This window comes from Anaeromassilibacillus senegalensis (assembly GCF_001261775.1).
Classification (GTDB): domain Bacteria; phylum Bacillota; class Clostridia; order Oscillospirales; family Acutalibacteraceae; genus Anaeromassilibacillus; species Anaeromassilibacillus senegalensis.
Map to the genome: position 1 here is coordinate 57,672 of NZ_LN868537.1, position 115,343 is coordinate 173,014.

The following is a 115,343-nucleotide window of genomic DNA, read 5'->3' on the forward strand; positions in this document are numbered from 1 at the left end:
AAATGAGGCGGCCCGGAAAGTCAAACCGGTTGTAGAGCAATGCCTGGCGGCTGGAAAAGTTTTAGGCGGCATTTGCGATGCCGCAGCATTCCTGGGTACAATAGGTGTTCTGAACGATGTGCATCATACGAGTAACGATTTGAACGACTTAAAACAATGGGCGGGCGCAGCATATACGGGTGAAAAGAACTATGTGATGAAACAGGCCGTAAGCGATCATAATATTATCACGGCAAATGGTACGGCTTCGCTGGAATTTGCCAAAGAAGTGCTGCTGGCTTTGCAGGCGGCGCCGGAAAATAAAATTACGGAATGGTATCAATTCCATAAACTTGGCTGTTATGAAGCCGCGATGCCAGAGGATGCAACCAACTGGAATGCCTGAGTTTTTCAGTATAGCGGAAGAAATTTACATACTGTAAAAACATATTAGGCGGAACGATTTAACGGACAGATCAAAATTTGAAGGGGGAACAGGTAAATGATGCGTGATGCTGATAAAACCATAGGCGATCTGATTGACAAACAAAGTGTTTCCTTTATTGCTTCCATTTCAGAGGATGGATTCCCCAATATGAAAGCAATGCTTCCACCCCGTAAACGGATTGGGATAAAAACATTTTATTTTACAACCAATACATCATCCATGCGGGTAGCGCAATATCGGAATAATCCCAATGCAAGTATTTACTTTTGCGATAAACGTTTCTTCAGGGGTGTTATGCTGGTTGGACATATGGAGGTATTGGAGGATCCATCCAGCAAAGAAATGATCTGGCAAGAAGGCGACACCATGTACTACCCGGAGGGAGTGACCGACCCGGATTATTGTGTGTTAAAGTTTGTCGCACACAGCGGGCGCTATTATGAAAACTTTCAATCGATAACATTTAAAATAAATGAAGCGTTGTAGTTCCAATCGGTTTTGAAAGGTACTGTGCAGACAGCAGGGGGTTCATGCAGGATGAGTGAACATAGCGAATTGCTGAAACATATTGACCAATTACACACGACGAAATTAGGCGTCGGACGAATCAAACGGAATCTCTCTTTGAATACGGAAGATGTGATCGCATGGTGCAAAGTGAAAATTGGTTCCGATGATGCTGTTGTGACGAGAAAAGGTAAAAACTGGTATGTAAATGTGGATGGATGCATGATAACAATCAATGTGTACAGCGATACCGTTATTACGGCCCATAAGATAAACGATCAATTGAAACGACCAGGAGGAGTACCAATGAGTGAAAAATATACGTTCCATGATTTTTTAAATGCCGTCGATGCTGAAAATCAAAAGTTTGTAAGTGATCTGCATAATGAATTGACAGGGCTCGGCTGCAAAATAGAGGTGAAGCTTGCAAAGAGCGGCTATGTCGTATCCTACAGCCTGAATAAAAAGACCATCGCCAACTATGTGTTTCGCAAAAAGGGGCTGATCGCCCGCATATACGCAAATCACATTGTTCAATATATGGAGATTTTAGATACGCTGCCCGATGGGATGGTGCGAACCATTCAGGAAGCGCCTGTTTGCAAGCGGCTGGTGGATCCGTCCACCTGCAACCAGAGATGTTCGATGGGCTATGATTTTATTTTGAAGGGCGAGCGTATGCAAAAATGCCGTAACGGCGCATTTATGTTTTTACTCAGCGAAGAGAACAAGCCTTTTATAAAAGCCCTGTTATTAAATGAGGCAAAAGCATCGGTCTGAGAAATACAGGGAAGGAACAAAGAGACTGGTTCCATAGAAAGTCTTAGCAGATAAGTCCTTCCACAATGTCTGCAATAATAGAAAACACCGATTATGTACAAGTTTGAGGCGGTGAGGTTATGACCTAAAAGGTCTCGCCTCGCCGCCTCTTTTTATGAATGAACGGTCTGTTATCGCTTGGAAAAGGTCAACGGCGCTGAAAAAATGTGAGAAAGCGTTGCCTCTCAAATGATGCAGCCGTCTTGCACCGTGATGATGCGGCTGCTGCATTCCGCTGCCTCTGGGGAGTGTGTCACCATGATAATGGTCTGTCCGCTGCTCTGGTTGATCTCCTGTAACAGGCTCATAATTTCCGCCCCGGTTTTGCTGTCCAGGTTTCCGGTCGGTTCGTCTGCAAATAAAATTTCAGGGTTGCCGATTAAAGCGCGGGCGATAGCCACGCGTTGCTGCTGCCCACCCGACAATTCGCGGGGCGTATGCTTTCGCCGGTCGGACAGGCCTACCATCTCCAGAATATGGTGCAGCTGTTTTTTGTAGCTTCCCATCTTCTTACCGTCCAGAAGCAGCGGAAGCATCACATTTTCTTCCACATTCAGGTTGGGAATCAGGTTGTAAAACTGAAACACAAACCCGATTTTCTGCCTCCTGAGCCGGCTCATTTTTTCATCCCCAAAACGGGAAATATCGGTGCCGTTCAGCAGGACTTGCCCGCTGGTCGGAACATCCAATCCGCCGAGGATGTAAAGCAGCGTGCTTTTCCCGGAGCCGGACGGTCCCATAATGGAAACGAACTCGCCCCGTGCCACTTGCAGCGACAGGTCTTTTAATACCTTTGTCGTTGTGCTGCCAATCTGGAAATCCTTTACAATATGCTTGCCCTCAACGGCAATCTTGCCAACGTTTTGTTTCATTTGAAATCTCCAATCCTGTTGTTCACTCAAATTTAATCTCTTCTACCAGCTTCATTTTCCGGCCTTTGATGATTGGGACAATGGAACCAAGCAGGGTTACTGCAATCCCCATGCAGCCAGCGGTCAGGAAAGCAGCGGCGTCTAGATCCGGTACCATTGAAATCTTGGGGCCTGCTACAAGGAAAATCGTCTGAATCTCCATGTAGGAAACAAAGATTGCCGCAATGGCGCCCATGAGTCCGGAAGAAAAGCCCTCGATCAGCGTCATTTTAGTGTTTTGACGGTTGCTGAGTCCCACAGATTTATACATAGCGGTGTTGCGCCTTTTTTGTATGTAGTTAATAAGGAGGTTATTGATTACGCCCACGGCTGCCAATAGAAGGATGAGATAGGTCAGGCTGTGCATCGGCTGCAAAAAGGCGCCCACGGTAGCAAGCGCATCGTTGTTAAACTCCTCTACAGTCCGGCTCCAATTTGGTGTTTCACCAAAAAGATCGCGGATTTGCACAATGATGGCGTCCGGGTCCGCTGCGGTATAAGCAAGGAACGCATAAGCCGAAGCGCCAAAGTCAGACACAGTGAAAGAGGAAGAAATAACTGCCTCTACGTCTGTGGCGCGTGATTTGAAGCTGCCAACCACCAGATAGTCGTGTTGCGTTGTCCCGTTGGAAAGGGACAGGCTATCTCCAACGGAAAAGCCGGTCCGCGCCATGCAATCTTCACTCAACAGAATACTTCTCTCCTTATAAAAGGCAGGCGCCGCCTGTTCGATCATTCCTTTTTCAGTCTCGTGCAGCGCGAACATGGAACGGTACCAGTCCAGATGATCGGTTCCCTCCAAACGGCTCAATGTTATACCATTTGCCTGTATCTGATTTTTGTAAACGTGGAGAGGCAGCACCTTTTCAATGCCCTCCATATTCTTTACCTGCTCCACAAATGTCGGTTCCATCTTTCCGTCAGCAAAGCCTTCCAGTTCTGCGCCTTTGAATACGTCGCTTACGTAGGTGGTGACAAAGCTGCCCACAACGGTGATTGCGATGACAGCCGAGATACTGATAAAAAGCAGCGTAATATTCTGCTGCACGTTTTTGTTGTCCCGCATATTCCGGGCGGCAAGCCGCCCTTCATTCCCAAAGAATCTCCCGTAAAGGCGTTCCAGTCCCATGGAAAGCAAATTGGTCAACAGGGGAATTATCAAAATGGTTGCGGCGATCAATCCCAGCAGGGAGAACCCTCCTGCCAAATACAACATATTTCCAACAGCTAATTTGGGAAGGACAACGGAAGCAGCAAACAACACGATGCCAAGGAGCATGATGAAGCCCCAGGAATGGCGCTTTTCTTCCACAGTTCCGAATATAACATCTTTGATCGGCAGACCGCTTGCCCGACGCACTGGGAACCATGCGGAAAACAGCGATACAGTAACCGCTATGACAAAAGAAAAAAGAATGCTGAATGGGGAAATTACAACAGGAATTTCAATCCCCTGTGATAGGGATTGTCCCATTCCCTGCAAGATCAGTTTTAAAGCCAATATGCCTACAGGGATTCCAATCAGCCCGCCCATGCCGCCGTAGAAAAAGCTTTCGAGCAGAAGGATGCGGGTGACAGCCTTTTGCGTCGCGCCAATGCTGCGAAATGTACCGATGACCGGAAGACGGTCTAAGGTGATGACTTTGTAGCTGCTATAAATGATGAAGATACTCATGGTCAACGCGAAGAAACTGATCAGGAAAAAGGGCATGGATTTTTGCCTTGCATCCGCCGCAATCTGCGCCTCATTGACCACTTCAGATACCTTGTAATCCCCATCCGGCAATGCCTCTTCCAATGCTTTTTTTAACGCATTCGTGGACGTTCCCGCGGCAGGCTCAATCAGGATTTTACTGTATCCGTCCGTCTGCCCTAAAATCCCGGCCAGTGTGGAAGGGGGGAGAAGGGCGTTTGCGCCTCTTGTATGCCGTAGGAAGACCGTATCATAGGCGGCAGTTGCCGCTACCTGCAGGCGGATAGGAGTTCCGCCGAGCTGCAGGGCGATGGTGTCACCCGCATTTATATGATACTTTGAGGTGAAACGGTCCGGTAAAATGATTTGATTGCCGGAGAAATTGTCCAGTGTTCCACCGTCAATCAGTCTGGGAGGATTAATCTGTTTGAGCTGTGCTAAGTCTGCCGCAATCAGGTCAATGCTCTCACAGTAACCATTTTCGTGGTAAAGCGCAGTCCCCTCCAAAATGCCGACCCTTGTTTGGATAGAAGGCAGATTGGGAAGTACATCCAATTTGATGCTGCCCTTTGCTGCCGTCACGGAAATCGTTGCACTTCCGGCCATACCGCGGGCCATTTTTCGCTGGGCGCTTTCGTAAGATGCACTGATGGAAAACGATACAAACAGAAGTGTGGTGGACAGCAAAATGGACAGCAGCATGACGGCTGTGCGCGTTTTTCGCTCTTTTACATTTGTTAAAATGTACTTTAAAATGATTTTCATCGTGTTACCTACTTTCTATCGGACGGCGTTTCAGCGTGAACCAATGCGTTTTCAATTGCCTTTAAAACGGTATCGCTGGTGAGCGTTGCCCCGGTTATGGCGTCAATCTCCAATGATTGCGCAGAGCACACAGCCCCCGCGATTCGTTCCGCCGGTACCCTGTAAGAGGCTTTGTGCTCCACAATTTCAACATCGGTTATTTTATGATCTTGCACTTGCACCTTAACAACGGCAAACAGTATCTTGTTTTGACAGACGCCGATATAATCCCCGTCCTGAATCGTGTGGAGATCGATTGTGCCAATTTCCAACCGTTGCGGACGCAGCAGGAGCGCCGTTATGGCGAACCCGGCGCACAAAGCGACTGCTGCGGTAAGCAGATACAATCGCATTTTTACCCATTTTCCTTTCACTGTCCCCCCCCTATGCAAAGAAAAAGGTTGGTAAACCATCCCTGTAATCAGGATAGTTTACCAACCTTAATGCGATCTTCAGAGAACCTTAATTAACCTTAACGACAGGAAACAAAATTTGGAAGGTGGTACCAGCGCCGGGAATAGTGGAAACCGAAATGGTCCCGCTGTGGAGTTCAATAATACTTTTTGCGATCGCCAGCCCCAGACCGGAACCTTCCGGCTTTTTTTCGGTGCTGGTACCGCGATAATATCGGTCAAAGAGATGTGCCATTTCTTCCGCCGTCATGCCGTTCCCATTGTCAGAAATGTCCACTCGAACCGTTTCACCGGAGCCTGAAACCCGCAGGGTAACCTCTGTATCTGCCCGGCCATGTACAAAAGAGTTGATGACCAGGTTGCGGAAAGCCCGCGTGAAAAGTGTCTGGTCAAACGTAAAGTCAATGTATTCCGAGCTGCTCTCAAAATGAACGGTCCGATTTTCATAATCCGGGGTGTTCAGAAGGTCAATGACCAGTTCTCTTAAAAAGCGGACCATATTTTGTTCGTTGCGTTTTAAGGGGAACATCCCATTTTCCAATTGATAGGTCAGTTTCAAATCGTCAATCAACGTCTCCATGTATGCCGCGTTTTTCAGCAGGATACCGGCATAGCGCTTGCATTGCTGCTCGCTGGTATTGCCGTCTTCCAGCAGCATTTCCGCATAGCCCTTGATCGGGGAGAGCGGTGTTTTTAGGTCGTGGGTAATATTGGCAATCCATTCCTCCCGTATCTTTTCCGTCTGCGTTTGCAGCTGGTCGCTGGCCTTGATCTCCGCGTCCAGCATATTCAAACTGTCATACAGGTCGTGGAATGCGCCGTGGTCTTGAACAGGGAGATAGCTTCTGGAAGAAATATCCTGGATGGATGTTGTGAGCCGCTTTATGGCCTTTGCCGTCCAAAGTCCATAGAGAACGCCGGAAACGGCGGCGACCAAAAAAAGGACGCCTAAAACAAAAAGGACAATGGTCTTTCCACCTGCAAATCGTTCTCCATTCAAGTACATGGTAACTTTGGAAATTTTTATAGGGAAGTACAGAATATACGCGTAGTCCTTTCCTTCATTGGATACCGTTCCGACGAATGCGGTAACCTGTCCGTCTTTTGCCTGTCCCGTTTGATAAAGGCGCAGCAGGTCCGTGCTGGAATAGGCGTCCCTTGCCTGCGGCGGCTCCTGGTAATGGTATATATCTGTACCGGACGAATTCAGTATTTGCAGGCCTATTTGATAATCACGCAGCAGCGCAATTCCTGCCTGCTTAACCTGTGGTGCATTGTCAATAAAAAGGATTTGTTCCCGGAACTCCTCTGTAAATGTCTTAGGCCAGTCGCTTCTTTTTGTGGAGCCGTCCGGCTGCTGAACGGTAATCAACAGGGAGCTGAGACAGACCACTGCCAAAATTGTACCGAGCAGTGACAAGAAGAAAATCAGATAAATATGAAAGACTGTACGATAACCGGATTTTCTCATTTAGTCAGTCCTTTTCTTAAGCTTATAGCCCAGGCCTTTCACTGTAATCAACTGCTGCGGATGGGACGGGCAATCCTCTATCTTTTCCCGTAAATGCCGGATATGCACCATAATCGTGTTATCGCAGATGCTGCTGTACTCGCCCCAAACCTGTTCATAAAGCCGTTCTTTGCTAATGATTTTTTCCGCGTTTTCCATCAGATAGGTGAGTAAGAGAAATTCGCGCCCCGTGAGGCAGATTTCTTTTCCTGATTTATAGACGCGGCAGCTTTCTTTGTCAATCGAAAGCAGGCCGACGGTCAGGAGCGGATTCTTATTTTGGCATGCAGTCGTTTGATACTGCTGGCGGCGAAGCTGCGCCTTCACACGGAACACAACTTCACGCGGACTGAACGGCTTGGTAATGTAGTCATCTCCACCGCAGGAAAGTCCAAGGATTTTGTCGATGTCATCGTTCTTCGAGGATAGAAACAGGATTGAGCAGAAGGAAAATGTGCGTATTTGTTTACAAACCTCCAGCCCGTCAATATCGGGAAGCATGATATCCAGCACTACAACGTCGGGGTGTAATTCCCGGCAGGCGTTGATTGCCTCCGTTCCGGTGTATGCTTTTTGAATATTTTGAAATCCCTCCTGGCGCAAAACTTCCTCCAACAACTCCACGATATCTCGTTCATCATCTACCAACAGAATTTTATGGTCCATAAACGACACCTGCTTTCTGTGTTTTGCCGGGCAGCGGCTTTTTGCACTTCCGCCAGCTACATTATAATTGTGTGCTTCAAACAATGCAAGCGATGGAACCGTTTTGAAAAAATGGGGAAAGAATCCGTAGGCTTAAAAACGTCTGCTAGAATTTACCGCTATCATTTTCAATGAATTTATATTAAGATTAAATTGTTACAAACTTGTAACCAATACGATAAAATGGTAGGAGGTAAAAGTTATGAAGCAATTAAAATTGCTGATGATCGTTCTGGCACTGCTGACGGCATCCGTTCAGCTTCCAATTGATCCAGGAAATTCATACCCAAACGGTGTGTATCAACCGGCGGGGGACAGCGTGGATTCAGAGGTGAATGAGGACAGTACAGTGTCCGAGAAACCGGAAGAGCCTGAGATTATAGAGCCGGATCTGGAAGCGCCCAACATAGAGAACGACAATTCCACGGTATCCGATGTAATTTCTTCCCCGGATACAGATTCGCGTCCGGAGCTGCCTGAAGACGAGTCCCAGACAGAAACTTCGCAGCCCGAAGAACCGTTGAACCCGGATACGTCTGAGGATTCGGAAACGTCTTCAGATCCGGGAACATCTTCTCAGCCCGAAACGCCCTCGCGGCCCGAGAAGCCGTCGCGCCCCAATATTCCATGGTGCCCTGAGCTGCCTTCGCGTCCCATACTGCCTTGGTGCCCCGAGAAGCCTTCACGTCCCGAGATCCCCTCGCTGCCGGATACACCTTCGCAGCCTGATACGCCTTCGGAGCCTGAATCCCCCGAGCCGCCCTCTTCGAAGCCAGAAACACCTGACACAGATCCGGATACCTTGTCTTATGCCGAACAGGTGGTGAAACTTGTCAATCAGGAGAGAACCAAGGCGGGACTGGCTCCGCTTACGCTCAGCCAGCCGGTTGCTTCGGCCGCACAGGTACGGGCCAAAGAGATTACACAGTCCTTTTCGCACACCCGGCCAGATGGAAGGAGCTTCTCTACCGCACTGACCGAACAAAAGGTGAATTACAGAAGCTCCGGTGAAAATATTGCGTGGGGACAGAAAACCCCCGAGCAGGTGATGCAGGGCTGGATGAACAGCGAGGGTCACAGAAAGAATATTATGAATGCCAAGTTTACGTCGATCGGGGTGGGCTATTACCGCAATGCATCCGGCGTAAATTATTGGACGCAGTTGTTTATTGGCTAACCGATTCCGCGCGATAAGACTGCTTTGCTGAGCAAATGCATGCGTATCGGTGACGTTCCACACGGATGAATAGGGACCTGTTTTCTGTTTTTTACAGAAGACAGGTCCTTTGCTATGTTTTGTTGGTTGTAAAAGAGGATGAATTTTCGTCTGAATTTTCCTTCCGGCACATATATTTAGGTTGTAAGAACAGAGAAAGGAGGGATCAGTATGCCCTCGCAGGGATACCTTTTGGCCCGTGTTTTCACTTCAGACGCGATGATTCCCGTAGAGGATGCTACGGTTACGGTTACGCAAAAGACGCCGGATGGACTGACGGAACTTTTAGCTGTCTGGCTGACCGATGAAAGCGGCGCAACCAGATCGATCAGCATTCCGACCCCTGATCTGGCGGCAAGCCAGGCACCGTCTAAAGAATGCCCGTTTTCCCTGGTGGATGTGACAGCGGAGCACCCGCAATATGAGCGAATTATCGTGGAGGATGTGCAAATCTTTCCCGATACCGTGTCGGAACAAAATTTACAGTTCATTCCCCTGGACGAGGCGCCGGAGGTCTGGAACCAGACAGAGACCTTCAATGTTACGCCGCAGAACTTGTAAGGAGGTACGTTTTGCCAACCGTTATTCCATACATACCGGAAAACATTACCGTGCATTTGGGGTCGCCGTCCAGTGGCGCCTCCAATGTAACGGTGTCCTTTTCAGACTATATCAAGAATGTTGCCTCCAGTGAAATTTATCCCACATGGAGTGAAAGCGCCATGCGCGCGAACATTCTGGCTCAGGTTTCCTACGCGTTAAACCGTGTATACACGGAATTCTATCGCAGCCGGGGTTACAATTTTGATATTACCAACACAACCGCTTATGATCAAGCGTTTGTCAAAGGCCGCAATATCTTTGAGGATATCAGCCGCCTTGTCGATGAGTTGTTTAACGATTACATACGCCGCCAGGGCTTTGTAGAGCCTTTGTTTGCCTCCTTCTGCAACGGCACAACCTCAACCTGTGAGGGCCTGAGCCAATGGGGGTCCGAGGAACTGGCGCAGCAGGGGTACGATTCTATGCGGATTCTCCAAAATTATTATGGCGACGATATCGAGCTTGTAATAGACGCCCCCATTCAAAACATAACCAATTCTTATCCGGGAACAGCACTGCGTGAAGGGGACACGGGCCCAAATGTGACCGTTATCCAAACATCCCTGAACCGTATTTCACAGAACTATCCGGCGATTCCAAAGATTTATCCGGTGGACGGTGTGTTCGGCCCGATGACGACGGCGGCTGTGCGCAAATTTCAAAGCATTTTTGGGCTTGCCGTTGACGGCGTTGTGGGAAAAGGCACCTGGTACCAGCTTGTCAAGCTGTATGTGGGCGTGAAGCGTTTGGCAGAGCTGAATTCACAGGGGCAGACCTTTTCGGGGATATCGTGGGCGTATCCGGATGCCATTATCGAGGGAGACAGCGGCCAGAAGGTGTCCCATTTGCAGTATATGCTGGCAGTTCTCTCCGAATTTACCCCGCAGATCCCACCAGTGCAGGTTACGGGCGTCTTTGACGCAGAAACAAAGAGCGCGGTGCTGGCGTTTCAGAGGCGCGCCGGCATGCCGGAGACAGGGGAGGTTGGCGCACCCACATGGGACGCCATTTACGACGCATATGCGGGTGTCGCTGAGACGGTCCTCAGCCGGGGGGAACTCTTTCCCTATCAGGGAAACCCGGCCCCAGCCACCACGGTCCAGGCTTTGCAGACGCAGCTCAACGCAGTGGCCAACGCTACGCCCGGCATGCCCCGCCCGCCGATTACCGGGCAGCCCGATGCGATGACCCAGCGGGCGATCCTGCAATTTCAGAAACTTTGCAAGCTTCCGGCAAATGGACAAATTGATTCCGCCACCATGAAAGCCCTGGCTGACGATATTGGGGAACTGCGTTTTGCCAGATCGCCCCGTTTCGCACAGTTTCCAGGCTACAGCTTGCGCTATGGCATGGCTGATTCAAATTAGGAGGTGATAAAATGGCGGTTACAAACGAACCGATTGGCCAGCCGGTCCGGAGCCTGCAAACGATGCTGCGGGCCATTGCGCAATATGACAATGAAGTTCTTCCCGTTGTGCCAGACGGGATTTATGCCAACGATACCATCGCCTCGGTTTCCTCGTTCCAAAGGCGGCATGGGCTGCCCATCACCGGCATAACCGATATGGATACCTGGTACGCCGTGGCTGACGAGTACCGGCGCGCTTTAGTGGAGATCAGCCCAGCGGCATCGGTAAATCCAATTTTTCAGAGAGGCCAGGTTATTCGTGCCAATGAGGTCAACGAGCACCTGTATATGATTCACGGCATGCTGATCGCCCTCCACTCCCATTATGATTCTCTTCCGCTTGTTTCCTGTAACAATGTCCACGATGCGGCCTCTGTTGCGGCGATTCAGTGGCTGCAGTCGCGTGCAGGCGTTGAGCCAAGCGGGGATATCACACGGCTTACGTGGAAAAATTTATCGCATCTTTACCGTCTTACAGTCGGTGACGGAACAAAAGCAGCCGCGGCCGTGTTTAGTTTCCGGGAAAGCGTGGGATAAAAATAATGATAGGGCTTGTGCGAGCTGTAAAGTCCTGTCATACAAAGAATAGTTGTGGAAAAAACCTGTAGATCCGATGTGTAAATCGGGCCTACAGGTTTTTTGTGATATAAGCGGCCTGAAAAATAAATTGCGGCATCGTCGATTTTTTTCTTGACTTGAAGTGAACTCCAGGGTGTATCGTTGTGATAAAGGCGGTGAAAGGCCGCAGTACCTGACTCGTTTCGTAAGGAGGAAAAATGACGAATATGCAATACAGAAAGCTGCCGCACGGCGGCGAAAACATCAGTATTATCGGTTTGGGAATGGGTTCCATTCATGAGAGCAGCGAGGCCGAAATTGAAAAGACAGTCAATCTGGCGATTGAGAGGGGCGTCAATTATTTTGATATGGTGGCTTCGGAGGGGAAGCCGTACGAATGTTATGCCCATGCCTTGGCGGGACGCAGGGAGCATGTGTATTTACAGATGCATTTCGGTGCGGTCTACGATGGCGGCCGGTATGGCTGGACGCGGGACCTCTCTAAAATCAGGCGAACCTTTCAGGGGCAGCTCAAGACGCTGGGAACCGACTATGCGGATATAGGGTTCGTCCATTGTGTCGATGAACTGGATGACTATCGGGAAATCCTGTCAGATGGAATCTGGGACTACATGAAGGGTCTGAAGGAAAGCGGCGTCATCCGCCATCTGGGACTTTCCTCCCACGACCCGGAAATGGTCCGGCGATTTCTGGAGACGGGCTGCATCGATATGGTAATGTTCAGCATCAATCCGGCCTATGACTACTCCACCGGAACCTATGGAATCGGCAGCATGGCGGACAGAAGGGAACTGTATCGGGAATGTGAAAAGGAAGGTGTCGGCATTTCAGTGATGAAACCCTTTGGCGGGGGGCAACTGCTGCATGCGGCGACATCTCCTTTTAAGCAGGCGCTCACAAAAACGCAGTGCCTGCAATATGCGCTCGACCGGCCGGCAGTGCTTACCGTTCTTCCCGGCGTTCGCAGCCGCAGCGACTTGGAAGAGGTTCTCACGTATTTGGAAGCCAGTCCTGAGGAGCGGGATTATGCTGCGATCAGCGCGTTTACGCCCCAAAATGCAGACGGAATCTGCGTCTACTGCAACCACTGCCAGCCTTGCCCCATGGGACTCAATGTGGGGCTGATCAATAAATATTACGACCTTTCTCTGGCAGGCGACGTCCTGGCCAAAGGACATTATGAAAAGCTGTCTGTCAAAGCGGACGCATGCGCCCAATGCGGACACTGCGAGTCCCGCTGTCCCTTTCATGTGAAGCAGGAAGCCCGCATGCGGGAGATCGCGGTATATTTCAACACGTAAAAAACAGGAGGAAAGAAAAATGTTGGGAAATTTTTGCTATGCCAACCCTACAAGGCTTTACTTTGGAGAAAACGCTTTGGATTTTTTACAGGAGGAACTGTCCCGCTATGGGAAAAATATCTTATTGGTATACGGCGGCGGTTCCATTAAGCGAAACGGCGTTTACGAACAGGTGACCGCAATTCTGCGTGAGAGCGGAAAAACCGTTTTTGAGGATGCGGGCGTTATGCCGAATCCCACAGTCGATAAGCTCTACGAGGGCTGCAAAAGAGCGCGAGAAAACAACGTCGATCTGATTCTGGCGGTTGGCGGCGGCTCCGTCTGTGACTATGCGAAGGCGGTTTCCGTTTCTGCTTACTGTGAGGAAGATCCGTGGGAGAAATATTATCTGCGCATGGAGGATGTGGACAACCGGATCATCCCGGTCGGCTGTGTACTGACCATGGTTGGAACCGGGTCGGAGATGAACGGCGGTGCGGTCATTACAAACCATCGGACAAAACAAAAGATTGGCCATGTATTTGGAGACAATGTGTTCCCGCGGTTTTCCATCCTCAATCCGGTTTTTACATATACCTTGCCCAAGTATCAGATGACTGCCGGATTCTTTGATATTATGTCGCATATCCTGGAACAGTATTTTTCGGGCACTGACGACAACACCAGTGATTACATTGCAGAGGGGCTGCTGAAATCCCTGATCCACAGTTCCCGCATTGCAATGAAGGAACCGGAAGATTACGAGGCCCGCAGCAACATTATGTGGATTGCGACCTGGGCTTTAAATACGCTGATTGCCAAGGGGAAGAGCACCGACTGGATGGTGCATATGATTGGGCAGTCAGTTGGCGCGTACACAGACGCAACCCACGGCATGACGCTTTCCGCTATTTCCATGGCGTACTACCGGCATATCCTGCCCTATGGTCTGGAAAAGTTCAAACGGTATGCGGTCAATGTGTGGAACGTCGATCCACAGGGCAAGAGTGGAGAAGAAATCGTCGGTGAGGGGCTTGACCGGATGGAGGATTACATGCGCGAACTGGGGCTTGTCATGAATCTGCGAAGCTTGGGAGTCGACGAGGCGATGCTGGACGGCATTGCAGACGGTACGATCCACATGGACGGCGGATACAGGGATTTGCCGCGTGAGGAAATCATATCCATTTTGAGAGACAGCCTGTAATGGGTTTGGTGCCTGAATAGAATAAAATTATTTTTTAAAAGACGAAACTGCTTTTGACATCAGCGAAGAGCAGTTTCGTCTTTTGCTTTTGAAAAATAGATATCAAAAGAGAATACGTATTTGTTAAATTGAAAGGCGTTTTATAATATATACATATTAATGAAATAACTGTGACGTAAATTTGTGGATTGAAACTATGCAGGACGCATTAAATGCTATAATATCTAAATTAATGTGCAAACGCTTGAACGCGAAGCACACCAGAAGCGCATCTGGCGGTTCTTACATATAAAGAGGGATAGGGCATGAAAAAGAATATCTTATTGCGGACCAATCTAATGGTTTGTATTGTTATTATAATCGGTTTTTGCCTGACGGCTGTTCTCAGCTATCAGGCGAATTTTGACGCGTCTTTACAAAGTATTGAACAGGTGTCCTCCCTGACTTCCGAGGGGATTTATTATCAGTTGACGACCACCTTTACAAAGCCGGTAAATATTTCTCTTACAATGGCAAACGACAGCCTGCTGCGGGATCTGCTCGGCAGCGAAGCAACGCATTTGGATGACGAAGACTATATCGGAAGGCTCCGGGAATATTTGGGGAACTATCAGGAGAAATACAGCTATGATTCGGTTTTTCTGGTTTCCACGGCAACCGGCAGATACTACAATTTCCGTGGGCTGGACCGGGTTTTAACGCGCGAGACTCCGGAAAATGTCTGGTATTATGAGCTGTTGGACAGCGATGCGGATTATGCGATGAATGTGGACAATGACGAAGCGGCAAATAATGAAATTACAGTCTTTGTGAACTGTAAAATTAAATCGGATGCGGGGACGACGCTGGGAATTGTCGGTGTAGGGCTGCGCATTGACTATTTGCAAAGCCTGTTGCTCGATTATGAAAAAAAGTTTGGCGTCCAGACTTACTTGATAGACGATGCGGGAGAAATTGAAATTTCCACGCAGTATACGGGGTTTGAACGGGAAAATCTATTTGAGCTGAATGCATTCAGCAGCGACGTAAAGCGCAAAGTTCTGAATTGGACAAAGGAGGAAGCTGCGTGCAGCTTTTGGACCTCTGAAGCTGATACGGCCGGTTTGTCCAGTTATGTGGTTGCGCGCTATCTGCCGGAATTGTCCTGGCATCTGGTGGTGGAAAGAAATATCGGTCCCCTGATGGAAGAGCTTTACCGGCAGCTTTTTCAGACTGTCCTGATTATTCTTGCGATCATCGGGATTATCCTTGTGGTAATCACATATGTGATCCGGGGCTTTAATCAAAAGATCATAGAGATGAATGAAAAGCAACAGGAAGTTTTCCGGCAGACGACGGAGCAGATGTATGATAACATCTATGAGTTGAATATAACGCAGAACCGGGCGGCAGGCAAAAGTACCAAGCGGTATTTTGAAAGCTTGGGAATGCCGGGAGACATCCCCTACGATCAGGCGCTGCGGGGAATTGCGAAAAAGCAAATTAAGGAAGAGTTTCGAGAGGGCTATATTTCCACCTTTGCACCGGAAAACGTATTGCGCGAATATGAAAAGGGAAATACGCATCTGCGGTATGACTTCATGATCCGTCTGGATGGCGAAGACTATTTCTGGCTGCGGATTGACGCCCATACGTATTTTTGGCCGGAGGATGGCTGTGTCCACATGTTTACATACCGCAAAAATATTGATAAAGAGAAGAAGCAGGCGCTTCAGATGTCTGAGCTGGCCCAGAAGGATGAAATGACCGGACTTTATACCAAAATGGCCACGGCCCGTCAGATCAATCGCTTGCTGGAGCAGAACTCAACCGGTCGGTACGCCTTTTTCATCTTTGATATCGATAATTTTAAACAGGCGAACGATTCCCATGGGCATGCCTTTGGTGACTCTGTGATTGTTACCTTTGTGAATACGATTAAGAGGCATTTTCATGAGGAGTCGGTCATTGGCAGAATCGGCGGCGATGAATTTGTTGCCTTTACTGTGGTTTCCGGCAGGCAGCAGGCGGATGAAATGGGAAAGAAACTTTCTGACGCACTGCATATGCAGCATGTGGTTGGGCAGATGCGCTGGAACATATCCGCCAGCATCGGTGTGGCGATGTCGCCGGAGGATGGAACAACGTTTGAGTCATTGTATAAACGTGCGGACACCGCTCTTTACCAGACCAAGAAACGTGGAAAAGACGGCTATACCATCTATTTGAGCGCACAGTCAGGCAAAGGCAATTAAAAATTCCTGTACAGATCAGGTATTCTATGGTATATTGTTTTTACAGATATTACAAGGTGCCCGAGGTGTTCAGCTGGTCGGGAGAATAGGGAAACGGGTGCAAATCCCGTGCGGGACCGCCGCCGTAAAAGGCAAGTTCCGGCTTTTTTATGCCACTGTGGGTACACATGGGAAGGCAGAGCCGGAGCGCAAACGCCTGAGCCGGAAGACCTGCCTTGTAGTTGATATTCTGCCGGAGGGAGACCTCGAAAGGCGGGAACTGCGCGGCGGACGGACAAAACGTTTGCGCAGACAGCATTCAGCTTGCCGTATTGGTAACTGTTTGTTATCCTATGCCTTTCTCGATTCAGAGAAAGGCATTTTTTGCGGCATAATTTGTAAGGAGGAAAAACATGACTCGAAATGAAAAGAAAGTATTTGTCCTTTCCGTTGTGTTTGGCGCTGTGCTCTGTGTACCCCAGAATGCATTTGCCATGCACATTATGGAAGGATACTTGCCCCCACTGCATTGCGTTTTTTGGGGCGCCGTTTGTATTCCGTTCCTGGCAGGGGGTGTGATCTCCATCCGGCATACGATTCAGCGGCGGAGAAAAGCGCTGCTGTTGCTTGCGATGGCCGGTGCGTTCATCTTTGTGATTTCTTCGCTGAAAATTCCATCTGTTACGGGCAGCTGCAGCCACATGACCGGCACCGGATTGGCAGCCATCCTTTTTGGTCCGGTTGCCGCAAGCGTTTTGGGAATCATTGTGCTGGTTTTTCAGGCCGTTCTTTTGGCGCACGGCGGCTTGACTTCCCTGGGAGCAAATACGTTCAGCATGGCGATCGCCGGCCCTCTGCTCAGCTGGGGCCTGTATAAACTGGGCAAAAAATGCAGGATTCCCCGTCTGGCCAATATTTTTATCGCGGCGACGTTGGGAGACCTGTTTACCTATTGTGTGACCAGTCTGCAACTGGCTCTGGCAAACCCGAGCGTGGAAGGTGGAAATGCCGCAAGCGCCGTGAAATTCCTGGGGGTATTTGCGCCCACACAGCTCCCGCTTGCGGTAATTGAAGGAATTTTGACCATGCTCATTATCCTTGGACTGGAAAGCTATGCAGAGCCGGAACTGCGTGAGATTGGCTTTCTGGAGGAAATTTGATATGCGTAATAAGACAAAAATCGTGGTGCTCTCCCTTGTTTTGGTGCTGCTCCTTGCCGTTGTACCGCTGTTTGTTTTGAAGGGGGCGGCGTTTGGCGGGAGCGATGACGCGGGAAGCCAAATGGTGGAACAGATTCGCGGGGAAGCTTATGAACCGTGGTTTACACCGGTGCTGGAACAGGTGATTGGCGGAGAGCTTCCAGGGGAAATTGAGAGCCTTTTATTCTGTGTGCAGACGGGGATCGGCGTTGGTGTAATCGCATATGGGTTTGGCTATTTGGTAGCGCGTAAGAAGTATAGTAAAGCGGAAAAAGAATAGAACGTAAGACGTAATTCAAAACAACCATGCGCAGCATCAGCCTGTGAACAGCCCTGGGTGATACAGACAGTGCAAAACGCCCCGGGTAGGGCGATAGATTATGGGGAGAGGCGGGCGCGCAAGTGGCGCCTCTCCGGTTTTACAGGCAGCAATGCGATTGCCAAAGAGCGCTCAAATTGTGGACAGGTAGAGAAATGCCTTGCCCGGTATGAAATATTCGTCACCCACTTGAATTTGGAGCGGTCTCTTGAATAAGTTCGCATATTCGTGCACTTGTTATCCCGTCCGTACCCACTTGAAATCCTTTTCACTGCCTGCTACAATGAAACAAATAGGAATCAGGAAGTGAATGCAATGACTCAATATCTTGTTGGCGATACGTATGTTGTGCGTTTGCAGAGGGGAGAAGAGGTTTTATCTTCCATTTAAATGTTGTGTGCACAGGAACAGATAGCGTTGGGAACGATCTCTGCACTGGGGGCGGTTAATCATGTGGTGATCGGTGCTTATGAGGTTGAAAAGCAGCAGTATATTTCTCGTGAGTTTGATGGCACAATGGAAATGACCTCTTTAACAGGCAATATTACGGAGATGAATGGGGAGCCTTATCTGCATGTGCATGCCACTTTTGGTGATTTAAATGGGACAGTGATCGGTGGGCATCTAAACGAGGCGGTGGTCAGTGCTACCTGTGAGCTTTTTATTCGCCGGTTGGATGGCCGCATCGGCCGAAAGTTGGATCCGGAAACCGGATTGAATGTTTTGGATATTTAAAGGAGAGCTGAAAAATGGTTAAGCATATTGTCATGTGGAAATTGAAGGACGAAGTAAAGAACGAACAGTTGAATGAGTTGGTGGTCTCGTTACAAAGTCGGTTTAAAGCGCTGTTGGGGGTCATCGACGGGTTGACGGATATTGAATTTGGACAAAACTATAACGGCGGAGAGTATGACATTGCTTTGTACTGTGCGTTTACCACACAGGAAGCGCAGAATGCCTATCAGAAAAATCCCGCGCACCTGGCGGTTGCGGAAACCGTGCGTGCTTCCACTTGTGGACGCGCCTGTGTCGACTACGAAATTTAATACAATAAAGCCGTGCTTAGATGTTCATAATCGGTGCACGGCTTGTTTTCTATTTGGACACAAATTGTTCAATTGCTTCTGGAAAAAGTATGCTATGATAACTCTGGAATCTTATTACCATCCATTTAATAAAATATGGTTATGAAAAAGGAGGAATTGCAATGCTTACCGAATTGGAAGCCACGTTGAAAAAGGTTTTATTAGCGGGAATCGGCGCCGTGGCGGTAACTGCGGAGAAAGCTGATGAAATCATTAAAGAACTTGTGAAAAAAGGTGAGATCACCGTAGAACAAGGCAAAGCGCTTAATGAAGAATTGAAACACCGGGCGCAGGAGGCCGCCAAAAAGGCGCAGCCGACAGAGCCGCTGGCCGCTCCGCCTAAAAAAGCGCCGGAGGTGGATGTAGACGCCATGAGCCGTGAGGAACGTGAAGCTTTGAAGAAGAAGCTGGAAGAGCTGGAAGCAAAAGAAGGCGATGGAAAAGACGACATCTTCTGAGCCGGCTGGCAGCGGTGGACGTCTGCGTGAAATTGTGTCCATTCTTGCAAAGCATGATCTTGTGAGAGGCGTTACACCAGAGAAAGTACGTATTGTTCTGGAAGAGCTTGGTCCAACGTTTGTCAAGCTGGGACAGATATTATCTATGCGGCGGGATATGATTCCCGCCGCATATTGTGAGGAATTGGCTCTTCTGCGTGCGGATGTACGTCCACTTTCTTTCCTTGAAGTCAAACAGGTAGTCGAATCGGAATACAAACAGCCGTTGCAGGAGATATTTCTTTCTTTTTGTGAAGAGCCTTTGGGCTCTGCTTCCATTGCGCAGGTTCATGAGGCGGTGCTCAAAAGCGGCAGGCACGTGGTGGTAAAGGTACAGCGTCCGGGGATCCATGAAACAATGTCACAGGATATTATGCTTTTGCACCGGGCGGCCGATCTGTTAAAGCTCACGGAGGTGGGCACGGTCATTGATCTGCATATGGTGTTGGACGAGATGTGGACGGCGGCTCAGCAAGAAATGGATTTTCTGCTGGAAGCGAAGAATGCGCAGGAATTCCGCGAACGGAACCAATCGGTCGCGTTTGTCGATTGTCCCGAAATAGAACACCGTTATACCACAGGCAAGGTGCTGGTCATGGAATATATCGATGGCATCCCGATCGATGGTCTGAAAGCGCTTCAAATAGAAGAATACGATTGCAATGAGATTGGTTTGAAGTTGGCAGATCACTATGTCAAACAGGTGGTTGATGACGGCTTTTTCCATGCGGACCCGCATCCGGGAAATATCCGTATCCGGAACGGGAAAATTGTGTGGATCGATTTGGGAATGATGGGACGTTTGTCCGCCCGCGATCAGGCGCTATTCCGCGACGGCGTAAAGGCGATGGCGCGGGGCGATGTGGACGAACTGAAAAATATTGTGCTGACAATCGGCGTTTGTACAGCGCCAATTGACCACATAAAACTATATTCCGACATTGATGATTTCCTTGCCCGATACGGAAAAATGGACTTAGGCGGCATGAATCTGGGACAGATCGTGGAGGAATTGATGAACTTGGCAAGGGAACATCATATCTCCTTGCCCAAGGGAATGTCAATGCTCAGCCGCGGGATTCTGACGCTGGAAGGCGTGCTCGCCACACTCAGTCCGGAAATCAACCTGCTCCAAATTATGGCCAACCGGATGTCAGCAGATTTTCTGCGGGATTTTGACTGGAAAAAAGAGATAACCGGCAGCGGGCGCAGGTTGTATGAGTCGGCGCATAAGGCGGTCGATATTCCAGCTCAGATCTCCGACTTGCTGCGTATGGGAGTAAAGGGGCAAACCAAACTCAATCTGGAATGGATTGGTTCCGTGCAGCCGCTTGCGAAGATCGACGGCATGGTGAATAAAATTGTTAAATGCATTTTGACTGCGGCTTTTTGGATCGGTTCCAGTTTGCTGTGTTCGGCAGATATACAGCCTAAGGGCTGGGGGATCCCATTGATCGCTTTGTTTGGTTTTATTGCTGCACTGTTCTTTTTAATCTGGCTGCTATGGGATATGAAGCGGAAAAAGCGCTGACCGATCGGCAGATGCAAAAATCCTCCAATTGTAGATAGGAGATACCTACAATTGGAGGATTTTTTGCGTCATACGTTGTGAAATCCTTTGCCGATGATTTCGCTGGTGTTGGAAATCAGAATGAACGCACCCGGTTCCACCTGCTTGATGTATTGCCGCAACATGACCGCCTGATACCGGCTCATAACGGTAAAAATAATCTGCTTTTCCTCATGGGAAAAAGCGCCTTCTGCATTGCATACCGTTGCGCTGCGCCCGAGTTTATGCACGATAAAATCGCAGATGGGTTCCGGGTTGCTGCATACCACGTTAAAATATTTGCACATATTGATACTTTCGATGACGTTGTCAATCACCAGAGATTTGGTAAACAGGCCCAGCATAGAAAACAGAAACGTCTTGATATCAAAGATAAAGAAGGCGGAAAGAGTAATCAGCAGATCGCTCGCCAGCAGTGCGTTGCCGATGTTAATGCTGGAGTATTTCTTTAAAATCATGGCAACAATATCCGTACCACCGCTTGAAGCGCCTATATTAAATAAGATTGCGGAACCCAGTGCGGGCAGAACAATGGCGAAAACCAGTTCCAGCATGGGATCGTCCGTCAGCGGCTTGTCCAGCGGGAACAGGTACTGCATGGCGGATAAACTGATGGAGAGCAGCATACTGGAATAGACCGTACGTACTCCAAATCCCTTTCCAAGGAAAAGGAAGCCGAGCAGCAGTAAAACCATATTGACCACAAAGTTGACTGCGCTGGGCGAAAAAGGAAGAATCTTGCCGACTGCGACCGCGAGACCTGTCACGCCGCCAAAGGTAAAATTGTTGGGAAATTTGAAAAAATAAACGCCGACCGCGATGAGCAGGGTGCTGAGCGTGATCAGAGCATAATCTTTGATCGAATCCTTTTTCATCGTAAAGCCTCCTAAAAAGGTTCTGTTTGCCTTATTATAGCATACCTGGTCTAAAACAGTCTCTTTCCGAAACGAAAATATTTAAAACAGAATGATCTTGCCGTTCCCGCAGCCATTGAAAACGTTGCATTTGGTTACAGTGTAAGGCTGTTTTGAATCCTTTGGAATCGGAAGGGGCGATTGATGCAGGAAGGGGCACATACTTGAAGTAGAAGGAAGAATTTGTTATAATAACTTTAATTATTGTCGGAAAAAGGGAATCGGTACTCGATCCGATCAGCGTCAAGATGCAGGGGCCGCCGACTGCGTCTGGTACAAAATAAAGGAGTTCGGCGGGGAATGGAGTTCATATGGCAAAGGTTACCCTTTTAACGTATACGCCGCAACCGGAAAAAACGGTCGCAATGGCAGCAAAACTTTGTTATTCCCCTTCGTCTATTGCTTCCATTGGGCAGGGGCTTACAGCGGAAAAAACGGCTTCTTTTGTGGAGATGCTGTCGGAGATCGGCCACGAAAGCCCGATTGAGCACGCGTCTTTCACCTTTGGAATTGAAGGGGTTTCCCGTTCCCTTCTGGCGCAGATTACACGGCACCGTATCGCATCCTTCAGTGTGCAAAGTCAGCGGTATGTGGCGGAGAACTGTTTTTCCTATGTGGTTCCGCCGGAAATCGAAAAGATACCGGAGGCAAAAGCGGAATTTTTGGCCGCAATGGAGGAGGATCAACAGCATTATGAGCGCCTGACGGCGATTTTAAAAGAAAAACATAAAAGAACTCTCATTGAACAGGGCAGGGAAGAAAAGGCGGCGGAGCGCGCGGCGGAAAAACAGGCGATTGAAGACGCGCGTTTTGTCCTGCCTAACGCCTGCGATACCAAAATGATCTGTACATTTAATGCGCGTTCCCTGCTGAATTTCTTTACGCTGCGCTGCTGCAACCGCGCGCAGTGGGAGATCCGGGATGTCGCCACGCAGATGCTGTTTTTGGTGCGCAAAGTGGCGCCGCATCTGTTTGCGAGCGCCGGTCCGGCTTGCATGCGGGGCGCCTGTACGGAAGGAAAAATGTCCTGCGGCAGGGTGCAGGAAGTGCGCGCGTTCTTCCGCACGGAGGACACGGAATGAGTGGCGCTTTGATCGCGGTGGAGGGACTGGATGGCAGTGGCAAGGCAACGCAGACCGCGCTGCTGTGCCAGGCGTTGAAAAAGCAGGGCGTTTCCCTGCGCCGCATTTCCTTTCCCGATTATGAACAGCCCTCCTCCGCACTGGTAAAAATGTACCTGGGCGGTGCCTTCAGCACGGATCCGCAGGCGGTCAATGCTTATGCGGCCTCCTCATTTTATGCGGTGGACCGCTTTGCAAGCTTTGCACAGTTTTGGAAGCCGGATTATGAGGCTGGCAAAACCATTGTGGCGGACCGCTACTCCACCTCCAATATTGTCTATCAAATGTCGAAGCTGCCTCATGAAAAATGGGACGCTTTTATTGAATGGATTTGCGACTATGAATATGACAAGCTGGGACTGCCGGAACCAAACTGCACCATTTATCTGGATATGCCGCCGGAAGTAAGCCAAAAGCTGCTCAGCGTGCGCTACCACGGCGACGAACAGAAAAAGGATATTCACGAACGCGACACGGCGTATCTTTCTGTCTGCCGGGAAAGCGCGGCCTACGCGGCAAAAAAGCTCGGCTGGCTTGTAATAAATTGTGCAGAGGGCGACAATGCTAAAGCAGTGGAGCAAATTCATGAGGAACTGATGAAACGATTGGCAGAGGAGACATTTTTACATGTTTGATTTCAGGATACCGGAGGTTTCCGATCGCGAATGGATGCAGCCGGCGCTGACCGCGTCCGGCGGGATGGGCAGCGAATTTGCGTTTGGCACGCTGTACCTGTGGAGCGATGCGTATGCAACGAAGGTCTGTAAAACAGACGATTTGATTTTGCGCTGTTCCGGCGGCCCGATGCGGATGACGTATCAGCTGCCTCTGGGCAATGGCTCGATGCGGGATCAGGTGGAACGGTTACTGGCGGACGCAAAAGAGCGCGGCTGTAAATTCCGCATATGGGGTTTGACCAAGGAACAGACCGAAGCATTGGAACAGGAGATGCCGGGAAAATTCCGGTACCAGCTGGACCGCGCCTCTTCCGACTATATTTATGACACACAGAGCCTGATCCAGCTGTCCGGAAGAAAGTACCACAGTAAACGCAACCATCTGTCCCGTTTTCAGCGAACCTATGACTGGTCCTATGAAGATATTTCTCCGGATAATTTTAAGGACTGCATCGCGGTTGCGCGCGCCTGGTGTGAGCAGAACGGCGGCTGCGGAGAGGAAGATGGAACGGACAGTGAGAACTGCGCCATCCATAAGGCTTTCAAGTATTACGATGCACTGCATCTTTCCGGAGGACTGCTCCGCATAGAGGGCAAGCCGGTTGCCTTTACGGTCGGCGAGGAGATTAATCCGGAGACTTACCTGCTGCATTTTGAAAAAGCGTTAAGCGGCTATGAGGGGCTTTATCCCGCGATCAACCAAGCGTTCGCCGCCCAGCATCTGGAATCGTACCGTTATGTCAACCGGGAAGAGGATTTGGGAATTGAGGGGCTGCGCAAGGCGAAGCTCTCTTATTATCCGGCGATTATCCTGGAAAAATACGTTGTCACCCTGCTGGAGGAAACGCCGGAAATTCCGGAGGAATAAAAGGAGGCGCCGCAATGATCGGCTTTGCAAACTGGGAAGACCGCCCGGCTTTGGCGGCGCTTTGGCAGATAAGCTTTGACGAAGAGCGTCGGTATGCCAATTTCTTTTTTAACAACCGTTTTTTACCGGAGAACTGTCTGGTATACCGGTCCGGGAACAAGGTGGCGGCAATGCTGCACCTGTTGCCCGCGTGGGTCGTACAGAACGGGAAGCCGGTCCGTGCGCATTATGTATTTGCATGCGCCACGCAGCCGGAGCATCGTTCTCATGGGTACATGAATGCGTTGCTGGCATATGCGGCTTTGGTGGGCACACAGAGGGAGGAGCAATATTCCGTCATCCTGCCCGCGAACCGGAGCCTGTATAAATACTATGCAAAATCGGATTACCAAACTTTTTTTGAGCGGGATGAATACGAGTTGTCCGACCTGCAAATGCGCGCGTTCGCATCGGAACGGTTGTGGAGCCGGGCCGTCCTCCCGCCGGGACAGCTCAACGGCATAAGAGACAAGGCGCTCCAAAATCAAAACGGCTCCGTCCTGTGGGACGACGTCTCGTTTTGGTTTGCCGTACAAAACCAGTTGTCCTACGGTGGAAAACTGGTCTGTGCGGAGGGAGCGCAGGGGGTTGGATACGCGCTTTGCCGGACCGCGGAACGGGATACCTGTGAGGTGACGGAGTTGATAAGCTCTGGGAACAGCCTGCCCGATGTGTTGGCGGGAATCCTGAAGGAGATGCCCGCGCCGCTTTACCGCCTGCGCCTTCCCAAAAACAGCGGCCTGCTGAAACGGTTTGCAAGAGAACCGCTTCCTTTGCCGTCCTCCACTGCGTGCGGCATGATAAAACCGCTGGGCGGCGTTTCTTTGGAACAGCTCAATGTGGGGCAAAACGCGCCATATCTGGGCCTGGGAAAAGACTGAATTGTATTGATAAGGGGTGTGCAGCTATGATCTATGTATTTCTGGCAAACGGTTTTGAAGAGATAGAAGCGTTGACGACGGTGGATATCCTCCGCCGCGCGGAGCTGGACGTAAAAACCGTGGGCGTCGGCGGCAGAACCGTCGTTGGTTCCCACGGGATTGCCGTTGTGGCGGATTTGGAAGAAAAGGACGTTACAACGGACGGAATGGAACTGGTTGTGCTGCCGGGTGGGATGCCGGGTACGCTTAATCTGGAAAAATCCCCGATTGTTACGGCCTCGATTCGCTACTGCCTGGATAACGGCCTGCATGTGGCGGCTATCTGCGCGGCGCCGTCCATTTTGGGACATATGAATGCGCTGAAGGGGTGTACGGCTACCTGTTTCCCGGGTTTTGAAAAGGAACTGAACGGTGCGAGCCTGTCCTCCCAGCCGGTCTGTGTCAGCGGGCGGATCATCACCGGCAAGGGCGCGGGCGTGGCGGTGGATTTTGCCTTGCGCATTGTCGCGGAATTGTGTGGTTCGCAGCAATCCGTTGCAATTAAGAAGGCGCTGCAGTGCCAGAACTGAATGTAGTTTTCCCACATGTAAAATAACAGCCGGTTGTCCTGCGTGTACTGGGCCGGAAAAAGGATGATGGCATTATGTATATCAAAAATATCAAAGAGCTGAAAAAAAACCTGCGCGCTCGGTACCGCCGCTTCCGGGAGAAGATGAATGCAGAACATAAAATCCGCTTGGACGCCAACATCCAATGCCGTTTGCTGGCGCTGGATGAGTACGCCAAGGCGGAAACGATTTTTACGTACGTAAGCAAATCCATTGAGGTAGATACCTTTGCGATCATTAACGCGGCGTTTGCCAACCACAAGCGTGTAGCGGTGCCGCGCTGTGTGCCGGATACCTTTGACATGGAGTTTTATTACATCACCTCGCTCAGCGATCTGGAAAAAGGCGCCTTCGGCGTATTGGAGCCGGTGCCGGATCAATGTGAGAAGGTGACCCACTATGGGAAAGCGCTGTGTATCGTTCCCGGGCTCAGTTTTGATGCACAGGGGTATCGTTTGGGGTATGGGAAGGGTTACTATGACCGCTACCTCGCGCAGTTCCGGGGGGTGACGGTCGGTATCTGCTACTTGGGGTGCATCCAGTGGAACCTGCCGCACGGTTACTATGACAGGCCGGTGGATATCCTGATTACGGAAAAATATGTCAGACGAATCGCAAAGCAGGAGGATATGCCATGAATGACGACAAGAACCTTGACGACCTGCGAAGAAGGCGGGTCGAAAATTTTAAAGTACAGATTCCGGACGAAGAGTTTGTACCGGAAAAAGAGCCCCCTGTCCTGAACAGCCACAGCGATCCCGAGGCGGCGCGCCGCGCGACCAATCAGGCGGAGCGGCAGGCCATGCGGAAAGCGGAGCGGGCGCATAAGCGGCGGAATCGGGAAAAACGTGGCAAGAACAAGCTGTTTTTTCGCCTGGTCTGGCTGGTTATGGTGCTCTTTGTCGGCTTTGCCCTGGCGCAGTATGCCGTTACGGGCATCAACGACATGCTGGCAATCGGCAGAGAAAAGGTCGGCGTTACAGTGGAAATTCCCAAGAACGCCAGTACGGAGCAGATTGCAGATGCGTTACACACCGCGGGAGTGATCCAGCGCCCGGATTTCTTCAAGCTGTATTCCAAGCTGACCAAAGCGGACGGGCACTACAACAATGGTACTTATAAGATCGACACCAGTATGGACTACGAAGCGATCATCAACAATCTGCAATCGAATGCAAACCGCGTCGACATTGTAAAAATTACGTTCCCGGAGGGGACCAACGCGCCGGAAGTTGCCCAATTGCTGCAGGACAACGGCGTGTGCTCCAAGGATGAGGCGCTGGCCTATATCAATTCCAATCAACTGGACGAAAAATACGACTTCCTGAAAGGATTGACCGGTGAGCGATATTACCGCATGGAGGGCTATTTGTTCCCGGATACGTACGACTTCTTTAAGGATGAGGCGCCGGAAAACGCGATTTCCAAGCTGGTAAGCAACTGCAACAAGAAGCTGACCAAGGAGGTGCGCGACCAGATCGCCGCCAGCGGTATGACGACGGACGAGGTGATGACGCTGGCCTCCATGATCCAGGCGGAGGCGGCCGACGAAGAGGACATGTATGTGATTTCCTCTGTATTCCACAATCGTTTAAACAGCGACGGAACAGACGGGTTGCTGCGTTTGCAGTCCGACCCGACCATGTACTATCCGTACCGGACAAAGGCGGCGGTTCCGGAGGATATTCGCGACACCTATTCCAGCAAATACAACACCTATGAAATTCAGGGCTTGCCTGCCGGACCGATCTGTAATCCAGGCTCCAAGGCGATTGACGCCGCCCTGAATCCGAAGGATACCAAGTATTACTATTTCTGCCACGATGCGGAGCGCAACGCCTACTACGCGCGTACGCTGGACGAGCATCAGGCGAATCTGAGGAAGGCGGGACTGCGATGAGTTGGGCTGCGGACCGTCCGGAACTGTTGGCGCCTGCGGGAGACAAAGAGCGTTTGCAGGCAGCGCTGGATTTTGGCGCGGATGCGGTGTATCTGGCGGGGGAAGAATTCGGCATGCGCACCGCGCCTGCCAACTTCAGCCGCGGGGAGCTGGAATGCGCCGTTGCGCTGGCGCACAGCCGCGGCGTGCGGGTCTATCTCACCTGCAACACCGTGCCCCGCAATGAGGAGATTGACCGCCTGCCGGACTATTTGGAATTCATCCAGGCGGCAGGGATCGACGCACTGATTGCGACGGACCTGGGGGTGATGGAGCTTGCCAAGAAGCACGCGCCAAAAGTAGAGCTGCATGTTTCTACCCAGGCAGGCGTCGTCAACCATGCGGCTGCCAATGCGTTTTATCAATTGGGGGCGAAGCGCGTGGTGCTGGCGCGGGAAATGCGATTGGACGAAATTGCAGAGCTGCGCGCCAAGACGCCGAAGGACCTGGAGATCGAGGCGTTTGTGCACGGCGCGATGTGCATGTCCTTCTCGGGCCGCTGCCTGCTCTCCAACTATATGGCGGGGCGTGACGCCAACCGGGGAGACTGCGCGCAGCCCTGCCGTTGGAAATATGCGCTGGTCGAGGAGAAACGCCCGGGCCAGTACATGCCCATCTTTGAGGATCAGGAGGGCTCCTATATTTTAAATTCGCGGGATATGTGTATGGTCAATCATATTCCGGAGCTGCTTCAGGCGGGCGTCACCAGTTTGAAAATTGAAGGGCGCGCCAAATCCGCCTACTATGTGTCCGTTGTGACCAATGCATACCGCAGGGCATTGGACGAGGTCCTTGCGCATCCGGGGCGGCCGCTGCCGGATTGGATTCCGCAGGAGCTGGAGAAAATCAGCCACCGGGAATACAGCACGGGCTTTTATCTGGGCGGTGAGCCGGGACAGGAAACAAGATCCGGCGGTTATGTGCGGTCCTACGAGGTGATTGCGATCTGTGAGGAGTATAAAGACGGCGTAGCAGTTCTATCGCAGCGCAACCGGTTTTTCCGCGGCGATACGGCGGATGTGCTGGAGGCGGGTGAAGAGCCGTTCCTGCTGCGTCTGGATGAGCTTTTTGACGCGGAGGGAGAGCCGATCGAAGCCGCACCGCACGCCACAATGACGGTACTGCTGAAAACAGAGCGGCCTTTGAAAAAAGGCGCAATTTTGCGGAAAAAGAGAACCGAAGCATAGGAGGGACGTCCATGGGAGGAGAAACGACGGCGCCAGCCGTTTCGCTTCAAAAAGTGCGCTATGAATGGGTGGACGCGCTGAAATTTTTGGGTATCTTTGCGATTTATCTGGGACATCTCGGCGTTGCCGCCGGGAGCCTGTATCCCTTTGTGTTCCAGTACCATGTCGCGCTGTTTTTCTGGGCCTCCGGCTTTTTTGCGCCGCGCGAGGAAGGAATGGCGTTTTGGCCGTTTTTTAAAAAGAAAATCTGCTCGATCCTTCTGCCGTATTTTGCGTTCAGCCTGATCAATCTGGCGGTGGATGTTTTGGCCTGGGGCAGTACGTTCACAGAATTCCGGGAGCTGATTTCCGCTATGTTCATGGGCGTGCGCACACAGACCGTAGCGGCGGCGCTCTGGTTTTTACCTTGCCTGTTTGTCATACAGATGGCGCATTATCTGCTGAAAAAGCTGCTGCGAAAGGAGTGGCTGGTACTGATCGTCTGCACGGGGCTTTATGTGCTTTCTGAAATCGGCATCCCCTATCGCCCGGTGGGCGATCCGCAGATGTTTTTTGGAATTGACAGCGCCATGTGTTATATCGTTTATTTTTCACTGGGCGCTCTGCTGTTTCCCTGCCTGCGGGAATTCCGCTTCAGAAGCCTTGCCCCTTGGGCAAAGGGCCTGTATGCGGTCGCGGCACTGTTCTGTGCGGCGGTGGCCTGTGTGATCTATTTTAAAGGCCCGTCCTTTCCCATCGAGGCGCTTCCGTTTACCCTGCCCGGGTTTATCAAGGTGTTTTATTCGGCTGGGCTGGCGTGCGCATTCCTGTTCCTGAACTTCATCGCCGCGCGGTTTCTGGCTCGTGTGCCGTTGTTTACGGATATCGGACGCAGTACGCTGATCTTATGCGGTACGGAAAATTTGTTAAAAGAATCGCTGGCGGCGCTATTGTCGCTGGCGGGTTTAAAATTGCAGGTGCCATCGCAGTTCGCCGCGTTTGTCTACGCGTTTTTCCTGCTCTGGCTGTCCAGCGTTACGGTTGTACCCTGGATTCGCCGGCACAGCAAAATCCTGTCTGGCACGTTTCGCTTCCGGTGATATACCCGGCGTTCAGCCGTTTAAACATCCTCTTTCCGGTTTATACTAGAAAGAGGATGTTTTTATATGGCAGCGAGGACGGGAGGCGCCTATGGAACGGATTTTCAAACGAACAACAGCTTTTTTTCTGGTGTTAATGGCGGGATTATTGATCACCGTGTTGAGCGTTTTCACAGTGGCGAGCGGTACCAAGCTGGCGCAGACGGCGGAGCGGCAGAGCAGCTACCGGCTGCAGGTCGCTAAAACACGCGGTGCAATTTACGATTGCAAATTGCGCAGCTTTACGGGGGAAGAGTCGGAATACGCCGCGGCGATCGTGCCGACGATCGAGGACGCGGCGGCGCTGAGCAAGGTTTTGACACAAGGGGAAATGGCGGAGGTCTATCCATCCCTGACGGCGGGAAAGCCCTTTGTTTTAAAGGTGGATGAGCCCTTCACGGCGGACGGCGCGGACCTCTTCCGGATAGACAAACGGTATGCGGAAAAACCGCTTGCCGTGCACACCATTGGCTATTTAAACGGCGCGGGGGAGGGGGTCTCCGGCATTGAAAAGCTCTTTGACCAGCAGCTTACAGAAGAACAGGGAGGTATCACGGTTTCCTATCGGGTGGACGCGATGAACCGCGCACTGGCGGGCGAGGACAAAAAAATCAACGACACGACCTTCCTGAAGCGGCGCGGCGTGGTTCTCACATTGGATCGGGAGATCCAGCAGATTGCCGAGCACGCGGCAGAGAAGCACCTGCAAAAGGGCGCGGTCGTTGTGACAGAGGTTCCCAGCTGTAAAATCCGCGCAATGGTCAGCCTCCCGGGTTTTGACCCATATGACGTCGCCGCTGTGTTGGACGACGCGGACGCGCCGCTTCTAAACCGTACTACGGCGGCGTACAGCGTCGGTTCCGTGTTTAAGCTGGATTCTGCCGCCGCCGCGTTGGAATACGGGATTTCCCCGGACACACAGTACACCTGTACGGGAGGCATTCAAGTTTCCGACGGCGTGTTTCACTGCGTCAATTCCAAGGTTCACGGGGAGGAGGACATGTGCCGCGCGATCGCGCAGTCCTGCAACACGTATTTTGTCAACCTGATGCAAATGCTGCCGCCGTCGCAGTTCCTTTCCATCACACGCAATTTTGGCTTTGGCAGCGATATTGAGATTGCGCCAGGCTTCCATACGGCGGAGGGAAACCTGCCAACGCTGGACAGTCTGAAAATACCGAAAGCGCTGGCAAACTTCTCCTTTGGGCAGGGGGACCTCACCGCCACGCCTCTACAGATTGCGGGGATGGTCAACGCTATCTGCAGCGGCGGAGAGTATACGGCGCCCAGCCTGTATGAGGGCTTCGTCAATGAGAACCAGGAGTATATCCAAAAGGTTTCCACGCCAAAGAGCAAGCGTGTGATTACGGAGCACACCGCATCGCTCCTGCGCAGCTTTATGGAGCAGTCCATTGAGGAAGGGACCAGCAAAAAGTTCAAGCCGCTCAAAGGCGGCGCGGGCGCGAAGACGGCGACGGCACAGACGGGAAAGTTTGTGGATGGTGTGGAAGAAGTGATTTCCTGGGTGGTGGGTTACTATCCGCAGGACAATCCCAGGTATGTGATCACCATCATGGGAGAGGGCGGAACGGGCGGCGGCGCAACCTGCGGCCCGGTGTTTAAGGATATTGCGGATGCACTGCCAGTGAACGGTTAAAAGGAGTTGACATTCCGGGTTGCCGCGCTTATAATAAATCTATCTGAGATAGGAACAGGCGATGAAGGGCCAAGCTGCGTTTGTCGTGCAAAAGAGAGGATCTCCCCGGCTGAAAGGGATCTGCACAGGGCGGCGGTCAGCGGCCAGCCCGGAGCTCTGCGGCGATGAGCCGCGGCGTTTCCCGCGTTAAGGGGTGAAAGTGGCGTCGAAAGACGCAATTTGGGTGGTACCACGGGCTATTCCGTCCCATGCGGACGGGAGAGCCTTATTTTTTTGCAGAGATGGGAGTTTTTAACATGCAGTGGATTGGTTTAAACGAGTTGCGCGAGAAATTTCTGGCCTATTTTGAAAGCAAGGGACATCTGCGTCTTCCCAGTTTTTCGCTGGTTCCGAAGGACGACAACAGCCTCCTGCTCATCAACTCCGGCATGGCGCCGATGAAAAAGTATTTTACCGGAGAGGTTACGCCGCCCCGCAAGCGTGTGACAACCTGCCAGAAGTGCATCCGCACACCGGATATCGAGCGCGTGGGCATCACAGCGCGTCACGGCACCTTCTTTGAGATGCTGGGCAATTTCTCCTTCGGCGATTATTTTAAATCGGAGGCAACCGCCTGGGCGTGGGAATTCTGTACCAAGGTGATGGAGATGCCGGTAGATAAGCTCTGGGTGACCATCTATCAGGACGACGACCAGGCGTTTGACATCTGGACCAAGGAGGTCGGTGTTTCGCCCGACCGCATTGTCCGCCTGGGTAAGGAGGACAATTTCTGGGAGCATGGCTCCGGCCCCTGCGGCCCCTGTTCCGAAATTTATTTTGACCGCGGCGAAAAGTACGGCTGCGGCAGCCCCACCTGCGGCGTCGGCTGCGACTGCGACCGCTATGTGGAGTTCTGGAACGTCGTCTTTACGCAGTTCGACAGCGACGGAAAGGGCAATTATCCGCCGATCGAGCACCCGAATATTGATACCGGCATGGGCCTGGAACGCCTGGCCTGCATTATGCAGGGCGTCGACAACCTGTTTCTGGTCGATACCATGCAGAAGATCATGCAGCATATCTGCCGCATCGCCGATGTGAAGTACGGCGATGACGATAAGAAGGACATTTCCCTGCGCGTAATTACGGACCATATCCGCAGCACCACCTTTATGATCGGCGATGGCGTCATGCCGTCCAACGAGGGACGCGGCTACGTCCTGCGCCGTTTGCTGCGCCGCGCCGCGCGCCATGGCCGCTTGCTCGGCATCGACCGCAGCTTCCTCGCGGAAGTGGCAGAGACAGTCATTGCGGAGAACAAGGGCGCGTATCCGGAGCTGGAGGAGAAGCGCGCAATGATTCTGAAGCTCATTAATGTGGAAGAGGAGAGCTTCGCGAAGACCATCGACCAGGGACTGCAGATTCTCAACAACCTGATTGAAAACCACAGCGGCGAGGTCCTTTCCGGCGAGGATGCGTTCCGTCTGAACGACACCTATGGTTTCCCGCTCGACCTGACAAAGGAGATTGTCGCAGAACGCGGCATGAGCGTGGACGAAAAACGCTTCCACGAGCTGATGCAGGAGCAGCGCGAGCGTGCGAGAAATGCCCGTAAAAATGCTGGCGCGGATGCCTGGGCCGGTGAGAACGATATTCTGGCTGATGTTCCGGAGACAAAGTTCCTGGGCTACGAGCTGGCCAGCACGCCGGCGACGGTTCTGGCGATTCTCAAGGACGGAGAGCGCGTCGATTCCGCCACAGCGGGCGACGAGATTGCGCTGATCCTGGACCAGACGACCTTTTATGCGGAGAGCGGCGGCCAGGTCGGCGACGTGGGACCGATTTCCGCTGAAAACGCGTTGGTCGCTGTGGATCAGACGACCAAAAATCATGCGAAGAACTACATTCATCACGGCACGGTGCAGGCCGGCGTCATTGCGGTCGGGGACCATGTGGAGACAGAGGGCGATCCGGAGAACCACCGCGCCATCATGCGCAACCACACCGCGGCGCACTTGTTGCAGGCGGCGCTGCGCACGGTGCTGGGTGATCATGTTGAACAGGCGGGCCAGCTGGTGGATGAAACGGTGGTGCGCTTTGACTTTACGCATTTCTCCGCGCTGACGGTGGAGGAGCTGCGTCGCGTGGAAACCATTGTCAACAATGTGATCCTGAACGGAACGGCAGTGGACTGCCGCGAGATGCCGATTGAAGAGGCAAAGAAGCTGGGCGCAATGGCATTGTTCGGTGAAAAATATGGAAACGTTGTCCGTGTGGTATCCGTGGGCGATTTCTCCAGAGAGTTTTGCGGCGGTACGCATGTGGATAACACCGGTAAAATCGGCCTGTTCAAAATTGTGTCCGAAAGTTCGGTTGCGGCGGGCGTACGCCGTATTGAAGCCGTCACCGGCATGAACGCGCTGCGCTATATGAACGGCAAGCTGGAGGAGCTCAATGCGGTTGCATCGGCGATGAAGGCGGGTTCCGCCGCAGGTCTGGTACAGCGCGCGGAGCAGATGACCGTAGAGCTTAAGGAGAAGGACCGCGTGATCGAATCTCTGAATGCCAAACTGGCGGATATGCAGATCAACGGCCTGTTTGAAGGCGCCAAGATGGTAAACGGCGTGCGTGTGATCACGGCGCTGTTCTCCGCGACGGAGCCGAATGCTCTGCGCACCATGTGCGACAAGGTGCGTGAAAATGCGCCGAACATGGTCGCCGTACTGGCCGCGACGCATGACGGCAAGGCCAACATCGCGGTGACTGTCGGTAAAAATGCGCTGGAAAAGGGTCTTAACGCGGGCAAAATTGTGCGCGAGGTGGCGAAGGTCGCGGGCGGTAACGGCGGCGGAAAGCCGGACTTTGCAATGGCCGGCGCAAAGGATCTGACCAAGCTGGACGAGGCGCTCGCGGCGGCGGAAGGAATCGTTGCGGAAATGGTCGCAAAATAAGCTTTCTTGCGCTTGCTTTGGCGATGTGCTACAATAAAATAAAAGTACGGAATACAGAAGGAGGGAATGGATCGTGGATTGTATTTTCTGTAAAATCGCAGTGGGCGAGATTCCCAGCAATAAAGCGTATGAAGATGATCAGGTGTTGGCTTTTTACGATTTGGACCCGCAGGCGCCGGTGCATATTTTGATCATCCCGAAGGGTCATATTGGTTCTGCGGCGGAAATCACAGCAGAGAACAGTAGGATCGTCGCGCATATTTTTGAAGTGGCGGCCAAGCTGGCAGCGGAATTAAAGCTGGACCAGGGCTGGCGCGTAGTGACCAACGTGGGAAAAGACGGCGGACAATCGGTGCTGCATATGCATTTTCACCTGCTGGGCGGCCGCTCCATGGCGTGGCCTCCGGGCTGATGCAGAACGGGCGACCTTATTGATACGTAGAAAGGCTGATCATTTTGAGTGAACAGGAAAAACAGTATTATCATATGACGATCGCGGGCTGTGAACGCGACCTGCCTATTTGTCCCATCGACGAGCACTTGGACATTGCCGGGTTCGTCATGCTGGGCGACGTGGAGATTACGGAGAAAACGGCGGCGGCATTGCTGGAAAAGTGCCCGGCGCACGACGTTGTCGTTACCGCGGAAACAAAGGGCATCCCACTTTGCTATGAGATGGCGCGCCAGGGCTGCCGCAAGTACATTGTGGCCCGTAAGAGCGTGAAGGCATACATGCGCAACCCGATCCATGTGGAGGTAAAGTCCATCACCACGGACCATGTGCAGAAGCTGTACTTGGCGGAAGACGATTATAAAGGTCTGAATGGTAAGCGCGTGCTGATCGTGGACGACGTCATCAGTACGGGAGAGTCCCTCGCGGCGATGGAGGATTTGGTCAAGCAATTTGGAGGCGAGATCGTGGGCCGTGCCTGCGTGCTTGCAGAAGGCGACGCTGCCGAACGTACGGACGTTATATTCCTGGAGCCGCTGCCTCTCTTTTTTAAATGAAATATTGAAAGGGATTAAGCGAACAGCTGGGAGCTTAGACGATTTGGGCCTATAAGGAGGAACTGTCATGCGGCGGCCATTTGCGCTGGTTGGATTTACATATCTGCTGGCGCTGGTGGCCGCCGTTTTCCTTGGCGCACAATGGTCGATAGTTCTTGCATGCGTTTTCTTGCTTTTCGGCGCGGCAAGCCTTTTGCTTCCCCGTCTGCGAATCGGTGTGTTTCCAGTCGCATTGTGTACGGCGGCGATGGCGTTTGGTAGCTTTTCGGTTTTTGCCATGCAGCCGGTGCAGTTGGAACAGACGTTGGGAGAGACGGACGCTGTCATCACCGGCGTGCTGCAGGAACAGCCTTACCGACGGTATGACCGAAGTTATTGCGTGGTGCAGGTAACGTCTGTAGATGGGGAACCGGCGGATTTTCAAATAAGGCTGTCCATGCAAAACGGTTTTGCGGCGGAGCCCTATGCACGGTTTGAGGGCAAGGTGCATTTTTATATCCCCTCAGGCGGGACAGGCTTTTCCTCCCGCGCATATTATGCATCTCAGGATATTTCGCTGTTGGCGTTCTTGTACGAGTATGAACCGTATACCGTTTTGCCGCCGGCGGAAAAGCCGCTCAACTACTATATTTTGCAGCTGCGGTCCGCAATGGGCGATGCGCTTAATACCATGCTTCCGGAGGAAGAAGCGGGTTTGTTGCGCGGTGTGCTGCTGGGGGATAAAACCGGAATTTCGCCGGAGCTGACGGAAGACTTTCAAACAGTCGGATTGTCGCATCTGATGGCAGTTTCCGGACTGCATATGGCGATCATCATGCAGTTGTTTTTCACGCTGTTTCTGGCGCTGCGCATTCCAAGAAAGCTTGCTGCGTTTTTGACGTCCTTTGCGGTGCTGGGATTTATGGCGGTGACCTGCTTTGTGCCTTCGGCATCCCGCAGCGGTGTGATGTGTTTACTGTTCCTTGCCGGGCAGGTTATTTCCCATCGGGCAGATTCTTTAAATTCACTGGGGCTGGCAGTCTGGATTCTCTGTCTGCTCAATCCCTATGCGGCGGCCGATATTGGCCTGTTGCTTTCTTTTTCAGCCACCTTGGGGTTGATTTTGCTTGCGCGGCCAGCGGCTCGCTGGCTGAACCGCTTTGCGCCGAAGCAGGGAATCTGGAGACGGTTTTTCCGTGCTGTCAATTCAGGCTTGGGAACCAGCGTCAGTGCGATTTTGTTTACGCTTCCGGTGATGGCGCTGACCTTTCACAATGTTTCCATCATTGCGTTTCTTGCCAATTTGCTGGCGCTTTGGCCTGCCACGTTTATGCTGCAATTTGCGTTGGGCGCGGCAGTTCTATACTTAATACTGCCGCATACACTGGCGGCAATGCCGTTCGCCTTTGCGGCGGGATGGATCGCCAAGTATTTATGTGCCTGTGTACGCGCTTTGTCCGATATTCCCTATGCCAGTCTGCCGGCTTCCGTTGGGTTTGTTCTTTTGTGGATTGCCGCTGTACTGGCATTGACAGGTGCTGCGCTTTGGCTGGGAAAACCAAAGCGGCTGGCACATACCGCCGTATGGCTTTGTATTATTTTGCTGTTGGCCGGCGTGTACTCGTATCAGCTGTCCATGCGCGGTGTGACGCGCATTGCAGTTCTGGACGTGGGGGAAGGCCTTTCCGTTGCGGTAACGAAGGACGGACGATCCGCGTTGATTGGCTGCGGCGGCTATTCTGCAATCCCCGTAAAAAGCTATTTGAAAGGGCAGGGAACGATCAGCCTGGATTATGTGGAGCTCTTTTCCAATTTCGGACAGGAGGCGGGCAATGCCGCTGCGGTTTTACAGACCTTTCCAGCGGAACAGCTTGTGCTGCCCTCCGGCGCCTATGTAGATGATCTGCTGCAAAAACAGCAGGGTCGTGTGAGAAAATTTGCTTTTTATAAAAATGCTGTGCAGGCGGAGCTGTGGGGCAGCGTTTCGATTGAGACACAGGATGGTGCTGCCTTATTGGAGGCAAACGGCGTAAGCGTTTTGCTGCTGCCGGAAAAACAGAAAATTGCCGACGCTCCAGAGAATTGGAAAACCGCTGACTTTACTGTATATCTGACCAGCGGTGCGGCGGTTTTAAAGGCCGGCGGCGAAGGCTATGCCCATAACATGGGCGAGGGGCCAATTGTATTGGAGATCACCGGAGAAAAGACGGTTAAAATCAGGAGGGATATTTAATGCCGGAGTTGACCGAAGCGGAGCTGAAAAAACAGATTGAGCAAAACAGCTTTGCCAATCTCTATTTGCTTCATGGAGAAGAAAAATACCTGTTAAAGCGTAATGCCGACCGGCTGATGCGCAAAGCCAGCGGGGATGCCTTCCAGGATTTTAACATGCAGAAGCTGGATGGCGAATCGGTTTCCATTGACGCGCTGGCCAGCGCGGTGGAAGCGCTGCCTCTTTTCGCAGAACAAAAATGTGTTGCGGTAACGGACTTTGACGCGGAATCGCGCAGCGCGCAGGATCTTGCCAAGCTGTATGAACTGCTGGACAACGTGCCATCCAGTACAGTCCTGATTTTTTATCTGCCGTCCGTCCTGATTGATTATAAAAAATCTACCAAGTGGAAGAAGCTGTTGGCCGCTGTCAATAAAGTGGGCTGTACAGTACAATTTCAGCGAAAGAGCGGACCCGATCTGCAAAAGCTGCTCTGTGCGGCGGCTTCCAAGCGCCGTTGTACGCTTTCTCGGGCGGATGCCGCCAAAATGGTCAGCTACTGCGGGACCGACCTGCAAACACTCTTTAACGAGTTGGAGAAGCTCTGCGCATTTGCCGGTGAAGGGGAAATCACGCCCAAAATGATCGAAGAGCTGGTGACAAAAAATCTGGAGACGACTGTCTTTTTACTCTCCCGCGCCATTGTAGCAGGGGAGTACGACAAGGCGTATTCCATTTTAGACCTCCTCTTTTATCAAAATGAAGAACCGGTTTCTGTATTGGCGGTGCTTTCCAGTGCGTATTTGGATCTGTACCGTGTGCGCGCCGCGGTCCAGAGCGGACAAAGCGCATTGGCTCCGGCGAAATACTTTGATTACAAGGGGAAAGATTTTCGTCTGCGAAATGCAGAACGCGACGGCGGGCGGTTTTCCATGGAGATGCTGCGGCAGAGCCTGGATGCGCTGCTGGAAGCGGATGTCGCATTGAAAAGTGCCAGGGGAAACCGGCGGACGGTGATGGAAAAGCTGATTGCGAAGCTCCTGTTGATTGCGGAACAGGAGAAACAGGCGATATAGGGGGGACAGCTGTGCGGCTGAAGATAAAAGAAGCGATTATCGTAGAAGGCAAATACGACAAGATCAAGCTGTCGTCGCTGATCGACGGAACCATCATTGAAACGAATGGTTTCCAGATTTTCAAAGACAAAAAGCAGATGGCGATGATCCGGCGGCTTGCTGAAACGCGGGGGATTCTGGTGTTGACAGACAGCGACGCGGCGGGCTTTGTCATCCGGAATTACCTCACTGGCGCGATCCCAAAAGAACAGATCCGGCACGCATATGTACCGGACATTTTTGGAAAGGAACGGCGAAAGGACCAGCCTTCCAAGGAAGGTAAGCTGGGGGTGGAAGGCATTCCGAAGGATGTTTTGCTGGAAGCGCTGCAACGAGCGGGCGTTCTTTGCGACAAATTTGATTCAGAAGAGGAAAAGCGTTTGATTACAAAAACCGACCTGTTTGAAGCGGGTTTGTCCGGCGGAGAAAACAGCGCACAGAAAAGAAAAAAACTGTTGCAGATGCTCGATCTTCCAGAACATCTTGCGCCGAACTCCCTGGTCAAGGTGCTGAACAGCCTGATGGATTATGAGCGGTTCTGTAAAATTGTTGAAAAACTATAAGGCTTCACCAAATCGTGAGGAAAAGAATTTATAAAAAATACCAATGACATATTGACAAGCTACGATTAAAAGTGCTATAATAATTCACGCTGAGTCGCGCGAGTGCTGGAACTGGCAGACAGGCACGTTTGAGGGGCGTGTGTCTATGACGTACGAGTTCAAGTCTCGTCTCGCGCACCAACACAAAAATCCCGGAAACCGCATGGATTGTGGCTTCCGGGATTTTTTTATTTTATCTGCATTTGTGTTTGGTCATTGTTTGGTCTTTACGCTTTATGCGATACTTTCAGCGGCAATATGCTGGCCACGGCTTCCGCGGCTCTTGCCTGCGCCTGTGCGAGCGTGTGGGCATAGATGTTTAAAGTGGTGGTCGTTTGGGAATGACCAAGGGATGCGGATACGGTTTTTATATCTGCGCCGCCGTCGATGAGCAGCGAAGCGTTCAGGTGGCGGAAGCTGTGGATGCTTACCCGACGCAGTCCTGTTCGCTTGCAAAATCGGTCATACCAGGAATATGGCGTGTTGGGGTTCATTGGCATGCCGTTCCAGGCAGTGAAGAGCCGGTCATGGTCTTTCCATTGGTCACCTATTTTGAGACGGTCAGAGCGCTGCTGAAGGCGGTATCGGCGCAGGTAATCAAATACCTCTGCCGGCAGCTTTAAAAAGCGGTGGGATCCTTCGGTCTTAGTTGTATCGGTAATGGTTCCTTTGCCTTTTACGTACAGTGATGTCCGGCGGATGGTGATGACGCAGTTCTCGAAGTCAATATCTTTCCACTCCAAGCCCAAGAGTTCACCGCGGCGGAAGCCTCCGTAGATCGCCAGGATAAAAAACACCTGGTATTCCAGCGGTTCTGACTGCAACAGGTCAATAAATTGCTGCGCTTCATCGAGGCTGTAAATATCGCGTTCTTTATGTTTCATAGCGGGAAGAGTAACGCGGTGGCAGGGGTTCTCTTTTATCACCTCTGTCTTCACAGCGTATTCCATAATGGACGATATGAAGGATAAATACTGTTTTATGGTCTTGGGGGCAAGGGTGCCGCCTGTTGTCTCGTTGATACCCTCTTCACCCAGGTTGTTGATGAAGCTTTGCAGCTTCCTCGCTGTTATCTTGTCAATTCGCAGATGGCCGATGGCAGTATACACGCGCTTCTCATACTGGTGGTAGCGCTCAATCGTTTTTGCCCGAAGTGTTTTTTCTGCGCATTCTTTAAACCACTGCTCCGCGAAGGTTTGGAATTTGATATTTGATATGATGGTTCCGTTTTCCTCGAACAAGACCACCTGCCGGTTCAGCTCTTTTTCGATCTGCCGCTGTGTCATCCCCGGTTCGGGTGTCCAGGTCATGGAGCGAATGATTTGTTTTCCGTAAACGTCGTATCCATCAGATACGCGAATGCGATAGGTTTGGCCGCGTTTGGTTATAGATGCCATGGTTGTACCTCCTCCTTTTTAAAAAAGGGTGCAAAAAAGCAGCCCCTTGATTTCAATGGGCTGCGCGTGGTACAATATGACTGCGAAGTATTATCGTACCGACAGCCCGATCGGGTTTGCTGGTCGCCGCTTCATCCTGTTGGCGCAGGGTGGAGCGGCTTTTTTGTTTTGTTGGTGAAACTTTTTGACATTTTCCATATATTAGTACAAAATCCGCATAATTGGTAAATATTACATGTCCGTAAAATTGCATCTCAATCGTTGTAGGGGTAGAAGGGTATTTGTTTAATCCACAATGCCCTGAAACTTTAACGAAGGGGATGAGCAATATATGCGGTCAGAATTACCAAAAATTAACATGTCGCCTTTTACCTCGCCCAATCGTTACATTTATGGAGGAATAAAAAATTCCACTTGATTTTAATTCAGAACACCCTGTAACACTGACGAAGGAGATGAGCGATTATGCGGATAGCTGCAGTCCCGTAATATTCCAGCCTAAAATGCACCTATTAGACTTGCAAGAATCGAACGGATGTACTATTATAATAGCACGGAATACTTAACGTGCGGGATATGGGAGGGTTACAAAAATGGATAGAGACACCAAGCGAATTGGATACGTAAAAGAAATAATGCGATTGTGTGAGAAAATTCAGGACCTACATATACTAAAACAGGTTTATACCATACTGAGGCATTATATGGACAAGCATGGAGGGGGTTAATCCCCCTCTTTTTTTTGTGCCCCTTCTCGCAGCTTTTTGAAGAAATCTTTAACCACAGCCTTAGATTTATCATCGAGCTTATGATACGTGCGCATCATATCTATGATCATTGTGTAAAACGGATTGCTGTCGTCGTTGTCCAATAATTCAGCCACATATTCTGCCACCTCATCGGTCGGCAGTTTTTTTATATACATGTCGCCATCGCCGGTGCGGAGCCAGTCTTCGTTAACGTCGAACTCGCGGCAGATGTCAGCAATTGTGCGGTCGCTGGGTACAGCATCAGATTTATTCAAGAGTTTCCATATATACGCAGGGGTTATAGATAATCGGCGTGCGAAATCGCTTTGTGATATTCCAATATCAGAGAATAATGCCCTAAATCGGGAATTGATATTATCCAATATATCACCTCCTGTTGACCACATTATACGGCGCATCTGTTGTAAAGTCAAGAGAAAGTTTAAACTGAGTTGCAAAAACATGTTGACAAATAAACTGAGATGTGATAAGATTTAACCAAGTTAAAAATGAGGCGAGGTGAAAAAATGAACGAAGTAACCGTAAAAGAAAAACAGGAAATCCGCGAGATAGTGAACACCGCAAAAATCCTTGCGAGATGTGATCCGCAAAGCCTGAAACTCGCGAAGTTTGGAATGGATCTCTTGAAAGCGCGCTGTGAGATCGATGAGCCGCCGTCAACACCCAGCCCGCCCGAAAAGAAACCGGCATAAGAAAAAGCCGCCCGAAGGCGGCAGGGAGATGGTGAAAATATACGAGTTTGAAATTGCCAGATTAGTTTTGGCTGTCACAGCTATTATTCTTTCTGTTGCAACAATTGCTTTACGTCGGAGAATATAGGAACTTCTATTTCCTTCTGAAGGTTTCCTCTATTGGTATATATGAAAATAATTATCTTTTGATATGGAAGTAAAAAGGATTCAGATGTTGTACTCAATTTAAAAAGATTACCACTTGCTTCTAACCCTTGGAGCGAAAGAGGAAAGGAAGTCGATCGAATGATTCTTTGATTCAGAAGTTCGGTACCTTTATGATTATTAATTTCCATTATAATTTTGGAATCGTATTCAACATTGTGTGTAACCGACCCATCTGATATAGCTAACTTTGTAATAGAAATTGGTAACTGTGACTTATTGGATATTGTAAAACGTAACGCATATGCTGAGTTTTTATCATTGAGATTTAAGGGGTAAATTTTGTCAAGGAATATATCTACCTTTTTTCTGTTCGAAATTACACTGTATACAAAATTATAAACTGACAAAGCAAATGCTGCGATTGTTAAAATATTTAAAAATAAGTTCATGTTTTTTATCTCCTCTCATCAAAATTTTACCACTCAAAAGAGGTCGATGCAATGATGAAATCTTGCAAAGTAAAAAAGCCGCCCGAAGGCGGCGAGGGGGTGAGAGAGGTATGGAAAGCTATAGAGATCTGGAAAAAATACTCATCCAACAAATGGAGTTGTTGAAAAAACGTTCAGTAAGTACCACACCCAAGGAATTGGCGATAATCTCAATTGCCATGGCCCAGTTGGCTCAGGCGATCGTGGATATTCCTTAAACAGAAAGAGGTGAGCGAAATGCAAATAACCATACCCGATGCGGTATTCAACCAGCTGGTTCTGGCTGCCAAAGAACAGATCATGGAGGAGCTGCCGCAGTGCACCTACCCCAAGATTCCGCGGATGCGGACGGTGCCCGAAGCAATGAAGCAGATCAGGGAAGAGGACCCGAATACCTGCGTGACGTTAACAAGCATCCAGGATGCAATCAGAAAAGGGCATTTGACCGTTGTGGAGGTCGGCAACAAAAAGCTGATCAACTATGATCACCTGATCAAATTGCTCTCGAGCGGACAGCAGGCGGAAGGCGAGCCGGTGGAGAGAGGCAAAATCAGGAAGATTGTGTGAGTATAAATCACTCAACGGAGGAGGACAGCCATGAACAAAGACAGCCCATACATAAAACACAGCCGGCTGGGCGTGATCCTGTTTGTTACCGGGCTGATCGGGGCCCTCGTGACGGCCATGGCGTCGGACAGCGGCATGCTGACCATCTGGCAAGTGCTGATCCTAGCGACGGCAGAGAGTCTGGCCATGGGGATTGGCGGGTTGCTGTGTGATAAAGATTCACAGAATGGAGGTCGAGAAAAACAAAAATGAAAAGCTGTATGGAGAGAATGAAGGAGAATCACACAGACGAGAAAATCGCTTCGTTTCGGGTAAAACAGAAACTACCGTATGAAGCAAAAATAAACTATGCATACACACGCGCATGGGAGTTCTACAACGAGTGTGGCAAGCGAGGACTGAACTGTCATGTATCCGTAGGTGGTCTGGACAGCATTACTTTGCTGTTGTTTTTGCGGTCCATTGGGATAGATGTTCCAGCGGTTTCGGTATCGACCCTGGAGGACAAGAGCATTCAGGCCATACATAAAACATTGGGAATCATTTCACTGAAACCTTTAAAGAGCAAAACACAAGTTCTGCAGGAATGTGGGTTCCCGGTACTGTCTAAAGAAACGGCGTCGAAGATCGAGCTGCTACAGAATCCATCTCCAAAGAATGCCACAGTCCGGCATGCAATCATCACAGGAGAAACCGGAGCATACGGAGGAAACCGGACAGGCACCCGGATGAAGATGGCTCAGAAATGGCTGGAACTGTTTGCAGGAGGTGAAAATGAACGGGAGGATGTGCAATATCAATGTGCGCCGTTTAAAGTATCCGCCAAGTGTTGCTATTACCTCAAAGAGAAGCCATGTGATGACTGGGCGAAAGAACACAACAGTGTACCGTATCTGGGTCTCATGGCGTCCGAAGGAGGTCGCCGCCAAAAGTCGCTCATGATGAATGGATGCAACTACTTTGGAAAGACAGCGATACGGTCAGCGCCATTTGCGATATTTGACCGCCAAGATCTGTTGCAGCTTGCCCTTGACCTGGATGTACCTGTTCCAGAGGTATACGGCACCATAGAATGCCAAGCAGATGGCACGCTTTACACAACAAGAGCACAGAGGACAGGCTGCTCCATGTGCGGGTTTGGAATCCAGCTCGAAAAGAGACCGCATCGATTTGACCGGCTCTACGAAGACAACCCGAAAGAATGGAATTTTTGGATGCACCGATGTGTGAAAGATCCAGTTACAAATGAAGTATATGGGTGGGGTAGGGTGCTGGACTACATAGGGGTACATTGGACACAGGGATCATTACAAACAGATCTGGACTTGCAAGCAGGGAAAACTGCCAGCAGAAAGAAAGGATGACGAAGACTTGAGATTGCGAGAATATCCATTGGGGAACCGCAATATTGTAGGTGCCCGTGTTACGGAAGCACGCCGCCGTGTGAACATGCCTCAAAGAGTCTTACTTGCAAAAATGCAGGTCAAAGGCATAGAACTGAACACGTCCGGTTTGTCCAAATTGGAAGGGCAGCACCGGTATGTCATGGATTTTGAACTTGCGGCGCTGGCTGATATTTTGGATGTAAAAGTGGATTGGCTCCTTGGAAGAGACGACTACATAAAGGGGAAGTAGAGATGCAGAAGAGCAAAAAAGAAGCCGCTCCGGGCGTTGGAAGCACCCAGAGCGGCAAAAAGGAATTTACATACCGTCAACAGTTTATCGCCCAACAGCGAAATTGTCAAGAGCAAAGGGAGGCGGCGCACCATGAACGACAGAATCCTTGGATATAAAGGCACGGGACCGGAGGCCGGCCGGTACGTTTCCGCGGACAAGGCTCTTGCCTACGCCATGGAGCGCTGCCAGATTGCAAAAGCTTCTCTTCCAGGTGACACATGGCCGGAGTTCCGCGAGACACTGGTGGATTGGTTTTACTCCGGGAATTGGATCGCCGTCGAGGAGGCGCAGGCGTCATGAAGCTGAACCGTGAAGAATGGCTGGCGGAGCGCCAGAAATCCATCGGCGGATCCGATGCGGCGGCCATTGTAGGGCTCAACAGCTATGTTACACCGTACACTGTCTGGGCAGACAAGACCGGCCGCTTGCCGCCCAAAGAGGACAACGAGGCCATGCGGCAGGGCCGGGACCTGGAGCAGTACGTCGCGGAGCGGTTCATGGAGGCCACCGGCAAGCGGGTGCGGCGGCGCACGGATATGATGCATAATCACGCTTACCCCTTCGCACACGCGAATATCGATCGGGCTGTAGCCGGGGAGAGGGCTGGCCTGGAGTGCAAGACCACCAGTATTATGAATCTGAAAAAATTCAAGAACGGCGACTTCCCGGAGCACTACTATGTCCAGTGCGTCCACTATCTGGCCGTCACCGGCTGGGACCGCTGGTATCTGGCGGTGCTGGTTCTTAACCAGGGATTCTACTGGTACACCATTAAACGAGATGAGGACGAGATTACCGCGCTGATGGAGGCGGAGCGGGAGTTCTGGAACAAGCATGTGGTTCCAGATGTGCCGCCGCCCATGGACGGGAGGCCACCCACATCAAATGTATTGGAATCCATCTTTCCTGCCGCGGAGCCGGGGCTTCCGATGGTTGACCTGTTTGGCCGTGAGGAGGTCGTCCGTAATTACCTGACCGCTAAGGAATTGAGCGATTCTTACAGCAAAGAGGCAGAGCGATACCGGCAGATACTGGAGCAGGACCTGCAGCAGAACGATTCCGGAACCTGTGGGAACTACTTGGTAACATGGAAGAATCAGTCGCGCAGCACATTTGACGTCCACCGCTTTTCCGAAGACCGTCCGGACGTTGACCTCAGCTCATATTTCAATGTATCCCATTTCAGAAAATTTAAAATAAAGGAGAATGAATGATATGTCAGGAGCCATTCAGCAGGCTGTGAAGAGCCAACAGGAGGCGCAGCTTGCGCCGACCATGCAGTCCTACATACGGCAGATGTCGAATGAGATTAAAAAGGCGCTGCCTTCCGTGTTGACGCCGGATCGCTTTACTAGGATTACGCTGTCCGCCATCTCTGCAAATCCCAAACTGGGCGAGACGTCGCCGGCGTCCTTTCTGGGCGCGATGATGACGGCGGCGCAGCTCGGCCTGGAACCGAATACGCCACTCGGACATGCGTACCTGATTCCGTATAGAAACAAAGGGGTACTGGAATGCCAGTTCCAGATTGGATACAGGGGCCTCATCGATCTTGCCTATCGTTCTGGCGAGATCAGCACGATTCAGGCCCACACAGTCTACGAAAACGATGCGTTTGAATATGAATTCGGTTTGGACGCCAAATTGAAGCATATTCCTTGCAAGAGCGGACGGGGAAACCCGACCTGGTTCTACGCGGTTTATAAAACCAGGGACGGAGGCTTCGGCTTTGAGGTCATGAGCGTGGAGGACGTCCGCGCTCATGCTAAAAAGTATTCCAAAGCTTACTCCAACGGTCCCTGGCAAACAAATTTTGAGGAGATGGCAAAGAAGACCGTGCTGAAGCAGGCGCTCAAGTATGCGCCTCTGAAAGCAGAATTTGTACGCGCTGTTTCCGCGGACGAAACGATTAAAACAGAGCTGTCCGAAGACATGTTCAGCGTTCCGAACAAGCTGATTGATGTCGAAGGGTATGAGGTCGACGAGGAAACCGGAGAAGTGAAGGAACAGAGCGAAGGAACCGGAACAGACACTTGATCGAAAGGTTAGGGACGCGCAATGACAACATGGCTTGAATTGAATCAGGAGATGCCCAGGTACAAGAAAACGCTGGCCCTTGCACGTCTCCTGCGTGTGGACAGGCGCTATGCCATAGGGTTGATGATCGACCTGTGGACATGGGGCCTGGACAACGCAGACCGGGAGGGCCACCTTACAGGCATGACCCAGGAGGACATCGCGCTGGCGCTGGACTGGCCGATGAAGAAGGCGGCCGGGCTCATCAAGGCCCTGATCGACGTGGGATGTCTGGAGCAGTATGGGGAGACCTATGTGTTGCATGAGTGGCCGCCCTGTGCCGGAAACGAGTGAGTAATAAATGATCAAGAAGGCGGTGCGCCATGGCAAGAACAATGAAAGATGTCGCGGAATACTATCCTCATTTCGTTGCTGACAGCAGAACAAAGAGCATCTTAGAAGGCCGGTACGGCAATGATGGATACGCCTTCTGGTTTAAACTGCTGGAACTGCTCTGCAAGACAGACGGCCACGCATATGACTGCAGGGATGCGCTCAATATGGAGTATCTGATCGGGTATACCAGAGTGAGTGCAGAGATTGCAGAGCAGATTCTGGATCTGCTTGCAAACCTCGGGAAGATTGACCGCGAATTATGGACGGAAAACCGGATCATCTGGTGCCAGACACTGGTTAACAACTTGAAGTCGGTGTATGAGAAGCGTAAACGTGACGTTCCACAGAAACCCTCATTTCTGAACCGAAAACCGGGGGATGAAGTGGATTTCTGTCCCGAAAATGAGAGCACAGACGCTTTTTCGGGACAGCCTGTGGAGAAAAAGCGACAAAGTAAAGTAGAGTATAGTAGAGTAGAGTATAGTAAAGAACCCCCTATAATCCCCCCTGCGGGGGATGACGACGGCGACGAAGAAAAAAATCTCAATAGGCAAGGCGAGAGCCTAACGGTTTTAAAAACGGCCGGAATGGCAGCGGGAAACGAAACCCGTGAACAGCCCTCCACGACCCCTGCCCAGGAAAGATTTCTTCGCTTCTGGTCCGCGTATCCCAAGAGAGTGGGGAAAGGGTATGCAGAGAAAATCTTTACGAAGCTCAACCCGGATGATACCCTGCTGGCAGCCATGCTGTCTGCGATTGAAAAGGCCAAGCGCAGCGAGCAATGGCAGCGGGACAAGGGGCAGTACATACCGAACCCCTCTACCTGGCTCAACCAGACGCGCTGGGAGGACGAGCTGCCGGGGGATGTAGAAGCTCCGGAAGATCCGGAAATCGGTCCGCCGAAAGAGCTGCCTCCTGACCTGGCGAAGGAGAAAGAGCGCCACGAGGAGGCTATGCGGCGGTTCCGATCAGGGGAATGCAGCTGGGAGGAGTTGGTGCCTGAATGAGTGTGGAGGCAGAGATGTCCGTCCTTGGCTGTATGATGCTGGACGAGGATTTTTCCAGGCTTGCGGTTGATGCGCTGACGCCGGAGATGTTCACACACAACACCACGCGGCGTATTTTTGAGGCAGCGACGGACCAGTATTGGGCAGGGCTTCCCCTGGATGGCGTGACGTTGATCGAACGTCTTCCGGACGATCGGAAAACGCTGCTGAAGCTGGCGGATTACGTTCCCACGGCCCGCCATGGCCCGGAATATTTGCAAATCGTGCGGGATGAGTGGCGCCGGCGAACCATTCAGGAAGCGCTTTCAGGGATTGCGATTGAGACTTCGGAACGCACGTCGGAAGAAATAATTGAGCGTCTGCGCGAGTTCGTAGCGGAGCAGGATGGGATCACACGGGCCCAGAGAGACGCAGGCGGGATATCCCTTTCGCAGGCAATTGACCATTTTTGGGAGTGGTTTCGCGCTCCGAAGGCGGAGACGGCAAAAACGGGATATCGCTCTATCGACCGTGCGACAGGGGGCTTCCTCCCGGGGTCCGTAACGGTGTTGTCGGCGCGGTCCGGAGGCGGAAAGACAGATTTTGCGATCAACCTTGTGCTGCACCTGGCACGGAGAGGGAAGAAGGTGCTGTACTGCTCCATGGAGATGACAGACGTGGAACTCATGCAGCGGGCGGCGTCCAACATGACGCATATCGACGGAAGCAGGATCAGGGACCAGGAATTGACGGAAGAGGAGGAGCAGGACGTCAACAGGGTTTTTGAGCTTCTTGAAAAGGACGCCAGGATCGAGTTTCGAGTGGAACCTCAAATCTCGGTGAATGAGATAAAGCGCTTTATCGAGCTGTACCGGCCGGACGTCGTGTTCATCGATCACATTGGCTTGATGGAACGTCCGGAAAAGAAAGACGCCTACCGGGCGCTGGGATGGGTGAGCAACCGTGTTAAGCAAATCGCGCTCGACACGAAAATTCCCATCATAGAGCTTGCCCAGTCGAACCGAAAATCTGAAGAAAGAAAAACAAAACGCCCGCTACTCTCAGACCTGCGGGAAACCGGGGACCTGGAACAGGATGCCGATTACGTGATGTTCCTCTGGAAGGACGGGGATGAAGAGAAGGGACGGCTTACGGGGGACGCGTGGTGCGATATGACCCTGACCTTGGCAAAAAATCGGCATGGCGGCACCGGAGACTTTCTGTTCCACTGGCAGCCGCAATATCACACATTCACGGAGGTGGAGACACGATATGGACCATAGGGCGGAGCTTCTGCTTGCCGACGCTCGGGCGCGGAACCGGGACGGCCCCCTGCGGCGCTGGGCGCATTACGAGTGCTTGAAGGACCGACTGAGGCAGATGGACCTGCCGCCGGAAGAGTACCAGAACGCCGCGCGGAAGATTGCCGTGGCGCTGGGATTGTGAAAGAGGGTGGGAGGAGAGAATACATGAGAATCAGCTTTACGATACCCGGCCCGCCGCAGGGCAAAGCCCGCCCGCGGGTGGTGCGAATAAAATCCGGGGACAGCGTCAGTTACAATCCGGATAAAACGGTAGCCTATGAAGAATTGGTGCGGCTGCGCTTCCATGAAGCGGCCAAGAAAGCAGGATTGGAGAAACCTTGTGAAGTTCCTGTTTGTATGGCGATTGTGGCACTGTTCCCTATTCCGAAGAGCACCAGCAAAAAGCGCACGGCAGCTATGAAGCGCTGTGAAATTCTGCCGACGAAGAAGCCGGACTGGGACAACATCGGTAAGATCATATGCGATGCGCTCAATGGTCTGGCATACAAGGATGACGCGCAAGTGGTGGCTGCCAGTATTCGGAAGCAATACACGGACGGGGCAGGTGAAGTGATCGTATCAATCAATGAGATTTAAAGGTATCGAAATCGACGTGGTTAAAAGCAGGGAGGGATGCATCATTGCAGCAGATGACGCCGCGGCAGGTGCAAAGCCTGTTGGAAGAGTACTACGACATCCCTCAAAAGATACAGGGGATACTGAATGAGATCAGGGAGCTGAAGGCGGAACAGGAGAGCGTCTGCACACCCTCTATGCGCCTTTCAGGGCTTCCTGGGGGAAAGGGACAGCACGGAGATCCGACGGCCACCACAGCGCTTACAAGTGACCTGTTGGGATATGACAAGGCTATCCAGGAATGCCGCGAGCGGATCGTGGAGCTGCGGGAACGAAAGAACTGGCTGTATGTGAGTCTGGACACCCTGGACCGCACGGACAGGCGCATTCTCGAGCTGGCCTACATGGGGCCGCGGGAGCCACGCAAACGCGCGGCCTGGAGCCGGCACCCGCCGTGGAAAGCAATCGCGGCGGAGGTTGGTTACAGCGAGAGTGCGACTTACGACCGGGCCCGTGCGGCGAAGCAACTGCTGGCAGATTTGTCCGCGCAGACCGTTCTTCCCGGGATGGCCGTCAAAAACCCGGAGTTTTCTGGAGTGTTTCGGAGTAAAGTGGAGTAAAATGGAGTTCACTGGAGTTTCCATTGTGGTACTATATAATCACGGAGTTCCGGAGGACCGGATGAGACAGATTACAAGATGCCTTATCATATTTTCTTCCTTTCTTTTGAAAAGCGCCTCTTTGCCAAGGGGGCGCTTTTTGCTGCCCATTTTTGGAGGTAATGTGAATGGAAAACTACGAAAAACTCATCACAGAGTACGAAGCTGAAATCGCAGCCATTGATGCAAAGCTCGCTCAGCTCAGGACCAGCAACAACTGGATGGAGAACGCCCGGTATAATCAGCTCTCCTGCATTCGCGGGGACCTGTGTCTGCAGCTGCACGCAGCAAGAATCGCGGCAAGCAGAGGCCGGCCGCCGGATGAGACCAGTTGTGGTAACGACGCAAAATGAGGGGTGGCGATGTGCTACAAAACAATACAGATTCCATTTTGGATGCGCGAATGGTCGTCGCAGCGGAATGCCTCGCCAATCCTGACTTCCAAGGCACAAAACAGGATATTGCAACCGCGGCCGGTGTAGCACGATCAACCCTTCACCGATGGATGCGTAACCCGGATTTTATAAAAATTGTGAATGAGCTGGTGGAAAAGTATGCAGACGCTGAACTGGGAATGGTCTGGAAGGCATTATCCCGGAAGATACAAGCCGGGGACGTACAGGCGATAAAGCTGTATTTTGAATTGCGGCAGAGAAGCGAAGAGAGGAAGATACAGATCAATGAAAGCAAGGAAGAAGTGCAGGATGATTTGGCAGAAGCGATTAAGGAGGCTGTGAAGAATGCGGATTAAAACGTTTTCTAAAAAGCAAGGGCAAATCCTTAGATTCATCGAGCAGCCGGAAATTACCCTCATCTGTGACGGAGCTGTCCGATCCGGAAAGACGGTGTCTATGATTCTGGCTTATATGATATGGGCAATGTCACATTTTGACCGGACCAACTTTGCTATCTGTGGTAAGACCGTGCGAAGCGCGGAACGGAACATTTTGATGCCGCTTCAATCTATTGAGGGACTTCCGTATTGCCTTGAGTATAAAGTCTCTAAAAGCATTCTCACGGTCCGCTGTGGCAAAATTGAAAACTACTTCTATCTTTTTGGCGGCAAGGATGAAAGCAGCTACATGTTAATTCAGGGCCTTACGCTGGCGGGCGTACTGTTCGACGAAGTTGCCCTGATGCCGCGGAGCTTTGTGGATCAAGCCATAGCCCGAACACTGACTTACTCAAATAGGAAGCTATGGTTTAACTGTAACCCGGAAGGCCCACAGCATTGGTTTAATCAGGAGTGGGTGTTGAAGGCCAAAGAGAGAGGCGCAAGGCACCTACACTTCCTGATGGACGACAACCCCGCTATGACGCCGGAAGGAATTGAAGAGGCGAAGAAAGAGTTCAGCGGCGTTTTTTACGACCGGTACATTCTCGGCCTTTGGGTGCTGGCGGAAGGCCGCATCTACGACATGTTTGACAAAACCAAGCACGTCGTTGCCGCGCCGCCCGGCCCCTGCACGCAGTATTACATCAGCATGGACTACGGCACGCAGAACCCCACGGCGATGCTGCTCTGGGGCAAATGTGGCGGTGTGTGGTACATGCTCCGGGAGTATTACTACTCTGGGCGCGATCAGAAAGCCCAGAAGACCGACGAACAGTATTACGCCGAGCTGGTCAAGCTGGCTGGTGACCCGCCAATTCGCGCGGTGATCGTGGATCCGTCCGCAGCTTCGATGATTGCTACCATCCGGCAGCACGGGCAGTTCATGGTCCGTCCGGCGGACAACGCCGTGCTGGACGGTATTCGCGTCACGGCGACAGCTCTCTCGAGCGGCAAGATCAAGATCTGTGAGTGCTGCGCGAATGCGCTGGAAGAACTGCCGGGCTACGTCTGGGATGATAAGGCAGCGCAGCGCGGCGAGGATAAGCCACTCAAGATCAACGACCACGCGATGGACGCCCTTCGGTATTTCAGCATGGAAGTATTTGGCCGTCCGAATCCCGGACCCATAACGATTGGAGGATGATACATAGTGCTTACCAGCTTGGATTTTTTATGCACCGGTGCCCGCTGGCCGCCGGAAGGCGAAGAGCAGCGATTGAGACGCTACGACGACAACCGGAAGCTGTTTGAAGACGAGCATGCCGAAGTATACCGGGAGCAAATGCGGCGCATTGAACGTGTAATTGGAAACTTTTCCAGTGTCGTGTCCTATGGAACCGTTCTCAGCTACCAGAAGCTCATAAGCCTGAAGATTGCAGACCTGGTCTTCGGTGAACCGCCTAAGATCACGGCGGCTAAGAGCGGACAGCAGGCGGTGATTGACCGTATCCTGTCCGGAACCAATCTGCTCAATGCGGCGTACATGTGCGCCATCGATGTGAGCCGGTACGGCGACGGCCTGTTGCTTCTGGGCAACCGCGGCGGAACGCCGGTTATTGACGCCACCAGCCCCCGCAACTGGTATCCGGTAGTGGATCGGGACAATATCAAGCACACACTGTACCATGCGTTCGGCTGGGCACATCCGTTGGACACAAAACGCACGCGCTGGGAACTCAAGGTGCAGGTGCATAACCCGGAGAAGCCAGAGGACTGTGAGCAGCACCGGTATAGCCTGTCTGGTAGCGAAAACAACTGGCAGATTGGCCGGGAGATTACCAGTGAGGACGAAGTGCTGCTTGAGACGCAGCTGCAGGTTTGCCCGGTGTTCCGGGTGTCCAATGTGCTGACCAGTGACCGGGTATACGGAATCGATGATTACCAGAGCATTGACAGCATCATATCGGAACTGATGGTCCGTATCTCACAGGTGAGCAAAGTTTTAGATAAGCATGCGGCTCCGAGTATGAGCGGCCCTGCCAGTGCGCTGGAAAAGGACCAGGTCACCGGGGAGTGGCGGCTGAAGGTCGGGAACTACTATCCGCAGAATACCAGAGATGACCCCGCGCCGCAGTATATCACTTGGGACGCTTCTATGGCGGCCAACTTCCAGCAGATTGAACTCCTCATCAACCAGCTCTACACGATCAGCGAGATGGGTTCCGCGATCTTCGGCGACCTTGCCAGCAAGACCGGGACCGTGCCGAGCGGATCCGCTTTGCGTAGGTTGATGATGTCTCCACTTGCTAAGGCCCGAAGGATTGCCAACAGCTTTGACCCGGCGCTGAAAGGCCTGATATCGGCGTGTGCGGCAATCTACGGAGAAGCGCTGCCGGTGGAAAGCATCAGTATCAAGTGGAATGATGGCCTGCCAGACGACGAAGCTGAGAATGCGCAGATCATGGCGGTGCGGACGGGCAACCGGCCCACCATCAGCCAGCATACTGCAATCCGCCGGCTGGATGGGCTTGGAGAAACCGATGCTGCCGCTGAGCTGGAAGAAATCCGCGCGGACGACGCGGAACAGGACATGGGAAGCGCTATGCCGCGGGAGACGCTGGAGAATCAATCTTTGCGAAAGGAGGAACAAAAGCTGTGAGTAACAAAACTTTGTATCTGTGCGATCCCCAAAAAGCTGTAAGCTGTAAAAAGACACATTGCAAACATGGTAAACATAATTCATCGGAACTTTATCAAATGTGTGAAGCGACGACCACAAAAGAATGGGCGGTCACAATTGAAAATGAACCTGTCGTATATTCAAAGTCGGTGACGTCAAATGACTGCCGCTGAGGAGTTGCTGAATCTCTATGAGGCTGCCCAAAAGAAACTGGTCGAGATCATCCAGAGAAAGGCGCTGGGCGGCTCTCCCGCAGTCTACGAGCGCAATGTCCTCAAGCAGATCACAGAACTGCTCAAGAAGCTTAAAAAAGCCACGCCGGAGGTTGTCCGGCAGATGGTCCTTGAGGGCTACAAAACGGGGCTGGAAAGCGCGGTAGAGGATATCCTAAAGGTCAAGATTCCGGCGCCGCCGGTATACAATCTCTTTTCCCGTATCCATGCTGAGCAGATCAATCTGATCGTGCGGAATACGGTGGACAGCCTTACAAAAGCGGTCAACATCGTGGGCCGCCGGATGCAAGATGAAATTCGGGAAGCCGGTCTCCGGGCAACAGCGATGAAGACCGCGACAGGAGGCACCGTCCGCGAAATGCAGAAGGACCTGGAACAGCGTCTCCTGGGGTTGAATCTCCGGCAGCAGAGCGGGCGGATGGGTGTAAGGTACAAAAACGGGAAAATTGTCCCCTTGGACAAATACGCCGCGATGGTGTCCCGTACCACTCCCGCCGAGGCCCAAAACAAAGCGAAGATCGTGCAGGCTGCTGAATGGGGATATGATTTGGTGCGCTGTACGACGCACGCGCCGACCTGTGAGATTTGCGCGCAGTATCAGGGCCGGGTGTATGCATTGACCCGGGAAGCCGCCAATGGCAAATACCAGAGCCCAAACGGCGAACCGCTGCGGTTTCCGCTGCTGTATGAGACGGCGCTAGTCCATGGGTATGAAACCATTCACCCCAACTGCCGCCACAGGTTTACTATTCTGCCGGCGAGAGCGTATTCCCGCGCTGAACTGGCGGAGATGTCCCGCATGAGCATGCGGCCGTTCGAGGACACGCGCAGCGACGCAGAGTGCAAAGCCTACGCTCAAGAGCAGGCGGTGAAGCGGGCGCGCAACGATGACTTGAGGGAATGGAAGCGGTATAAATCCCTACTGCCGGAAGATGCACCGAAAACCTTCGCTGGGTTCCGCTCAATGAAGCGGGCAAACTCTGTTCGTTACCAACAGTTGAAATGGGACGCGGCTTTTCTTCAGGAGTACGGGGTCGATGCGGATCATCCGCCGCTACCCAATTATGAGTGGGCGACGGGAATCGATAAAAAGCTCATCGGTTATTCTCTGAATAAATATAATGAATCTGGAAAAAACAAAGCGCTTGTTTTTGATCGGGCGTTGAGATATACTGAAGCCAATGCTGACGTGTTGGAAGCAGCTATAAAAGAAGGCCTGGTGAACTTTCGGGCTATTCATAAAGGGAATAAAGGGTACGGCGAGCAGTTTGAAGTTCGCATGCTGATTCGAGGTCCCAACGGAAACAAACAGCCGGTGATTACCGGTTGGATATTTGATACTGGAAAGGATACTCCAAGGATGGTGACAGCGTATGTTGACGACAATAAAAGAGCACAGTATCGTTCTACTTAAAGACGGCAGTAAAGGGACAGTCATGCATATCCATTTAAATAAATACGGAAAACCAATCGCTTACATGGTGGACACCGGAGGAGAATTCGGCGATTGGCCATCGGTTACCATTGATGAAGTCGACCAGGTGTTGTGGGAACCAAATGAATGACTGCACTTCGGAGGCGTAAGATTTAAGGTTAACAAATATACGGATGTTTTACTCAGATCTGGAGGAAGAGAAATGAAGAATAACCAATTGACCTTCAAAGAGTTTCGGCACCTCCCCAGGTCAGAACAGAATAATCGATATAAGGAACTTTCAGATCATGATAAGTTTCTCGCAAGGATGAATGATTGGACCAACGATGACCCCAATCCTGACGTGCCAGATGTCTGGGAACCCAGCGAAAAAGAAGTTCAGGAGATAATGGAAATATTTAATAGAGAATCCAGTGAATAGCCGCCCAGCTGATAAAGCCAGGCGGTGTTTTTATGCCTTTTTTAAGGAGGTGGTGCTTCATCTCCCGGCGCGGGGTCAAGCGCCAAAACAATACACAGGAGCGTTGCCCAGGCGGCAGCGCTTTTATTTTGCGCGGGCAGAACCCGCAGAAGGAGGACGGCCAGATGCCGAACTATTTGAAACCGAACATCCAATTGTTTGCTGAACCGGGAGATCCGGCGCCGGCAGAACCGGTTAACCAGCCTTCCGCGCCAGCGGGAAAAACCTTTTCCGAGGAATATGTCTCTGCGCTGCGTGGGGAAAGCGCCAATTACCGCACGAAAGCCAAAACGTACGAATCTGTTTTACGCAAAGCGCTGGGGCTGAAGGATGGCGAAGAACTGGGTGATCTTGACGGCCGCCTGACCACCTATCAGCAGGCACAGCAAAAGCAGCTCAACGATGCCCTGACCGCGGCAAACCAGCGGTTGATCAGCGCCGAACTGAAGGCAATGGAAGGATACGATCACAAGCTGTTGTCCAAAGTAATTGATCTGTCCAAGGTAAGCGTGGACGACAAAGGCGAGGTTGCGGGTCTCAAGGAGGCCGTGGAGGCTGCTGCAAAGGAGTTCCCGGCAGTCAAGGTGGCACAGCGGCCCCAATATGTGCCGCAGAATCCTGCCGCAGGCGCGCAGGGAGGACAGGGCGAGGTAACCAAAGAAGCGTTTACAAAAATGGGATACCTGGAGCGGCTCAAGCTCAAACAGGAGCATCCCGAAATCTATGAAAAATTAAAGGAGTAATAGAACTATGGCTGAAAATCTGACAAAACTTGCGCAACTCATTGACCCCGAAGTGATGGCGGACATGATCTCCGCCAAGGTGCCGAAGAAGTTGGTTGTGGCCCCCTTCGCAAAGGTTGACACGACTTTGCAGGGGGTTCCCGGAGACACCGTCACGGTCCCGTCGTACGCGTAAACAATATGCGCCTATGGGCAACGATGCCCATAGAAAACCTCTCTAATTGCTGGAAACTCTCATTGAGACAATCAGCAGCCAAGACTAGCCAAATCAACACATCAAAAAGGATTTTAATTCGTTTTTAGCTCTATCGGATCGCAACCACCAATACGGAATACGAAGTAAGGGAATGTTATGCTGGGTGCAATATTCATTTTTTAGTCTGTCGTGTAAAGAAATCTTAGAACGCTGCAAATGGTCTCCCCAATAATTTGAATTGCCAAAATGCTGTGAACCATCAAATTCTATCGCAAAAAGATGGTTATCCTTTTCAACGACAAAATCAAAAGGGAGCGGCTTTGAATCACGGCATTCAGGGAATATGTGCTGGCATTTGTAGGATAATCCCGCGCTGTCTAAAAAGTTTTTGACAAACAATTCGCCCTTGGATTTGATGCAGTTTGGACAACGAATGCTACGCAATAGATCTTTAGGAATGACCTCCCATGTATAACCACATTTATGGGTTACTTTAATGGGAGTCCTGTTGTTTTTATATTCGCCTATGATGGTGTATTCACCAGGATATTTTTGTTCAATAGCATCAATAAACATTTTTGTGTCCTTCATGCCATGACATATAGGGCAGCCACTACCCCGCAATATATTCCCAGCGTTTGCACTATAGACATGCCCACAAGCTTGGTTCCGTACAGTGATTTTATTCACGCGTCCTGTGTATTCAGACAACACGTCGACCGCAATACCACGCTGTTTGAGTGCATCGATGTATTCTTGCTGAGAACGAGTTTTGGTCTCTGATAGTTTCTTAAATTTGCATAGCCCACACCCTTGGCCGGCAAGTAGCTTGCTTGGGGCTTTCATTTGTTCGTGCCCGCATGAACAATAACGTACAAGAATCTTTTCTCTCAGTTTGGTATAAGGAGTTAGAAGGACCACTTCGCCTGAATAGATGTTTGTGATTTCCTCCTGAAATTGTTCTGGGGTCTTTTTATGGGACATGTAAATCGCCTCCTAATTAATTGTACCATATTGAGATAATGTATGCAAATATAAGAACGGTATTGGCTAGTAAGGTTCAACGACTATTCCGAAAGGAAGTACACGCAAGCGCGTGGAAATGGGAGGCAACTGATTTTCAGTTGGTGATATAGTCTAATCTCATGGGCGACCATGAGCAGTTCATAAGAGAACGGGCGGTGCCTAGCGAACACCGTCGAATAATTATGATATTGGAGATGCCGAGGATGTGGCTGAGGGCGTGGAGGTCACACCGGCCAAGATGTCCACCACTACGAAGACGGCGACCGTGAAGAAGGCCATGAAGGCGGTGTCCCTCACCGATGAGGCCGTCCTTTCCGGCTATGGGAACCCTGTTGGCGAGGCCAACGGGCAGCTCGCCAAGGCCATTGCCTCTAAGGTGGATAACGACTGCATGGATGCACTCCAGACCGCGACGATCGTCTTTGACGGGTCCGCCAAGAAGATTGATTACACAGGGATCGTGGACGCAATTGACCTGCTGGACGAAGAGGTCAACACCGAAAAGGTGTTGTTTGTCCATCCGAAGCAGGTGACCGATTTGCGCAAGGATGCAAACTTCCTTTCCGCGGACAAATATACCGCCGGTGTGGTGATGTCCGGCGAGATTGGAAAAATCTGCAATTGCCGTGTGGTGGCTTCCAAAAAGGTACCCGCGGTTAAGGTCGGCGCTTCCGGATCTCAGGTGGATTGCTATGCCTGTCCCATCGTCAAGCTGGAGCAGGACGCGGAGACCGAAGACGAAGTGCCCGCAATCACCATCTATCTCAAGCGAGATACCAACGTAGAAACTGAGCGGCACACTCTTTCCCGCACCACGGACGTGTCTGCCGACAAGCACTATGTCGCCACCCTTTCCAACGAAGCCAAGGTGGTACTGGCAAAGTTCAAAAAGTAAGGAAGTGAGGATATGCTCACAGTTGGAACAGACACCTACATCACCACCGCTGAAGCCGACGATCTCCTCTACGGAGACCAAGGATATGGGCGATGGACTACCCTTACCGAACCGGAGAAAGAAGGGTACCTGAAAGCTGCGGCGCTGCACATTGAGCTCTTGCGATACGCCGGCCGCAAGCACAGTATCTTCCAGGAGATGTCCTTCCCGCGGGACATGAACCGCGACGTTCCGGCGGCGGTCAAACGGGCGCAGGCGCTGGAAGCTCTGGCCTTGACCGATGCACAGGCACAATCTCGCCGCTCGCTGCAGGAGCAAGGCGTCCAGTCCATCAGTCTGGGCAAAGCCTCCGAAAGCTACAAAGACATGGACAGCGGCCGCAGGTCCCCGGTGTGCAGCATGGATGCCGCCGGGCTCCTGCGGCCCTACCTCTTGGGAAGCGCGGCGATCGTATGAGTATCTGGTCTGCCTTGTATACAAAATCCTGCGGTGTATGGCGCTGTGAGGGCCTTAATGAGTATGGAGATACCGAGTATGCCCCAGTGCTTACGGAGGCCCCAGAGCCCTTCCTGGCACGCGCTGATTACACGCACAAAGAAGTCCTGGACAGGGACGGTAACCGGGTGCTGAGCGAGGCAACCCTGCTGACAGATACAAAGCTGCATCCGTTTGACCAGGTGCAGCTCGACGGCCAGATTTACACGGTCAAGAGCGTAGCGCCGATCGAGGGGTTGTTCGGCGATCTGGACCATTATGAGGTGGTGTTGTAATGGGATACCGAATGAACATACCGTCCGGAGAGTATCTGGCCGGACTGGAGGAAGCGACGCAGGGCTTGCAGGAGTTTGTGGATAACATGGAGAGCGGCGGCGCGCAGGGGCTTGCGGATATTGCTCTGTACATATTGGGCGAGGCGGTACAACGTGCGCCTGTGGACAACGGCGATCTGCGCGGCAGCGGGTATGTGACGCTGGACGGCGCGCCTTACGCAAAAGGCGTGGGGCCGGAGCCGGGCACTGTGATCACCGGGCCAGTTCCGGAGATTGCGACGCTGGCAGAAGTCGGATTTAGCGAAAAGTATGCTGCGGACCAACACGAGCAAACTGGCTACAGCCACCGTGAGGGCAGGTCGAAATACCTTGAATCGGTCATCGTCGACGATCAGGGCGAGCTGCAAAGGATATTGATCGAGCGGCTGTTGCGCGTAATGGGAGGGGACGGCAGTGATTGACGCACTGAAAAGCCATCTGAAATCCCTGGGGTACACCACCGTCTGTGTAGATACGGTCCCCGCGCCCGAGAAGCAGCGGGACGTGATCGCACTGATGGAATGGGAACATACCGTGGGACCCATTAACGACGGGACAGGTGTCCATTACATCCAGATTCAGGTGCGGCGCGGGACCTACGCCGAGGCACATGATCTTTGCAGGGACCTTTTCATACTGCTGGACAGCGGCCCGGAGGAGACCCTGATCGAGCTGACAGAGGACGTCTTCTGTATCGCGCGCCCGCGCCGGGGGCCGGTCAAGCTGGAATCCAGTCCCGGATACACAACATTCTATTTTGAGGTGGCCCTTTGGGGCCAAAATTAAGGAGGAACAAAACTTGGGCAAGAAATATTTAAAAGGATTTGCCAATCTTGGCATTATTCCGGTCACGGTGAACACCGCCGGGTCCTACACGGCGACAGGTGAGAAGAAGGTCCTGCTGGGCGCCCGGTCCTGCGCGCCGACCGATAACCGGAGCGAGTTCACCATTCCGGGCGACGACGGTGTTTATGACAGCGGTGCGGAATGGTCCGATACCACGCTGGTGGTCACGGTCAATGAGATGGACCTTGCTTTGCTGGCTGCGCTGGGCGGCGTCGACATGGCAGACGTTGCAGACGAGCTGGAGGAGAGCACCTTCGACGTGCCTCCGGAGTATGCGCTGACGTTCTCCGCCCTGCGCGCAGACGGTGGTTATCGCCTCTACCGCTACTATGTGGCGAAGTGCTCCGGGTACAAGATCACGCACAATACCCGCAGCGACAACAACGACGCACAGACCTACGAGCTGACCTTTAAATGCAGTCCGCGCAACGCCGACGGTAAAATCCGTGGCACAAAAGACGTGGACAAGGGCGCGGCCCTGACCTGGCTGGACACCATCCCGGCCTTCCCGACAGCGTAATTACGCAACAAAAAAGGGCGGCCTCAAAGCCGCCCTCTTAGGAGGAAAACAATCGATGTTAAAACATCTATTACATACATCGGACAAGAGCCTGCGCATGAGCGCACCGCCGACACGGGAGCTGTACGGCGTCAAAATCCGCAAGCTGCCAGTAGGGAAGTACCTGCAAGTGCTGCGCGCCATTGATGACCTGCCCGCAACGCTGTTCAGTGCAATTGCTCCCGGCGCGGGATCGCCTCTGGAGGGGCTGCTTGCCCTGGAGCGGCTCGACAAGGACGGCGTCGCGGAGCTGACCCTGCGCCTGCTGACGGTGGTCCCAGAGCAGTTCTGCCGCGCGGTTGCCGATCTGCTGGACATCCCGGCTGCCCGCCTGTTGGACCCGGACGCGCCGGACGCACTGGGGCTCATGGAGCTGGCGGAAATCATCGAAGCGGCCTGGCAGGCCAATGACATGACGGATTTTTTCGGAATCGTCCGCCGGCTGGTAAAGCCGACGGACAAGCAAGCGAATACTGGTTCCAGCGCTGGGTAGCCATCGCGCAGAGCATCGGGATTACTCGCACGGAGCTGATGGAGGGATATTATATGGATGAGTTCCTGGCTGTCATGGACGAGTACAATGATATGCACACGCCGGGGGGCAGGGACGAGGAAGTGTTTGCGGATGAATTGGAGGAGTAATTATATGCGTCCAAAAACGAGGAAGAGATAAACCAAAATACCCATAACTGTAAGTACAGTAAAAAACACCACACAACTTTTAATAGTGCTCAACAATTCAAGGACTTTGATCGCAAACATCCTGCGAAATGTTTTATCGTCTAAATCGTCCATTATACGTACATACTTGTTTCCATTTAAATCGACGTCAGGCGGGTAATTAATACCACGCGACATAGCATCTTTGACTTCTTGGATTTCGTCCCCTGTTAAATTGCGTTCGTTCGCAAAGCCAAATTTGCGCAATGCGGCATAGTAAAATTTTAAATTTACCATAATTTTATCCTCCTTTGTTCATTACTTGTTCATATTATAGCCCGGTTTGACAATTTCCGCAAGAGAAAAGAAAAATTTTCCAAACCACTTGCTTTATGTGTCACCATATGGTATTATGGTGACACATAAAGGAGGTGAGTGAGTGTCATCAAGAATAGGCAGACCCACGGATGATCCTAAGCGGCACGAAACCCGTATAAGAATGTCAGACGAAGATTTGACGCTGCTTGAGTATTGCTGCAAAGCCACGGGAATGACTAAATCGGATATAATCCGGCAGGGAATTCGTGAGGTATACGCCAAAGTAAAAAAATAGAACATCCGCTGCTCCCTCGAAAGAAAAGCGAATGTTCTATGCACCAGAGGTTACCCATCTGATAAATCTATTATACCAGATGCGGCGACCTCCTGCAAGAGATTAGGAGGTATACCATGTTAAAACTGTCAGAACCCGCGCCGACGATCGACAGCCGCGAAGTTGCGCAGATGGTTGGAAAACGACACGCAGACCTACTTCGAGACATTGGAACATATGTCAGCTATATGTCAGATACCAACCAACGCAATTTTGCGTCGGTTGATTTTTTCCAAGATTCCGCCTATATTGACGGTAAAGGCGAACAGCGTCGTTGCTATCTCGTAACCAAAAAAGGCTGCGAATTGATTGCCCACAAGCTGACTGGCAAAAAGGGAGTGTTATTCACAGCGGCGTACATTAACAGGTTCCATGAACTTGAGGAGGCGTTGAGAACACCGCCGCCCGCTCAGGTGATGTACTATAAAGGTCACCCCATTCTGCCGGAGGAGGATTTCCTCAGAATGATCCCGCTCGAAAATCAGAAAAAGAGGTGGCTGTACAAACGCCCCTATTTCCGCCCGGGCTGGGATTACAACGGCGCGGGCTGGGATATAAAAGCGCAACTGGAACAGGAATACGGGCGGCACTACGAGGGCAACACGCTGATGTACCTGCATCGCAGTGGGGTACAAATCGCCCTGCGGCTGTATGAGGCAAGCCCGGCGCTCCGCGATGAGGTCATGGCACTGATGGAGCCGACGAAAGCTCCGGCGTTGAATGCGAACCCCAAGCAAACATACCAATTGGACATGCCGTATGGTGAGATCAGCCTGACCGCTGGCAACATGGCGCTGAGTATTCGGATTTAGGGCGAGCCCCAAGCAAACATGAAAATCCCGGAGGATTCGCACCTGAAAAAGAGATATTATATTTCTTCTATGGGTTGCATCTATAGCAAAGTTAGGGTATGATAAAAATGGAAATTTGCTTATTTGCTAATTTTCTGTGAAAGTTGTATCAGACACAAGTATGCTGTTTGGTGACTTTTGCTGGTCAGTGCCCGCAGGGGCCTGTGGGTTGAAATCAAAACGAAAGCGGGAAAAAACAGAGTGGTCCCCGGTCAGTGCCCGCAGGGGCCTGTGGGTTGAAATCATTTTTTCACTTACTTTGGCAGCCTTTGTAGCGTCAGGCTCCGCGAGGGGCCTGTGGATTGAAATTGCCGGTACAGCTCTATCTGATCTTTGATGGCGTGTCAGGCTCCGCGAGGGGCCTGTGGGTTGAAATCACCACGTCCGCAACACGCTGGTTGAGCAAATCCGGTCAGGCTCCGCGAGGGGCCTGTGGGTTGAAATACGGCGGCTTATGTGGACGCCTTTTATCGCATGGGTCAGGCTCCGCGAGGGGCCTGTGGATTGAAATAAGATGCTATAAGGTTGGCGGACGCAAACGGAGGTCAGGCTCCGTGCGAGCCTGTGGATCGACAAGAACCGCACCCTGTATGGGGCGCGGTTTTCTTGCGCCCGATGATTGCAACTTCTCCCTTTTTGTGGTAATGTTTATTGCAAGGGGGAAGAATTATGAAATGTATGGTTTGCGGTAGAGAAATAGAGGATGGTGCATTATGCTGCGATCAGTGCAAGGAGAAAATGGCGGGTTGCGCTGAGCCAGAGCGCGCGGAAGACGGTCAAGCGGCGGCAGAATCGGGCGCGGCCCAAAGCAGAGACATAGCGGTAACCAAGAAAAAAAGCAAGAAATGGCTGCTGGTTGCGATTCCGCTGTTACTATTGGTGTTCATCATAGGAGGAATTTGGGTTGTAAAAAATATAGACGATCCAAATGCTAAGTTTGTTACGGGAAGCGACGGGCGTAGTATTTTTAACTTGCCTTCCGACGAGTTTATGAAAAAAATACTGTTATCCGAAATAAAGGACAACATATTGTCTGTTGATGAAGTCGATCGATATGCCCTGATAAAAACAAGCGCAGGGACTGAAATATCAATATTTGCTGACGAGCGAAAGTCAAAAGTTTCCGCTGTACTGTTAACTATAAGAGAAAGTGCGACAAAGTATCAGATGATAGATCTTGGTACCACCTCTGGTGTTACAGCCGCAATACTTGATGAAGATTTTAATAACAATGATAAAGATGGAGAAAACTTGATTAAATCAGTATTTAGCGTTGCAATAGGAGGTAAATCAAAGGCACTGTTTGAAGCAAACGGCATCTCTTATTTTACAATGAGTGATGACGGGAAAATTAATATCATGATTTCTCCGACCGATCAAATCGATTGATGATTTTAATAGCTATAGAAACCGCACTCCTTCGGGGGCGCGGTTTTTTGATGCTCATTTTTAAGGGGGAACAAAAATGCCGGATGTGAATTTAGGAACCGTATACACTAAATTTGACATTGACTTAACTAATTTGTACGACAAAGTAGAAGAAACAGAAAACGCGTGGAAAAAGATGGGGGAATCCGCCCAGAAGGGTAGCAAAGCGTCTGAGATAAGTGACGCTGCTGTCCAGAAGGCGGCGGCTCTGAAGCAACAGATTGTCGAATTAAACCAAATCTATATTAGCCACCTTGATACCGTCACGCGCTTACACGATCTGGAGAAGAAGCCGATCCAAAGTGACGATCAGGCACAATCGGCAAAAACGGTAGCAAGCTATGTGGTGGAGGTACAGCAAAAGCTGGACGCGGTTAAATCTCAACTGGCCGATGTGGTGCAAGAGGCGAAAAATCTGGAGCCGTACAGGGTCGATTTAGTACCTGAAAAAAATTTGTCTCGCATTGTTCGGTATCAGGAAGAGATGGAATCTCTGCACTCTGAGATGGAAAAGCAGCGGCAGGCTATCGCCGATTTGCAAAAAATTACCGAAGAATCACCGCCAGTCTACAGCAGCACCACGCAGGAACAAATACAGAAAAGCATGGAAGCGGTTGAGGCGCTTGACGCCGAAAAGGCTAAGCTGAAAGAGTTAGAGAAACAGTTTAATTCCATTCAGTCAGCGCAGCAGGGATTTATTGATAAGCAGAAAGATATAGCAAGTGGGGCGGAAATGAAAGAGGCCGCCGAGGAGGCCAAAGAAGGAGCTGATCTTCTGGTTACTGGTTTGCGGGTGGTGAATGAAATTGCCCCTGATCTGGGTGGAAATTTGGATGCTGTCATCACGCAGATCAATGCCATCAGGCGCGCCATGGCAGACGGGGCCCCGTCTGCTACTTCCTACGCCACGGCCATAACTGCCGGTATAGGCATCGCAATCACGGTGATCATGGCGCTCGTGGAGTGGTACCAAGACATGCGCGAGGAGCAGCGGCGGGCGTTTGAGGAAGGCATAGAAAAGGCAAGAGAATACGCGCAAAGTATAGCAGAACTGGAGGCCAATATACGTATTTTACAGGATAATGCCTCCTCCGTTGATGAATTGCGTGCGGCCAACGATGCGTTGGCGAGTACGTTTCCCGACCTCGTCATTGGGTATGATAATGAGGGTAAAGCAATAATAGACAACAACCAGCGTTTGGAGGAACGTCTCGCGCTGATGCGGGAAGAAGAACGCCTCAATCGCGAAAAGTTGCTGAAAAGTGCTGACTATTCAGCCAACATCAAAGCTCAAGCCGATAAGTACGCCAATTTGACGAGACAAATCAAAGAATATGAAGAATATTTAGCGCAAGGCCAGACTACAGTCACCAGAAAATCTTATGCAGGTGGTAGCTATTCGGAAACAACCAGAGACGTCAACAACCTTCTTGCGGACGCGAAAAAGGGGTTGCAGGAGGTTGAAGATTGGATGGTAGAGTTTGGCACAAACGAAATTGGTCAGTGGGCTGAAGCAGCAATTTACAACGCAGTGCGAGTAGCAGATGCAAACGGGGAAATGACAGCTTCATTATATGCTGCATCCGATGCTCAGCAGGCGTATGCAACACATTTGATCCGTTCAAAAGAGACTACAGATAAAATGATAACCCAAGGCAAAACCTATTTAGAAATTGCGGAAGAAATCAGTGAAAAAATGAACAATTCGGCGAACGTGGAGGCGTTTTTTGCAGAGGCCCAGCAATTAGCCGACCTGAATTACATCCTCACTGAGCAGTACGGCCAGCAGGAGGCAGGCGTGGGGGACCTCTCAAATGCCTATCAAAAACTGACTTCCGGCGCAGCGCTGTCCCGGGATGAACTGCAAAAACTGGCCCAGACCTTCCCAACAATCTATGAGTATCTCGATCAAACGCACGATAGGACGCTCAAAAACGGCAAGATACTGACCGACGTGATGGGCCAGATCGACTACGGCAATCAGATCGACAGCCTCAACGATATTGCCACGGCCTACGGTAAGCTCTCAGACGGTCAGCAGTTGAGCGTGGAGCAGCTTTATGCTCTCGCCGCGGCGTATCCTGAGGTTGCCGCGTATCTGCAGGAGACAGGGGACTATACTCTTCGAAATGGTGAGGTCCTCAAGGACCTTTTTGAAATCCGGAAACAAGTCCACATTCAACAACTGGAGGCAGACCGTGACGAATTAACTTCGACTAGGGAAAAAGTTCTTGATACGATTGATCTAATTCAGCAACAGATAGCGGCATATGGCGAACTTGCGAGGGTTCGGGGGGGCTCTTTGAAGGCGGACAGCGGTAACGCCCTGGACGAAGGCCGCAACGAACAGCGATACTCCAAAGCGATAGCCGATCAGCAGGCCGCAACAAAAGAATTGGCAGATCAGTTGGAACGCGCCGAGCAGCTGCAAAAGGACATCGATGCGGCCAATGCCCGAATTGAGACGATCAAAAGCCAAGCGGCCAACATCGACACCTTCACCGGAAGCGGCGGGAAAAAATCATCTGGATCCAAGAGCGAGCGCAATGAGGCCCTGGCCGAGGAGCTCAAACAGCTGGACCACCTTAGTAAGACAGAGCGCATCAACGACGAGCAAAAGCTCGCTCGCTTGGAGGTATTGCAAGCCACCTACCGCAAAAACGCCGACGAGCGCATGGACCTGGAGTACCGCATTTTTTCGTTGCAAAAGCAGATGCAGGACAAAGCAGAGCAGTCCCTTGCCGATCAGCTCAGCGCCGAGTACAGCAGCATCGAGCAGGACAAGCGCATGGATCAGCTGAAACCAGATCAGGAGCTTGAACGGCTGAGGGACATCCAGCGCCAATACATGTCCGATGCCCGGGACCTCAAGCTGACGCAGGAGCAGCAGCTCGATCTCAGCTACCGTATCTATCAGGCCGAGAAATCCGTTGCGGAAGCGCGGAAGCAGGCGTCCCAGGACATGCTGGATGCCGTAACCAAAGAATTTGCCCATCGCAAAGCCATGGGCGAAGACGTCACAGCGGCGGAGCTTGCCCGGCTGGAGGAAATCCAGCGCAAGGTGACGGAAGTGTCGCTCAAAGAGTATGACCTGCTCACAGAAAGTGAGCGCGTATACCGCCTGACCTCCGAGCAGAAGATGGACCTGGACGAGAAGGTATATGCTGCCCGCATCCGCCTCGCAAAGGAAGCAGAGCAAGCCGAAAAATCCCGGTACGACTCCGAGCTGAAGCGGATTCAAAATAAAGTCAGCCTGGGCCAGTATTCCACCGAAGACGAAATCAAGCAGCTCGAAAAACTGAAACGGAAATACCGCAAGAACAAGGAAATCCAGATGGAACTGGAAATCAAGCTCTATAACCTTAAGCGGGAGCTGCACCAGCAGGAAGTCCAGGCGGTGGACAATCTGGCCGAGGCCATCATGGAAGCCCTGCGGAACCGCTATGAGGAGCAGCGCAAAGCGGAGCAGGACCGAATCAATGAGAGTATTGAGAACTGGCAGAAGTGGGAAGATGAAACCGTGGACGCCATTCAAGGCCAGATCGACGCGCTGGACGAGTTGAACAAGCAGCAGGAGAGCGAGGAAAAACGCCGGGAGTACGAGCGCAAGAAGCAGGCCCTTACCCTCCAGATTGCCTACGAGAAGGACGACTACCAGCGCAAGCAGTACCAGCAGGAGCTGGCCCGGTTGGAGGAAGAGGAGCGCAAGCGCCTGGACGAGGAAGCCCGGGAAGCTGAGCGGAAACGCCTGGAAGAGGAAATGAAAAAAGTCCAGGAGGAATCCCAGAAGCAGCAGGATGATCTGCGGGATCAGCTGGACAAGGTCAATGAGGAATACGACAAGATGACCAGCGACTTCCAGCTGCGCGCCGAGGCCGAGAAAGCCATTATGGAGAACACGCAGAAGGAGATCGTGGAACTCATCAAAGCCTTCGCCCCAGAGTACAATCTTGCGGGGCAGACCATTGGCGAAAAGCTCGCGGACGGGTTTAAAAACAAATTCAGGGATGTTTTGAACTATGTTCAGAACGTCACCAAGCAAATCAGCGATTACCAGCAAACCCTGATCGACCAGGCCAACGCCGCTGCGGACAAGTTCTACCAGACACAGCAGAACCAGGCACAATTGCCGCAGCCGCCGGCGTCGCTCGCTTCAGCCCGGGAGGCGCAGCCGGTCCAGGTGACGGTCAATTTCAACCAGCCGGTGGAAAGTCCTGTGGAAACGCGCCGTGCCATCGAATCCGTGATGAATGAGATCGCGCGGCAAATTGGGTAAAGGAGGGATTGAATGCAAAGGATTGTTTACGTGCCGCCGGGTGGAAATATCGAGCTGCCGGACACCTGCGTGGAGTTTTCGTTGACACCGCCGTACATCATCGGCAGCGTGACGGGGACCGGCGGCCCGGAAACGACGGTGATCTCGTCCAACGTGCCAGGGGTGGACGGCATGTTTGTCCACGGTATCCGCGCGGAGAGCCGGGAGGTCACCTGTTACATCCACGTTGACGGCGACGATCGCAGGGACATGTACCGGAAGCGCTTTGAGTTGAACAAGATGCTGACACCCGGGCAGACTCCGGGGATGCTCTACTACACGAACGATTACACGGTCAAGCGTATCGAGGCGTTCCCGAAATCTTCCCCGCGGTACACGGACCGCATCCAGAACTACAACCGGGCGGAGCTCATCTTTTTGTGCCCGTCGCCGTACTGGGAAGATACTGTCACGCAGAGCGGATTCATGGCATATATCAACGGCGGGTTCAAGTTTCCGTTCCGGTTCCGGCCCGCCATCTCATTCGCTGCGCTGCAAAAACAGACCGTCCTGAACAATGCCGGGTCCGTACCCGCGCCGGTGGAGATCGTCATTCAGGGTCCGGCCACCAATCCGACCGTTGTCAACCAAACCACCGGGGAGCGGCTGCAGGTCCGGCGGTCGCTCGCAGAGGGTGAGATATTGGAGATCAACACCAAGCGCGGTGCAAAGAGCGTGAAACTCACAAAGCCGGGGCAGGATCCGGAGGACGCGTTCCAGTATGTGGACCTGCACTCGACGTTCTTGCAGCTGCGTCCAGGTGTCAACGAGCTGCGGTATGAAAGTGAGAACGAGGCGGAGCAGACCCGCGTGACAGTACGGTTCCGCGAGCTGTATGCGGGGGTGTAAGAATGAAGATACCAAGTATTCGCGTCTTGTCGCCCTCGCTGGAGCTGCTGGCGGAATTCGACGCCTACACCTCGCTGCAATATACGCGCGTCTGGCAGGGTGTGGGAGAATTCGAGTTCCACCTTTTTGGAAATCTCGATCGTTCTGTTTTGACGGAAGGAAACCTGATCCTACTGGAAGCCGATGGCCAGCGCGCAGGTATCATCCGGTCAGTACAGCAGGACGACGGCGAAGGCGGCACGACGGTCACGGTAAAAGGCCAAACGTTGAACGGGCTTGCAGCACAGCGCACGACTCTCCCGCTGGAGGGGGAGACAAACGGAGGCTACGACGTGGTTCCCGCTCTGGCCGTCGTAGGACAGACGCCGGATCCGGTTGCCGCAGAAACTATCCTCAAGACCTATGCCGCCCGGCATTTGACAAGTCCTCTGGACGCAAAGCGCAAGATTCCAGGTCTTGTTCTTGCGCCTGATCTGGGCCGCGGCATGAAGACTGTCTGGATGAGCCGTTTTGAACCGCTCAATGAGGTGCTACAGGCCGTGGGGGAATACACGGACATGGGCTGGGAAATCCGCGCTGATCTGGACGCGGGGCAGCTGGTGTTCGATACCCTCCCCGGCGTGGATCGTACCGACCAGCAGTCTACAAACAGCGCGGTGATCTTCTCGCTGGAGTTCGAGAGCGCGGAATCGCTATCCTACCTGCGGGATGTATCCGGCCACCGCAATTTGGCATATGCCGGCGGCGCGGGAGAGGGGGCGAGCCGCACGGTGCTCAAGGTGACGAACGACGCCGTAGAACCGGAAGGCCTGGCCCGCTTTGAAACCTTCATCGACTGCGGCACGCTGGAGATTGTCGGGAGCGATACTGCCATGAGCCTGGAGGAAGAGGGCAAACACAAACTGCTGGATTATCCGTTGACGGAGAGCTTAACTGCGACATTGACGCAGGGAGGCTCTTTTTTATATCGCCAGCATTGGGACCTGGGTGACCTTGTGACTGTACTGGACCGTGCCCTTGGCGTTGCCATGGACATGCGTGTTGCGCAGGTCACGGAGCGGTACGAGGCCGGGAGCTATGGTGTGGATGTTACCTTCGGAGAGGCGCCAAAACATCTGGGGCGCGTGATTCGCAGCCTCAAAAATACGGTAAGATAGGAGGGGTTTTATGCCTGAGAAATCGATGTTCTTTGATTCCACGGAAAACGACGAGCGGCTGTATTCGTCCGCTGACTTTGCGCAATTCATGAAGGTATTTTATTCGACGGGCGTGGTCAACGGCGGAGACAGCCTGAAGGTGCTGAAAAGCGAGGATAAACTTGCGGTCTCGGTACTGCCTGGAAAAGCGGTAGTGGAGGGGCGTCCCTACTGGTTGACGGAAGCGGCCAAGGAGCTTGCAGTCCCTGCGGCCAGCACGTCATTCGCACGCATTGACCGGGTAATCCTTAGGCTGGATCTGAGTGTGGAGGCTCGGAGCATTACGGTCAGGATTCTGCAGGGGCAGGCGACTGCTGCACCACAGCCGCCGGAACTGCTGCGGAACAACAACGTATACGATATTTCCTTGGCGAGGCTGTACATTCCCGCTAATGCCCTCCGGGTGGAGACGGTGACAGACGAACGCTACGACGCGGCGCTGTGCGGTATTTGCCAGGGATTGTACACGCTGGATATGACTGACTTCGAGGATCTGTCCCAGTTTACAGGTCCCTTCACAGAGCATGTGAATGATGCCAACATCCATGTGACAGCGGCAAACAAAACAGCATGGAATAACAAGCTGGACAAAACGGCTACGGCAGTATCTGCGACAAAGCTGGCAACGGCGCGGACAATTAACGGTGTTGCTTTTGATGGAACCAAAAATATTTCCGTGAACGGAGGAAATGCGAATAGTGTCAACGGCTTTACCTTCGCGGTATCAGATACCGCGCCAACCAGCGCCCCTACCGGGCGCATCACGTTTGTATATGAGGGGGTGTAAAGGTGCCGATCTATATACCGGATAGCTCAAAAGTGATTCGCGAAATGAGTCCAATCACTGTTACTACGTCTGACAATGTCACCCGCGAAGTAGCTGAGGCTTGGCATACTGGGGCCGATGGGGTGAACCGATTGGTGTATCAAAATGAAGTGTATCTGATGCAAAACGGAGAATGGAACGCTGACATAGTATCTGGTTATATGTCTACAGAAGGTGGATACCAATCAAGTGTTATAAAAACTGACGAAGGAATTAAAATACATGCGCAACGTGGAAATGCAAGCGGCAGCTACCCAGGATATACATACATCACGCTTAAAAATGGTTCAAACAGCGGAGACATACAAAAAGAGTATCTTTTTAACTTATTAAAAAACAAAAAAAGAATATGCTTTGATGTGTTCATTTATTATTATGATAAGGTAAATTCGGATTCTGCATATGGATGGGTTGGCCTTAATCCGACTCAGTTTGAGGACAAATCTTCCAAGTTTAGAACATATCAAAAGTCAATGGGACTCTATAGTTTTTCAGGAGTTTTACACGTTGATATAAAGGGAATTGTGATTGAAGAATTAAAATCTACAGTAGGCGGAATGCCAATAGGAGTTGGTGTATATTGTGGCATTTCTGGCAAATGGGTTGAAATAACTGTAAAAAATATTTGGCTTGAATAGGAGATAGAATAAATGAATTTACGACTTACAGATAATACAAGTTTGACGTTAGAAGGAGCGCGGGAAGCAACCGAGTATATCAATAACCAGCGTCGTGCAGCTATCTGCCTTGCTTTTGATGCTACGAAGCACCAAGACACAAAACTGCGTGAAGTATTTACCGATCGAGAGAAAACCCAAACCATGCAAATAGATAACGGAACACCGATTGAAGGATACATAGTATTTGTCCGATCAGTTTATGAGGCCGGTCAAATCAGCATCGTTATGGCGCAGGACATACCCGCAACCGAAGCACAGCTCCGCGCGAAGGTTGCAGAACAGGCCGAAGCAATTGTAACAGTGTTTGGGGTAAACCCTGACAACCCGGCAGAGGAAGCCCCGGCTATCCGTGCCGGCATTGAGGCTATGAGTGCCTTCGCACCGGACGCGCTGGCAATCCAGCATCCGACCTTATTCCCTGTGTGGATCAGCGACAGCCACGATTACACCATCGGAGACCGTGTACAGTACGGCGGCCTGCTCTATCGCTGTCTGACGGCCCACACGTCGCAGGTCAGCTGGTCTCCGGACGCGGCCCCGTCGCTCTGGGTGCGCATCGACGATCCGGCGATTGAGTGGCCGGAGTGGAGGCAGCCGACCGGCAGCACGGACGCCTACGCCAAAGGTGCCAAAGTCAGTCACAACGGTAAGCACTGGACCAGCGACGTGGATGCCAACGTGTGGGAGCCGCCGACACAGTGGACGGAGGTGCCCACAGAATGAATATTGTAAAAGACCTGCTCACGATCAATCCCTACAGCCGACCGGGAACGAAGCTCGGTAAGGTGACCAAGATAGCTGTGCATTACGTCGGCAATCCGGGGACCACAATGCAGGCCAACAGGGATTATTTCGAGAGCCTTAAAACAGGCAAGCGCAACAAAGCCGGTCAACTCATCTATGCCAGCTCGCACTACATAATCGGTCTTGACGGTGAGGTAATCCAGTGCATCCCGGAGACAGAGATCAGCTACGCGACCAACCAGGCCAATCCGTACAGCATTAGCATCGAGTGCTGCCACCCGGCAGCAGACGGCAAGTTCACAGCGGCGGCGGAACGGTCAATGGTCGTCCTATGCGCGGATCTCTGCAAGAGGTACAAGCTTGATCCGCTGCGCGACATCATCAGGCATTACGATGTGACGGGGAAGTGCTGCCCGAAATACTATGTTGATCATCCGGAGGCATATGAAGCCATGCGGCAGCGTGTGCGGGGCTTAATGGGCCTCGGGATTGATACCACCATAGATGTCGTACGAAGGCACGGAGACTGCTACACTGTAGCCATGCAGTGCAAGGACAAGCCTGTGATCTATCCCGGTACCGCCGGTGTTGTGACGGTCTGTCCGCCCTTTCCTCACGCCGGTGGTTGGCGGGCGAACATCGTCGCGATCGGCAGACCCGGAGAGAGCACTGGGATTTACACGCGCCTTCCGGATCAGGGTGAGGCGGACGGCGTGCTCCGGTTTGAGTTTAAAATTGTAGAATGAGAAAGGGTACATAATTATGAACGAACATATTGTGATTGGAATCAAAGCAACCATCACAGCGGCTTGCGCCGCCTTATCCGCCTGGCTGGGCTGGTTTGGGTGGCTTGTCGTCGCTTGGGCCGCCTGTATGGTAATGGATTACATAACAGGCTCTGCAGCGGCCTGCCGAGCGGGGGAGTGGAGCAGCGCGGTTGCACGGGATGGTATTTGGCATAAGACAGGAGCCATGGTCGCGGTGGTTGCCGCAGCGCTGGCCGACTGGATGATCGGTTTGGTTGTCAACAACATTCCGGCGGTTGTCCTGCCGTGGGACTACTCCGTGCTGCTGTGCCCCGTGGTCCTGGCATGGTACATCCTCACAGAACTGGGGTCGATCGTGGAGAATGCCGGCAAGCTGGGCGCGCCCGTCCCGGCATTCCTGGCCAGGATCATTGCGGCCTGTAAGGGCAGTGTGGACGCAGCGGGGGATAAGCTTGCCGGCGGAGAAGACGAGGGCAAAGTGGAATAAAAGAAAAAGGCGGGGGATCACTCCTCCGCCTTATCTCTAAATTTTTGTTCCATCTGGAAAAACAAAATTCGCAACATAAGCTGCGCCTAGAACAGATGCGATTTGCTCTAACTCCTCTTTGGTTAAAGTGTTTCTTTTTATTTTCTGATTAAGATTTTGTGGTGTAGTCCCAATTTTTCGCGCAAGTTCCGATTGACTAATCCTTTTATAGGATAAGGCCATATTTATTTGTTGCTCAACTGTCACCCTCTCACCTCCTAATATTATTATAAACTATATAGTTGACTATAACAAGCAGAAAATTAAAAAAATTAAGCAAATAATTAAAACAAACGCTTGACATTATCAATCGTATGCTTTATAATATAGTCACAGCAAAAGGAACGGGAATTGACCGCCGGACGCTGCGGACTATGAAAACAGAATTTAGATGGGCGTGCTCCTGAAAGCAAGCACCGGAAGCTGAAATCCGTTGAGCAGTAATGGACAAGACAGCAGCGAGTATGGGCGGCTTAATACCTATTACATCATCAAATTTATGAGGTGATTAATAATGAATGAATTACAGATTTTTAATAATCCCGTTTTTGGGCAAGTACGTACCATCGAAGACGATGGGAAAATCTTATTTTGTGGAAACGACGTCGCAAAGGCTCTCGGTTACAAAGTGCCAAAAGACGCTATTGCGGCTCACTGCAAGGGGGCGGTAATTCGCCGCCTCCCTACCAACGGCGGAGAACAGGATGCAAAATTTATTCCCGAAGGTGACATCTACCGCCTTGCGGCGAAAAGTGAACTTCCCAGCGCGGATGATTTTGAGCGTTGGATTTTTGATGAAGTGATTCCCAGCATCCGCCGTACCGGTGGATATATCACAGGGCAAAATGAACTTTCCCCCGAGGAATTGATGGCAAAGGCTCTCATGGTGGCGCAAAAGACCCTGGCAGAGCGAGAAGCCCGGATTTCTGCACTCACCGTGGACAATACGATTATGAAGCCCAAAGCAGAATACTTTGATGAACTGGTTGATAGAAACCTTCTCACCAATTTCCGTGAGACCGCCAAGGAACTTGGAGTCGGTCCCAAGGTTTTTGTGGCCTTCCTACTGGGAAAAAAATACGTCTATCGGGACAAGAAAGGAAAGCTGCTTCCTTATCAGCCTCATGTGGATTCCGGTCTGTTTGAGGTCAAGGAGTGTACGAATGAAAAAACGCAGTGGAGCGGTACACAGACGCTTGTCACACCGAAAGGTAGAGAAACATTCCGGCTGCTCTATCTGAAAACAGCGTGAGGGTGATGCCATGATTGTTTTAAACGAAGACTGGACGTTTACATCAAAGAGCGGGGGAAGCACCTCGCTTGGATATGTAGGAGAAAACGAGGTCTGCACCCTGCAAATCCAAAAGCTTGGCACGGAGTTTATGGACTGGGATATCGTGTTGGATGTATCCCAGCCAGGTAAGAAGAACATATGGGCCGTGGAGAAAACAGAAGAAGCCGGTAATATGGTCCTGTCAGTTCTGATCAAACGTGAGTACATTGCTGCCGCCGGGAGCATCACGATCCAGCTGCGGGCTACGCATGAAGACGGTCGTGTGAAAAAGTCCGCGCAGCTCACGTTGTCCGTCAGTCCAAGTATCAACGCTCCGGATGTGGTTCCGTCTCCGTTACCATCGGAATTTGCGGAATATGAGCTGCGGATTCTGGACGTCAAGGAAGCGGTGGAGGCGGACGCGGACCGCGCCGCTAAGGCTGCGCTCTGTTCGCCGCAGATCGGCGAGAACGGCAACTGGTACACATGGAACAGTACAACGGGGGAACTGAGTGACACCGGGATTCCGGCCAGTGGCAATGCCGAATGGAACTTCTTTGGAACGACGCCCTGCCGGGTATCAGGTCCGTCCATCAGCGGGGTGAAAATGGTATCCTCCACAGAGTGCAGTTACCGGCTGTACTCCGATACCGTGAAGGATATGGACAGCGCGGGCCGGACAATGCATTGGCTGTCGGAGAACTATGTGAATGGTGTTTATGAGTTTACTGTCAGCATTGTAAATAATAAGCCCAGCGGGTGGTATCAAGTCTTCTGGTCCATGATGTTTGTTGGGCTGGAGGTGAGCAAAGCCTATAAACTGTACATCGATACAACAGGCCTTACGCCGGATTCGACCACGACAGGCATGTATTTTGGCCGTTTCCTTCTGGCCAGTGCGGTGGGTGGCTCAAAGGGCGAAACAATTATCAATACCACGGAGGTTGATCATGCCAGATTGAATTCCTGGGAGTTTACTGCGACAACGCCGGATGTGATCCTGGAATATTACGCAGGAAAAGAAATCTCGCAGCTGGTAAATGGATACAGCGTGCGTTTCAAGGATTTGTATATCAACTACGCGGACGCGGAGAGTGGACATGCTGCGATATACAGCGACGCCGGTACATTTACGGGCGAGAAAGTCTTTCTGGAATACACAGACGGCTTGAATTATACGGCGGACCCAGCCTGCTCCGTATATTATACCGAAGCGAAATCCAAGGTCTTCACAATCAACGGCCAGGAGCCGGACGATGAGGGAAACGTCAGTCTTCCGGTCAGCCGTCTGCAGGGGAAGACGCTGGTCTGCATGGGCGACAGTATCACAGGGATGTTCAAGCCGCCCGCAGATTATCCGTCCATTATTGCCCGGCTTACCGGCATGACGGTCCACAACTTGGGAATGGAAGGCTGCCGGATGTCATATCATCCGGATCGATATTATGACGCGTTTTGCATGTATCAGCTTGCGGAGGCCATCACTTCCGGAGACTACACGCCGCAGGAGGCCGCGGTTGGACACACCGGCAGCTATGCGGCGGAGCGTGTGGCATTATTGAAATCCATCGACTGGACAAAAGTGGACTATGTCACAATTATGTACGGCACCAACGACGTTCAGGGCGGCGTTGCGCTGGATAACGTAGAGGATCCTAAGGATACCACCACATATCTGGGAGCCGCGCGGTACGCCCTAGAAAAACTCTGGACGGCCTACCCCAATCTTAAAATAATGCTGCTGACGCCGATCTACCGCTACTGGGATGACACGCAAACAGACAGCGACGAAAAGACATTTACCGGCGGCAAGCACCTTTATGAGTTTGGCGATGGGCTTCTGCAAGTGGCGGCGTATTACAAGACGCCGGCGGTAGACCTGTACCACACACTGGGCATTAACAAGATCAACCGGGCATATTATTTCCCCGTTGGCGACGGCACGCATCCCAATGATCTGGGCCGTGCGTTGCTGGGTGAGAAGATTGCGGGGAAGCTCCTGAGCGAGTTTTAAAGTGATCATAAAATGAAAGTGCAGCCGTCCGTAATGGATAGCTGCACTTTCTTAATTCTAATATTTTAATACAAAAATGAGAAAAATTTTCACCAAAATAAAACATATTTTTTACAATGATTTATAATAATTAAAAAATATTAAAGGGGAAAATTTATGAAAAAGCGATTTGTATCAATGGTTCTTAGCCTTTTATTATTTTCACTTTGTGGTTGTAATCAATCTATAACGGAAAGTCAGCCTATAACAGAAAACCAACAATCGAAGACAAGTAGCGCTGTAACAGAAAGTCAGTCCACAGAGGAGAGCCAACCTGTAACGGAAAGTCAGCCGCCGCTGGAAATAATAAATGGATACGAAACAGCAAGAGGCGAATATAATGAATATTTTGTTTTGCAAGTGGATGATTTTAAGGATGCGTTCAATGATTCTATTGAGAAAAAAGGTTATGAGGGATTAGAAATTCTAAGTTCTTCAGATACAAGTGCTTCATTGACGGATAATGGAGAAACTTGGTGTATTTATATTAAAAGGAGAAGCCCAGATGATCATAAGTATGATTTGGAAGGACAGGATGGTACAGGTTGTATAGAAAGTCTAGAGCTCAGCCTATTTAGTGAAGGAGAGGAAGATGCAAAAATAAACGGAGATTACTTATATTCTTTAATTAATCTTTTTAGCCCTGGTTTGCAAGAAGAAATTTGTGATCAATTATATATCTTTGAACAAGCTCCGGAAGGTTATCCTCGAGTGCGCACTTTGTTATGTGGAAATGTAAAATATATATACTCTTATGATGAAGGAAATGAGAAATACAGTAGTTCTTCTTTTCATGTTAGACCCGCAGAAATTGAGTATATCCCCGAATCAACGCCCAGGAAAGAAACTGCAATTCGACCGCAGGCTTAGATAATATTTAGTCAAGCCGCGAGAACAAAAATGTTCTCATGATTTGATGAGCCACTTTTTTATAATTATTTCAGTGCGACGCTCTTCGCCATTTCGATCATCTCGGACGCTTCTAAGTCGCCGCCAATACTGAATATAATGCCATCAGCCTGCCACATCAACTCACAAGGGTATTTCGGATCCGGTACATCATCGGCATAATAATATGTTTGCCCGTCGACAATGATCGGTGTGCTGAGTGTTGCCTCATCGACGACCCCGGCCCGCTGTTTGAAAATCATGCGCTTTGTCTGAGATCGGTATTCTATCTCAAACGCTTCCCCAGGCTCCCGATTTAATGGACCGTACAGGGTAGGCATGTATCCGTGAGGGAGTTCGTACGGGACGTAAATGTCCTTTACAGTCATATTTTTATTAAATATTTCATTTTTATCAATGCTGGAATCTATCGGCTCCTGCAAGTCTGAGATGCTGAAATACAGACCGTCATAATATTTGATGATAGCCTCACGGACCGCTGTAACGGTCATAGCAGCGATTAAAGCAGCGAGCAGAGCAGCAATAAAGGCAATGGCGATACGCTTGCTCAAGCGCTTTCGCTTATACGCGGATGCGATCGAATCGTTGTAGATCGTATTCCACATTTTTGCATCCAGCTCAGGAGTGGTGGGGTATAGGGCATCCAACTCCGAAACGGACGGTATGCCGGCAACATAGGCCCGTGTCAGCTCATCCTCAAACGACCGGTAAAAGTCATTTATCTGTTTATTTGTCGTAGCCACTTTTACCTCCCCACATAGTCGTCAAGGTCAATATGATGTGAGTCCATATATTTTTTCATTCGCTTCAGCGCTCGGGATAGCGCCTTGTCAACAGCCCAAACACTTTTGTTCAGGACAGTGGCTATTTCAGAAACGGTAAGTTCACGATATATGTACAAGCCAACAATGGTTTGTGCCTCATGTGACAGCAACTGCAAAGCTTTGACGCCTATTTCGCCGGCCTCGCTAAGCTCTACGCGCGCTAATTCCCCGTCCTTTGATTCAATTGTGCTAGAATCGTCAAGAAAGGTCTCACGTGCAACTGATTTATGCTTCGCCCGGTCCAGTGCCAAATGCTGCGCTACTCGGTAGATGAATCCTCTGAGGCTGTCCTCAGTCCAGCCGTCGTGAAATGGCTTTTCTGAGCATTGAATGATGCGGGTGAAAGTCTCCTGCATAACCTCTTCGGCATCGTCTTGGTTATGAAGCACCTCAAACGCAGCGTGAAGAGCTACTTTTCGATATTTAAAATATGCATTTCTTATATTATCTCTATATGGATTATTATCATCGGATGGACCGGTGATCAATAGCCACATAAGCAAAACGCCCCCGCAATATGATAGTTTGTTAAAATCATATCATATTGCGGGGGCTATTTTAACCGGTAAATTATGTAAACTGATAGTGCGCGGTTTTGGTCATTGTTTGGTCATTATTGCAAGCAAATATTGCACAAAAACGAGAGTAGTGATAGAATGTAAGGCACGAAAAAACCGCATGAAATAGCGGGTTTTAGCAGTCCGGTTGGGAGCGTGAGTGGACGGAATCACTTTTCAAGTCTCGTCTCGCGCACCAACTGAAAGCTCTGAAACCCGCATCAATGCTGGGGATCAGAGCTTTTATTTTTTTATTATGAAAATTTGCATCAGCTAAGATGCTTTCTTTGAATATTGAAAAGTGAAAAGATCCATTTCCATGTGATTTGGCGATACAAAAATTGAAAAGTAAAGCCAGAACCCGTGTCATATGATTTATGTTTTAGAGGAGATGAAAGTTGTGATCACTGCAATTCTGTCCACATTTGTTATGTGGTGCCTTATGCAGGGGGCGGTCCCTTTTGCCGCGCAGATTGCGGTCAGCCTTGCAACCGGAATCATTTTTCTTGTGTTTGGGCGCCACGATCACAATGATGTTTTGACCATTGATATGCTGGCCCGGCGTTCCCGATTTGCTGCGGAAAATGCCGCTTTGAAGGTTTGGGGAACCCTTTTGCTGTTGGTTTTATGTGTCTGTTCTCAAAGCCTGTGGCCGCCTGTGGTGTTGTTTGTGATATTGGCGGCGCTGAGCACGGGAGTGGGCGGAACATCTTTGCATGCGTATGTTTCATTGTTCCGTTTACTGGCCGTTTTTTTACTGCTCAGTGGACTTGCTCTCCTGTGGGATTTTTCCCATATGCCGATCGGAATATGGAATATTCCCTGTTTTGGCGGATATCTCACGATGACGGCGGCAGCGCAAGCTTCCGCGCGGCTTGTACTGGCGCGGTCGCTCGGCGCTGTGAGCTGCCTTTATTTTCTCAGTCTTTCCACGCCCATGCCGGAAATCCTTGCGGTCTTGCGCAAAGCGCATGTACCATCTGTGGTGATCGAATTGGCGATCCTTATATACCGATACATATTTATCCTTTTGTCCACTTACCGAAATCGCAGGGATGCGGCAGCCAGCCGGTTGGGGTTTGGCAGCCTGCGGCAAAGTATGCGGACGATGGGCTGCCTGTATGGAAATTTGCTGGCCAGCAGTTTTAAAAAAGCCGGCGCCTGTTTTGATGCAATGGAGAGCCGCTGTTATACGGGCGAAATTCGGTTCTTATCGAAGAAAAAGCCGGTCACAATCTTTGGCGCTGTTTTGTTTGGCGTGCTTCTTGTGGGAACAGCTGTGTTGGTTGCTTTAATCGATTGAAGGGGTGAAGTTATGCGTGAAATCATTTGTTTTGACCATGTTTCGTATGCCTACGAAAAGGGGCAGGACGCTCTTTCTGATGTGTCTGTGTCCATTCATGAGGGAGAAAAAATAGCGGTTCTTGGCAACAACGGAGCCGGAAAATCCACTTTTTTTCTGCTTGCCAACGGCGTTTTATGTCCTCAAAAGGGGCGCATTCTTTTTTCTGGTTCTGCTGTAGGAAAGAAGGAAAAGGAATTAAACCGTTTGCGCCGCGGCGTGGGATTGGTTTTCCAGGACCCCGACGAGCAGCTTCTGGCAGGTACCGTAGAAGAGGAAATCAGCTTTGGCCCGATGAACCTTTTGTTGGAAGAAGCCGATGTACGGCGTCGTGTCGATCAGTCGATTGACATGCTGCGGCTGGAATCACTGCGGGACCGTGCGCCGCAGTATCTCTCCGGCGGAGAAAAGAAGCGCGTTTCCATTGCCGACGTGCTGGCTATGGAGCCGGAGATGCTGCTGCTGGACGAGCCGACCTCCAGTCTTGATCCGGCCAACACAAAGCGTCTGGAGCAGACGCTGAACATGCTCAACGCAAAGGGACTGGCATTGGTGGTGGCGACGCATCATGTGGATTTTGCCTGGCGTTGGGCGGAGCGCGTGTTGGTATTCCATGCAGGCCGTCTGGTGGCGGACGCATCCACGAAAAACGTATTTGCAGATCAAGCGCTTTTACAAAAGTGCAATTTGGAACAACCTATTTTGTACCAGGTGGGTAAAGCCTTGGGGCTTGCGTCACTGCCCCGCACGGTGGAGGAATTTATCGCTGGAGTCAAGGGCAAACAATGATAATTGAAAAGTTTGTATATACAGATTTACAGGTTGAAAGAATAGAATCCACAGGGCCATTTTGCCCTGTGGATTTTCTGTGGTGTGCGGGTTTTATAAGAGGAAAGTGCGGAAATCGATTTGTTACAATGTTCACAATACGTTTAGAATTGAAACGGTAAATCAAAGAGAATACAAAAGAAAATCAGAGAAAATTTGATGTATTGGAAGGGTAGATTGAAAAAATACGGGTTTTTTGCAGAAAAATGGAATAAAATATTGACAAATCACGATTTACCTACTATATTAGATTCGTTGCGTTTGCATCTAACTATATATTCGGCTTTGCTTCATTGCCGCAGTCAGCTTTGATTGTGAAAAATCCTTTGCGGAGGGCAATGGCAACGGCATGGCTGGGATTGCGTTTTAACCACAGGCAGAATCTGCCTGGCTATAACGTAACTATTTTAACCGCAAAGGGGATGCACATTAAAATGGGAGAAAAACCAATCATTGAACTGAAAAACATCGCGGTTTCGTTTGACGGAGAGTCTGTGCTGAAGGACTTTAACCTCAGTATCAGGGGCGGGGAGTTTGTCACGCTGCTTGGGCCTTCCGGCTGTGGAAAGACCACAACCCTGCGGATTGTGGGCGGCTTTGTCAAACCGGACAGTGGCGATGTTTTTTTCAATGGCAAAAAAATCAACGATCTGCCGCCGCACAAGAGGGAAGTCAACACAATCTTCCAGAAGTATGCGTTGTTTCCGCATCTGAATGTTTACGAGAATGTGGCGTTTGGCATGCGGGTGCATGGCAAATCCGAAAAGGAGATCAAGCAAACCGTTCATGATTTGCTCAACATGGTGAACCTGAACGGCTTTGCGCGCCGCAATGTCAATCTGCTTTCCGGCGGCCAGCAGCAGCGTGTGGCAATTGCCCGCGCGCTGGCGAACCACCCGAAGGTCCTGCTGTTGGACGAGCCACTGGGCGCGCTGGACCTGAAGCTGCGCAAGGATATGCAGGTGGAGCTGAAAAAGATTCAGCAGCAGACTGGCATCACCTTCATTTTCGTCACACACGATCAGGAGGAAGCGCTTTCCATGTCGGATACGGTCGTCGTCATGGATAAGGGCGAAATCCAGCAGATTGGGACACCGCAGGATATCTACAACGAGCCCAAAAACGCCTTTGTCGCGGATTTTATCGGCGAAAGCAACATCCTGGACGGTGTTATGCACGAGGATTACCTGGTGGAGTTTGCTGGGCAGAAATTCAAATGTGTGGATAAAGGATTTTCTCCCAAGGAACCGGTGGACGTCGTCATCCGTCCGGAAGACATCGATGTGGTGGAGCCGGAACAGAGTTTGCTGTCCGGAATGGTCACCAGTGTTACCTTCAAGGGCGTGCATTACGAAATTATTGTGGATGTCAAGGGCTTTAAATGGATGATCCAGTCCACGGACTATCAGGAAGAGGGGAAAAAGATCGGCCTGGTGCTGCAGCCGGACGATATCCATATCATGAAGAAGTCGGAATATTCCGGTATGTTCGGCGATTACAGCACGTTCAGCGACGAAATGGACGAGGACATTCAGGCCTCGGAGCAAAGGGAGGCCGAAGAAGAGGATGAAGTCTAAAACTGCTTCGGTGCCCTATGGCATCTGGGTTTCTATTTTCATCGTGGTTCCGATGATTCTGGTTGTTATTTTTGCGTTTACCGATAAAAGCGGCAATTTTACGCTTTCCAACATCGCCGCGGTCGGACAGTATTCCAATGTGTTTTTGCGTTCCATCTGGCTGGGAGCGATTGCCACGGCGATCAGCCTTTTAGTCGGTTATCCGCTGGCATATATCATCTCGCGTTCCGGTATGCGTGCGCAAAGCGTTTTGATCATGCTGGTCATGCTGCCGATGTGGATGAACTTCTTGCTGCGTACCTATGCATGGATGACCCTACTTGAGGACAACGGCATTATCAATACGGTGATTGCCTCTCTGGGATTCCCCAAATTTCATATGATCAATACCGCGGGCGCGGTGGTGTTGGGAATGGTTTATAACTACATTCCCTACATGATCCTGCCGCTTTATTCCGTTTTGGCCAAGATGGACCATTCCGTGATCGAGGCGGCACAGGACCTGGGCGCCAACCAGGGCCGCGTGTTTCGAAAGGTGATTCTTCCGCTCAGTATGCCGGGCGTGATTTCCGGCATCACCATGGTGTTCGTTCCTGCCGTCAGCACGTTTATCATATCCAAAATGCTGGGCGGCGGTGCAAATCTGCTGATCGGCGACCTCATCGATATGCAGTTTCTGGGGAGCGCCTACAATCCCAATTTGGGCTCCGCCATCTCTCTGGTGCTGATGGTCTTGATTTTAATTTGCATGGGCATTATGAACCAGTTTGACGACGGCGAAGAGCGCGGGGGAGGACTGATGATATGAAAACGATTTCCAAGGTGTACACGGCTCTGGTCTTCCTGTTCCTGTACGCGCCAATTTTTGTATTGATCATTTTTTCCTTTAACGATTCCAATACCATGAGCCGTTCGGTCTGGTCGGGCTTTTCACTGAAATGGTATACCCGCCTGTTTGAAGACCGGATGATCATGGAAGCGCTGAAAAACACCCTGATTATCGCCGTTGTAGCGGCGGTTGTCGCCACCATTTTGGGGACGATCGCGGCAATCGGTATCAACGGCATTAACAACAAGCTGGCCAGGCGCATGATGATGAATCTGACAAACCTGCCGATGGTCAATCCGGAGATCGTAACCGGTGTTTCTCTGATGCTGCTGTTTGTCTTTGTCGCGCAGAAAATGGGCGGTTTATCCTTGGGGATGGTATCCCTGGTCCTGGCGCATATCACGTTCTGTTTACCCTATGTCATTCTGTCGGTGCTGCCAAAGCTGCGACAAATGGATTCCCATTTGTACGAGGCGGCACAGGACCTGGGCTGTAATCCGCTGCGCGCGTTCTTTAAAGTCGTGCTGCCGGAGATTTCCCCGGGAATCATCACCGGCATGATTATGGCGTTCACGCTGTCCATCGATGACTTTATCATCAGCTATTTTACCAGCGGCACGACGCAGACGCTGCCGATCTACATCTACTCCATGACGAGGAAGCGCATCAGTCCGGAGATTAACGCGCTTTCCACTCTGCTCTTTGCCGCGGTGCTTCTGCTGCTCCTGATTATCAATCTGCGGCAGTCGAGGGAGAAGCGCCTGGAAGAAGGAAAGGCGGTGGAGTCGTGACGCTGAAAAAACGGGCAGCAGCTCTGCTGGCTGCGGCTGTTCTGATTTTGGGAATGCCGGTATCCGCCATGGCGTCGGAAGAAACACCGGAAGAAGCGGCCCCCAAACGCGGCGTGACTATTAACGTCTATAACTGGGGCGAGTATATTTCCAACGGCGTTGACGATACGCTGGACGTTAACGCGGAGTTTACCCGGCGTACGGGAATTGACGTCAATTATACGACCTTTGATACCAATGAATCCCTCTATTCCAAGCTGGCCGGCGGCGGGGCCAATTACGACGTCATTGTTCCTTCGGACTACATGGTCTCCAAGTTGTTGCAGGAGGGCTATCTGGAAGAGCTGGATTTTGATAACATTCCCAATTTCCAGTATATCGACGAGCAATACCGCAATCCGAATTACGACCCGACCAACGCCTATTCCGTGCCGTACACCTGGGGCGTTGTCGGTATTTTTTACAATAAGAATTACGTCAAAGAGACGGTGGACAGCTGGAGCATCCTCTGGGACCCGGACTACGCCGGAAAAATTCTGATGTTTGACAATCCCCGCGATTCCTTCGGTATTGCGCAGAAGCGTCTGGACTATTCCTTTAACTCGACCAATGAAAAGGAGTGGGAAGACGCTGCGGCGCTTTTGAAGGAACAAAAACCGCTGATACAGGCATATGTCATGGACCAGATTTTTGACAAGATGGCAAGCGGGGACGCATGGCTGGCGCCCTACTACGCGGGCGACGCTGCCACTCTGGTGGACGATAATCCGGACATCGGATTTGCAATTCCCACCAAAGAGGGAACCAACTTTTTTGTAGATGCGCTCTGCATTCCCAAGGGGGCGAAGCACAAAAAAGAGGCGGAGGAGTACATTAATTTCCTTTGCGACCCGGAAATTGCGGCGGCCAATGTGGACTACATCGGCTATTCGACGCCGGAAACAGCGGCGAAAGAACTGCTCCCGGAAGAAACGGTGGAGAATCCCATTTTCTATCCGCCAAAGGAAATTCTGGACAATTCTGAGGTGTTTGTCAGTCTGCCGGAAGAGACAAGTATTCTGCTGGACAAGCTCTGGGCGGAGGTTAAGATGGGAGGCCCCGGGGAAACGGCGACCCTGGTGGCAGTTTTGGCGGGTTTTCTTCTGTTGTACCTCGCGATTGTAATTTATAAAAAGCGGAAGGCAAAAAGAGAATTGCAATGATAAAACTGGCGGTATGACAATGCGCGTTTTGCGTATTATATCGGCAAGATGAGGAATGATGGGGGCTTTGTAAAACAATCCCTGTTTTGATTGTGGCGTAGAGCAAAACGCGTTTTTCCACTTTTCTGAATCGTTTAGAGCGTCACGCGAGGCTTTGGCCTCAAGTGAGCGTCCTGACCGGAGGTCCTTTTTCCGTTGCGCAGCGGTCCGGAAGATGATACAATGGAAGCAATCAAATACAGAAGAGGGAGGTTTATTATGCGGATCAGGATTCAAAATGAATGGGGAAGCGCGGAGGTGGAATCGCTTGGCGCGCAGCTGATGAGCCATAAAAATGCGGAGGGCGTCGAATACCTCTGGCAGGGTGATCCGGCTTTCTGGAGCGGGCGTGCGCCCGTGTTATTTCCGACGGTCGGCGCGGTACGCAATGGGGAAACCATCATGAAGGGAAAGCCCTTCTCCATGAAACGGCACGGTTTTGCGCGCAATCTGGAGCACGCGGTTCTGGATTCGGGAAAGGATTTTGTCACGTTTTCCCTGCGGGATTCGGAAGAGACGAAGAAGCAATACCCCTTTTCGTTTGAGCTGCGTGTGACCTACCGTTTGGCAGAATCCGGGCTTGCGACGGAATTTTATGTAAGCAACATCGGCGCGGAAGAGCTGCCCTTCGGGATCGGCGGGCATCCTGCCTATTTTTGCCCGGTGATGCAGGGAGAAACGTTTGAAGAATACAGTATAATATTTGAAGCAAAAGAGACAGCTTTCTGCCCAACAATCGATTTGCAGACAGGGCTGATTGATTTTAACAAACGCAAAAAGATTCTGGACAACCAGATGGAAATTCCGTTGCGTCATGACCTTTTCGTAAACGATGCGCTGGTTTTCGATGCGCTGGTTTCTAAAAAGGTCCGCGTATGCAGCCGTATTTCCGGGCGCGGCGTGGAGATGGATTTTTCCGGCTATCCAATGCTGGGCATTTGGTCGGCGCAGGGAGACGCGCCGTTTGTGGCGCTGGAGCCTTGGGCAGGCTGTGCCACTGCAGCGAATGAAGATAACGTCTTTACGCACAAGCGCCATCTCAATCTGTTGCAGCCCGGCGCAGACAAATCGTTTGTTTTTACGGTAAAGCTTCTTTAAAATTTACATTTAAAAACCGCTTTGGAATGCATTCACTGTACGGAAAAAGAGTTTCCAGAACCTGTGCAGTGTTTACAGAAAAAGCGGTTTTCCTTTTTTTAATGCCGCATCCAATGTGCGCCAGTTTTGTCCCAAGAAAGCGCTCCGCCGCCGTTGCACTCCCAGTTAGCGGCAGTATAACGGAATTTTGACATCATAAACCTCCTGCCATCGTGGCAAAGTAACAAATGCCGGTTCATAAACAGCGTTGTATCGCAAATGTGTCTTCCTGTTTATGGCACCGGAAAAAGGCAAAAGGAGGTGAGTGATTGGATACGGAAAAGAAAAGATGGAAAACCCGCACAAAGGCTGCGGTAGCCGCTGTGATTACGGCCGCCGCGGTTGTAACCACTTCTGCCGGCGTCGCACGGTATTTTACGCCGGACCAATACAGCGTAACACGGGGAAATTCTCTGGAATGGAATTCCGGGATGGTTTCTCTGCGCGGTTTGCAGGACGGAGGGGAAGTTTGTGCGGGTACGTCCACAGCTCCTGAAAATTATCGGGCGGAACTGATGCTGTTTCATTCCATCCCAATCAAGACAGTGCAGGTAAAGGTGATGGAAGAAACAAATGTGGTACTTTGCGGCAGGCCGTTTGGTATTAAAATGTTTACAAACGGCGTAATGGTTGTTGGCGTGGCGGATATCCAAGGAGAGACGGCAACAGTCAATCCGGCGGCGGTTGCCGGGCTGAAAACGGGTGATATCATTACGGAAGTGAACGGACATGCGGTTAACCGGAATGAAGAGGTCGCCAAAGCAGTGGAAGAAAGCGCGGGGCAGCCGCTGCAGATTTCTTTTCAGCGGGAACATGAGTCCCAGACGGCAACGCTTGTTCCGGTACGCTCCAAATTGGACGGCTCCTACAAAGCCGGGCTTTGGGTGCGTGACAGCACCGCCGGAATCGGAACATTGACGTTTTATGATCCTGCCACCAATTCCTTTGCGGGGTTGGGACATGGAATCTGCGATACGGACACCACGGAATTGATGCCTCTGCGCAACGGAGAAATTGTACCGGTTACAATCAATGGCGTGGTCAAAGGGAAAAAAGGCGCACCCGGAGAATTAAGAGGCTATTTTAATACGGATGTACCAATGGGAACACTGTATGCCAACAGTGACCAGGGCGTTTACGGCCAGCTGAAGGACGGCAGCGCCCAGGAACAGGGATTGGTTGGCGATACAGTTTGCGTCGCGATGAAGCAGGAGGTGAAAACCGGCCCTGTTCAGATTTTAGCGACCATAGACGGTGGAGAGGCAAAATATTACAATGCTTCCATTGAAAACATCAATTATCACGATACGGAAAGCAGCAAGAATATGATTCTGAAGATCACCGACCCGGAATTGCTGAACGAAACAGGCGGTATTGTGCAGGGCATGAGCGGCAGCCCGATCATTCAAAACGGCAAGTTAATCGGTGCGGTCACGCACGTATTTGTCAACGACCCGACGCGCGGATACGGCATTTTTGCAGAGAATATGCTGGGGGTTTGCCAAACGGTGGAAGAGACGTTGCAAAGACAAAGTGCGTAATTTTGATGTTCTGAAATATTTTTCCCCTTAATTAGAAAAATTATTTTTTCAAAAGCTATTGCCATATTTTCCAATATATGGTATGATAGCGACATAATGAATCTACAATTAGGGGGACTTAGTATGGAAAAGCGATTAAATGTAGTAGTATCAAACGACAGTGTGGAATTTCAAAAGGAATACGGTCGAGTTTTGGAAGAATGCGGTATGAATGTGACGTACGTTCCCAAAGATGGTATGAAACTGATGGAAAAGATCGAAGAGCTGCATCCCAATGTAGTTCTTGCCGATTTGTTCATGCCGCAGTTGGACGGGATCGGTGTGATGCATGCGGCGGAAAAGCTGGGATCCCAGAAGCCGATGTTCATTATTATTTCCAATTTTACCAGTCCTACCCTTGAAAGGGAAGTGATGTCTTCTGGGGCAGCGTATTTTACGGTGCAGCCGTTCCAGGCACTGGAACTGGCGGAGCGCATTGTGCAGCTCGCAGGCATGGAAGAGGAAAGCCAGCTTTCCACAAATGCCAGGAGCAGCGCGAACGAGCCTTCTTTGGAAATTCAGGTCACGGAAATTTTACACCAGATCGGTGTTCCGGCACACATCAAAGGATACCACTACCTGCGTGATTCCATTATTATGGCAATTGAGACGCCGGATATCATTAACGCGGTAACCAAGCAGCTGTATCCCAGCGTTGCAAAGCGGTATGAGACCACCAGTTCACGTGTGGAACGCGCCATCCGCCATGCGATAGAAGTAGCTTGGGACCGCGGCGACGTCGATATTCTGAACAGCTATTTTGGGTATACGATCCACAATACCCGCGGCAAGCCCACAAATTCCGAGTTTATTGCCATGATCAGCGACCGTCTTCGCCTGCACATGAAATCCGCCAGCTGAATGAAATTCAACTGCATCGCTTTACGGGAAAAACCTCCGCCTTGTTGAAGTTTCGACAGGGCGGAGGTTTTGTTATGCGAAGATGTCGATGAATAATGTTGAAAACAGGATGAAAGAAATGGGTGTAACTTTTATAATTTCTGATATATGATAAAATTTTTTGTTTATTATGATAAAATCGGGTTGATCAGGATCTTTAAAATCAGGAGGTGAAAAGGAGCGCTTACCGTTTAAATACGATATTTAGGAGGACGTCATGAAAAGGAGAGTATTGGCAATGCTGCTTTCCCTGTCTTTGGTAGCGACGGGGGTCGGCATATACCCGGCGGCAGCCGCGGCGGAGGAGCGCTTTGCGCCCGCCGATGCACACGAGGTGCAGGCGCCGGAAAAAGATCTGGAGGCACATTTCTGGCTGGAGAATGGGCAGCCGTTTTACAACGTAGAATTTCAGGGAAAAGAGTTGGTTGAAAAATCCGCGATGGGTTTGAATACCTCAATCGGGGATTTAAACAGCGGTTTTACGTTGACCAATACAGAGGAGAGCTCCGGGGATGAAATCTGGCAGCCCGTTGTAGGCGAACAGGGACAAATTCGCGATTATTATCATCAGAAGTCTTTTGAACTGACCAATGATGAGGGAATCGTCCTGACACTGGAAATGCGCGCTTACGATACCGGCGTTGCGTTCCGGTATGTGCTGCCGGAGGTTCCGCAGGGCATGGAATCCTATCAGATCACGGATGAGCATACGCAATTTGTTTTCCCGGCGGAGACGATGGCAAATGCACACATCAGCGGGAATCAGACGGTTCCCAACCGCATGTCCGTCAACAGTTTCAACGCGAGTCATACATACCAGCGTCCCATGACGCTGCAATATCCGGACGGCGCTGCGCTGACCATCTGTGAGGCAAACCTGGACAACTATGGAGTGATGGTTCTACGCAAGGATGCCTCCACGCCGAGAGCACTCAAGGCAGGCTATACCTCATATAAGCCCAGCCGCCCATCCAGTGCGCCGACAAGAGGCCCCGATATTACGGTGAAGGCGGACAGCCCCACGGCGACGCCGTGGCGCACCTTTGTCATCGGCGCCAGCGAGGTCGAGCTGCCGCAGAACAGCACAATTGTGGAAAACCTGAACGAAGCGCCCGATGAAACAACCTACGGTTTTTCCGAATGGGTAGACCCGGGCACCTGCCTGCGCGCCGCGAGCGGTATGAATACCACGGCAATTAAAAGTATTGTCGATCAGGCGGCGGACCGCGGGATCAAATATGTCCTGCTGGATACCGGCTGGTACGGACCGGAGTTCGACGTCAACTGCGACCCGCGTCTGGACCCGGCTGCTTTGGAGCCGGATAAGTACCCGAGCGACAAGATTCTGATGGAACAGTATTTCAGCACGACCGGCGGTTACAACAATACCGGGGAAGGCGTGTTCAATACGCGCGGCAAGGGCTTCGATGTTTATAAGGATCTGGGGACCCCCGGTACCTTCCAGACAGACGTGGACATCCCGGCAATCTGTGATTACGCAAACGATAACGACGTCGGCATTATCCTGTATGTCAATGGCGTCTATCTGCCCGACTCCAGCGGCAGAAACCGTTACGGTGCGGAAGAAATCTTTACCTACTTTGAAAAATGGGGCGTTAAGGGTGTAAAGCCCGGTTTTGTCCATGTGCGTGCACAGGAATTCGAAAGCTATATGCAGGAAGTCGTAGCGGCCGCCGCGCGGCATAAGCTGATCATGACCGTTCACGATGAATATGTTCCGACCGGTTTGCAGCGCACGTTCCCGAACCTGTTCTGTACGGAAGGCATTCTGGGTGACGAGGGCATTGGCAAGACGGACCCGCAGGTGCCGCAGGATATTGCAACACTGTTTACCCGCACGATTCAGGGGCCGACCGATCATACCTATTGCTGGCCCGGCAAGGCGACAAAGGCGTACGCGCTGGCGTCCCCGCTGATGTTCCGCACCGGTATGAACGTCCTGTACTGGTATACCAATCCGAACAGTGTGCCGGAGCAGGATAAGGACAAGATGGACTTCTGGAAGAACATGCCCACAACTTGGAATAAGAGCCTGTATCTGGAAGGCAAGATGTACGAGTATGCAACCTATGCGAGACAGAGCAAAAATAAAGACTGGTATGTCGGCAGCCTCTCTGCGATTGAACGGACGCTGCAGGTGCCGTTGACCTTCCTGGACGAGGGCGTCTCCTATGTGGCGGACATTTATGCGGACGGTGCAGATGCGGATGCATATGCCGGCTGGAACAGCGATGCCAAGAGAAAGCAAACGCTGGAGAACAACAAGTATCTCGTTACCAGCAGGTCTATTTTGGAGCGCGATCTGAAGTACGGCTTTGGCTACGCGGTGAAACTGACCCCGGCAACGGAAGAGGATCTGAAAACGCTGCCCGCTTACAATGTTGACCGTGAACGCATGGAGTCTGTACTCCGGCAGTTGCAGGGGTTACATGAGGGCGACTACACTTCTGATACCTGGGCAGTCCTGGCGCAGGCAATTCAGCAGGCGGAAGCGCTGTTAAATGCTCCAGAGGATGTGTCGGCAGAGCAGTATCAACAGGCGACAGCCGCTTTGCAGCGGGCAAAGGAGGGTCTTCGCTCCAAACAGGCGTTGGTCGACGCGATCAGCAGCGCCAGCGTTCTGACAGAGGCGCACTATACCAGCGAGAGCTGGAAAGTATTAAAGGATGCGCTGCATGAAGGTGAGCGTCTGCTGGAGGAACAGCAGGTATCCCAGGAAGAAATCGATCAGACGGCGGAGCAGATCAAAAAGGCCATCCAGGGGCTGGTCAAGCGGAATGGACTGGAGGTCATGTCTTCCACCTATCTGGACAACCTCGACTGGCTGTCAAAATCGTCTGCTCACAACAATTTTATTGCAAAAAATAAGGCCTACAGCGGTTCGATCGTTCTGCGTATCAACGGAGAGGATGTTCCGTTTGCGCATGGCGTCGGAACCCACGCACAGTCGGAAATCTATTACAATATCGAAGGCATGGGCTTTGAGGTCTTTGAAGCCACCGTCGGTGTCAGCGCGGCAAAATTGGATGAGAAGATGGGCAACGTCATCTTCCGTGTATACGGTGACGGAAGACTGCTGTACGAGACGCCGGCGGTCGGCTATGGAGCAGCGGTAACGTCTATGCCAATCAGCGTCCCGGTTGCGGGTGTCAAAGAGCTGCATCTGCAGGCGGATACCAACGGCGCCAATTCAGGCGACCACTCCAACTGGGCGGATGCAAAGTTTGTACAACTGGGCGTTCCGGGATTGGCGGCCATCTCTGTGGATGGAACGGAATTGCCGGAGTTCAGATCTTCCCGGTATGAATATTTTGTGCCGCTTGCCGAGGGACAAACAGAGGTTCCGGAAGTCACGGCAGAAGTGCTGGATGGCATGCCAATTACCTTTGAAGTCTTACCGGCACAGAAGGTGCCTGGCACAACGGAAATTCACGTCCAGACGTCCACCGAAACATTGGTATATAAAGTAAATTTCTGCAATATGGCTTTGGCGGATTATGTAAGTGATCTTGCCTATGAGTCTGCGGTGGTGCATAGCGGCAAAGTCTACAAGGATATTTCTTATGAAAACAACCCGATGGCGGTCACTGCTGCTGACGGCGAAAGTGAAATGCGCTTTGAAAAAGGTCTCGGCACCCATGCTCCGGCAAATGAAACAGGCTATATTGTCTACAATTTGGAAGGAAAAGGCTACGACCGTTTCCAGAGCTGGGTTGGTATCAGCTATCATAAAAACGATTCTCGTTCTACCGTACGCTTCCGCGTCTTTGCGGATAACGAGCCGACCGCACGCTTTGACAGCGGCGTGATGCAGTATCGCACACCGGCCAAGTTTATCGATCTGGACATCCGCGGCGTTAAAAAGCTGCGCCTGGAGATCGACCGGGTGGATTCCAATGCAGCAGACCACGCGAACTGGGCAGACGCAAAGTTCCTTACATATGAGGAAATTAAAGCGGATCCGCAGCTGCTGAATGTACAGTGGAACCCGAATCAGGCAGATGTGGAAATTGCTGGTGAGGCAGATGTGCTGATCGACGGCAACGGCATCTTCGGCGCAAAGGTGGTGCCGGGCACAAAGCTGACCCTGACCTTCACCCCGGCAGACGGCCCGTTTGCAAGCGCGCAACTCAACGGCGAAGACATCCCGTTTGAGGCGGACGGCTGCACCTACACCTTTACCATGCCGAACGATAAGGCGTCCCTGCGCTTTGTGTTCACCAGCGTAAGCAAGGGGATTCTGGAAACCCTGCTGGAGAAGGCAAACGAAGTGACCGACGAGCAGCTTGCCGGTCTGGTTGAGTCCGTAAGCAAACGCTTCATCGCGGCGCGCAACAATGCAAAGGCCGTCTATGAAGACGACGGTGCCACCCAGGAAGAAGTAAACGAAGCTTGGAAGGAACTGCTCGACGCGATGCATTACCTCTCCTTTGAGGAGGGCACCAAGGACGAGCTGGAATACTGGCTCGACTATGCCGCCATGCTCGACTTGGACAACTTCACCCCGAAGAGCCTGGAAGGCTACGCGGAAGCACTCGCCTATGCGGAAGAAATCTACAACGACGAGGGCGAGACGCTGAAGGCGGAAGTTGAAAAGGCGGCAAAGAATCTGCAAGAAGCGATCCTGCGCTTGGAGTTCAAGGCAAACACGGAAGTGCTGGGAGCCTTTGTACAGCAGGCACAGGAGATTGAAATTGACAAGTACCTGGACGGCCCGGAAAAAGACAAGTTCAACGAGCTGTTCCCGCAGGCGGAAGCCCTTCTGGAGGACGCGAATGCGACCCAGAAGCAGGTAGATGAAATAGCGGACGCCCTGTACAAAGCGATGATGAACCTGCGCATGATCCCGGACAAGAAAGTGCTGAAGGACCTGATCGACGAGTCTGAAGCGCTCAACCCGGACGATTACACCGAGGCGAGTTACGCAATCCTGCGTGCGGCATTAAACAACGCGCAGGGCGTCTACGAAGACGAGAACGCCACCCCGGAGGAAATCACGGCGGTCTGCGCGACGGTAGAGAAGGCCCGCGCGGGTCTGGTTCTGGCGGACAAACCGGAAGAGCCTGCGAAACCCGACAACAAGCCGAGCTATAAGCCGTCCAACAGCGGCGGCAAGAAGCCGGTTGGCAATACCTCCGGTACAGGAACGGCAGTTGCTGTGCCCAACCCGTTAATCAACGCGGTACAGAACGTGATGGGCCAGAAGTCCGTCCGTTCCGATACCACAGCGAACTTCACCCTGAAGAGAGGCAGCGCCTACTGCTTCAAGATGACGGTTGTCAACGGCAGCAGCGCGGCCCCGAATTTCACCGTGGGCAACGGCAATGTGCTGAAGACCCAGTTTGTGGCGAAGGTCGGCAACGACTACTATTACAGAGTCTGGGCGGTCGGCACTCCGGGCCAGAGCACCGGCGTGTATACCACGATGGCGGGCGAGAAGGTCCAGCAGCACTGTGTGGTAACGGTTGGCTGAAATACGAGCTGGCAAATAAAGCAAAAGGGTCTCGGGATATACCCGAGACCCTTTTGCTTTATATTCCGTGCGGTGTGTGTTTAGAATGCTTCTCTGCGACGCTGTTTGCGAAGTTCCCTGCGGCGTTCTCCAGCCTCCCATTCGGCACGTTCCTGGAAAGTTTCACAGATTAATCCGGGCACCTGAACCGGTTTACCATCGTCATCCAAAGCCACTTCTACCAGATAGGCAGTGTTGACCAGCTTACGTTCTCCGGATAAATCCTCAACGAAGCTGTCGACCCGCACCTCCATAGAGGTCTTGCCCACATAAGTCATTTTGCCGTGGAGAACGACAATACTATTTTCATAAACAGCTTCTTTAAACTGCAGGTTATCAATTGCGGCGGTGGTCACATTGTGATTTGCATGTCTGGTAGCGACAATTCCACCCACGACGTCGATCCAAGCGGCTAATTGTCCGCCAAATACACGTCCGGCGCCGTTTAAATGGTTTGGCATAATGGTCTGAAATTGTTCTACCTCGGAATCAGCCACGCGTTTAGCGGCGACTTGTGTGTGCATGTATCATCAGATCCTTCATAAAAAGTTTAAATATATAAACATTTAACCTTAGTTTGGATTTATTATAGCTTAAAATGCGCCTTTCTGTAAAGATACCTTGTGAAAACTGATGGAACGGTAAAAAAGCATTACAGAACGATCGGAAGAGGTAACAGGATTGTAATTGCTTCCGTCAAAAATTGTGTTTATAATAATTTCTATGCTATTTAAGAGGGAGGCGGCAAAATGCAGAATACGCCAAAGTGCTGTGTGATCCTAGTAGCCGCAGGAAGCTCCAGCCGAATGGGGAGCGCTTGTTCCAAGCAGTTTCTGCCGTTGTGCGGCAGGCCTGCAATTTCCTATACGTTGCAGGCATTTGAGCAGGCGGAGACGGTTTCCGATCTGGTGATCGTCTGCCGCAAAGAAGATATTGGCGAAATGGAACGGATTGCAGAGCAGTATGGAATTAAAAAACGGAGGGCAATGATTCCGGGAGGCGCAACCCGACAGCAATCGGTGGCTGCCGGGCTGGCACAAGTGCCTGTTGAAGCCGCATATATTGCCGTCCACGACGGCGCGCGCCCGTTAATTTTGCCGGAGGAAATAGACGCCACGGTGCGGGATGCTTATATACATGGAGCCAGCGCGCTTTGCGCACCGGTGAAAGATACCATCAAGCGCCAGGATACCACGGGCTTTGTCCAGGAAACCCCTCCCAGAGAGTTGCTGCGGGCCGTGCAGACGCCGCAGGTTTTTCGTGTGGAGCTTTATCGGCAGGCGATGGAACGGGCAGAAAAAGAAGGTGCGGACTATACGGACGACTGCCAGCTTGTGGAACATATGGGTGTAAAGGTACATCTTCTGACGGGCGGATATACCAATTTGAAACTGACAACGCAGGAAGATATTGCAGCGGCAGAATCCATATTACAAAAGAGAGGTGGAAACTGTATGCGGATTGGCCATGGATATGATGTGCACCGTTTTGCAGAAGACCGTAAATTGATTCTTGGCGGCGTTGAAGTGCCGTATCAAAAGGGCCTTTTGGGGCATTCCGATGCGGATGTTTTGGCGCATGCAATTATGGACGCCCTGCTTGGCGCGGCGGCGCTGGGCGACATAGGCAAATGGTTTCCGGATACGGATCCGGCGTATCAGGGTGCTGACAGCCTGGCTTTGATGAAACAGGTCTGCGCGCTTTTGACGGAGCGTGGTTTTTCCATCTGCAACATCGATGCAACAGTTTTGGCGCAGGAACCCAAGCTAAAGCCGTATATTTCCGACATGTGCTGTAAGATTGCCGCAGCCTGCGGGCTGGCGCCAGAGCGTGTCAGTGTGAAAGCGACCACCGAGGAGGGGCTCGGCTTTACGGGAGAAAAAAAGGGAATCGCCGCGCACGCGGTTTGTCTGGTGCAGGAAAGCTGAAAGGACGATCGTTCTTTCCCGGGAAATAGTCAAAGGGCTTGTTTTCGGCATACTCTGTTATAAAAAACAGAGAGGTGATACTTGTGGGCAAGCCTATGATTTTGGTAAGCTCGATCACGTATGCGATGAAGGGCCGGGATATTCTTTTCCAGCACGGAATCAAATCGTATGTGGAGAGAATGCCGCACAATACGGGAAGTGTTGGATGCGGTTACAGCATATATGTTCCCAACCGTACAGACGAAGCAGAGCAGATTTTAATCCAGTCGGGCATTCATGTGAACGGCAGAGTGGAAAGAGAGGGCGCGATATGATCTATCTCGACAATGCCGCGACCACTTATCCAAAACCGCCGCAGGTACTGCAGGCGGTCAATTATTCGTTAAAATATTATGGGGCGAATCCCGGCAGAGCGGGCCACGCAATGTCCATGGCGGCAGCGGAGGAGATTTACCGCTGCCGTACCGCCGTTGCGGACTTTTTCCAGGCGCCGGGTCCGGAATGTGTTGCGTTTACATTAAATTGTACGCATGCGATGAATATTGTGTTAAAGGGACTATTAAAGCCGGGCGATCACGTAGTGACGTCCTGCCTGGAGCATAACGCGGTGATGCGGCCGCTGCAGGCGTTACAGAAAAAAGGGATTACGTATACCATGGCGCAGGTGGTTCCGGGGGATAACGACGCGACGGTCGACGCCTTCCGCAAAGCATTGCGCGCAGATACCAAACTGATTGTCTGCACGCATGTTTCCAATGTGTGGGGAATCCGTTTGCCAATTGAACGATTGGCCGCGCTGGGCCATGAGTACGGTGTTCCGATTGCTGTTGACTGTGCACAGAGTGCAGGTGTTCTGCCGGTCAACATGCAGGATAACCGCTTTGACTATTTGTGTGTAGCAGCGCACAAAGGTCTGTATGCGCCCATGGGGATGGGAATTTTGATTACGCCCAACGGTTCCGGGTTGGATACCCTGATGGAGGGTGGTACCGGAACCTCGTCAATTTCTTTGGACCAGCCGGATACGATGCCGGACCGGATGGAAAGCGGGACGGTCAACGTGCCGGGAATCGCTGGACTGCGCGCCGGTGTGGAATTTGTAAAAAGCAAGACGCCGGAGCGAATTTATGCCCATGAGATGGCTCTGGTGCAGATGCTGCATCAGGATTTATCGCGCATGAAGGGCGTCCGGCTCTATACGCCGGAGCCGGTGGAACCCTGCTTTGCGCCAGTGCTCTCCTTCAATCTGGAGGGGCAGGACAGTGAAATTGTAGCCAAAAAATTGGGAGATATGGGAATTGCAGTTCGTGCGGGACTGCATTGCGCGCCCAAAGCGCATGAATTCATGGGAACTTTGGAGCAGGGCGCGGTGCGTGTTTGCCCATCTGCTTTCAGCACTCCAAACGAAGTGCGGGCATTTTCAAATGCAATTATGAAAATAAATAGAAAATAAGGGAAAAGCATTTGCATATTTCATAAGATGTGATAAAATTATGTTGGATATTTTTAGTCTGGGAAGGCTATTCAATAAAGCACAAGGCGTGGATAAGACGAAGATGTAAAAATATGGAGATAGTGGGTGCTTATGGATATGGGTTTTGTTTCAGGACTGTGGGATACATTCCTGGCGTTGGCCAACACCTTTCGGTTGGCGGATGCACTGGATGTATTGCTGGTCTCATTTATTATTTATAACGGAATTAAACTGATCCGTGAAACGCGCGCGGAACAGCTTGTCAAGGGTATCATCATTTTGATGCTGGTTTATGCGGCTTCGGTCGTTCTGCAATTGAATATGATGAAAACGCTGCTGGACTATTTCTTCAATTTTACCATCATCGCTCTTCTGGTCATCTTTCAGCCGGAGGTCCGGCGCGCGCTGGAACAGATTGGCCGAAGCAAGATTGGCAGCCAGAACTGGTTCCAGTTCTCTTCCGAAGAGGTTGAAAAATTGCAGCAGCAGAAACGCAAATGCCTGAACGCGGTAGTGGACGCTGCCGCAAATTTTCAAAAGACCAAAACCGGCGCATTGATCGTCTTTGAAATGCAGACGAAGCTGGGCGATATCATTGATACAGGTACGATTGTAAACGCGGAACCGACCGTTCCCATGATTGGGAATATCTTTTTTAATAAAGCGCCCCTGCACGACGGTGCGATGGTCATCCGGGATGGCGTAATTTATGCGGCGGGATGCATTCTTCCGCTGACAAAAAGCGATAACGTCAGTATCGAGCTGGGAACCCGTCACCGTGCTGCAATCGGCATGAGCGAAAACTCCGACGCTGTGATTGTGGTTGTTTCTGAAGAAACAGGCCAGATTTCGATTGCAGTCAATGGTGTGTTGACGCGAAACTACACGCGGGAAACCTTGAAAAGCGCATTGGAGGCGTTGATTCTGCCGGATAACGCAGGTGAAAAGAAACAGAGTCGAATCCCTTCGATTAGGAGGGCGAAAAAATAATGGATCATAAGAAATTTAGTTTAGGCGCACTCTTTTATAACAATAAGTTTGTCATGATTTTTTCCGTTCTGATTGCTTTGGGACTGTGGGCGGTTTTGGCATTGCGCAATACGGAGGATATTCCGCGAACCGTCACGGATGTACCCGTGGTGATACGATTGTCGGATTCCGCGCAGCAGTCGGGGCTAAAGGTGTTCAGCCCGACCGACGCAAAGGTGAAAGTTTCCATCAAGGGCAATAGCTTGACTGTCAATCAGGTCAAAAATACCGATTTGCAGGTGGAAGCAAAGCAGGCCTCGTCGCTGACTGGGCCAGTCAGCGATTATAAGCTGGAGCTGACGGAAAAAAAGCTCTCCAATCTGACCAACTACGAAGTGGTTTCGATTGAACCTTCCTCTGTGCTGGTAACGGTGGACTATTACAGTGAAAAGGTGTTTAATATCGACACCAGCAAGATCACGCCGCCGGTGGATCCGCGCTATTACCTGAATTCCCCCACGTTGTCCAGCGACAGCGTGACGGTTTCCGGTCCCAAGCAGGTGGTGGATAAAGTGGCCAAAGTCATGGTGCCCTATGAGCAGGATAAAACGCCGTTGACGGAAACAAAGCATTTTACGTCCCGGTTGGTCATGCTGGATGCGGATGGCAATGAGATTAAAAATGACCGCCTTTCTCTCAGCATGGAAAGCGTGGACGTCACCTGCAACGTGCTGTCCAGAAGGGTTCTCCCTTTGAAAGTCGACTTTACCAATAAGCCGTATGGGATGATGAATCTGTTGAGCCGCGTTTCCATTGAGCCGGAGGAGATCGAGGTGGCGGGTCCGGAGGATGCATTTGCAAATATTTCTGAAATCAATCTTCCGACCATCGACTTTTCCACCATCAGCCCGACGAACAATGAGTTTGATGTGGATGTCAGCCTGCCGACTGGTTTTAAGAATGTCAGTAATATCTATACAGCGAAGGTTACAGTGGATTTGGGCTCGTATACGACCCGCACGATGGCGCTCAATCCGGATTCGATCACGTTTAAGAATCTGAGTGCCGGCAGTGAAGCGGAGGTCTATACCAAAAATCTCAGTGTAACAGTTGTCGGCCCGCCGGGCGAGCTGGAAACGCTCACGGAAAACAATCTGTTTGCGCAGATCGATATGACGGGGAAAGAGGAGTTTACCGGCCAGACGGAAATGGCGGTTACCATCAGTATTACCGGCGGTCCCAATTGTTGGGCTTACGGCAACTACATGGCGAATGTTGGAATCCGGGGAAAAACCGAATAACACAAGCAAACAGCACGGCGTCTGCCGTGCTGTTTTTTGTTTGCGGAGAAACAAGGGTGAATTTTTATAGGTGTATTGTTGAATCACAACGGCTAAAATGGTACAATTAAAACTTAATAATGGCAAGATATTGGAGGATTTCCTCCCTTTTGAAAAAGATATTGGAACACACGGCGTTGCCGGAGCGTTTCCAAACGAATAACGGAGCGGATTTGGAAGATGAAAAAGTGGAATGTTTTACCCTGTGACCGGTCAAGTGCGGAAACGCTTGCCCGTCAATACCAGGTGCCTGCGGTTATGGGGGTTCTGATGCAGGCAAGAGGCCTGACAGACCCGGAACAAATTGAAAAGACATTCAGCGCGGAGGCTGTTTTTGCCGACCCGATGGAATTGGCCGATATGGGAAAAGCGGTGGACCGCCTTTGGCGCGCGGTGGATGCGTTTGAGAAAATTGCGGTATACGGCGATTATGACGCGGACGGCGTGACCTCCACCGCCATGCTGTATTCCTACCTGGAATCCTGCGGAGCGGATGTGCTGTATTATATTCCGGACCGGGAAAACGAGGGGTATGGATTGAACCTGGAGGCGATCGCCGCCTTGCGGGAACAGGGCGTCCAATTGATTGTGACGGTGGACAACGGGGTTTCTTCCATAGAAGAGGTGGACTACGCCAACAGCCTTGGAATGGATGTGGTGGTTACCGACCATCATCAGCCAAGGGAAAGCCTTCCCGCCGCCGTTGCCGTCGTTGACCCGCACCGCCAGGATTGCCCCAGCGTATTCAAAGAATTTTCCGGCGTTGGTGTGGCGTTTAAATTAATTATGGCAATGGAAGGGCCCGGTTGTGATGTAACGGGGCTTTTGGAAAATTACGCAGACCTTGCTGCGATCGGTACCATCGGTGATATTGTCCCGCTGACAGGGGAAAACCGTATGCTTGTTAAAGCCGGACTTCCGCTTCTTTCGCGCACAGACCGTTTGGGAATCCAGGCGCTTTTGGAAAATGCGGGACTGGACAACCGAACACTCAACGCAGGGAACGTCACCTTCGGCGTTGTTCCCCGTATCAACGCGACGGGGCGCATGGGAGCACCGGAGCGGGCGGTGCGTCTGCTGCTTTCAGAGGATCCAGATGAAGCAGCGCAGCTTGCCCTTGACATCTGCGACAACAATACCTATCGTCGCGAAATCGAGAGTGAAATTTTTGACCGGGCGGTATCTGTCTTGCAGGAACGCCCGGGGTTGTTGCAGGACCGGGTGCTGGTCATTGCCGGAGAGGACTGGCATGCCGGCGTCATCGGCATTGTGGCCTCCCGTATTGTGGAACGCTTTGGAAAACCCAGCATTTTGATCGCCGTGAATAACGGGGAGGCGAAGGGCTCCGGGCGGAGCGTCGAAGGTTTTTCCCTGTTTGATGCGGTCTGCTCCTGCGCGGATCTGCTTACCAAGTTTGGCGGTCATCCCATGGCGGCGGGACTCAGCCTGCCGCCGGAACAAATCGAAGCGTTCCGAGTAAAAATCAACCGGTTTGCGGCGGAGCGCTATCCGTTGATGCCGCTGCCAAAACTGCGCATCGACTGTCTGCTGGAACCGGAGGAACTCAATTTGGAGCTGCCCCGGTGTGTCAAACTGCTTGAACCGTTCGGCACGGGGAATCCGGCGCCCTTATTTGGGCTTTATCAGGCAAAGCTGACGGATGTGACGCCGGTTGGCGGCGGCAAGCATCTTCGTTTGACATTGATGAAGGGGCAGTATGCGATCCGCTGTATGCGCTTTGGCACAACGCTGGAGCAATTTCCCTATGTGCCCGGCGATTTGTTGGATCTTGCGGTGACAGTGGAAGATAGGCCGTTTAATGGGAAGAGCACGCTGTCCATTGTGGTAAGAGATTGCAAGCCAGCGGGCCTGGATGGCGGAAAGATCCTGCGGGAACGGCAGATTTACGAAAAAAGCCAACGCGGGGAGCATTTGTCTCAAGCGGAAGCGGCGTCTTTGATACCGGACCGGGATGCCTTTGCGGCGGTATACCGGTTTTTGCGTGCGGGAAAAGGCTTTGAAGGCCAGGAAGAGGTTTTACTCTGCCGACTGCATAACCCGGCGCTGGAATTGGGCAAACTGTTCATGATACTCGATGTGCTGGAGGAACACGGTTTAATCCGGCAGCGGCGGTTTGGCGGGGCGTGTAAAATTTCCGTCGAACCGGTCCAGGCAAAGGTTGACCTGTTTGATTCCGAGATTTTGGCGGGACTTCAAAGACTACAGGAGGAGGGTGAGGCGTATGTCAGAGCATCTCAAAACCTATGACGATCTGTTAAAACTGATTCAGGTGAGTGAACGGGATTATGACATGGCTTTGATCGAAAAAGCCTATCAGCTCGCGGATTCCATGCACAAAGAGCAAAAGCGTCTGTCCGGTGCGCCGTATGTCTCCCATCCAATCGCAGTCGCCTGCATTCTGGTGGAGCTGGGAATGGATTCGGAATCCGTCGCGGCGGGCCTGCTGCATGATGTGGTGGAGGATACACCCGTAGACCTTGACCAGATTAAAAAGATGTTCGGTGAGGAGATTGCGATTCTGACAAACGGCGTCACCAAGCTGGGGCGCATTCCGTTTTCCTCTCGGGAAGAGCAGCAGGCGGAAAACCTGCGCAAGATGCTCATCGCAATGGCAGAGGATATTCGGGTCATCATCATCAAGCTGGCGGACCGCCTGCACAACATGCGGACCATCGAGTTTATGGCGCCGCAGAAGCAGCGTGACAAGGCGCTGGAAAATATGGAGGTCTATGCACCGATTGCGCACCGTCTCGGTATCCGGGCCGTCAAGGAGGAGCTGGAGGACATTTCCCTGCGCTATCTGGACCCCATTGCCTATCAGGAAATTGAGAGCGGCCTGGCCATGCGCAGCAGCGAGCGCAAGGCGTTTATTGACCAGACCAAAAAAAGAATTCACGAGCGCGTTTCTCCGCTGATTCCGAATGTGTATCTGGAAGGGCGCGTCAAAAGCATCAACGGCATTTACCGCAAAATGTTCATCCAGGGGAAAAACATGGATGAAATTTATGATATTTATGCGGTGCGCATCATTGTGGATACTGTGAACGACTGCTACAATGTGCTGGGAATCGTGCATGATATGTTCCGCCCGATTCCAAACCGTTTTAAGGATTATATTTCCACACCGAAGCCAAACCTGTACCAGTCTTTGCACACGACGGTGCTGAGCAAGGACGGCATTCCGTTTGAAGTGCAGATCCGTACCTGGGAGATGCACCACACGGCGGAATACGGCATTGCCGCGCACTGGAAGTATAAGTTGGGCATCAACAACCGGGGCGATACACTGGATGAGCGCCTGGCCTGGATCCGGCAGATGCTGGAGAACCAGAAGGACAACGAGGACGCCACGGACCTGGTCCGCACCATCAAGACCGATCTTGCGCCGGAAGAGGTTTTTGTCTTTACGCCGAAGGGCGATGTAATCAACCTGCCGTTCGGTTCCACAGTCATCGACTACGCGTATGCCATCCACAGCGCGGTCGGCAACCGGATGGTGGGCGCAAAAGTGGATAAACGCATCGTTCCGATTGATTATAAAGTCAAAACGGGTGAAATCATTGAGATCCTCACGACGAAGGAAGGCAGCCACGGCCCCAGCAGAGACTGGCTGAAAATTGTCAAAACGAGTGAGGCGCGCAACAAAATCCGCCAGTGGTTTAAAAAAGAAAAGCGCGAAGAAAATATCGTGGAAGGCAGGGCGGAGCTGGAACGCGAACTGCGCCGCAACAATATGTTTTTCTCCGATGAGGAGATGAAAACCCTTCTGGAGACCATCGGCAAGCGGCAGAACTGTACCACGCCGGACGATGTCTACGCGGCGATCGGCTATGGCGGGATTCAGCTCTGGAAGATCCTGCCGAAGGTCAAGGAAGAATATAATAAGCTGAAAAAGCCGGCGCCGGTGCTCACGGTGGAGAACCAGACGCCCAAGCCGGCGTCGAAAAAGCCGGCGGGCGGTGTAACGGTGGACGGCATGGACAACTGCCTGGTCAAGTTTTCACGCTGCTGCAACCCACTGCCGGGCGATGAAATTATTGGTTTTATCACGCGTGGCTTTGGCGTATCCATTCACAAACGGAGCTGCACCAATGTGCCGAAGGTCATCAGCGAATCGCCGGAGCCGGAACGCTGGATTCAGGCACACTGGACGGGAATTGTCAAAGAAGAATTTAAATCCACATTGGAGATTGTTGCGACGGATCGTCCCGGCCTGCTGGCGGATGTGACACAGCAGATGTTCAATATGCATCTGTTTATCCATTCCCTCAATTCCAGAGAAACAAAGGACGGCAGCGCGGTGATTTCCGTCACCATCAGCATCAACGGACGGGACCATCTGCAAAGTATTATTACCCGTTTGAATGCGATTCAAGGCATTGTCTCGGTAAGACGCGCCTAAAAGCCGGAACAGACTCTGAGAAGAAATGGAGAGTTTCTATGACTGTAACAAAATTTGTCGTTGGGCCATTGCCCACCAACTGTTATCTGCTGACGGACGACCGCACCGGAGCCTCCGCGGTTATCGATCCGGGGTATATGAGCGAGGAGCTGCGCAGTGCGGTACAGAAGACCGACGTGCAGATGATCCTGCTCACGCATGGTCACTGGGATCATATTGCCGGCGTTGAGGAGTTGCAAAAGCTGACGGGCGCCAAGCTGGTGATTGATGCGGAGGACGAACTGTTCCTGACGGACAGTTCGCTGAATCTTTCAGTTGAGTTGACCGGCCGTCCCCTTGCGCCGCTGCACGCGGACCGGACCGTGTCCGAGGGGGACAGCATCCAGCTGGGCGAGCTGACCATTCACGTTCTGCATACGCCGGGGCATACCATTGGAAGCTGCTGCTATCAGGTAGAGGATGCCATTTTCACGGGAGATACCCTGTTCAAACTCAGCGCCGGCAGGACGGATTTCCCCACGGGAAGCTATCCGCAAATTTTGTCCTCGCTGAAAAGGCTGTGCGGCCTGGAAGGGGATTATCATGTCTACCCGGGGCATGAAGGGGAAACGACCCTTGCGTATGAGCGCAGGAACAATCCGTTTGTAGGAGCGTAACGGTATGGAAGAGAAAACGCAAGAGACGTTCGGCACACAGGTGCTGCAATTGCGCATAGAGGGGCATCCCTTTCACTATGAGATGGAAAACCTGTGCCGCCTTTTCTTTCCCTATCATAAAATGGAAGTGTTTACCGGGGAGGAACCGTCAGAGCCGGCTGGACTGTGTGTGGATACAAAATTGCGGCGGCTGGCAGATGGGGTTCAGATCTGGGTGCGGTTTTCAATGGACGGCGATACTTCCATAGCGGAGGAGTTTGTTCCGGGTGATGCCTCGGAAAAAGAGCTGGAACGCCGCATGGCGGTCGTACTTTATGGGTTGCTTACCGGGGTCTGCGGGTTTACACCAAAGTGGGGAATCCTTACGGGTGTGCGGCCCATCAAGCTGATGCGCCGCCTGTGCGAGGAATCCGGGGAGGTGGAAGCGGAGCGCTATTTTCGGGAGGACCTGCTGGTTAGCCCGGAAAAAACAGAGCTGAGCCTGATCACAATGCGCAACGAACAGAAAATTCTGTCGCTGTCCCGTCCGGAATCATTCAGCCTGTATGTATCCATCCCGTTTTGTCCCACACGCTGTTCGTATTGCTCGTTTGTGTCCACCACGGTGGAGCGTGCGGTCAAGCTGATGCCGGACTATCTGCCGCTGCTGTGCCGGGAGCTGGCGGTTACCGCGCAGATCGCAAAGGACCTGAACCTGCGCTTGGAATCGGTCTATATCGGCGGCGGAACGCCCACCACGCTTTCCGCAGAACAGCTGGCGGTATTAATCGATACGATTACAGAACAGTTTGATATGAGCACCTGCCGGGAGTTTACAGTGGAAGCCGGCCGGCCCGACACCATCACGGCGGAAAAGCTGCAGGCGATGCGGCCGCGCGGCGTGACGCGCATCAGCATCAATCCGCAGACGCTGAATGACCACGTGCTGGAAACCATTGGGCGGCGCCATACGGCGGCCCAGACGCTAGAAGCGTTTGACCTGGCGCGGCGTTTCGGCTACGACGATATCAACATGGACCTGATCGTCGGCCTGCCGGAGGATACGCTCGAAAGTTTTCAGAATACGCTGGATCAAATTATGGAGCTGGATCCGGAGAGTGTGACCATACATACCCTAGCCTTGAAGCGTTCGGCGCGGTTGAATCAGGAAGAAAACGCGCTGTTTACCCGGGATGCGGAGCTGGCGGCCCGCATGCTGGAGGACGGGGACGCAAAGCTGCTGCGCGCGGGGTATGCGCCGTATTATCTTTACCGGCAGAGCCGTATGGTGGGCAATCTGGAGAATACCGGGTGGGCAAAGCCCGGTAAAGAAAGCCTGTACAACGTCTATATCATGGATGAAACGCATACGATACTGGCATGCGGGGCAGGCGCTGTCACCAAGGTCCGCGACCCGTATTCAGACCGCCTGAAACGGATTTTTAACTTTAAATACCCATATGAATATAATAGCAGATATGAGGAAATGCTTACTAGAAAAGAGCAGGTGAAGGCCATCTATGAGGAATATTCTCAATTTAGGACATCATTATTTTCAGGTGGAAAATGAATTGGAGCAGATAAACTACCGCGCCGCGCACTGCGCGCCGGAGTTTATCGCCCAGACGGAAATGGCTTTTCACAGGCACATTCAGTCGATCGCGCAGAGAATCGCCGGTATGGAGCAGCCCTGTAAGGTTATGATGCTGGCCGGGCCTTCCAGCAGCGGAAAAACCACCACGGCGCATATCCTGCTGGATGCGCTGCGGGAGTGCGGCATTCGTTCCCAGGTGATTTCTCTCGATAATTTTTATAAAGGGGAGCGGCAGGCGCCCCTTCTGGAAAACGGCCAGCACGACTATGAGTCGGTGGAGGCGCTGAACGTGCCGCTGCTGGAACAGTGCCTGCTGGATCTGATGGAGACGGACGCATGCGACATGCCGGTATTTGACTTTGAAAAACGCATGCCCTCCCCGTTTACCCGGCGGGTTCAGTTGAGCCCCCGGGAGATGGTCGTGGTTGAAGGCATTCATGCGCTCAATCCGGCGATCAGCCAGCATTTGCCGGAGGAGGGCGTCCTCAAAGCATATATCAGCGTCAAGCAGGGCGTGGACGAACAGGGGGAACCGCTGCTCACGGCGAACCAGCTGCGCCTGATCCGCCGTTTGGTGCGGGACTATCATTTTCGCAACAATCCTCTGGAGCGCACGCTGGACATGTGGGAAACCGTCATGGCAGGCGAATATAAATATATCAAACCCTATCGTGGAGAAGCGGATGTCACAATTAATTCCCTGCATTGCTATGAACCGTGTGTCATGCGGGAGGAAGCGATTCCGCTGCTTCACACAGTCAGCCAGGAGAGCGTGTGCGGCGCTCTGGCGTGGGAGCTGGCGGACCGGTTGGAGCGCTTTGTGCCGATCCCGCAGGAACTGGTTCCGGAGAGTTCCCTGCTGCGGGAGTTCATCGGCGGCGGCCTGTACGGTGAATCGTGAACATATTGAAAATACTTTTTGAACAAATGAGTTTCCGTTCTGTAATGCTTGAATCCGTCAAATATTGGTGTTATAATTTAACAAATAAAACAAAAAGGAGTGTGTGTGGATGGGACTTTTTGAAGATGTTGTAGTGAACGCGAAAACAGCAGTGAATGTCGTTGGCAAAAAAGCGGGACAGATGGTCGATATTTCCAAGCTCAGGATCAACGCGGCTGATTTGAATAATGAAATTTCCAAACGGTTCGAGGCACTGGGCAGGGTAATTTACGATGCCAAAAAGACAGAAAACGATTCGGCGGAGCTGGTCAACGAGTGTGTGGCGGCGATCGACGAGCTGTATGAGCAGCTGGACGCGGTAAACGAGCAGATTTCCTCGCTCCGCTGCAGGGTGGTCTGCAAACAATGCGGAGAAGAAAATTCGGCTGAGGCCTGCTATTGCAGCAAGTGCGGAAATAAGCTGGACCAGGAATAAGAAAAACGGCAAAGGAGGGGACGGTCTGTGCCCCTCCTTTTTCTGTGCGTGTTTTAAGCCCGGTCCGCGCATGCTGGTCTATTTTTTTGCAGATTGCCGTATAATACAAAAGGACGAACGGTTTGGAAATGGATATTACATAGGAAAATGACAGAACGGAAGTGTTGCAATGGGAAAAAGGGCTGGACATACGACGAAACAGAGCTTTTTGCACGGCGCTTTGATTCTTTTGGTCGCCATCGCGATTGTAAAGGTGATTGGCGCACTGTTCAAAATTCCGTTGAATCTGATCATCACGCCGGTTGGCATGGGGTATTTCACCACGGCGTATAATCTGTATAATCCTATTTTCAGCCTGGCGACCGCCGGTTTTCCCATCGCCATCGCGCGGCTGGTTTCCGAGAGCTACGCACGGGGCCGGTTTCGTGACATCCGGCAGATCCACAAAGTGTCAATCCCCATTTTTCTCACCCTGGGTGCGCTGGCGTTTTGCCTGATGTTCTTCGGCGCAAAGCCCTACGTGGCTTACGCCACGGACAGCGGGGATATGAACGCGCTTCCCGCCATCTATGTGCTGGCGCCCGCGATCATTTTCAGCAGTATGGTGGCGATCTACCGCGGTTATTATGAAGGGCTGCGCAACATGTACCCAACGGCTCTCTCCGAAGTGGTAGAGGCTGTTTTTAAGCTACTATTGGGCCTTTCCGCCGCTTATTATGTGATCTGCAAGGGGCTGGAGGAATTTGCTGCCTCCGGTACCGTATACGGCGCTGCGATGCCGTCTGAAGAGTATGCGAAGGCCGCAACGCTGCCCTATGCGGCAGCGGGTGCGATTTTGGGCGTCACGGTGGGCGCGCTGTTCAGCTTTTTCTTCCTCTGGATCTATCACAAGCGCAACGGGGACGGCATCACGCAGGAGATGCTGCTTGGTTCCCCGCGGCCCCACCCGATGAAACAGACGATCAGCCGGATGATCCGCACGGCAATTCCGGTGGCACTGGGCGCGCTGGCGGTCAACCTTTCCAGCCTGGTGGACACCACATTCGTACAGCGGCGCCTGCGGGATATCATGTCGCTTAATCCCGACGTGCTGCTGAACCTGTACAATGGACTGCTCAGTGACGTGGTGATTCAGACAGACCGTGTGCCGACGTTCCTGTTCGGCTGCTATGGCAATGCAACCACCCTGTTCATGCTGATTCCCGCGATTACGCAGGCGTTCGGTGTTTCCGCGCTGCCCAGCGTCACCACGGCCTGGACGACGGGGGACCCGAAAAAGATCAAATACAGCATCGAATCCGTGCTGCGCGTGGTGGCGCTGATCACCATCCCGGCGGGACTGGGCCTTTCCGTGCTCTCCGGGCCGATCACGCGTCTGCTGGGCTATAACTCCATTACAGGAAGCATCCTGGTGCTTTTGGGATTGGGCGCAATCTTTGCGGCGACCAACACACCGATCAACAGCATGCTGCAGGCGGTCGGGCGCGTGGATATCCCCATCAAGCTTCTGTCCGTCGGACTGGTCATCAAGGTGGCGTTAAACTATTACCTGGTGGGTATTCCGGAGATCAACGTGATGGGCGCGGGGATTGGTACGCTTGCCTGCTATCTGTTCCTCACCATCTTTGCGCTGTTCTTCCTGTGCCGGGAAACCAAGGTCAAACTGAACCTGTTTGCGCTTTTCGTCAAGCCATCTTTATCCGGCGGCGTCTGTGTGGCGGCGGCTTATTTTGTACAAAAATTTGCGGCGCAGCTGATCGGTCAGGACAAAATTGCGACGCTGCTTGCCCTCGTGTCCGCAGTGGTAATTTATGCCATTTGCATGCTGTGGTTGAAAGCGCTGGATAAAAGCGATATACTGATGTTGCCCAAGGGACAAAAAATTGCGAAAATACTTGAAAATCATGGGTGGATAAGGTAATATAAAAGCTGTTCCATTTTTTGCGGGAATTAGAAATTTCAGGAAGCTGAAGGTGCGCCGTGTATTTTGGCGCTGGAAACAGAGGTGCAAAATCTTGGATTTTCAAAGAAAAGAAACCTATGATATCGACGATCTTCTGCAGATCATGAAGCTGCTCCGCGCCCCCGGGGGCTGTCCGTGGGACAGGGAGCAGACGCATAAAAGTATCCGCAATTGCTTAATCGAGGAGACTTACGAAGCGGTGGAGGCTATTGACGGCGACGACCCGGTGCTTTTGCAGGAAGAGCTCGGCGACGTTCTCCTGCAAGTGGTATTCCACGCGGAGCTGGAGGAGGAAGCGGGCCGGTTTGCCTTTGCAGATGTGGTGGACGGCATTGCGAAGAAGATGGTGCAGCGCCATCCGCATGTGTTCGGCACGGTCGTTGTCAACGGCACGGAAGACGTGCTGACCAACTGGGACGCGATCAAAAAGAAAACAAAGGACCAGAAGACGCAGACAGAGGTGCTGCAGAGCATCAGCAAGGCGCTGCCTGCTCTGATGCGCAGCCAGAAGGTTCAGCAAAAGGCGGCGAAGGTCGGTTTTGACTGGCCGGACGTCTCTGGTGCGTTGGACAAAGTGGCGGAGGAAACCACGGAATTGCGGGAGGCAATCCAGGACGGCGCACAGGAAAGCTGTACTGAAGAGCTGGGCGACCTGCTGTTTTCCGTCGTCAATGTGTCCCGCTTTATCGGCGTCAATCCGGAGCAATCCCTGAGCGAGGCCTGCGAAAAATTCATCGCCCGTTTTGCCAAAGTGGAACAACTGGCAAAAGAACGCGGTATGGATATGGCGTCCGCTGGGATTGACGCATTGGACAAGCTTTGGAATGAAGCAAAAATAATGAAATAATTCTCGGCTTTTTTCATCATACTATGAGAAAGCTGATGAATAATAAAAAAACGGAGGTTAATTCTTCATGAACAAAACAGAATTGATTACCGCTGTTGCGGAAAAAACCGGTATGTCTAAAAAGGATGCGGACAGCGCGGTAAATGCAGTTATTGATACGATCATTGAAGCGGTTGCCAATGAGGAAAAAGTACAGATTGTCGGCTTTGGTACCTTTGAGGTGCGCGCGCGCAGCGAGCGCCAGGGCCGTGACCCGCGTACCAATTCCCCGATCACCATTCCGGCTTCCAAGGTTCCGGCTTTTAAGGCCGGCAAGGCTTTCAAGGACGCCATGGTGAAATAAGGTTTGCCAAGTGCTATTGGGGCTGCAATGATCCGGAGCCATTCCGGGCTGTTGCGCCCTTTTTGTTTTGTGAGAGAAGAAAAGGAGAATCGCTATGAGACTGGATAAATACCTGAAGGTTTCCCGCATTATCAAACGCCGCACCGTTGCCAACGAGGCCTGCGACGCCGGACGCGTGCTGGTCAATGGCAAGCCGGCGCGCGCTTCCTATGATGTCAAGGAAGGAGATATTCTGGAACTGCAGCTCGGCCCGCGCAGCGTCAAGGCGGAGGTGTTGACCGTGGTGGAATACGTCAGAAAAGAGAATGCGGGAGAAATGTACCGTATTCTGTCCGACGAAGCCGCCAAAGCGTAACAGCGCCGCATAAGCGAACCGATCCCCGCATAGGTATGAGACAAGAGCTGTTCCAGCGTTGCCGGGCAGCATTGATTACCAAAAAGCAGTGGGAGGAGTTCAGCATGACAGAGGAAAAAAAGACCGTGGGCAAAGTGCCCCACAGTGTCATATTGGAAAATCGAAAGAATTTTACCGCGACCGGCGTTTCCAATGTGGACAGCTTTGATGAACAGACCATTGTGGCGTATACGGATTTGGGCGAACTGATTGTCAAGGGCAGAAATCTGCATATCAACAAGTTGAATATCGAAACGGGAGAACTCACCCTGGATGGCGAGATTGCAAGCCTTTCCTATGCCGAGCCGCAGAGCACCGGAGGCGGACTCTTTTCCAAGCTGTTCAAATGATAGGGAGTGAAGCCTCGTGGAATTGTCGCTTGCGGTTCAAATGCAGGGGTTTCTGCTCGCCATTGGGGCGGGCTTTGCCCTGGCGATCCTGTACGATGTTTTAAAAATTACCCGGACGATGCTGCGCAGTACGCCTTCCCATGTGTTTTGGGGCGATATCGTTTTTATGACCGTGGCGGCGATCGTCACGTTTCTGTTGTCCCTTGCCGCCTGCATGGGGGAAGTGCGGTTTTATATCCTTGCGGGAGAAGGGATCGGATTTTGCGTCTATTTTCTCACCGTTGGCCTGATCAGCATCCGTATTTTTCGCTTTATCCGTAAGGTGCTGGATATTTGCCTGTTCCATCCGCTGAAAAAGATCGGCGGTGCAATTGGGCGCTGGATTGGAAAGAAAGTTGCCAAGGCAGCGGACAAAGTAAAAAAAAGCCGGGCAAAGCGCAAAAACCGCTTGAAACAACGTAAGGATATAGTGTATAATGGTTCCAAGAAATCCAAAAAGAAGCAGAAGAAACAAAAGCTTCAGAAGGAACAAAAAAAGCGGTCAAAGAGGAGGGCGGATCCAAAGCATGAAGGTCATTAAAACGAAAAAGCAGCGGGGAAGCTTTCTTTTGCGCATTGCAATCTTGTCCTTTGCCGTCTATATCGTATTTGCTCTGGTGAATCAGCAGGTGCAGATCAGCGAGAGAA

Annotated in this window: 118 protein-coding genes, 1 tRNA gene and 1 riboswitch (2 of these 120 cut by a window edge); of the genes, 104 read left to right on the forward strand and 15 right to left on the reverse strand. The window is 51.6% G+C overall.

Features of this window, described 5'->3' with window-relative positions; translation table 11 throughout:
- The 3 genes from BN2106_RS05865 to BN2106_RS16995 all read left to right on the forward strand — a co-directional run.
- Positions 1-385 carry the 3' portion of a type 1 glutamine amidotransferase family protein gene (locus tag BN2106_RS05865; protein ID WP_050697663.1) on the forward strand. 233 nt of this gene lie to the left of the window's left edge, so the window shows 385 of its 618 coding nt (coding positions 234-618); the start codon falls outside the window, past its left edge; it ends in the stop codon at positions 383-385.
- Positions 386-481: 96 nt separating this feature from the next.
- A complete protein-coding gene (locus BN2106_RS05870) occupies positions 482-913 on the forward strand; it encodes a pyridoxamine 5'-phosphate oxidase family protein (protein ID WP_050697664.1) in 432 nt (143 codons plus the stop codon).
- A gap of 51 nt (positions 914-964) precedes the next feature.
- On the forward strand, positions 965-1,714 hold the full coding sequence (locus BN2106_RS16995; protein ID WP_456236313.1) for a DUF3781 domain-containing protein: 750 nt from the start codon (positions 965-967) through the stop codon (positions 1,712-1,714).
- 224 nt (positions 1,715-1,938) lie between these two features.
- Here BN2106_RS16995 and BN2106_RS05880 read toward each other — a convergent pair whose 3' ends face one another.
- The 5 genes from BN2106_RS05880 to BN2106_RS05900 form a co-directional block, all read right to left on the reverse strand.
- Positions 1,939-2,625: an ABC transporter ATP-binding protein gene (locus tag BN2106_RS05880; protein WP_050697666.1), complete on the reverse strand. Its 687-nt coding sequence runs from the start codon at positions 2,623-2,625 to the stop codon at positions 1,939-1,941.
- A gap of 22 nt (positions 2,626-2,647) precedes the next feature.
- Positions 2,648-5,122 (reverse strand): ABC transporter permease, encoded by a 2,475-nt coding sequence (locus BN2106_RS05885; RefSeq protein ID WP_050697667.1) that lies wholly within the window; start codon positions 5,120-5,122, stop codon positions 2,648-2,650.
- Between the two features lie 8 nt (positions 5,123-5,130).
- Positions 5,131-5,535 (reverse strand): FMN-binding protein, encoded by a 405-nt coding sequence (locus BN2106_RS05890; protein ID WP_050697668.1) that lies wholly within the window; start codon positions 5,533-5,535, stop codon positions 5,131-5,133.
- A gap of 88 nt (positions 5,536-5,623) precedes the next feature.
- Complete coding sequence (locus BN2106_RS05895; protein ID WP_050697669.1) at positions 5,624-7,045, reverse strand: sensor histidine kinase; 1,422 nt, start codon at positions 7,043-7,045, stop codon at positions 5,624-5,626.
- Entirely contained in the window at positions 7,046-7,750 is a 705-nt protein-coding gene (locus tag BN2106_RS05900; RefSeq protein WP_050697670.1) for a response regulator transcription factor, read from the reverse strand. It lies immediately after the preceding gene.
- 241 nt (positions 7,751-7,991) lie between these two features.
- Here BN2106_RS05900 and BN2106_RS15785 point away from each other — a divergent pair, with 241 nt between their 5' ends.
- The 13 genes from BN2106_RS15785 (at position 7,992) to BN2106_RS05970 (ending at position 20,926) form a co-directional block, all read left to right on the forward strand.
- Complete coding sequence (locus tag BN2106_RS15785; protein WP_050697671.1) at positions 7,992-8,966, forward strand: CAP domain-containing protein; 975 nt, start codon at positions 7,992-7,994, stop codon at positions 8,964-8,966.
- A 210-nt stretch (positions 8,967-9,176) separates the two neighbouring features.
- Complete coding sequence (locus BN2106_RS05910) at positions 9,177-9,566, forward strand: hypothetical protein (RefSeq protein WP_050697672.1); 390 nt, start codon at positions 9,177-9,179, stop codon at positions 9,564-9,566.
- Positions 9,567-9,577: 11 nt separating this feature from the next.
- The gene (locus BN2106_RS05915; RefSeq protein WP_050697673.1) at positions 9,578-10,975 is read left to right on the forward strand and encodes a peptidoglycan-binding domain-containing protein; all 1,398 of its coding nucleotides are present in this window, start codon (positions 9,578-9,580) and stop codon (positions 10,973-10,975) included.
- Positions 10,976-10,986: 11 nt separating this feature from the next.
- Positions 10,987-11,553 (forward strand): peptidoglycan-binding domain-containing protein, encoded by a 567-nt coding sequence (locus BN2106_RS05920; RefSeq protein WP_050697674.1) that lies wholly within the window; start codon positions 10,987-10,989, stop codon positions 11,551-11,553.
- Between the two features lie 239 nt (positions 11,554-11,792).
- Positions 11,793-12,896 carry an aldo/keto reductase gene (locus BN2106_RS05925; protein WP_242846258.1) on the forward strand — a complete coding sequence of 368 codons (1,104 nt, stop codon included), beginning with the start codon at positions 11,793-11,795 and terminating at the stop codon, positions 12,894-12,896.
- A gap of 19 nt (positions 12,897-12,915) precedes the next feature.
- Positions 12,916-14,082, forward strand: coding sequence for an iron-containing alcohol dehydrogenase (locus BN2106_RS05930; RefSeq protein WP_050697675.1), 1,167 nt, complete (start codon positions 12,916-12,918; stop codon positions 14,080-14,082).
- Positions 14,083-14,387: 305 nt separating this feature from the next.
- A complete protein-coding gene (locus BN2106_RS05935) occupies positions 14,388-16,316 on the forward strand; it encodes a sensor domain-containing diguanylate cyclase (RefSeq protein WP_050697676.1) in 1,929 nt (642 codons plus the stop codon).
- Between the two features lie 37 nt (positions 16,317-16,353).
- A riboswitch (cobalamin riboswitch) is annotated at positions 16,354-16,548 on the forward strand.
- Between the two features lie 160 nt (positions 16,549-16,708).
- Complete coding sequence (locus BN2106_RS05945) at positions 16,709-17,455, forward strand: energy-coupling factor ABC transporter permease (RefSeq protein WP_050697678.1); 747 nt, start codon at positions 16,709-16,711, stop codon at positions 17,453-17,455.
- Position 17,456: 1 nt separating this feature from the next.
- Positions 17,457-17,774 carry an energy-coupling factor ABC transporter substrate-binding protein gene (locus tag BN2106_RS05950; protein WP_050697679.1) on the forward strand — a complete coding sequence of 106 codons (318 nt, stop codon included), beginning with the start codon at positions 17,457-17,459 and terminating at the stop codon, positions 17,772-17,774.
- 429 nt (positions 17,775-18,203) lie between these two features.
- The gene (locus tag BN2106_RS05955) at positions 18,204-18,548 is read left to right on the forward strand and encodes a PPC domain-containing DNA-binding protein (RefSeq protein WP_050697680.1); all 345 of its coding nucleotides are present in this window, start codon (positions 18,204-18,206) and stop codon (positions 18,546-18,548) included.
- Between the two features lie 14 nt (positions 18,549-18,562).
- Positions 18,563-18,859: a Dabb family protein gene (locus BN2106_RS05960; protein WP_050697681.1), complete on the forward strand. Its 297-nt coding sequence runs from the start codon at positions 18,563-18,565 to the stop codon at positions 18,857-18,859.
- A 161-nt stretch (positions 18,860-19,020) separates the two neighbouring features.
- Positions 19,021-19,356, forward strand: coding sequence for a phasin family protein (locus BN2106_RS05965; protein WP_050697682.1), 336 nt, complete (start codon positions 19,021-19,023; stop codon positions 19,354-19,356).
- Entirely contained in the window at positions 19,334-20,926 is a 1,593-nt protein-coding gene (locus BN2106_RS05970; RefSeq protein ID WP_050697683.1) for an ABC1 kinase family protein, read from the forward strand. Before BN2106_RS05965 ends, BN2106_RS05970 begins: the two co-directional genes overlap by 23 nt.
- Positions 20,927-20,994: 68 nt before the next feature.
- Here BN2106_RS05970 and BN2106_RS05975 read toward each other — a convergent pair whose 3' ends face one another.
- Entirely contained in the window at positions 20,995-21,840 is an 846-nt protein-coding gene (locus BN2106_RS05975; protein ID WP_050697684.1) for a YitT family protein, read from the reverse strand.
- Between the two features lie 350 nt (positions 21,841-22,190).
- Here BN2106_RS05975 and thyX point away from each other — a divergent pair, with 350 nt between their 5' ends.
- The 17 genes from thyX to BN2106_RS06060 all read left to right on the forward strand — a co-directional run bounded on the left by thyX (position 22,191) and on the right by BN2106_RS06060 (position 39,961).
- Positions 22,191-22,961 (forward strand): FAD-dependent thymidylate synthase, encoded by a 771-nt coding sequence (gene thyX / locus BN2106_RS05980; protein WP_050697685.1) that lies wholly within the window; start codon positions 22,191-22,193, stop codon positions 22,959-22,961.
- Complete coding sequence (locus BN2106_RS05985) at positions 22,958-23,635, forward strand: dTMP kinase (RefSeq protein ID WP_050697686.1); 678 nt, start codon at positions 22,958-22,960, stop codon at positions 23,633-23,635. Before thyX ends, BN2106_RS05985 begins: the two co-directional genes overlap by 4 nt.
- Entirely contained in the window at positions 23,628-24,545 is a 918-nt protein-coding gene (locus BN2106_RS05990; protein ID WP_050697687.1) for a DUF2156 domain-containing protein, read from the forward strand. Before BN2106_RS05985 ends, BN2106_RS05990 begins: the two co-directional genes overlap by 8 nt.
- A 14-nt stretch (positions 24,546-24,559) precedes the next feature.
- Entirely contained in the window at positions 24,560-25,465 is a 906-nt protein-coding gene (locus BN2106_RS05995; protein WP_050697688.1) for a GNAT family N-acetyltransferase, read from the forward strand.
- Positions 25,466-25,491: 26 nt separating this feature from the next.
- On the forward strand, positions 25,492-26,034 hold the full coding sequence (locus BN2106_RS06000) for a DJ-1 family glyoxalase III (RefSeq protein WP_050697689.1): 543 nt from the start codon (positions 25,492-25,494) through the stop codon (positions 26,032-26,034).
- Between the two features lie 74 nt (positions 26,035-26,108).
- Positions 26,109-26,711 carry a 5-formyltetrahydrofolate cyclo-ligase gene (locus tag BN2106_RS06005; RefSeq protein ID WP_050697690.1) on the forward strand — a complete coding sequence of 201 codons (603 nt, stop codon included), beginning with the start codon at positions 26,109-26,111 and terminating at the stop codon, positions 26,709-26,711.
- Positions 26,708-27,973 carry an endolytic transglycosylase MltG gene (mltG, locus tag BN2106_RS06010; protein ID WP_050697691.1) on the forward strand — a complete coding sequence of 422 codons (1,266 nt, stop codon included), beginning with the start codon at positions 26,708-26,710 and terminating at the stop codon, positions 27,971-27,973. The genes BN2106_RS06005 and mltG overlap by 4 nt, the downstream gene beginning before the upstream one ends.
- On the forward strand, positions 27,970-29,199 hold the full coding sequence (locus BN2106_RS06015; RefSeq protein ID WP_050697692.1) for a peptidase U32 family protein: 1,230 nt from the start codon (positions 27,970-27,972) through the stop codon (positions 29,197-29,199). Before mltG ends, BN2106_RS06015 begins: the two co-directional genes overlap by 4 nt.
- 11 nt (positions 29,200-29,210) lie before the next feature.
- On the forward strand, positions 29,211-30,278 hold the full coding sequence (locus BN2106_RS06020) for an acyltransferase family protein (RefSeq protein WP_050697693.1): 1,068 nt from the start codon (positions 29,211-29,213) through the stop codon (positions 30,276-30,278).
- A 91-nt stretch (positions 30,279-30,369) separates the two neighbouring features.
- Positions 30,370-31,974 (forward strand): peptidoglycan D,D-transpeptidase FtsI family protein, encoded by a 1,605-nt coding sequence (locus BN2106_RS06025; RefSeq protein ID WP_242846259.1) that lies wholly within the window; start codon positions 30,370-30,372, stop codon positions 31,972-31,974.
- A 296-nt stretch (positions 31,975-32,270) separates the two neighbouring features.
- Positions 32,271-34,904: an alanine--tRNA ligase gene (alaS, locus tag BN2106_RS06030; protein ID WP_050697694.1), complete on the forward strand. Its 2,634-nt coding sequence runs from the start codon at positions 32,271-32,273 to the stop codon at positions 34,902-34,904.
- Positions 34,905-34,974: 70 nt separating this feature from the next.
- A complete protein-coding gene (locus BN2106_RS06035; protein WP_074017444.1) occupies positions 34,975-35,316 on the forward strand; it encodes a histidine triad nucleotide-binding protein in 342 nt (113 codons plus the stop codon).
- A gap of 74 nt (positions 35,317-35,390) precedes the next feature.
- On the forward strand, positions 35,391-35,912 hold the full coding sequence (locus BN2106_RS06040) for a phosphoribosyltransferase family protein (RefSeq protein ID WP_050698435.1): 522 nt from the start codon (positions 35,391-35,393) through the stop codon (positions 35,910-35,912).
- 67 nt (positions 35,913-35,979) lie between these two features.
- Positions 35,980-38,124: a ComEC/Rec2 family competence protein gene (locus tag BN2106_RS06045; RefSeq protein ID WP_050697696.1), complete on the forward strand. Its 2,145-nt coding sequence runs from the start codon at positions 35,980-35,982 to the stop codon at positions 38,122-38,124.
- A complete protein-coding gene (holA, locus tag BN2106_RS06050; RefSeq protein WP_050697697.1) occupies positions 38,124-39,179 on the forward strand; it encodes a DNA polymerase III subunit delta in 1,056 nt (351 codons plus the stop codon). The genes BN2106_RS06045 and holA overlap by 1 nt, the downstream gene beginning before the upstream one ends.
- 11 nt (positions 39,180-39,190) lie before the next feature.
- Entirely contained in the window at positions 39,191-39,781 is a 591-nt protein-coding gene (locus BN2106_RS06055) for a ribonuclease M5 (RefSeq protein WP_242846260.1), read from the forward strand.
- A 96-nt stretch (positions 39,782-39,877) separates the two neighbouring features.
- Positions 39,878-39,961 (forward strand) — tRNA-Leu (locus BN2106_RS06060).
- Positions 39,962-40,047: 86 nt separating this feature from the next.
- Here BN2106_RS06060 and BN2106_RS06065 read toward each other — a convergent pair.
- Both BN2106_RS06065 and BN2106_RS06070 read right to left on the reverse strand, forming a co-directional pair.
- A complete protein-coding gene (locus BN2106_RS06065) occupies positions 40,048-41,217 on the reverse strand; it encodes a tyrosine-type recombinase/integrase (RefSeq protein ID WP_050697698.1) in 1,170 nt (389 codons plus the stop codon).
- A 724-nt stretch (positions 41,218-41,941) separates the two neighbouring features.
- Complete coding sequence (locus BN2106_RS06070; protein ID WP_050697699.1) at positions 41,942-42,349, reverse strand: helix-turn-helix domain-containing protein; 408 nt, start codon at positions 42,347-42,349, stop codon at positions 41,942-41,944.
- Between the two features lie 144 nt (positions 42,350-42,493).
- Between BN2106_RS06070 and BN2106_RS06075 the strand changes: the two genes are divergently transcribed.
- Positions 42,494-42,679 carry a hypothetical protein gene (locus BN2106_RS06075; protein WP_050697700.1) on the forward strand — a complete coding sequence of 62 codons (186 nt, stop codon included), beginning with the start codon at positions 42,494-42,496 and terminating at the stop codon, positions 42,677-42,679.
- 83 nt (positions 42,680-42,762) lie between these two features.
- Here the strand turns inward: BN2106_RS06075 and BN2106_RS06080 are convergent, their stop codons facing one another.
- The gene (locus BN2106_RS06080) at positions 42,763-43,275 is read right to left on the reverse strand and encodes a hypothetical protein (RefSeq protein WP_050697701.1); all 513 of its coding nucleotides are present in this window, start codon (positions 43,273-43,275) and stop codon (positions 42,763-42,765) included.
- A 110-nt stretch (positions 43,276-43,385) separates the two neighbouring features.
- Here BN2106_RS06080 and BN2106_RS16060 point away from each other — a divergent pair, with 110 nt between their 5' ends.
- The 22 genes from BN2106_RS16060 to BN2106_RS16080 all read left to right on the forward strand — a co-directional run bounded on the left by BN2106_RS16060 (position 43,386) and on the right by BN2106_RS16080 (position 57,996).
- The gene (locus BN2106_RS16060) at positions 43,386-43,532 is read left to right on the forward strand and encodes a hypothetical protein (protein ID WP_154666437.1); all 147 of its coding nucleotides are present in this window, start codon (positions 43,386-43,388) and stop codon (positions 43,530-43,532) included.
- A 19-nt stretch (positions 43,533-43,551) separates the two neighbouring features.
- A complete protein-coding gene (locus BN2106_RS06085; RefSeq protein WP_050697702.1) occupies positions 43,552-43,881 on the forward strand; it encodes a hypothetical protein in 330 nt (109 codons plus the stop codon).
- Positions 43,882-43,911: 30 nt separating this feature from the next.
- Positions 43,912-44,133, forward strand: coding sequence for a hypothetical protein (locus tag BN2106_RS06090; RefSeq protein WP_050697703.1), 222 nt, complete (start codon positions 43,912-43,914; stop codon positions 44,131-44,133).
- 17 nt (positions 44,134-44,150) lie between these two features.
- Entirely contained in the window at positions 44,151-45,245 is a 1,095-nt protein-coding gene (locus tag BN2106_RS06095) for a hypothetical protein (protein ID WP_407921733.1), read from the forward strand.
- Positions 45,246-45,252: 7 nt separating this feature from the next.
- Positions 45,253-45,516, forward strand: a complete 264-nt coding sequence (locus BN2106_RS06100) for a helix-turn-helix domain-containing protein (RefSeq protein WP_050697704.1) — start codon at positions 45,253-45,255, stop codon at positions 45,514-45,516.
- A gap of 132 nt (positions 45,517-45,648) precedes the next feature.
- Positions 45,649-45,858, forward strand: a complete 210-nt coding sequence (locus BN2106_RS16065; protein ID WP_050697705.1) for a hypothetical protein — start codon at positions 45,649-45,651, stop codon at positions 45,856-45,858.
- Positions 45,855-46,772: a YqaJ viral recombinase family nuclease gene (locus BN2106_RS06110; RefSeq protein ID WP_050697706.1), complete on the forward strand. Its 918-nt coding sequence runs from the start codon at positions 45,855-45,857 to the stop codon at positions 46,770-46,772. The genes BN2106_RS16065 and BN2106_RS06110 overlap by 4 nt, the downstream gene beginning before the upstream one ends.
- Before the next feature lies 1 nt (position 46,773).
- On the forward strand, positions 46,774-47,595 hold the full coding sequence (locus BN2106_RS06115) for a recombinase RecT (protein ID WP_195891793.1): 822 nt from the start codon (positions 46,774-46,776) through the stop codon (positions 47,593-47,595).
- 21 nt (positions 47,596-47,616) lie between these two features.
- On the forward strand, positions 47,617-47,928 hold the full coding sequence (locus BN2106_RS06120) for a hypothetical protein (protein WP_050697708.1): 312 nt from the start codon (positions 47,617-47,619) through the stop codon (positions 47,926-47,928).
- A 29-nt stretch (positions 47,929-47,957) separates the two neighbouring features.
- A complete protein-coding gene (locus BN2106_RS06125; RefSeq protein WP_050697709.1) occupies positions 47,958-48,977 on the forward strand; it encodes a DUF4373 domain-containing protein in 1,020 nt (339 codons plus the stop codon).
- Positions 48,974-50,239, forward strand: a complete 1,266-nt coding sequence (locus tag BN2106_RS06130) for a replicative DNA helicase (RefSeq protein WP_050697710.1) — start codon at positions 48,974-48,976, stop codon at positions 50,237-50,239. Before BN2106_RS06125 ends, BN2106_RS06130 begins: the two co-directional genes overlap by 4 nt.
- On the forward strand, positions 50,229-50,402 hold the full coding sequence (locus BN2106_RS16070) for a hypothetical protein (protein ID WP_154666438.1): 174 nt from the start codon (positions 50,229-50,231) through the stop codon (positions 50,400-50,402). Before BN2106_RS06130 ends, BN2106_RS16070 begins: the two co-directional genes overlap by 11 nt.
- 23 nt (positions 50,403-50,425) lie before the next feature.
- Positions 50,426-50,857, forward strand: a complete 432-nt coding sequence (locus tag BN2106_RS06135; RefSeq protein ID WP_050697711.1) for a RusA family crossover junction endodeoxyribonuclease — start codon at positions 50,426-50,428, stop codon at positions 50,855-50,857.
- Between the two features lie 44 nt (positions 50,858-50,901).
- Entirely contained in the window at positions 50,902-51,456 is a 555-nt protein-coding gene (locus tag BN2106_RS06140; RefSeq protein ID WP_050697712.1) for a hypothetical protein, read from the forward strand.
- 167 nt (positions 51,457-51,623) lie between these two features.
- Positions 51,624-51,848 (forward strand): hypothetical protein, encoded by a 225-nt coding sequence (locus tag BN2106_RS06145; RefSeq protein WP_050697713.1) that lies wholly within the window; start codon positions 51,624-51,626, stop codon positions 51,846-51,848.
- 11 nt (positions 51,849-51,859) lie between these two features.
- On the forward strand, positions 51,860-52,246 hold the full coding sequence (locus tag BN2106_RS06150) for a phBC6A51 family helix-turn-helix protein (RefSeq protein WP_195891794.1): 387 nt from the start codon (positions 51,860-51,862) through the stop codon (positions 52,244-52,246).
- On the forward strand, positions 52,236-53,474 hold the full coding sequence (locus BN2106_RS06155; RefSeq protein WP_050697715.1) for a PBSX family phage terminase large subunit: 1,239 nt from the start codon (positions 52,236-52,238) through the stop codon (positions 53,472-53,474). The genes BN2106_RS06150 and BN2106_RS06155 overlap by 11 nt, the downstream gene beginning before the upstream one ends.
- A 6-nt stretch (positions 53,475-53,480) precedes the next feature.
- Entirely contained in the window at positions 53,481-54,929 is a 1,449-nt protein-coding gene (locus BN2106_RS06160; RefSeq protein WP_050697716.1) for a phage portal protein, read from the forward strand.
- 180 nt (positions 54,930-55,109) lie between these two features.
- Complete coding sequence (locus tag BN2106_RS06165; RefSeq protein ID WP_050697717.1) at positions 55,110-56,597, forward strand: phage minor capsid protein; 1,488 nt, start codon at positions 55,110-55,112, stop codon at positions 56,595-56,597.
- 223 nt (positions 56,598-56,820) lie between these two features.
- Positions 56,821-57,039: a hypothetical protein gene (locus BN2106_RS06170; protein ID WP_050697718.1), complete on the forward strand. Its 219-nt coding sequence runs from the start codon at positions 56,821-56,823 to the stop codon at positions 57,037-57,039.
- A 32-nt stretch (positions 57,040-57,071) separates the two neighbouring features.
- The gene (locus BN2106_RS16460) at positions 57,072-57,821 is read left to right on the forward strand and encodes a phage scaffolding protein (RefSeq protein WP_050697719.1); all 750 of its coding nucleotides are present in this window, start codon (positions 57,072-57,074) and stop codon (positions 57,819-57,821) included.
- A gap of 7 nt (positions 57,822-57,828) precedes the next feature.
- Entirely contained in the window at positions 57,829-57,996 is a 168-nt protein-coding gene (locus BN2106_RS16080) for a hypothetical protein (protein WP_242846261.1), read from the forward strand.
- Positions 57,997-58,089: 93 nt separating this feature from the next.
- Here the strand turns inward: BN2106_RS16080 and BN2106_RS06180 are convergent, their stop codons facing one another.
- Complete coding sequence (locus BN2106_RS06180) at positions 58,090-59,001, reverse strand: hypothetical protein (protein WP_050697720.1); 912 nt, start codon at positions 58,999-59,001, stop codon at positions 58,090-58,092.
- 229 nt (positions 59,002-59,230) lie between these two features.
- Here BN2106_RS06180 and BN2106_RS06185 point away from each other — a divergent pair, with 229 nt between their 5' ends.
- From BN2106_RS06185 to BN2106_RS06215, 7 genes are read left to right on the forward strand one after another with little or no spacing between them, the layout of a single operon-like run.
- Entirely contained in the window at positions 59,231-59,938 is a 708-nt protein-coding gene (locus BN2106_RS06185; protein WP_082236396.1) for a N4-gp56 family major capsid protein, read from the forward strand.
- A 12-nt stretch (positions 59,939-59,950) separates the two neighbouring features.
- Positions 59,951-60,394, forward strand: a complete 444-nt coding sequence (locus BN2106_RS06190) for a DnaT-like ssDNA-binding protein (RefSeq protein ID WP_050697722.1) — start codon at positions 59,951-59,953, stop codon at positions 60,392-60,394.
- A complete protein-coding gene (locus BN2106_RS06195) occupies positions 60,391-60,708 on the forward strand; it encodes a hypothetical protein (RefSeq protein ID WP_050697723.1) in 318 nt (105 codons plus the stop codon). The genes BN2106_RS06190 and BN2106_RS06195 overlap by 4 nt, the downstream gene beginning before the upstream one ends.
- A complete protein-coding gene (locus BN2106_RS06200; protein WP_050697724.1) occupies positions 60,708-61,169 on the forward strand; it encodes a hypothetical protein in 462 nt (153 codons plus the stop codon). The genes BN2106_RS06195 and BN2106_RS06200 overlap by 1 nt, the downstream gene beginning before the upstream one ends.
- The gene (locus BN2106_RS06205) at positions 61,162-61,533 is read left to right on the forward strand and encodes a phage tail terminator protein (RefSeq protein WP_050697725.1); all 372 of its coding nucleotides are present in this window, start codon (positions 61,162-61,164) and stop codon (positions 61,531-61,533) included. The genes BN2106_RS06200 and BN2106_RS06205 overlap by 8 nt, the downstream gene beginning before the upstream one ends.
- A gap of 13 nt (positions 61,534-61,546) precedes the next feature.
- On the forward strand, positions 61,547-62,113 hold the full coding sequence (locus BN2106_RS06210) for a major tail protein (protein WP_050697726.1): 567 nt from the start codon (positions 61,547-61,549) through the stop codon (positions 62,111-62,113).
- Between the two features lie 55 nt (positions 62,114-62,168).
- On the forward strand, positions 62,169-62,645 hold the full coding sequence (locus tag BN2106_RS06215; protein WP_050697727.1) for a hypothetical protein: 477 nt from the start codon (positions 62,169-62,171) through the stop codon (positions 62,643-62,645).
- Positions 62,646-62,794: 149 nt separating this feature from the next.
- Here BN2106_RS06215 and BN2106_RS06220 read toward each other — a convergent pair whose 3' ends face one another.
- A complete protein-coding gene (locus BN2106_RS06220) occupies positions 62,795-63,109 on the reverse strand; it encodes a hypothetical protein (protein ID WP_050697728.1) in 315 nt (104 codons plus the stop codon).
- 432 nt (positions 63,110-63,541) lie between these two features.
- On the opposite strand from BN2106_RS06220, the gene BN2106_RS06225 reads away from it, so the two are divergent.
- The 10 genes from BN2106_RS06225 to BN2106_RS06270 all read left to right on the forward strand — a co-directional run bounded on the left by BN2106_RS06225 (position 63,542) and on the right by BN2106_RS06270 (position 75,607).
- Positions 63,542-64,276: a Rha family transcriptional regulator gene (locus tag BN2106_RS06225; RefSeq protein ID WP_050697729.1), complete on the forward strand. Its 735-nt coding sequence runs from the start codon at positions 63,542-63,544 to the stop codon at positions 64,274-64,276.
- Between the two features lie 708 nt (positions 64,277-64,984).
- On the forward strand, positions 64,985-65,704 hold the full coding sequence (locus BN2106_RS06230; RefSeq protein WP_050697730.1) for a hypothetical protein: 720 nt from the start codon (positions 64,985-64,987) through the stop codon (positions 65,702-65,704).
- A 76-nt stretch (positions 65,705-65,780) separates the two neighbouring features.
- Positions 65,781-70,019, forward strand: coding sequence for a hypothetical protein (locus tag BN2106_RS06235; protein ID WP_050697731.1), 4,239 nt, complete (start codon positions 65,781-65,783; stop codon positions 70,017-70,019).
- Between the two features lie 12 nt (positions 70,020-70,031).
- Entirely contained in the window at positions 70,032-70,907 is an 876-nt protein-coding gene (locus BN2106_RS06240) for a phage tail family protein (RefSeq protein WP_050697732.1), read from the forward strand.
- A 2-nt stretch (positions 70,908-70,909) separates the two neighbouring features.
- A complete protein-coding gene (locus BN2106_RS06245) occupies positions 70,910-72,064 on the forward strand; it encodes a siphovirus ReqiPepy6 Gp37-like family protein (protein WP_050697733.1) in 1,155 nt (384 codons plus the stop codon).
- Between the two features lie 10 nt (positions 72,065-72,074).
- Positions 72,075-72,890, forward strand: coding sequence for a hypothetical protein (locus BN2106_RS16600; protein WP_050697734.1), 816 nt, complete (start codon positions 72,075-72,077; stop codon positions 72,888-72,890).
- 2 nt (positions 72,891-72,892) lie between these two features.
- Positions 72,893-73,567, forward strand: a complete 675-nt coding sequence (locus BN2106_RS06255; RefSeq protein WP_050697735.1) for a hypothetical protein — start codon at positions 72,893-72,895, stop codon at positions 73,565-73,567.
- Between the two features lie 12 nt (positions 73,568-73,579).
- Positions 73,580-74,332, forward strand: coding sequence for a carbohydrate-binding protein (locus tag BN2106_RS06260; RefSeq protein WP_050697736.1), 753 nt, complete (start codon positions 73,580-73,582; stop codon positions 74,330-74,332).
- Positions 74,329-75,099 carry a peptidoglycan recognition protein family protein gene (locus BN2106_RS06265; protein WP_050697737.1) on the forward strand — a complete coding sequence of 257 codons (771 nt, stop codon included), beginning with the start codon at positions 74,329-74,331 and terminating at the stop codon, positions 75,097-75,099. Before BN2106_RS06260 ends, BN2106_RS06265 begins: the two co-directional genes overlap by 4 nt.
- Before the next feature lie 16 nt (positions 75,100-75,115).
- On the forward strand, positions 75,116-75,607 hold the full coding sequence (locus BN2106_RS06270) for a phage holin family protein (RefSeq protein WP_050697738.1): 492 nt from the start codon (positions 75,116-75,118) through the stop codon (positions 75,605-75,607).
- A gap of 36 nt (positions 75,608-75,643) precedes the next feature.
- Here BN2106_RS06270 and BN2106_RS06275 read toward each other — a convergent pair whose 3' ends face one another.
- Positions 75,644-75,853 (reverse strand): helix-turn-helix domain-containing protein, encoded by a 210-nt coding sequence (locus BN2106_RS06275; protein ID WP_407921740.1) that lies wholly within the window; start codon positions 75,851-75,853, stop codon positions 75,644-75,646.
- Positions 75,854-76,160: 307 nt separating this feature from the next.
- Here BN2106_RS06275 and BN2106_RS06280 point away from each other — a divergent pair, with 307 nt between their 5' ends.
- From BN2106_RS06280 to BN2106_RS06290, 3 genes are all read left to right on the forward strand, one after another.
- Positions 76,161-76,898: a phage antirepressor KilAC domain-containing protein gene (locus tag BN2106_RS06280; RefSeq protein ID WP_050697739.1), complete on the forward strand. Its 738-nt coding sequence runs from the start codon at positions 76,161-76,163 to the stop codon at positions 76,896-76,898.
- 10 nt (positions 76,899-76,908) lie between these two features.
- Positions 76,909-78,933 carry an SGNH/GDSL hydrolase family protein gene (locus tag BN2106_RS06285; protein ID WP_050697740.1) on the forward strand — a complete coding sequence of 675 codons (2,025 nt, stop codon included), beginning with the start codon at positions 76,909-76,911 and terminating at the stop codon, positions 78,931-78,933.
- 156 nt (positions 78,934-79,089) lie between these two features.
- Positions 79,090-79,842, forward strand: a complete 753-nt coding sequence (locus BN2106_RS06290) for a hypothetical protein (RefSeq protein ID WP_050697741.1) — start codon at positions 79,090-79,092, stop codon at positions 79,840-79,842.
- Between the two features lie 65 nt (positions 79,843-79,907).
- Here the strand turns inward: BN2106_RS06290 and BN2106_RS06295 are convergent, their stop codons facing one another.
- Entirely contained in the window at positions 79,908-80,624 is a 717-nt protein-coding gene (locus BN2106_RS06295) for a DUF4367 domain-containing protein (RefSeq protein ID WP_050697742.1), read from the reverse strand.
- A gap of 2 nt (positions 80,625-80,626) precedes the next feature.
- Positions 80,627-81,202 (reverse strand): RNA polymerase sigma factor, encoded by a 576-nt coding sequence (locus BN2106_RS06300; protein ID WP_050697743.1) that lies wholly within the window; start codon positions 81,200-81,202, stop codon positions 80,627-80,629.
- 460 nt (positions 81,203-81,662) lie between these two features.
- On the opposite strand from BN2106_RS06300, the gene cbiQ reads away from it, so the two are divergent.
- The 10 genes from cbiQ to BN2106_RS06350 all read left to right on the forward strand — a co-directional run bounded on the left by cbiQ (position 81,663) and on the right by BN2106_RS06350 (position 96,981).
- Complete coding sequence (gene cbiQ, locus BN2106_RS06305; protein ID WP_050697744.1) at positions 81,663-82,565, forward strand: cobalt ECF transporter T component CbiQ; 903 nt, start codon at positions 81,663-81,665, stop codon at positions 82,563-82,565.
- Positions 82,566-82,577: 12 nt separating this feature from the next.
- Positions 82,578-83,393, forward strand: a complete 816-nt coding sequence (locus BN2106_RS06310) for an energy-coupling factor ABC transporter ATP-binding protein (RefSeq protein ID WP_050697745.1) — start codon at positions 82,578-82,580, stop codon at positions 83,391-83,393.
- A gap of 473 nt (positions 83,394-83,866) precedes the next feature.
- Complete coding sequence (gene potA, locus BN2106_RS06315) at positions 83,867-85,009, forward strand: spermidine/putrescine ABC transporter ATP-binding protein (RefSeq protein WP_050698438.1); 1,143 nt, start codon at positions 83,867-83,869, stop codon at positions 85,007-85,009.
- A complete protein-coding gene (locus BN2106_RS06320) occupies positions 84,999-85,817 on the forward strand; it encodes an ABC transporter permease (protein ID WP_050697746.1) in 819 nt (272 codons plus the stop codon). The genes potA and BN2106_RS06320 overlap by 11 nt, the downstream gene beginning before the upstream one ends.
- Positions 85,814-86,629 carry an ABC transporter permease gene (locus BN2106_RS06325; RefSeq protein WP_050697747.1) on the forward strand — a complete coding sequence of 272 codons (816 nt, stop codon included), beginning with the start codon at positions 85,814-85,816 and terminating at the stop codon, positions 86,627-86,629. The genes BN2106_RS06320 and BN2106_RS06325 overlap by 4 nt, the downstream gene beginning before the upstream one ends.
- Entirely contained in the window at positions 86,626-87,831 is a 1,206-nt protein-coding gene (locus tag BN2106_RS06330; protein WP_242846262.1) for an ABC transporter substrate-binding protein, read from the forward strand. Before BN2106_RS06325 ends, BN2106_RS06330 begins: the two co-directional genes overlap by 4 nt.
- A gap of 258 nt (positions 87,832-88,089) precedes the next feature.
- Positions 88,090-88,968 (forward strand): aldose 1-epimerase family protein, encoded by an 879-nt coding sequence (locus tag BN2106_RS06335; RefSeq protein WP_050697748.1) that lies wholly within the window; start codon positions 88,090-88,092, stop codon positions 88,966-88,968.
- A 308-nt stretch (positions 88,969-89,276) separates the two neighbouring features.
- Positions 89,277-90,548 carry a SpoIVB peptidase gene (spoIVB, locus tag BN2106_RS06340; RefSeq protein WP_050697749.1) on the forward strand — a complete coding sequence of 424 codons (1,272 nt, stop codon included), beginning with the start codon at positions 89,277-89,279 and terminating at the stop codon, positions 90,546-90,548.
- 123 nt (positions 90,549-90,671) lie between these two features.
- Positions 90,672-91,448, forward strand: a complete 777-nt coding sequence (spo0A, locus tag BN2106_RS06345; protein WP_050697750.1) for a sporulation transcription factor Spo0A — start codon at positions 90,672-90,674, stop codon at positions 91,446-91,448.
- Positions 91,449-91,704: 256 nt separating this feature from the next.
- A complete protein-coding gene (locus BN2106_RS06350; protein ID WP_082236400.1) occupies positions 91,705-96,981 on the forward strand; it encodes an NPCBM/NEW2 domain-containing protein in 5,277 nt (1,758 codons plus the stop codon).
- Positions 96,982-97,061: 80 nt separating this feature from the next.
- Here the strand turns inward: BN2106_RS06350 and BN2106_RS06355 are convergent, their stop codons facing one another.
- Positions 97,062-97,544 carry an acyl-CoA thioesterase gene (locus BN2106_RS06355; protein WP_050697752.1) on the reverse strand — a complete coding sequence of 161 codons (483 nt, stop codon included), beginning with the start codon at positions 97,542-97,544 and terminating at the stop codon, positions 97,062-97,064.
- Between the two features lie 225 nt (positions 97,545-97,769).
- On the opposite strand from BN2106_RS06355, the gene BN2106_RS06360 reads away from it, so the two are divergent.
- The 18 genes from BN2106_RS06360 to BN2106_RS06445 all read left to right on the forward strand — a co-directional run.
- On the forward strand, positions 97,770-98,948 hold the full coding sequence (locus BN2106_RS06360) for a bifunctional 2-C-methyl-D-erythritol 4-phosphate cytidylyltransferase/2-C-methyl-D-erythritol 2,4-cyclodiphosphate synthase (RefSeq protein WP_050697753.1): 1,179 nt from the start codon (positions 97,770-97,772) through the stop codon (positions 98,946-98,948).
- Between the two features lie 83 nt (positions 98,949-99,031).
- Positions 99,032-99,262: a putative Se/S carrier-like protein gene (locus tag BN2106_RS06365; protein ID WP_242846263.1), complete on the forward strand. Its 231-nt coding sequence runs from the start codon at positions 99,032-99,034 to the stop codon at positions 99,260-99,262.
- Positions 99,259-100,401, forward strand: coding sequence for an aminotransferase class V-fold PLP-dependent enzyme (locus BN2106_RS06370; protein WP_050697754.1), 1,143 nt, complete (start codon positions 99,259-99,261; stop codon positions 100,399-100,401). The genes BN2106_RS06365 and BN2106_RS06370 overlap by 4 nt, the downstream gene beginning before the upstream one ends.
- A gap of 138 nt (positions 100,402-100,539) precedes the next feature.
- Entirely contained in the window at positions 100,540-101,412 is an 873-nt protein-coding gene (gene cdaA / locus BN2106_RS06375; protein WP_050698441.1) for a diadenylate cyclase CdaA, read from the forward strand.
- Positions 101,412-102,692, forward strand: a complete 1,281-nt coding sequence (locus tag BN2106_RS06380) for a CdaR family protein (RefSeq protein WP_050697755.1) — start codon at positions 101,412-101,414, stop codon at positions 102,690-102,692. Before cdaA ends, BN2106_RS06380 begins: the two co-directional genes overlap by 1 nt.
- Before the next feature lie 219 nt (positions 102,693-102,911).
- Positions 102,912-104,999 (forward strand): single-stranded-DNA-specific exonuclease RecJ, encoded by a 2,088-nt coding sequence (gene recJ, locus BN2106_RS06385; protein ID WP_050697756.1) that lies wholly within the window; start codon positions 102,912-102,914, stop codon positions 104,997-104,999.
- Complete coding sequence (locus BN2106_RS06390; RefSeq protein ID WP_050697757.1) at positions 104,974-107,154, forward strand: RelA/SpoT family protein; 2,181 nt, start codon at positions 104,974-104,976, stop codon at positions 107,152-107,154. The genes recJ and BN2106_RS06390 overlap by 26 nt, the downstream gene beginning before the upstream one ends.
- 38 nt (positions 107,155-107,192) lie before the next feature.
- Complete coding sequence (locus BN2106_RS06395) at positions 107,193-107,810, forward strand: MBL fold metallo-hydrolase (RefSeq protein ID WP_050697758.1); 618 nt, start codon at positions 107,193-107,195, stop codon at positions 107,808-107,810.
- A gap of 4 nt (positions 107,811-107,814) precedes the next feature.
- Positions 107,815-109,359, forward strand: a complete 1,545-nt coding sequence (gene hemZ, locus BN2106_RS06400) for a coproporphyrinogen dehydrogenase HemZ (RefSeq protein WP_242846264.1) — start codon at positions 107,815-107,817, stop codon at positions 109,357-109,359.
- 1 nt (position 109,360) lies between these two features.
- Positions 109,361-110,284 (forward strand): uridine kinase family protein, encoded by a 924-nt coding sequence (locus tag BN2106_RS06405; protein ID WP_195891795.1) that lies wholly within the window; start codon positions 109,361-109,363, stop codon positions 110,282-110,284.
- Positions 110,285-110,393: 109 nt separating this feature from the next.
- Positions 110,394-110,759, forward strand: a complete 366-nt coding sequence (locus BN2106_RS06410) for a zinc ribbon domain-containing protein (RefSeq protein ID WP_074017449.1) — start codon at positions 110,394-110,396, stop codon at positions 110,757-110,759.
- A 169-nt stretch (positions 110,760-110,928) separates the two neighbouring features.
- A complete protein-coding gene (locus tag BN2106_RS06415) occupies positions 110,929-112,680 on the forward strand; it encodes a putative polysaccharide biosynthesis protein (RefSeq protein ID WP_050697760.1) in 1,752 nt (583 codons plus the stop codon).
- A 94-nt stretch (positions 112,681-112,774) separates the two neighbouring features.
- On the forward strand, positions 112,775-113,569 hold the full coding sequence (gene mazG / locus BN2106_RS06420; protein ID WP_050698443.1) for a nucleoside triphosphate pyrophosphohydrolase: 795 nt from the start codon (positions 112,775-112,777) through the stop codon (positions 113,567-113,569).
- Positions 113,570-113,636: 67 nt separating this feature from the next.
- Positions 113,637-113,912 carry an HU family DNA-binding protein gene (locus BN2106_RS06425; RefSeq protein WP_050697761.1) on the forward strand — a complete coding sequence of 92 codons (276 nt, stop codon included), beginning with the start codon at positions 113,637-113,639 and terminating at the stop codon, positions 113,910-113,912.
- Between the two features lie 94 nt (positions 113,913-114,006).
- Complete coding sequence (locus tag BN2106_RS06430; protein WP_050697762.1) at positions 114,007-114,267, forward strand: RNA-binding S4 domain-containing protein; 261 nt, start codon at positions 114,007-114,009, stop codon at positions 114,265-114,267.
- Between the two features lie 104 nt (positions 114,268-114,371).
- Positions 114,372-114,656: a sporulation protein YabP gene (yabP, locus tag BN2106_RS06435; protein ID WP_050697763.1), complete on the forward strand. Its 285-nt coding sequence runs from the start codon at positions 114,372-114,374 to the stop codon at positions 114,654-114,656.
- Between the two features lie 16 nt (positions 114,657-114,672).
- A complete protein-coding gene (gene yabQ, locus BN2106_RS06440) occupies positions 114,673-115,236 on the forward strand; it encodes a spore cortex biosynthesis protein YabQ (RefSeq protein WP_050697764.1) in 564 nt (187 codons plus the stop codon).
- Positions 115,223-115,343: the beginning of an FtsB family cell division protein gene (locus BN2106_RS06445; RefSeq protein ID WP_050697765.1), read on the forward strand. Its footprint extends 182 nt past the window's final position; 121 of the gene's 303 nt are visible here — the first part of the coding sequence; the start codon lies at positions 115,223-115,225; the stop codon falls past the right edge of the window. Before yabQ ends, BN2106_RS06445 begins: the two co-directional genes overlap by 14 nt.

Excerpts from the sequence above, each read along its gene's own strand:
- BN2106_RS05870 (WP_050697664.1), top strand. The coding sequence starts at position 482 with ATGATGCGTGATGCTGATAAAACCATAGGCGATCTGATTGACAAACAA.
- BN2106_RS16995 (WP_456236313.1), top strand. The coding sequence starts at position 965 with ATGAGTGAACATAGCGAATTGCTGAAACATATTGACCAATTACACACG.
- BN2106_RS05880 (WP_050697666.1), bottom strand. The coding sequence starts at position 2,625 with ATGAAACAAAACGTTGGCAAGATTGCCGTTGAGGGCAAGCATATTGTA.
- BN2106_RS05885 (WP_050697667.1), bottom strand. The coding sequence starts at position 5,122 with ATGAAAATCATTTTAAAGTACATTTTAACAAATGTAAAAGAGCGAAAA.
- BN2106_RS05895 (WP_050697669.1), bottom strand. The coding sequence starts at position 7,045 with ATGAGAAAATCCGGTTATCGTACAGTCTTTCATATTTATCTGATTTTC.
- BN2106_RS05900 (WP_050697670.1), bottom strand. The coding sequence starts at position 7,750 with ATGGACCATAAAATTCTGTTGGTAGATGATGAACGAGATATCGTGGAG.
- BN2106_RS15785 (WP_050697671.1), top strand. The coding sequence starts at position 7,992 with ATGAAGCAATTAAAATTGCTGATGATCGTTCTGGCACTGCTGACGGCA.
- BN2106_RS05910 (WP_050697672.1), top strand. The coding sequence starts at position 9,177 with ATGCCCTCGCAGGGATACCTTTTGGCCCGTGTTTTCACTTCAGACGCG.
- BN2106_RS05920 (WP_050697674.1), top strand. The coding sequence starts at position 10,987 with ATGGCGGTTACAAACGAACCGATTGGCCAGCCGGTCCGGAGCCTGCAA.
- BN2106_RS05925 (WP_242846258.1), top strand. The coding sequence starts at position 11,793 with ATGACGAATATGCAATACAGAAAGCTGCCGCACGGCGGCGAAAACATC.
- BN2106_RS05930 (WP_050697675.1), top strand. The coding sequence starts at position 12,916 with ATGTTGGGAAATTTTTGCTATGCCAACCCTACAAGGCTTTACTTTGGA.
- BN2106_RS05935 (WP_050697676.1), top strand. The coding sequence starts at position 14,388 with ATGAAAAAGAATATCTTATTGCGGACCAATCTAATGGTTTGTATTGTT.
- BN2106_RS05945 (WP_050697678.1), top strand. The coding sequence starts at position 16,709 with ATGACTCGAAATGAAAAGAAAGTATTTGTCCTTTCCGTTGTGTTTGGC.
- BN2106_RS05950 (WP_050697679.1), top strand. The coding sequence starts at position 17,457 with ATGCGTAATAAGACAAAAATCGTGGTGCTCTCCCTTGTTTTGGTGCTG.
- BN2106_RS05955 (WP_050697680.1), top strand. The coding sequence starts at position 18,204 with ATGTTGTGTGCACAGGAACAGATAGCGTTGGGAACGATCTCTGCACTG.
- BN2106_RS05960 (WP_050697681.1), top strand. The coding sequence starts at position 18,563 with ATGGTTAAGCATATTGTCATGTGGAAATTGAAGGACGAAGTAAAGAAC.
- BN2106_RS05965 (WP_050697682.1), top strand. The coding sequence starts at position 19,021 with ATGCTTACCGAATTGGAAGCCACGTTGAAAAAGGTTTTATTAGCGGGA.
- BN2106_RS05970 (WP_050697683.1), top strand. The coding sequence starts at position 19,334 with ATGGAAAAGACGACATCTTCTGAGCCGGCTGGCAGCGGTGGACGTCTG.
- BN2106_RS05975 (WP_050697684.1), bottom strand. The coding sequence starts at position 21,840 with ATGAAAAAGGATTCGATCAAAGATTATGCTCTGATCACGCTCAGCACC.
- thyX (WP_050697685.1), top strand. The coding sequence starts at position 22,191 with ATGGCAAAGGTTACCCTTTTAACGTATACGCCGCAACCGGAAAAAACG.
- BN2106_RS05985 (WP_050697686.1), top strand. The coding sequence starts at position 22,958 with ATGAGTGGCGCTTTGATCGCGGTGGAGGGACTGGATGGCAGTGGCAAG.
- BN2106_RS05990 (WP_050697687.1), top strand. The coding sequence starts at position 23,628 with ATGTTTGATTTCAGGATACCGGAGGTTTCCGATCGCGAATGGATGCAG.
- BN2106_RS05995 (WP_050697688.1), top strand. The coding sequence starts at position 24,560 with ATGATCGGCTTTGCAAACTGGGAAGACCGCCCGGCTTTGGCGGCGCTT.
- BN2106_RS06000 (WP_050697689.1), top strand. The coding sequence starts at position 25,492 with ATGATCTATGTATTTCTGGCAAACGGTTTTGAAGAGATAGAAGCGTTG.
- BN2106_RS06005 (WP_050697690.1), top strand. The coding sequence starts at position 26,109 with ATGTATATCAAAAATATCAAAGAGCTGAAAAAAAACCTGCGCGCTCGG.
- mltG (WP_050697691.1), top strand. The coding sequence starts at position 26,708 with ATGAATGACGACAAGAACCTTGACGACCTGCGAAGAAGGCGGGTCGAA.
- BN2106_RS06015 (WP_050697692.1), top strand. The coding sequence starts at position 27,970 with ATGAGTTGGGCTGCGGACCGTCCGGAACTGTTGGCGCCTGCGGGAGAC.
- BN2106_RS06020 (WP_050697693.1), top strand. The coding sequence starts at position 29,211 with ATGGGAGGAGAAACGACGGCGCCAGCCGTTTCGCTTCAAAAAGTGCGC.
- BN2106_RS06025 (WP_242846259.1), top strand. The coding sequence starts at position 30,370 with ATGGAACGGATTTTCAAACGAACAACAGCTTTTTTTCTGGTGTTAATG.
- alaS (WP_050697694.1), top strand. The coding sequence starts at position 32,271 with ATGCAGTGGATTGGTTTAAACGAGTTGCGCGAGAAATTTCTGGCCTAT.
- BN2106_RS06040 (WP_050698435.1), top strand. The coding sequence starts at position 35,391 with ATGACGATCGCGGGCTGTGAACGCGACCTGCCTATTTGTCCCATCGAC.
- BN2106_RS06045 (WP_050697696.1), top strand. The coding sequence starts at position 35,980 with ATGCGGCGGCCATTTGCGCTGGTTGGATTTACATATCTGCTGGCGCTG.
- holA (WP_050697697.1), top strand. The coding sequence starts at position 38,124 with ATGCCGGAGTTGACCGAAGCGGAGCTGAAAAAACAGATTGAGCAAAAC.
- BN2106_RS06065 (WP_050697698.1), bottom strand. The coding sequence starts at position 41,217 with ATGGCATCTATAACCAAACGCGGCCAAACCTATCGCATTCGCGTATCT.
- BN2106_RS06075 (WP_050697700.1), top strand. The coding sequence starts at position 42,494 with ATGAACGAAGTAACCGTAAAAGAAAAACAGGAAATCCGCGAGATAGTG.
- BN2106_RS06080 (WP_050697701.1), bottom strand. The coding sequence starts at position 43,275 with ATGAACTTATTTTTAAATATTTTAACAATCGCAGCATTTGCTTTGTCA.
- BN2106_RS16060 (WP_154666437.1), top strand. The coding sequence starts at position 43,386 with ATGGAAAGCTATAGAGATCTGGAAAAAATACTCATCCAACAAATGGAG.
- BN2106_RS06085 (WP_050697702.1), top strand. The coding sequence starts at position 43,552 with ATGCAAATAACCATACCCGATGCGGTATTCAACCAGCTGGTTCTGGCT.
- BN2106_RS06090 (WP_050697703.1), top strand. The coding sequence starts at position 43,912 with ATGAACAAAGACAGCCCATACATAAAACACAGCCGGCTGGGCGTGATC.
- BN2106_RS06095 (WP_407921733.1), top strand. The coding sequence starts at position 44,151 with ATGAAGGAGAATCACACAGACGAGAAAATCGCTTCGTTTCGGGTAAAA.
- BN2106_RS16065 (WP_050697705.1), top strand. The coding sequence starts at position 45,649 with ATGAACGACAGAATCCTTGGATATAAAGGCACGGGACCGGAGGCCGGC.
- BN2106_RS06110 (WP_050697706.1), top strand. The coding sequence starts at position 45,855 with ATGAAGCTGAACCGTGAAGAATGGCTGGCGGAGCGCCAGAAATCCATC.
- BN2106_RS06115 (WP_195891793.1), top strand. The coding sequence starts at position 46,774 with ATGTCAGGAGCCATTCAGCAGGCTGTGAAGAGCCAACAGGAGGCGCAG.
- BN2106_RS06120 (WP_050697708.1), top strand. The coding sequence starts at position 47,617 with ATGACAACATGGCTTGAATTGAATCAGGAGATGCCCAGGTACAAGAAA.
- BN2106_RS06125 (WP_050697709.1), top strand. The coding sequence starts at position 47,958 with ATGGCAAGAACAATGAAAGATGTCGCGGAATACTATCCTCATTTCGTT.
- BN2106_RS06130 (WP_050697710.1), top strand. The coding sequence starts at position 48,974 with ATGAGTGTGGAGGCAGAGATGTCCGTCCTTGGCTGTATGATGCTGGAC.
- BN2106_RS16070 (WP_154666438.1), top strand. The coding sequence starts at position 50,229 with ATGGACCATAGGGCGGAGCTTCTGCTTGCCGACGCTCGGGCGCGGAAC.
- BN2106_RS06135 (WP_050697711.1), top strand. The coding sequence starts at position 50,426 with ATGAGAATCAGCTTTACGATACCCGGCCCGCCGCAGGGCAAAGCCCGC.
- BN2106_RS06145 (WP_050697713.1), top strand. The coding sequence starts at position 51,624 with ATGGAAAACTACGAAAAACTCATCACAGAGTACGAAGCTGAAATCGCA.
- BN2106_RS06155 (WP_050697715.1), top strand. The coding sequence starts at position 52,236 with ATGCGGATTAAAACGTTTTCTAAAAAGCAAGGGCAAATCCTTAGATTC.
- BN2106_RS06165 (WP_050697717.1), top strand. The coding sequence starts at position 55,110 with ATGACTGCCGCTGAGGAGTTGCTGAATCTCTATGAGGCTGCCCAAAAG.
- BN2106_RS06170 (WP_050697718.1), top strand. The coding sequence starts at position 56,821 with ATGAAGAATAACCAATTGACCTTCAAAGAGTTTCGGCACCTCCCCAGG.
- BN2106_RS16460 (WP_050697719.1), top strand. The coding sequence starts at position 57,072 with ATGCCTTTTTTAAGGAGGTGGTGCTTCATCTCCCGGCGCGGGGTCAAG.
- BN2106_RS16080 (WP_242846261.1), top strand. The coding sequence starts at position 57,829 with ATGGCTGAAAATCTGACAAAACTTGCGCAACTCATTGACCCCGAAGTG.
- BN2106_RS06180 (WP_050697720.1), bottom strand. The coding sequence starts at position 59,001 with ATGTCCCATAAAAAGACCCCAGAACAATTTCAGGAGGAAATCACAAAC.
- BN2106_RS06190 (WP_050697722.1), top strand. The coding sequence starts at position 59,951 with ATGCTCACAGTTGGAACAGACACCTACATCACCACCGCTGAAGCCGAC.
- BN2106_RS06195 (WP_050697723.1), top strand. The coding sequence starts at position 60,391 with ATGAGTATCTGGTCTGCCTTGTATACAAAATCCTGCGGTGTATGGCGC.
- BN2106_RS06200 (WP_050697724.1), top strand. The coding sequence starts at position 60,708 with ATGGGATACCGAATGAACATACCGTCCGGAGAGTATCTGGCCGGACTG.
- BN2106_RS06215 (WP_050697727.1), top strand. The coding sequence starts at position 62,169 with ATGTTAAAACATCTATTACATACATCGGACAAGAGCCTGCGCATGAGC.
- BN2106_RS06220 (WP_050697728.1), bottom strand. The coding sequence starts at position 63,109 with ATGGTAAATTTAAAATTTTACTATGCCGCATTGCGCAAATTTGGCTTT.
- BN2106_RS06225 (WP_050697729.1), top strand. The coding sequence starts at position 63,542 with ATGTTAAAACTGTCAGAACCCGCGCCGACGATCGACAGCCGCGAAGTT.
- BN2106_RS06230 (WP_050697730.1), top strand. The coding sequence starts at position 64,985 with ATGAAATGTATGGTTTGCGGTAGAGAAATAGAGGATGGTGCATTATGC.
- BN2106_RS06235 (WP_050697731.1), top strand. The coding sequence starts at position 65,781 with ATGCCGGATGTGAATTTAGGAACCGTATACACTAAATTTGACATTGAC.
- BN2106_RS06240 (WP_050697732.1), top strand. The coding sequence starts at position 70,032 with ATGCAAAGGATTGTTTACGTGCCGCCGGGTGGAAATATCGAGCTGCCG.
- BN2106_RS06245 (WP_050697733.1), top strand. The coding sequence starts at position 70,910 with ATGAAGATACCAAGTATTCGCGTCTTGTCGCCCTCGCTGGAGCTGCTG.
- BN2106_RS16600 (WP_050697734.1), top strand. The coding sequence starts at position 72,075 with ATGCCTGAGAAATCGATGTTCTTTGATTCCACGGAAAACGACGAGCGG.
- BN2106_RS06260 (WP_050697736.1), top strand. The coding sequence starts at position 73,580 with ATGAATTTACGACTTACAGATAATACAAGTTTGACGTTAGAAGGAGCG.
- BN2106_RS06265 (WP_050697737.1), top strand. The coding sequence starts at position 74,329 with ATGAATATTGTAAAAGACCTGCTCACGATCAATCCCTACAGCCGACCG.
- BN2106_RS06270 (WP_050697738.1), top strand. The coding sequence starts at position 75,116 with ATGAACGAACATATTGTGATTGGAATCAAAGCAACCATCACAGCGGCT.
- BN2106_RS06280 (WP_050697739.1), top strand. The coding sequence starts at position 76,161 with ATGAATGAATTACAGATTTTTAATAATCCCGTTTTTGGGCAAGTACGT.
- BN2106_RS06285 (WP_050697740.1), top strand. The coding sequence starts at position 76,909 with ATGATTGTTTTAAACGAAGACTGGACGTTTACATCAAAGAGCGGGGGA.
- BN2106_RS06290 (WP_050697741.1), top strand. The coding sequence starts at position 79,090 with ATGAAAAAGCGATTTGTATCAATGGTTCTTAGCCTTTTATTATTTTCA.
- BN2106_RS06300 (WP_050697743.1), bottom strand. The coding sequence starts at position 81,202 with ATGTGGCTATTGATCACCGGTCCATCCGATGATAATAATCCATATAGA.
- BN2106_RS06310 (WP_050697745.1), top strand. The coding sequence starts at position 82,578 with ATGCGTGAAATCATTTGTTTTGACCATGTTTCGTATGCCTACGAAAAG.
- potA (WP_050698438.1), top strand. The coding sequence starts at position 83,867 with ATGGGAGAAAAACCAATCATTGAACTGAAAAACATCGCGGTTTCGTTT.
- BN2106_RS06320 (WP_050697746.1), top strand. The coding sequence starts at position 84,999 with ATGAAGTCTAAAACTGCTTCGGTGCCCTATGGCATCTGGGTTTCTATT.
- BN2106_RS06325 (WP_050697747.1), top strand. The coding sequence starts at position 85,814 with ATGAAAACGATTTCCAAGGTGTACACGGCTCTGGTCTTCCTGTTCCTG.
- BN2106_RS06335 (WP_050697748.1), top strand. The coding sequence starts at position 88,090 with ATGCGGATCAGGATTCAAAATGAATGGGGAAGCGCGGAGGTGGAATCG.
- spo0A (WP_050697750.1), top strand. The coding sequence starts at position 90,672 with ATGGAAAAGCGATTAAATGTAGTAGTATCAAACGACAGTGTGGAATTT.
- BN2106_RS06350 (WP_082236400.1), top strand. The coding sequence starts at position 91,705 with ATGAAAAGGAGAGTATTGGCAATGCTGCTTTCCCTGTCTTTGGTAGCG.
- BN2106_RS06355 (WP_050697752.1), bottom strand. The coding sequence starts at position 97,544 with ATGCACACACAAGTCGCCGCTAAACGCGTGGCTGATTCCGAGGTAGAA.
- BN2106_RS06360 (WP_050697753.1), top strand. The coding sequence starts at position 97,770 with ATGCAGAATACGCCAAAGTGCTGTGTGATCCTAGTAGCCGCAGGAAGC.
- BN2106_RS06370 (WP_050697754.1), top strand. The coding sequence starts at position 99,259 with ATGATCTATCTCGACAATGCCGCGACCACTTATCCAAAACCGCCGCAG.
- cdaA (WP_050698441.1), top strand. The coding sequence starts at position 100,540 with ATGGGTTTTGTTTCAGGACTGTGGGATACATTCCTGGCGTTGGCCAAC.
- BN2106_RS06380 (WP_050697755.1), top strand. The coding sequence starts at position 101,412 with ATGGATCATAAGAAATTTAGTTTAGGCGCACTCTTTTATAACAATAAG.
- recJ (WP_050697756.1), top strand. The coding sequence starts at position 102,912 with ATGAAAAAGTGGAATGTTTTACCCTGTGACCGGTCAAGTGCGGAAACG.
- BN2106_RS06390 (WP_050697757.1), top strand. The coding sequence starts at position 104,974 with ATGTCAGAGCATCTCAAAACCTATGACGATCTGTTAAAACTGATTCAG.
- BN2106_RS06395 (WP_050697758.1), top strand. The coding sequence starts at position 107,193 with ATGACTGTAACAAAATTTGTCGTTGGGCCATTGCCCACCAACTGTTAT.
- hemZ (WP_242846264.1), top strand. The coding sequence starts at position 107,815 with ATGGAAGAGAAAACGCAAGAGACGTTCGGCACACAGGTGCTGCAATTG.
- BN2106_RS06410 (WP_074017449.1), top strand. The coding sequence starts at position 110,394 with ATGGGACTTTTTGAAGATGTTGTAGTGAACGCGAAAACAGCAGTGAAT.
- BN2106_RS06415 (WP_050697760.1), top strand. The coding sequence starts at position 110,929 with ATGGGAAAAAGGGCTGGACATACGACGAAACAGAGCTTTTTGCACGGC.
- BN2106_RS06425 (WP_050697761.1), top strand. The coding sequence starts at position 113,637 with ATGAACAAAACAGAATTGATTACCGCTGTTGCGGAAAAAACCGGTATG.
- BN2106_RS06430 (WP_050697762.1), top strand. The coding sequence starts at position 114,007 with ATGAGACTGGATAAATACCTGAAGGTTTCCCGCATTATCAAACGCCGC.
- yabP (WP_050697763.1), top strand. The coding sequence starts at position 114,372 with ATGACAGAGGAAAAAAAGACCGTGGGCAAAGTGCCCCACAGTGTCATA.